This is a genomic window from Micromonospora sp. WMMA1996 (genome assembly GCF_002573675.1).
In the GTDB taxonomy this organism is placed as follows: domain Bacteria; phylum Actinomycetota; class Actinomycetes; order Mycobacteriales; family Micromonosporaceae; genus Micromonospora; species Micromonospora sediminicola.
Genome location: NZ_PDHU01000001.1, coordinates 3,897,982 through 4,012,560, shown reverse-complemented (window position 1 = coordinate 4,012,560; position 114,579 = coordinate 3,897,982). Strand labels below are relative to the sequence as shown.

Here is a 114,579-nt window from a genome sequence, read left to right as displayed (position 1 = left end):
ACCGCGGCGAACCTCTACATCCTCGGTACGGGCGGGGGGTTGATCTGGGTCGGGCTGAACAACCGGGTGCCGAGGCGTCCGGCCCCACGTCGGTTGCCGTCCGGCGCGCTGTGGTGGCTGCTGCCGGTCACCGTCTTCGGGGTCTTCGAGGGGGCGACGTTCGTGCTGTCCGTGGGCGACGACTTCCCGACGTTCTCCCGCCTGGCCGATCCGCTGCTGGAGGATCACCTGGCCCGCTCGGCCGCCTGGTTCGCCTGGCTGGCCGCGTTCTGGGGACTGGTCCGCCGATGATGCGCGCTCTGGCGATCGGCGGGTTCCTGGCCGCGCTGCTGCTGTTCGCGGCCGTCGAGTGGGCGGCCCGTCGGGAGGGTTCCCGGATCCCGTCGCTGGCCGACGTGTGCGCCTTCGTCATGCGGTACGAGGTGGGCCCGGTCCCGGTCGGCCGGATCGGCCTGTTCGGCTTCTGGTGGTGGCTCGGCTGGCACTTCCTGGCCCGCTGACGGGTGTCCGCATTGCGGGAACAGTGGGCAACATCTGGAAAGTGAACGTTAATTTGGGTGAGGGCCGGCGCTTCGCGGCGCTGGTCACGGGCGGTGGTGCCACACCCGGCATCGCCTCCCTCCAGGGTCAGACCGACCCGGGCTCACGCTGCCAGGCGAGCCGCTCCGGTGATCCCGGACCGCTGCCGGCGCTCAGCAGGCCGACGACTCCCGGTCGCGGCGCGACGGTCGTCGCGTCCGGTCGGAGCGCCGGACGCCCGTAGGGCCGCCGCGCCTCGGTGGTCCGCACCCTGGAAGGACTCGATTCCATGCCGAGCAAGCGCAAGCCGCAGACCGAGACCACCACCGACGAGGCGCGCGAGCAGATGCGCCGCGCGCTGCAGACCTCGATGGACACCCGTCAGTGACGCAGGTCGTCCGGCGGTGACGTCGGCCGGGCCGGGCACCCGCACCGTTCGCCCGGGCCGAGGCCGACGTCACCGCCGTACGCGACCGGAGGCCGCGGGCCGCGACGACGCCGCACCGGTCACCGAATGCCGCACGGCGGCGCTACCGTCTCCCGGTGCGCCGCATCCTCGTCGTCGGCAGTTCCGGCGCCGGCAAGAGCACGCTCGCCGGTGAGTTGGCCCGGCGTCTCGACCTGCCCCTGATCCACCTCGACCGGCACTACTGGCGGCCCGGCTGGACCGCGCCGGCAGCGGCCGACTTCCGTGCCGAGGTGGCGTCGCTGGCCGCCTGCCCCGCCTGGGTGATGGACGGCAACTACGCGGGCACCCTCGACCTCCGGCTGCCCCGCGCCGACGCCCTGGTGCTCTGCGACCCCTCCCGCATCCTCTGCCTGACCCGGGTGCTGCGCCGCCGCTGGACCGGCCGCGCGGTCTCCGACCCCCGCGCCGACCTTCCCGACGGCTGCCCGGAGCGGATCGACCTCGACCTCCTGCGCCACGTCTGGCGCTTTCCCCGCCGCTCCCGTCCCCGCCTGCTGGCGGCCGTCGCCGCGTACGCGCCCGCGATCCCGGTGCACCGGCTGCGCGGGCCGCGCGACGTCGCGCGCTTCCTGGACCGCCTCGCGTAAGTGATCGCCTGCCTTGCACACCTTACCGAAGGCGTGCCAGGATCGGCGGCGATGAGCACCACCGCCGCCCTCGCCACCGCCGCCTCGCCCCGGCGGATCGCCGCCCTCGCGCTGCCCGCCCTGGTGGTGCTGGCCGCCGAGCCGCTCTACGTCCTGGTCGACACCGCCGTGGTGGGTCACCTGGGCCGGGTGCCGCTCGCCGCGCTCGCCGTGGGCGGCACCGTGATGACCCTGACCGCCTGGATCGGCACGGTCGTCGCGTACGGCACCACGGGTCGCTCGGCCCGCCGCTTCGGGGCGGGGGACCGGGCCGCCGCGGTGGCCGAGGGGGTCCAGGCGTCCTGGCTCGCGCTCGCCACCGGAGTGCTGGTGGCGGTCGCCATCGGCGTCGGCGGCGGCGCGCTGGCGCGTACCCTCGTCGGCGGCCCCGGCGAGGTGGCCGACGCCGCCGCCGGATGGCTGCGGATCGCGGCGCTCGGCGCGCCCGGCCTGCTGCTCGCCGCCGCCGGCAACGGCTGGCTGCGCGGCATCCAGGACACCCGCCGTCCGCTGCTGTTCGTGCTCGGCCCGAACCTGCTCTCCGCGCTGCTCTGCCCGCTGCTCGTCTATCCGGCCGGGCTCGGCCTGGTCGGCTCGGCGGTGGCGAACGCGATCGCGCAGACGCTCTCCGGGGTGCTGTTCGCGGCGGCGCTGGTGCGGGAGCGGGTCTCGCTGCGCCCCCGGCCCCGGGTGATCGGGCAGCAGCTCGTGCTCAGCCGGGACCTGCTGGTGCGGGGCGTCGCGTTCCAGGCCAGCTTCCTGTCCGCGACCGCGGTCGCGGCCCGCTTCGGCGCCGCCGCGGTCGGCGCGCACCAGATCGCCGTACAACTCTGGTTCTTCACCGCGCTGGTGCTGGACGCGCTGGCGATCGCCGCGCAGGCGCTGGTCGGCGCCGCGCTCGGCGCCGGCGACGCGGCCGGCGCCCGCTTCCTCGCCCGCCGCGTCGCCCTGCTCGGCGGGCTGTGCGGCGTGGCCTTCGCGGTCCTGATCGCCGCCGGCGCCGGCCTGGTGCCGTCGTGGTTCAGCTCCGATCCCCAGGTACGCGAGCAGGCCATGGTGGCCTGGCCCTGGTTCGTCGCGCTCCAGCCCATCGGCGGCGTGGTGTTCGCCCTCGACGGGGTGTTGATCGGCGCCGGCGACGTGCGCTACCTGCGCAACCTCACCATCGTGGCCGCGCTGGGCGGGTTCCTGCCGGCGATCTGGCTCGCCTACGGTCTCGACCTGGGGCTGGGCGGGATCTGGGCCGGGCTGACGCTGTTCGTGGTGCTGCGGCTGGTCGCGCTGCTGCTGCGGATGCGCTCGGGCGCCTGGGCGGTGGTCGGCGCGGTCCGCTGACCGCTGGTCAGCAGGAGACCGGCAGCTCGATCGGGTGCTCCGGGTCGTAGAGCGTGTCCGGGTCCCCGGGGAACGGGGTGCCGTCCATGTCCGCGCTACCGGGGCGGATCAACCCGAGCTTGACGGCGTCGCAGTCCACGCCCCACCCGTAGCTCGACATCCGGTGCAGCCAGAGCCCCCGGTCGGCCCGCACCACGTCGCCGTCGCGTGGCAGCCGCCAGACGATCTCGTCGTGCAGCAGGACCACCGAGTGGCCGGACCGGGAGGCGGGGTCACGGAACCCGTAGACCCAGACGACGTTGCTGGTCACCTCCAGCATCCGTACCCCGTCCGCCTGGCGGACCACCCGGTAGGTGAGCCGGCCGCTGGTCCGCGGCTGGTCCGGGGTGAGCCGGGCGTCCGGGGCCAGCCGGGTCGCGTACGTGCCGATCGTCTCGGTCGACCAGTCCTTGCGCACCGACTCGCGGGCGGCCGGGGCGAAGTGGCGCAGCAGCGGGGTCGGGTTGTCGCCGGTCATGAACGCGCGGTCCAGGCGGGCGGTCAGCATCGCGGCGCGGACCCGGTCGAGCCCGGCGGCCACCTCGGCGGCGGTGAGGCCGCCGGTCGGGCGGGCCGGGGGCAGCACGATCCCCGCCGCCCCCGCCGGCCAGTGCGCCGCCGGGGTGTCGGCGAAGACGTCCGGTGGCGTCGTCGGTCCCGCCGTGGCCGCAGCCCCGGTGGCCGCAGGCGGCGGCGTGGACGCCGGACGTCGGAGCTGTCGGTAGCCGTAACCGGCGGCGCCGGCGGTCGCGGCGAGCAGCAGCACCACGCCGAGCGCCGCCGCGAGCCGGCGGGCGCGCCGCCGGCACCAGATCCGCAGGCGTACGAGGAGACTCGGCCGGATCTCCCGCTCCAACCGGTCCAGCCAGTCGGGGTGGCCGTCGCGCTCGGAGCCCGGTCGGCTCAGCACTGTTCCGCGACCTTGAGCGAGCGGTCCAGGTCGTACGCGGCGTCCGGGTGCTCCCCGTCGCCGGAGCCGCCGTAGCTCGGCGTGATCTCCAGCTCGAGCAGGCCCTTGTTCAGGCTGGCGCACTCCACGTTCGTCGCGTAGGACTCCGCGTCCTGCATCCACAGGCCACGGGAGGCGGCGATGACGTCGCCCGGGTGAGGCACCTGCCAGACCACGGTGTCGTGCACCAGGATGACCTCGGGGTCCGCCAGGGTGCGCACGCTCTGGACGGCGTAGACCCAGACGAAGTTGGTGGTGACCTCCAGCACCCGGATGCCGTCGGAGTCCCGCGTGGCGCGGTACGAGATCCGCCCCCGCACCCGGGGTTGGTCGGCCGTCAACCGGGTGCTCGGCCCGAACCGGGTGGCGTAGTTGGCGGCGCCGCCGCTGGCGAAGTCCGCCCGCACGGTGGCGCGGTCGTCCGGGGCGAACTGTCGCACCAGCCGCTCCGGATCCTTCGCGGTGAGGAACGCGCGGTCCAGCCGGCCGGTGACCAGCGCCTTGCGGACCTTGGCCAGCGCGTCGGTCACCTGCTTCTCGGTGAACGCGCCGGTTCGTCGGGCGCGGGGCAGGGCGATGCCGGCCGCGCCCTCGGCGAAGTCGACGGCGGGGGTGCCGTCGAACGGCCCGGCGGCCGGCGGGGGCGACGCCGAGCTGACCGCCTGCTCGCCGCTCGGCGGGCTGACCGTGGGGTACGCCACCGGGACCTCGCGCCAACGCTGGAGTCCCTGGTAGCCGGCCGCCGCGACCGAGCCCGCGCAGACCAGCAGGAGCAGCGCGGCCGCGCCGCCGAGCAGCTTCGCGGAGTGCCGGCTCAGGCCGATCCGCCACCGGTCGGCCCGGCCCGGCCCAACCCCCGGGGTGGGTTGGCGCAGCCAGTCGGGAACCGGCCCCAGGGCCTCGTGGGAAGGGTGGGGGTCGGGTGCGGAACGGGGATCGGTCATCGGGCTTCCCGGGCAGGCGCGGCGGACGGCGGCTGATCTTGACACCCCCGGTGACCCGGGCGGTATCCCCCGCGGGGCCGATCACCGCCGTCTGGCAGGCTTGGCGGTCGTGAGCGCAGACGGTCTGATCGTGGTCGACAAGCCCGGCGGCATGACGTCGCACGACGTGGTGGCCCGCGTGCGGCGACTGGCCCGCACCCGCCGGGTGGGCCACGGCGGCACCCTGGACCCGATGGCCACCGGCGTGCTGGTGATCGGGGTGGGCCGGGCGACCCGGCTGCTGACCTACGTGATCGGCGCCGGCAAGAGCTACACCGCGACGATCCGGCTGGGGCAGTCCACGGTCACCGACGACGCCGAGGGCGAGGTGGTCGCGAGCACCCCGGCCGGCGCGGTCACCGACGAGGCGGTACGCGCCGCGCTGGCCGTGCTCACCGGCGAGATCGACCAGGTGCCCAGCGCGGTCAGCGCCATCAAGATCGACGGACGGCGGGCGTACAAGCGGGTCCGCGACGGGGAGACCGTCGAGCTGCCCGCCCGCCGGGTGACCGTCTCCCGGCTGGATGTGTGGGCGATCCGCCGGGACACCCCGGACGTGGTCGACGTGGACGTCGACGTCACCTGCTCGTCCGGGACGTACATCCGGGCCCTGGCCCGCGACGCGGGCGTGGCGCTCGGGGTCGGCGGGCACCTCACCGCGCTGCGCCGCACCTCGGTCGGCGCGTTCACGCTGGCCGAGGCGGCCACGCTCGACCAGTTGGAGGAGCGCGCCCCGGAGGTGGTGAACCTGTCGCTGGACGCGGCGGCCGACCGCTACTTCCCGCGCCGGGACGCCACCGCCGAGGAGGCCCGGGTGCTCTCCCACGGCGGGCCGCTGGCCCCGGTGGGGATCGCCGGGCCGTACGCGGTCTTCGGCCCGGCCGGCGGGCTGATCGCTATCGTCAGCGAGCGGGACGGACGGGCCCGCGCGGAGATCGTGCTGGCCCCGGCCTGACGGCGCGCGGGCGGACAGGGGAGGAGCGGCATGCAGCGGTGGCGGGGGTACGAGGCGGCGCCCGGCGGCTGGGGGCGCTCGGTGGTGACCATCGGCGTCTTCGACGGCGTGCACAAGGGGCACCAGGCCACCATCGGTCATGCCGTGGCGCGCGCCCGTGAACTGGGCGTCAAGTCGGTGGTGGTGACGTTCGACCCGCACCCGGCCGAGGTGGTCCGCTCCGGCTCGCACCCGGCGGTGCTCACCGAGCCGGCCCGCAAGGCGGAGCTGATCGAGGCGCTCGGCGCCGACGTGCTCTGCGTGGTGCCGTTCACCCCGGAGTTCTCCCGGCTGCCGGCCGAGGCGTTCGTGCACGACATCCTGGTCGAGCACCTGCACGCCGCGCTGGTGGTGGTCGGCGACAACTTCCGGTTCGGGCACCGGGCGGCCGGCGACGTGGCCCTGCTGGAGCGGTTGGGCCGCACCTTCGGCTTCGCCGTGGAGGGGGCGCCGCTGGTCGCCGAGGCGGGCACGGTCTTCTCCTCCACGTACATCCGGTCCTGCGTCGACGCGGGCGACGTGCGCGCGGCGGCGGCGGCGCTGGGCCGTCCGCACCGGGTCGAGGGCGTGGTGGTCCGCGGCGACCAGCGCGGGCGTGAGCTGGGTTACCCGACCGCCAACCTGCTGACCCACCGGTACGCGGCGGTGCCCGCCGACGGGGTGTACGCGGCCCGGCTGGTGCGCCGCGGCGGCGACCCGCTCGCGGCGGCGGTCTCGATCGGCACGAACCCGACGTTCTCCGGGCGGGAGCGTCGGGTCGAGGCGTACGCGCTGGACTTCAGCGGCGACCTGTACGGCGAGCGGCTGGCGCTGGACTTCGTGGCCCACCTGCGCGAGCAACGGACGTACGACGCGATCGAGCCGTTGGTCGCCCAGATCTCCGAGGACGTGGAGCGGACCCGCCGGGCGGTGTCCTGACCCGCTCGGCGGACCTTGACCGGCCGGTCCGGGTCGGGGCTGGTAAGGTGGGGAAGACGTCGGCTGACCGACGGGGGCCTCGCGTGCCTGCACGACGCCGCGGGTGCGAGGAACCGGGCCGTCGCACCGGTCACCACGACCGCTCCGACGGACCTCATCGAACGACCCACGAAACAGGGAGAACATGGCGCTCGACCAGGAAGCCAAGGCCAAGATCCGCCAGGAGTACGCGACCGCCGAGGGCGACACCGGTTCGCCGGAGGTGCAGGTCGCGGTCCTGACCAAGCGGATCGCGGAGCTGACCGAGCACCTGAAGGTGCACAAGCACGACCACCACAGCCGCCGCGGGCTGCTGCTGCTGGTCGGCCGGCGCCGTCGGCTGCTCAACTACGTCCAGAAGAAGGACATCAACCGCTACCGGTCGCTCATCGAGCGGCTCGGCCTGCGCCGATGACGTGACGGGGGAGTGGCCGCTCGGCCGCTCCCCCGTTCCCGTACCACCAGAAGAAACCGGCCGCGCGACGACCCGAGAGGGAGCCGGTCAGCACCGGTCTCCGGTAGTGGCCCCCGGGAGCCCCGGCACCAAGCCGGCCCACCCGGGCGCTTCGATCGAAGACCGGCCGCCTGAGCAGTTCCCGTGTCGTCGGCCGACGACGCGAAGGAGCACCACAGCACATGACCGAGACCAACCTCGGCACCGAATCCCGCACCGCCGTGATCGACAACGGGTCCTTCGGCACCCGTGAGATCACCTTCTCCACCGGCCGGCTGGCCCGGCAGGCCGCCGGCTCCGTCGTCGCCCAGCTCGGCGAGACGGTCGTCCTCTCCGCCACCACGGCGGGCAAGCAGCCGCGTGAGTCGTTCGACTTCTTCCCGCTGACCGTCGACGTCGAGGAGCGGATGTACGCCGCGGGCCGGATCCCCGGCTCGTTCTTCCGCCGTGAGGGTCGGCCCAGCGAGGACGCGATCCTCACCTGCCGCCTGATCGACCGGCCGCTGCGCCCCTCGTTCGTCAAGGGCCTGCGCAACGAGGTCCAGGTCGTCGAGACCGTGCTCGCGCTCGACCCGCAGCACCCGTACGACGTGGTGGCCATCAACGCCGCCTCCATGTCGACCAAGCTCTCCGGCCTGCCGTTCTCCGGCCCGATCGGCGCGACCCGGGTCGCGCACGTCGAGGGCCAGTGGGTCGCCTTCCCGACCCTGGAGGAGCTGGAGCGCGCCACCTTCGACATGGTCGTCGCCGGTCGCACCCTGCCCGACGGCGAGGTCGCGATCATGATGGTCGAGGCCGAGGCCACCCCGCACGCGGTGACCCTGATCTCGGGCGGCGCCACCGCGCCGACCGAGGAGATCGTGGCCAGTGGCCTGGAGGCCGCCAAGCCGGCCATCCGCGAGCTGTGCCGCGCGCAGAGCGAGCTGGCCGAGGTGGCCGCCAAGCCGGTCAGCGAGTTCCCGGTGTTCCTGGACTACCAGGACGACGTGTACGACGCGGTGGCCGACGTGGCCCGCGCCGACGTCACCGAGGCCCTGAAGATCGCCGGCAAGGCCGACCGCGAGGAGGCCCTGGACCGGATCAAGGCCAAGGTCGCCGAGGAGCTGGGCGGTCGGTTCGAGGGCCGCGAGAAGGAGCTGTCCGCCGCGTTCCGCTCGCTGACCAAGTCCGAGGTCCGCAACCGGGTGCTGCGTGAGCAGGTCCGCATCGACGGCCGCGGCCCGCGCGACATCCGCCCGCTGACCGCCGAGGTCGGCGTGCTGCCGCGGGTGCACGGCTCGGCGCTGTTCGAGCGCGGCGAGACCCAGATCCTGGGTGTCACCACGCTGAACATGCTGCGCATGGAGCAGATGGTGGACACGCTGTCCCCCGAGAACCGCAAGCGCTACATGCACAACTACAACTTCCCGCCCTACTCGACCGGTGAGACCGGCCGGGTGGGCTCGCCGAAGCGCCGCGAGATCGGCCACGGCGCGCTGGCCGAGCGGGCGCTGATCCCGGTGCTGCCGTCGCGCGAGGAGTTCCCGTACGCCATCCGGCAGGTCTCCGAGGCGCTCGGCTCCAACGGCTCCACCTCGATGGGTTCGGTCTGCGCCTCGACGCTGGGCCTGCTCTCGGCCGGTGTGCCGCTGAAGGCGCCGGTCGCCGGCATCGCCATGGGCCTCATCTCCGACGAGGTCGACGGCAAGACCCAGTACGTGACGCTGACCGACATCCTCGGCGCCGAGGACGCGTTCGGTGACATGGACTTCAAGGTCGCCGGCACGCGTGACTTCGTCACCGCGCTGCAGCTCGACACCAAGCTCGACGGCATCCCGTCGGACGTGCTGGCCGCCGCGCTCCAGCAGGCGCACGAGGCCCGGCAGACCATCCTCGACGTGATGCAGCGGGCCATCGAGGCCCCGGCCGAGATGTCGGACTACGCGCCGCGCGTCACCACCGTCAAGATCCCGGTCGACAAGATCGGCATGGTGATCGGCCCGAAGGGCCAGACCATCAACGCGATCCAGGACGAGACCGGCGCCGAGATCTCCATCGAGGACGACGGCACGATCTACGTCGGCGCGACCAACGGCCCGTCGGCCCAGGCCGCGGTGGACCGGATCAACGGCATCGCCAACCCGACCCTGCCGAAGGTGGGGGAGCGGTTCCTCGGCACCGTGGTGAAGACGGCCGCGTTCGGCGCCTTCATCTCGCTCCTGCCGGGCCGCGACGGCCTGCTGCACATCTCCAAGGTGGGCGACGGCAAGCGGGTCGAGAAGGTCGAGGACTTCCTCAACGTCGGCGACAAGGTCGAGGTCGAGATCGCCGACATCGACGCGCGCGGCAAGATCTACCTGGACAAGATCCGTCCGGAGGGCGCCGAGGCGCCGGCCGCCGGTGAGGCCGCCGGTGGCGAGCGTCCGGCCGGCCGGGACCGTGGCGGCGACCGCGGCCCGCGTGACCGGGGCGACCGCGGCGGCGAGCGCGGCGGTGACCGGGGCGGCGAGCGTCGCTCCGAGGGTGGCGAGGGCGGCGACCGTCCGCGTCGCCGGACCCGGCACAGCTGATCGACCGACCGGCCCGGGCGACGTGCGTCGCCCGGGCCGGCCCACGGCTCCAGGTCGCGCACGCGGGCTGGAGCCGTCGTTCGTTCCCCACCCCTCGTGGTACGGAGAGCAGGTTCCCGTGAGTTCGTCTTCCCCCGCGCCGGGACGGGCGGTCACCCGCACCCTCAGCGACGACCCACTCGGCGGCACCGTCCGGCGTACCGTGCTGCCCAGCGGGCTGCGCGTGCTCACCGAGGCGATCCCGGCGATGCGCAGCGTCTCGTTCGGCATCTGGGTGGCGGTCGGCTCACGGGACGAGACCGGCCCGCAGGCCGGCGCCGCGCACTTCCTGGAGCACCTGCTCTTCAAGGGCACCCGCAAGCGCACCGCGCTGGAGATCTCGTCCGAGATCGAGGCGGTGGGCGGCGAGACCAACGCCTTCACCACGAAGGAATACACCTGCTACTACGCCCGCGTGCTGGACGAGGACCTGCCGCTGGCCATCGACGTGATGTGCGACGCGGTGGCCGACTCGGTGCTGGCCGAGCCGGACGTGGAGACCGAACGCGGGGTCATCCTCGAAGAGATCGCCATGCACGACGACGAGCCCGGCGACGAGGTGCACGACCTGTTCGCCCGCGCGATCTACGGCGATCACCCGCTCGGCCGGCTCATCTCCGGCACCGAGGAGACGGTCACCCCGATGACCCGCCGGCAGATCCAGGGCTTCTACCGCAAGCGGTACGTCCCGCCGCAGATCGTGATCGCCGCCGCCGGGAACCTCGACCACGCCGCCGTGGTCAAGCTGGTCCGGCAGGCGCTGCGCGACACGCCGCTGGACACCGACCCGGCCGCGCCGGCGACGCACCGGTCGACCTCCCCGGCGGTACGCACGAAGCCGGCCACCACGCTCGTCGAGCCGAAGGAGACCGAGCAGGCCCACGTCATCCTGGGCTGCCCCGCCATCGACCGCACCGACGACCGGCGGTTCGCGCTCGGCGTGCTCAACAACGTGCTCGGCGGCGGCATGTCCAGCCGGCTGTTCCAGGAGATCCGGGAGCAGCGCGGCCTCGCGTACTCGGTCTACTCCTACGCCAGCCAGTACGCCGACAGCGGCGTCTTCGCCGTCTACGCCGGCTGCGCGCCCGGCAAGGTGGACGAGGTGCTCGACCTGACCCGGGCCGAGCTGGCCCGGGTGGCCGCCGAGGGCATCACCGAGGCGGAACTGGCCCGGGGCAAGGGGATGAGCAAGGGCTCGTTCGTGCTCGGGCTGGAGGACACCGGCTCCCGGATGAGCCGGCTGGCCAAGGGCGAGCTGCTCTACGGCAACCTGATGCCGGTGGACGAACTGCTGGCCCGGGTGGACGCGGTCAGCCTGGCCGACGTGAACGAGCTCGCCGCCGAGCTGCTCGCCCGGCCGATGTCGCTGGCCGTGGTCGGCCCGTTCGACGAGGGCGCCTTCACGCGCTGACCGGCGTCCCGCTGGTCGGTCCGCGGCGTGGGCGGCGTCCCGATTGGGATAGGTTGTGCCCCGTGACTGACGTGCGGGAGAAGGGCCCGGCCGAGGCGGCCCGGGTCGGCGTGCTGGGTGCCCGGGGCCGGATGGGCATGGAGGTCTGCAAGGCGGTCGACTCCGCCCCCGACCTGGACCTGGTCGCGGCCGTCGACCAGGGTGACGACCTGATCGCGGTCGCGGACGCCGGGGCCGGGGTGGTCGTCGACTTCACCACCCCCGACGCGGTCATGGACAACCTGCGCTTCTGCGTCGAGCGCGGCATCCACGCCGTGGTCGGCACCACCGGCTTCACCGAGCAGCGCCTGGCGCAGGTGCGCGACTGGCTCGCCGACCGGCCCGGGGTGGGCGTGGTGATCGCCCCGAACTTCGGCATCGGCGCGGTCCTGATGATGCAGTTCGCGGCGCGCGCCGCCCGGCACTTCGAGTCGGTCGAGATCGTCGAGCAGCACCACCCGCGCAAGCTGGACGCGCCCAGCGGCACCGCCACCCACACCGCCCGGCTGATCGCGGCGGCCCGCGCCGAGGCCGGCCTCGGCCCGGCCCCGGACGCCACCCGCGACGAGGTGGCCGGGGCCCGCGGCGCCGACATCGACGGGGTACGCGTCCACGCGGTCCGCGCCACCGGCCTGGTCGCCCACCAGGAGGTGCTGTTCGGCACCACCGGGGAGACGCTGACCATCCGGCACGACTCGTACGACCGGGCCTCGTTCATGCCCGGCGTGCTGCTGGCCGTACGCGAGGTGGTCCGCCGGCCGGGCCTCACCGTCGGCCTGGACGCCCTGCTGGACTGAGCGCGCGCCGCGCCGGCGTCGGCCGCCGGCCCGCGGGTGCGCAACGGCGATCAAGCGGTGCCGCGCGCGGCGGGTGCAGGCTGAGCGCATGAACCGGAACGACGGACTCACCGGCCTCCTGGACGTCCTCCAGGCCGCGCTCGACGATCCGGCGGCGAGCCCGGGCGGCCTGGCCGCTCGGGCCCACCTGTCCCGGTTCCACTTCGACCGGCTGGTCGCCGCGGCCACCGGGGAACCGCCGGGCGCGCTGCGCCGCCGGCTGCTCCTGGAACGCGCGGCGCACCGACTCACCACCAGCGGCCGGACCGTCCTCGACATCGCCGTCGAGGCCGGGTACGGCTCGCACGAGGCGTTCACCCGCGCCTTCCAGCGGTCGTACGGCCTCGCCCCGACCGCCGTCCGGCGGCGCCCGCCGCTGACCTTCCGCGAGCTGGAGCTGCCCTGCCCCAGCGGCGTCCACTTCCAACCGCCCGGCGGCCTGCGGCTGCCGGCGGCACGTCAGGAGACCCCGATGAACGTTCTCCAACACCTGGTCGACCACCACGTCGAGACACTCGGCGCCATCATCGACCGCGCCGGCCGCCTGGACGACCGGGTGCTCGACCGCCCCGTCACCGTGTCCGTGGAGACCATCGACGAGCAGCCGACGCTCCGCTCGCTGATCAACGCGATGGTCACCCAGGAGGAGCACTGGCTCTCGGCGCTGCGCGGCGGCGAGTGGCCCGACGAGAGCGACACGTCGGTGAGCGGCCTGGCCGCCCGGCACGCGGTCGCCGGGCGGGACTGGCGGGACTTCGTTGCCCGGACACTGGCCGCCGGCACCCTGGCGGACACCTTCGTCGACACCACCTGCACGCCCCCGACCACCCACACGCTGGGCGGCACCATCGGCCACGTGATCACCTTCGCCGCGGTACGCCGCACCCTGGCCATCGGCGCCCTGCACAGCGCCGGCGTCACCGAACTCGGCGCCGGCGACCCGCGACCGTACCTCGACCGCGCCGCACTCGCCCCGACCGACTGACCGTCCCGACCCGGGGCCGGTGGGTCGACCGCCGCCGGTCCCCCGGCATGCCGGTCGGGGCGCGATATCGGCGAAACCGATGGCCGGCGGGTGGGACCGACCCTAGGCTGACCGCCATGATCGACTCTGGAGAGCACGACCGGCTCGGCCGCCGGGTGAGCCTGCGACCGGTGGACGACGACAACTGGCGGGCGGTGGCGGACGTGGCGCCCCGTGACGACCAGCGCGCCTTCGTCGCGGCGTTGGCCGCCCGCTACCTGCTGCTCACCATGCACTCGGACGTGTGGAACTCGCTCGCCGTGTGTGCCGACGACGTCGTGGTGGGACACGTCATGTGGGGCGTGGACGACGACGGCTCGCGGTGGATCGGCGGCATGGTGATCGACGCCGCCGAGCAGGGCCGGGGGCTGGGCCGCGCCACGGTGCGGACGCTCACGGCCTGGTTGGCCGAGGCCGGCCAGCCGATCCGCCTCAGCTACCACCCGGACAACGCCCCGGCCGCCGCCCTCTACACCTCCCTGGGCTTCCACCCCACCGGCGACATGGAGGACGACGAACTGGTAGCCGAACTCCCCACCCCCTGACCTCCCCGAACCCACCCCACCCCACACCGCCCGTCGCCCTCCCACCGGTGATCAAGGAGTTCACGTCAGAACCCGCCACGCCGCCCGACGCAAACCCCTTGATCGCCGCCCCTCCCTGCCGGGCGGCCGGTCGATCATGAAGTTGGCGGCGGTGGGGGAGATCGAAACTGCCGCCAACTTCATGATCAACGAGGTGGGGCGGGGCCCGGTGTGGCGAGGCTGCTGGGGGATCAGGGGCGGGGGAGGGGGGTTTCGGCGGGGGACCGGGGGGTGGGGATGTGCAGGGTGGCGGGGAGGTCGGTCAGGGTGGGGTGGCCGGTGTGGTCGACCGAGACCGTGACCGGGGAGCCGGCGATCCGCAGGCCGGCCGCGCTCAGCGCGCCCAGCTCGGGCCCGGCCAACGGGCGCAGGTCGACGCGGCCGTTCGGCACGTCCGGGTAGACGCCCAGGCCGGCTTGGAGCAGCAGCACGGCCGCCGCCGCCGACCAGGCCTGCGGACGGCAGGCCGCCGGGTACGGCACGGGCCGACCGAGGGCCGACCGGTCGTCCCCGCCGTACAGCTCGGGGAGGCGGTAGTCGAACGCCTCGGCGGCGGCGAGCAGACCGTCGGCGAGCCGCAGCGCGGCCGCGCGGTGCCCGGCGCGGGCCAGCCCGGCGAGCACGATCGCGGTGTCGTGGGCCCAGATCGACCCGCAGTGGTAGGACAGCGGGCTGAACCCGGCGTCGTCGGTGGACATGGTGCGCAGGCCGAAGCCGCCGGCCAGCGCCTCGGTGGAGAGCAGCGCCGCGACCTGCGTCGACTCGGCGTCCGACAGCAGGCCGGTGCCGAGCAGGTGCCCGATGTTGCTGGTCAGTGAGTCCACCGGGCGCTTGTCCCGGTCCAGCGCCAGCGCCGGCTGCGGACCGTGGCGACCGTCCACCCAGAACGCGGCGCGGAACCGCTCGGCGAGCCGGTCGGCGTAGGCGCGCCAGCGGTCCGCGCCCGGGCGGCCGAACGCGTCCAGCAGGTCGGCGCCGTTGGTCGCGGCCTGGTGCGCGTACCCCTGCACCTCGGCCAGCACGATCGGCGGCGCGGCGAGTCGGGCGTCCCGGAAGCGCACCGCGTCGCCGGAGTCCTTCCAGCCCTGGTTGGCCAGGCCGTGGCCGGTGGTGTCGATGTACTCGACGAAGCCGTCGCCGTCGGCGTCTGCGTGTTCGTCGAGCCAGCGCAGCGCCGCCTCCAGATGCGGCAGCAGCGGCTCGACCTGGTCGGCGGGCAGGCCCCAGCGCCAGGCGTCGTGCAGCAGCCCGACCCAGAGCATGGTCGCGTCGACGGTGCCGTAGTAGGCGGGCGGCAGCCGCATCCCGTTGTCGAAGGACAGCTCGTGGCGGCGTAGCTCGTGCAGGATCTTGCCGGGCTGCTCGCCGGTGGCCGGGTCGACCCGGGTGCCCTGCCGTCGGGCCAGCACCCGCAGCGTGCCGGCGGCCAGGTCGGTGCCGAGCGGCAGCATCATCCGGGCGGCCCAGAGGCTGTCCCGGCCGAACAGGGTGAGGAACCAGGGCACGCCGGCGCCGAGGAAGACGTCCTCCGGGTGTGCCGGCTCGGCCAGCCGCAGCCCGCGCAGGTCGGCCAGGGACCGGTCGAGCAGCCGCAGCAGGCGGCGGTCGTCGGCGTCGACCCGTGGCTCGGCCCAGCTCGCGGCGGCCGGCGCGGCGCTCACCACGGCCCGTGGGTCGGCGACGTCGAGCCGCCAGCGCAGCGTGACCGAGGCGCCCGGGTCGACGGTGACCGGCCAGCTCAGGCGCGGCGCGACGGCGTGTTCGCCGGCGGCGTCCACGGTGGCGTCCGCGCCGGTCACGGTCACGGTGAGGCCGTCAGCGGCCCACTGCACCCGGCCCGGCTCCCCGGCCTTGGCCTCCAGCGGCTGGCCGGCGTGGCCGGCCTTGACCTGCTCGACCGGGGCGAGGTCGCAGGCCAGGTCGACGGTGACCGTGGTGCGCACCGGCTCGGCGGCGGTGGACGTCACGACGATCTCCTCGGTCAGCCCGCGCGCGCCGGCCTGCCGGATGCGGTCGACACGGACGGTGGGGTCGGGGGTGGGGTCGCCGAGCCAGCGGGCCAGGCCGACGAAGCGGGCGCCGTGCGGGCCGACCGCGCCGCCGCCGATCGACTCCGGCTCGCGGTCGTCGAGGCGCAGCTCGGCGCGGGAGAGCACCCGGGCGTCGGCGTGGAAGACGCCCTGGACGCCGTGCGGCCGGAGCTGACCGGCCGCGTCGCCGAGCGCGCTCGTGGGGGCGTGCACCACGCCGACCAGGTCGTGCAGCAGCGGTTGGAGGTGGCGTTCGGTCACGAGGGGACTCCTGGTGCTGATCGGTGGCGACGGACGTCTTGACAGATGACCGCGGCCGGTGCAAAGTGCGAAACATTCCAGAAACTTTGAACGTTCTAATCCTGCCCCATCGGGATTGGATCGTTCAAGGCGGCGAGAGGGATTTCGTGGGAGAAAAGGTAACCATCGCGACGGTGGCCCGGCACGCCCAGGTCAGCCGGCAGACCGTCTCCAACGTGCTCAACGCGCCGCACATCGTCCGCGAGGACACCCGGCAGCGGGTACGGGAGGCGATCACGGCGCTCGGCTACCGGGCCAACCAGGCCGCCCGGCAGATGCGGACCGGCCGGTCCCGGCTCATCGCCGTCCGCATCGAACCCACCCGGGACGGCATCAACGGCTCGGTGCTCGACCGCTTCCTGCACGGCCTCACCGAGACCGCCGACGCCGGCGGCTACCGGGTCCTGCTCTACACCGCCCGCGACGACGACCAGGAGATCGCCACCTACGACGCCCTGCTCGGCGCGTACGACCTGGACGCGTTCGTGCTCACCGGCACCAAGCACGGTGACCCGCGCACCGCGTGGCTGGCCGAGCGCGAGGTGCCGTTCGTGACCTTCGGCCGGCCCTGGGACGCACCGGACGCCCACCCCTGGGTCGACGTGGACGGCGCCGCCGGCACCGCCCAGGCCACCCGGCACCTGCTCACCGCCGGTCACCGCCGGATCGCCTTCCTCGGCTGGCCCGCCGGCTCCGGCGTCGGCGACGACCGGCGCGCCGGCTGGCGTACCACGATGGCGGAGGTCGGCCTGGACGGCGCCGCGGCGGACCGCGCCACCGAGGACGGCATCGCCGAGGGGGCGCGCGAGTTGCGCGCGTTGCTCGCCCTCGACGCGCCGCCGACCGCCGTGGTCTGCGCCAGCGACTCGCTGGCGCTCGGCGCGTGGCAGGCCGCGCGCGAGACGGCGACCGACGTCGCCGTCGTCGGCTTCGACGACACCCCGGTGGCCGCCGCGGTCGGGCTGAGCAGCGTCAGCCAACCGCTCGGTGAGGCCGCCGCCCGCTGCGTCGAGCTGCTCACCGGGCTGCTCGACGGGCAGCAGCGCGACCCCCAGCTGCTGCTGAGTCCCTCGCTGGTGCTGCGGCACTCGGCGTGATCCCATCCCCCACCAGGAGAATCAGATGACACCTCGCACGATCACCCGGGCCGCGTTGGCGGGCGTCGCCGCCGTCGCGCTGCTCGGCTCCGCCGCCTGCGGCAGCGGCTTCGACGACTCGGCCGGCGACACCAAGCAGTCCAGCGGCCCGGCCAGCCTGCAGATCCTGATCGGCTCCTCCGGCGACGCCGAGACCAAGGCCGTGCAGGAGGCCGCCGCGAAGTGGGCCGGCTCCTCCGGCAACACCGCCACCGTCACCCCGGCCCAGGACCTCACCCAGCAGCTCGGCCAGGCGCTGGCCGGCGGCACCCCGCCGGACGTCTTCTACGTCGACGCGGCCCGGTTCGCGGACTTCGCCAGCGTCGGGGCGCTGGAGCCGTACGGCGACAAGGTGAGCAACACCGGTGACTTCTACGAGAGCCTGCGCACCGCGTTCACCTACGACGGCAAGCTCTACTGCGCGCCCAAGGACTTCTCCACCCTGGCGCTCCAGATCAACACCGACCTGTGGACCAAGGCCGGCCTGACCGACGCGGACGTGCCGACCACCTGGGACCAGCTCACCGCCGTCAGCCAGAAGATCAAGGCGAAGGGCCAGGTGGCGCTCGCGCTCGGCGACACCCGGGACCGCATCGGCGCGTTCCTGGTGCAGAACGGCGGCTGGCTGATGAGCGCCGACGGCAAGCAGCCGACCGCCGACACCCCGGAGAACCTCCAGGCCCTCCAGTACGTCAAGTCGCTGCTCACCAACGGCTACGCGAAGTTCCCCAAGCAGCTCGACTCCGGCTGGTCCGGTGAGGCGTTCGGCAAGGGCAAGGCCGTGATGACCATCGAGGGCAACTGGATCAAGGGCGCCCTGCAGAACGACTTCCCGAAGGTGAAGTACAAGGTCGTCCCGCTGCCGGCCGGTCCCAAGGGCCAGGGGACGCTCTCCTTCACCCAGTGCTGGGGCATCGCCGCCAAGTCCAAGTACAAGGAGCAGGCGATCAAGTTCGTCGAGGCGATGACCGCCGGCGAGCAGCAGATGGCGTTCGCCAAGGCGTTCGGCGTGATGCCGTCCCGCCAGTCCGTCAGCGGCCAGTACACCAGCGCCTTCCCGGCCGACAAGCCGTTCATCGACGGCGCCGCGTACGCCCAGGGTCCGGTGAACGCGCCGAAGATGGACAGCGTGCTGCGTGACCTGGAGGCCGGCCTCCAGGGCCTGGCCACCGGCGACCCGAAGACCATCCTGGCCAACTTCGACAAGAACGCCAAGGCGGCGCTCGGCGGCTGAGGTGTAAGGAGGGGCCCCTTGTTAACAGACGGGTGTTAAGAGGGGGCCCTTCCTTTCACCTCCCCCGGGAAGGGAGAGGGAGTGGCAACGGACACGCTCGCCGCGCCGGGCACCGCCTCGGCCGGCCCGCCGCGCCGCCGCCGCGGCGGTATCCGCGGCAACGAGAACCTCGCCGGCTGGCTCTTCGTCGCGCCGGTGATCGTGATCCTCGGGCTCTTCCTGCTGCTGCCGATCCTGATGGCGCTCTGGGTGAGCCTCACCGACTGGAACGGCCAGGGCAGCCCGTTCACCGGCGACGTGCCGTTCGTCGGCGGCGACAACTACTCGCGGCTGTTCACCGAGGACGGACTCGCCCGCCGCGACTTCATGACCGCCATCCGCAACAACATCTACTACGTCGGGATCGTCGTGCCGGTGCAGACCGTGCTCGCCCTCGGTCTCGCCCTGGTGGTGAACAACCGGCTGCTCAAGGGGAAGGGCTTCTTCCGCAGCGCCTTCTACTTCCCGTCGGTCACCAGCTCGGTGGCGATCAGCGTGGTGTTCCTCTTCCTGTTCGCCAACTCCGGCGCGGTCAACCGGCTGCTCGGCCTGCTCGGTCTCGACGGCCCCGAGTGGTTCGCCGACGGTCGGGGCGTGCTGCACCTGCTGTTCGGCGCGTTCGGGATGAACGAGCCGCCGGCCGCGCTCACCTCCGGCGGCCCGCTCGGGCTGACCTGGTGGGACTGGCTCTCCGGGCCGAGCGTCGCCATGACGTCGATCATCTGCCTGGTCATCTGGACCACCTCGGGCACGTTCATGCTGATGTACCTGGCCGCCCTGCAGAACGTGCCGGTGGCGCTGGACGAGGCCAGCACGCTCGACGGCGCCAGCCGCTGGCAGCGCTTCCGCTACGTCACCCTGCCGCTGATCAAGCCCACCACGTTCCTCGTGGTCACCCTGGGACTGATCGGCTCCTGGCAGGTCTTCGACCAGGTGTACGTGATGAGCCAGGGCGACCCGGCCAAGACCACGCTCACCCCGGCGTACCTGTCGTACCGGACCGCGTTCCGGGACTTCGACTACGGCTCCGGCGCGGCCATCTCGTTCGTGCTGTTCCTGATCATCATCCTGCTCACCCTGTTCCAGCGCCGGCTGATGGCCGACCGGGACGGTCCCCGGCGCGGCCGGTGGTGGCGTCGACGCGTACCGGAGGGGTCCTGACATGGCCGTGCTGACCGACCGGCCGGCGCCCGTCGCCCGCCGCGGCGACCGCGGGACGCGCGCCCGGGTCAACCGCGTCCTCGGGTACGCGGTCCTGATCTTCTTCGGGCTGGTCTTCCTCTACCCGTTCGTGATCCAGCTCGGCAACTCGCTCAAGACCGAGCCGGACGCGGCGGCCAACCCGCTGTCGCCGTTCCCCGACCCGCTCACGCTGGCCGGCTTCGAGCGGATCTTCTCCGGCACCAACTTCCCGCTCTGGCTCGGCAACTCGCTGCTGGTCACCGTGCTGGTCACGCTCGGCCGGGTGTTCTTCGACTCGCTCGCCGGCTACGCGCTGGCCCGGCTGCGGTTCCGGGGCCGGGCCGGGCTGTTCGCCGCCGTCATCGCGGTGATGGCGGTGCCGGGCGTGGTGCTGCTGATCCCGAAGTTCCTGGTGCTCAAGCAGATCGGCCTCTACGACAGTTACGCCGGCCTGATCGTGCCGCTGCTCGCCGACGCGGCGGGCGTGTTCATCATGAAGCAGTTCTTCGAGTCGATCCCGGTCAGCGTCGAGGAGGCGGCCCGGATCGACGGCGCCGGGGTCTTCCGCACGTTCTGGTCGGTGGTGCTGCCGATGGCCCGGCCGGCGCTGATCACGCTGACCATCCTGTCGTTCCAGGGATCCTGGAACGAGTTCCCGCACAGCCTCGTCTCGGTCCAGGACCCGGATCTGTTCACGCTGCCGCGCGGACTGGCCGACCTGGTCAGCGGCTCGCTCGGCAAGGGCACCCAGTATCCGCTGAAGCTCGGCGCGGCGCTGCTGGCCACCATCCCGGTGGCGGTGCTCTTCGTCATCTTCCAGCGCTACTTCGTGCGCGGCGCCAACGAGGGCGCGGACAAGGGCTGATCCGCGCTGGCGGTCCCGCCCCGTGCCGGGACCGCCAGCGCGCCGGCTCAGCTCTCCTCGATGACCGACATGACGTTGCCGGCGGGATCGGTGAACCAGGCGATGGTTGGCCCGTTGCCGCGCATGATCCCCTTGTCGTCCTGCGGCATGCCGTCGTACCGCTCCAGCCGTACGCCGCGCGCGACCAACCCGTCGACCGCCCGGTCGACGTCCGGGACGGGGAAGTTGAGCACGGTGTAGCTCGCCGGGCGGTGGTCGGGCTTCGGGTAGACGAGCACCGGCCGGTCGCCGGCCAGATGCAGCGTCAGGATCCCGCCCATGTCGTCGTCCCGGGAGACCCGCAGCCCCAGCACGTCGGCGTAGAAGCGCTGCGCCCGGTCCGGGTCGTCCACCGAGAACCCGCTGAACGCCTTCGTGTCGCCGAACATGATCCGCTCCTCACTCTGGCCTGTGTCGTGCCTACCAGGGTCGGACCGGTGCCGGGGCGGAAACTCATCGGTCGGCGGGAGACCCCTCCGGGTCCGTCGCCGCCTCGTCGGGAACGGCCACGTGCAGCCGGAGCTGGGGAACCAGCATGTCGTCCACGTCCAGCGCCCGGGTCGCGCCGTCCGGCTCCCAGCCGGTCGAGCCGAGGAACGCCCGGGTCGCCGCGTCGGCGTCGAACGCCCAGGCCACCGCCCGGGTGAAGCGGTCGGTACGCCAGTGCTCGACGGCGGCGGCGAGCAGCCGGCTGCCGTGCCCCCGCCGGCCCCATCGGGGCTCGACCAGCAGGTCGGTCACCGCCACCACGCCCGAGGCGAGGGCGTCGGCCGGCTCGCCCGGGGCGAGCGCCTCGGCGTCGGCCGGACCGGAGGCGGCGAACCCCACCAGATAGGATTGCGCGGCCTGTTCGACGGCGACCAGCACCCGGTGCGCGCCCGAGGGCGGCTCCTGCACCGCCGCGCTCCACCGCCGGGCCAGGTAGGCCTCGTCCAGGTTGTCGAGCACGTGCCGGGGCAGGATCCGGCGGTACGCGACCCGCCAGGTCGCGAGCTGGATGCGTGCGATCTCGGCGACGTCCTCGGGACGCGCGGGGCGGACGTAGCCTGCAGCCATGGCACGTGAGCCTACGCAGGGCGAGGAGGGTGACGGTGGCGCAGGGTGCCGGGCGGACGATCGCGCAGGTCGCCGCCGTGGCGGCGCTCGCCGCGGCGGTCACCGTGTTCCTCTCCGTGGCGGCGGTGCGGCACGGCTTCTTCGACCTCAACGTCTACTACGGGGCGTTGACCTTCTGGGTGCACGACGGCGGGGAGATCTACGACTTCCTCAAGGCCGGCACCCAGTACGGCTTCACCTACCCGCCGTTCGCCGCGCTGGTCATGCTGCCCATGGCGTACCTGCCGTGGAACGCCGCGATCGTGGTGAGCGTGACCGCGACGGTGCTGGTCAGCGCCGTGGTCATCTGGTGGCTGCTGGACCCGGTGGCCCGCCGGTCCGGCTGGACCCGCTGGTTCACCCTCGCGGTGGCGCTCTGCCTGGCCGCCGCGTACGAGCCGATGCGCGAGACGGTCAACTTCGGCCAGGTCAACATGCTGCTGCTCTTCCTGGTGGCGGTGGACCTGCTGTGGCTGTTGCCGGCGCGCAACCGCTGGGCCGGCGTGGGCATCGGACTGGCCACCGCGATCAAGCTGACGCCGGGCATCTTCATCGTCTACCTGCTGGTCACCGGCCGCTGGCGGGCCGCCGCGACCGCGGTGGGCACCGCCGCCGTGGCCACGCTGGTGGCCGCCGGTCTGTTCCCGGACGCCTCCCGGGAGTTCTGGACCGAGGCGCTGTGGAACACCGACCGGGTCGGTGAGCTGGCCTTCGTCTCCAACCAGTCGCTGCGTGGGGTGGTCGCCCGGCTGGACCCGCAGCACCCGAGCACGATCGCCTGGCTGCTGCTCGTACTCGTGACGCTGGTGATCTGGGGTTGGCGGTGCCGGCGGGCGGTGGCCGCCGGCGACGAGGCCACCGGCCTGGCCCTGACCGGCGCGGTGATGTGCCTGGTCAGCCCGGTGACCTGGGTGCACCACCTGGTCTGGCTGCTGCCGGGGCTGATCCTGCTGGTCGACAACGGCATGGCCGCGCGCGGCCGACGCCGCCGTCTGCTGCTGGCCGCCGCCCTGGTCGGCTACGCGCTGCTGTGCAGCCGGATCGTCTGGTCCTGGGAGAAGGACTTCACCGGGGTGGACGGCTTCCTGGGCAGCAACACGTACGTCTGGATCAGCCTGGCGCTGCTGCTCGGCCTGCCGATCCGGCGTTGGGCGACGCCGGTGCGTTCCGACGGGCCGGCGGGGTCAGTCGTCGAGCCGGGCGGTGTAGCGCAGCTCGCGGAGCAGGACCGGGGTGCGTCCGCCGGCCAGCGGCACCGGATAGGCGGACTCCTCGCCGTCCGGTGAGTGCCCGGCCCGCTCGTAGAAGCGGCGGGCCCGCGCGTTGTCGGCGAGCACCCAGAGCCGGTAGCCGGTCCAGCCCCGCTCGGCCAGGCCGGCGCGTGCCGCGGTGAGCAGCGTCCGACCGACGCCCGAACCCCAGTACGCCGGCTCCAGGTAGATCGCCAGCAGCTCGCCGTGCGCCGGGTCCAGGTCGCCGCGGTCCTGGTTGTTCCGGTACGGCCCGAACGTGGTGAACCCGGCGACCAGGCCGTCGTCCTCGGCGACCAGCGTGGTGAACGGGTGGTCCGGGTCGGCGGTGCCGAGGTCGCGACGCCGCTGCGCCCAGGCGCGCGGGTTGAGTCGGTTCAGCACCTCGTCGGGCATGATCCCGGCGTAGCCGGCCTGCCAGCCGTGGATGTGCACCCGGGCGATCGCCTCGGCGTCGTCCGGCTCCTCCCGGCGAATGGTGAGCACCTGTCCGTTCTATGCCCCGACGGGCGAACAGTCCAGCCGCCGCTCCCGGGTGATGTCGGAGGGCTGGATTAGGGTCGCCCACGATGGCCGTACCGGAATCGCTCTCCCTCGCCCAGGCCCGGCGGATCGCCCTGGCCGCCCAGGGCTTCGCCGACCCGGCGCCCGCCGGCGTGCCCACCCGACGACACCTGCGCCGGGTGCTCGACCGGGTCGGGTTGATCCAGATGGACTCGGTCAACGTGCTGCAACGCGCGCACTACCTGCCGCTCTACAGTCGCCTCGGCCCCTACCCGACCGCCCTGCTCGACACCGCGGCCTACCGCCGTCCGCGGGAGCTGTTCGAATACTGGGCGCACGAGGCGTCGCTGGTCCCGGTGCGGCTGCACCCGGCGCTGCGCTGGCGGATGGCCAAGGCGCGCGACGAGGCCTGGGGCGGCATGCGCCGGATCGCCGAGGAGCAGCCCGAGCTGGTGGCATGGGTGCGCGACGAGGTGGCCGCCCGAGGGCCGCTCACCGCCGCCGAGATCGAGCACGACGCGCCGCGTGAGACCGGCAACTGGGGCTGGAACTGGTCCGCCGTGAAACGGGCGTTGGAGTTTCTCTTCTGGGCCGGCGAGGTCACCGCGGCCGACCGCACCAACTCCTTCGCCCGCCGCTACGACCTGCCCGAGCGGGTGTTGCCGGCCGCCGTGCTGGACGCGCCCACCCCCGCCGACGCCGACGCGCACCGCACCCTGGTGTCGATCGCGGCCCGGTCGCTCGGCGTCGCCGCCGAGCCGGAGCTGCGCGACTACTTCCGGCTGCCGGTCGCCGGCGCCCGGCGCGCGGTCGCCGAGCTGGTCGAGGCGGGCGAGCTGACCCCGGTCACGGTCCAGGGCTGGCGGCAGCCGGCCTACCTGCACGCCGACGCCCGGCTGCCCCGCTGGGTGCGGGGCAACACGCTGGTCAGCCCGTTCGACCCGCTGGTCTGGGAGCGGGGCCGCACCGAGCGGCTGTTCGGCTTCACCTACCGGATCGAGATCTACGTGCCGGCGCCGCAGCGGGTCCACGGCTACTACGTGCTGCCGTTCCGCCAGGGTGAGCGCTTCACCGCACGGGTCGACCTCAAGGCCGACCGGAAGGCCGGCGCGCTGCTGGTGCCGGCCGCCTGGGTGGAGCCGGGCGCCGACCCGGGGGAGACGGCGGTGGCGCTCGCCGCCGAGCTCTACCGGCTCGCCGGCTGGCTCGGCCTGGACGCGGTCGCCCCGCCGGCCGCCGGTGACCTGGCCGCGCCGCTGGCCGCCGCGTTGGTGGGCGTGGCGGGTGTACGGTGAGCGCGTGACGAGCGTTGACCGGCCTGCCACCGTGACCGACCCGCACCCGGAGACGCACCCGCACCACCCCTATCCGCCGGTCGAGCCCGACCGGTTCACCCGGATGGTGCTGCGCCTGCACGCCCGCGCCCCGCGCTGGGCGGTGCCGCTGGCGGCGCTGGGCTGCGTCGGCCTCGGCATGGCATACGCGCTGATCAGTGACCCGACCCAGAGCGACCCGGACGCCCGGCCGACCTGCCTGCTCAAGCTCACCACCGGGCTGGACTGCCCGGGGTGCGGCGGCACCCGCGCCCTCTGGTACGTGCTGCACGGCGACCTGCCGGCCGCCGCCCGGCACCACTTCCTCTTCGTCTTCGCGCTGCCGTTCCTGGCCTGGCTCTTCGCCGCCTGGGCCGGCAACCGGGCGTTCGGGTGGCGGCTGCCCGAGCCGCGCTTCAGCCCCAAGGTGATCGGTGGTTTCCTGGCCGCCTGGGCGGTCTTCTCGGTGGTCCGCAACCTGCCGTGGGCGCCGTTCCCCTCGCTCTACGTCTGACGGGCTCGCCCGCGCGGCCGGCTCGCGCGGTGCCGCCGAGCCACCTGGGCCGCCGGGCGCGCACCCGGGGCGACGGCGGTGGCTGGGTTGGCGACGGCGGTGGCTGGGGTGACGGCGGTGCCGGGGTGACGGCGGTGCTGTGGGCGACGGCGGTGCTGTGGGGGACGGCGGTGCTGGGATGACAGCGATGCTGGCTCCGGAGTGCCTTTCGAGCTGAGTCGTTGGTGATATCGCCGATGCCGATGCCGATGCCGATGCCGATGCCGATGCCGATGCCGATGCCGCGCCGGGAGGAGCAACGTTGCAACGGGCCGTGCCTAACTTGCGCCGGACCCGTGCCGACGTTGCGCCGGGCCCTACGTGCGCCGGGCCGTGCCGACGTCGCGCGTCGCGATGCCGATGTCGGGGTCGGCCATTCCCGAGGTCGCGCTCGGCGGTGCCGATGTCGTGGTCGGCCGTTCGTCCGTCGTGCTCCGCCGTACCGACGTCGGTGCTGTCGTCCGGTGCCCGACCTTCCGGAGGGAGCGGCGCCGGGCCCGGCGGAGCGGTGGAGACAACGGTCCGGACAGGCCGCCGCCGCGTAACGGGGGCGGGCCGGCGATATCACCGACGACTCAGCTCGAAAGGCACTCTGCCGAGGAGTCCGGCCCGGGCGGGACGCCGGGGCGAGAGCTTGGACACGCGTGGGCGGAGTGCCTCCTGGTCGACCGCGTGGCCGATTTCCCCCGCCGGGCCGGGGGCAACTACAGTCCTCGGCATGCCGGAGATGGTGCAGCCCCAGGTCAAGCTGATCGCGTGGACCCAGTTCCAGGCGCCGGACGACGTGCCGTGGTCGACCGACGCCGACGGCGGTCAGGCCCTCGCCGAGTTCGCCGGCCGGGCCTGCTACCAGAGCTGGAAGAAGCCAAACCCGGCGACCGCGACGAACGCCGGCTACCTGGCACACATCCTGGACGTCGGCCACCTGAGCGTGCTGGAGCACGGCTCGGTGAGCTTCTACTTCAGCGGCGTCTCCCGCTCGTTCACCCACGAGCTGATCCGGCACCGGCACTTCTCCTACTCGCAGCTCTCCCAGCGCTACGTCCCCGAGCGGGACGCGGCGATGGTCGAGCCGGCGGTGATCGCCGACGACCCCGAGCTGCACAAGAAGTTCGTCGAGGCGTCCGAGGCGGCGGTGCGGGCGTACACCGAGTTGCTGGAGGGGCTGGAGGCCCGCTTCACCGACGAGCCCAACCCGACGCTGCGCCGTAAGCAGGCCCGCCAGGCGGCCCGGGCCGTGCTGCCGAACGCGACCGAGACCCGGATCGTGGTGACCGGCAACTACCGGGCCTGGCGGCACTTCGTCAAGATGCGCGCCACCGAGCACGCCGACGTGGAGATCCGCGAGCTGGCGGTCGAGTGCCTGCGGCAGCTCCAGGGCGTCGCGCCGAACGTCTTCGCCGACTTCGTGATCTCCACGCTGCCGGACGGCACCGAGGTGGCGGCGTCGCCGCACGCCGAGTGACTCGTCGCCCTTCGCCGCCGGGCCACCGGTGGTCGTCCGCTAGGTTGTGAACATGACGCACGACCACCCTGCCGCCCCGGAGCGGGGCCCGTCGCGCCCGTTCGGGCGAGTGATCACGGCCATGGTGACCCCGTTCACCCCGGACGGGGCGCTCGACCTCGACGGCGCCGCCCGGCTGGCCCGCTATCTCGTCGACGAGCAGGGCAACGACGCGCTGGTGCTCAACGGCACCACGGGCGAGTCCCCGACCACGACCGACGCGGAGAAGGAGACGCTGATCCGCGCGGTCGTCGAGGCGGTCGGTGACCGGGCCCGCATCGTCGCCGGGGTGGGCACCAACGACACCCGGCACACCGTCGAGCTGGCCGCGCAGGCCGAGAAGGCCGGCGCGCACGGTCTGCTCGTGGTCACGCCCTACTACAACAAGCCGCCGCAGGCCGGGCTGCTGCGCCACTTCACCACCGTCGCGGACGCCACCGGGCTCCCGGTCATGCTCTACGACATCCCGCACCGCTCCGGTGTCGCGATCGCCACCGACACGCTGGTGAAGCTGTCCGAACACGGCCGGATCGTGGCGGTCAAGGACGCCAAGGGCGACCTCACCGCCACCTCCTGGGTGCTGGCCCGCAGCGACCTCGCGTTCTACAGCGGCGAGGACGCGCTCACCCTGCCGATGCTGTCGATCGGCGCGGTCGGCGTGGTCGGCACCTCCACCCACTTCACCGGGGTGGGGACGAAGCAGATGATCGAGGCGTTCGAGGCCGGCGACACGGCCGGGGCGCTCGCCCTGCACCGGCGGCTCCTGCCGCTCTACACCGGCATCTTCCGCACCCAGGGCACCATCCTGGTCAAGGCCGGACTGGCGACCCAGGGTCTGCCGTCCGGCCCGGTACGACCGCCGCTGGTCGAGGCCACCGGCGACGAACTGGCCCAGCTGCGCGCCGACTGCGCCGCGGCGGGCCTGCCCCTGCCCGAATGATTCAACGACACGACGGACGCCGCGCGACGGCGTCGCAGAATGAGGTGACGCGTGACCGAGGCGCACATCGAGGGTGAGCTGCCCCCGCCGCTGCCGGAGGGCGGCCTGCGGATCATCCCGCTCGGCGGACTCGGCGCCATCGGCCGGAACATGACCGTCTTCGAGTACGACGGCAAGCTGCTCATCGTCGACTGCGGGGTGCTCTTCCCCGACGTCGAGCAGCCCGGCGTGGACCTGATCCTGCCCGACTTCGGGCCGATCCTGGACCGGCTGGCCGACGTGCAGGCGATCGTGCTCACGCACGGCCACGAGGACCACATCGGCGCGGTGCCGTACCTGCTCGCCCACAAGCCGGACATCCCGCTGGTGGGTTCCCAGTTCACCCTCGCGCTGGTCGAGGCGAAGCTGGCCGAGCGGCGGATCCAGCCGTACACGCTGACCGTGCGGGAGGGCGGCCGGGAACGGCTGGGCCCGTTCGAGTGCGAGTTCTTCGCGGTGAACCACTCGATCCCGGACGCGCTGGCGGTGGCCATCCGCACCCCGGCCGGCCTGGTGCTGCACACCGGCGACTTCAAGATGGACCAGCTCCCGCTGGACGGGCGGATCACCGACCTGGCCGGTTTCGCCCGGCTCGGCGCCGAGGGCGTCGACCTGCTGCTCTCCGACTCGACGAACGCGGAGATCCCGGGGTTCGTCACGCCGGAGCGGGAGATCGGGCCGGTGCTCGACTCGATCTTCGCGAAGGCCAAGGGGCGGATCATCGTCGCCTCGTTCGCCTCGCACGTGCACCGGGTGCAGCAGGTCTTCGACTCGGCCATCGAGCACGGCCGCAAGGTCGCGTTGATCGGCCGGTCCATGGTCCGCAACATGGGCATCGCCCGCGACCTGGGCCTGCTCAACATCCCGCCCGGCCTGGTGGTCGGCATCGAGGAGGCCACCAACCTGCCGCCCGAGCAGATCGTGCTCATGTCCACCGGCTCGCAGGGCGAGCCGATGAGCGCGCTGGGCCGGATGGCCAGCGGCGACCACCGGCACATCACCATCGCGCCCGGCGACACCGTGGTGCTGGCCTCGTCGCTGGTGCCGGGCAACGAGACCTCGGTCTACCGGGTGATCAACCGGCTGGCCCGGGCCGGCGCCGTGGTGGTGCACAAGGACGTGGCCAAGGTGCACGTCTCCGGCCACGCCCCGGCGGGCGAGCTGCTCTACCTGCTCAACGTCGTCCGCCCGAGCAACCTGATGCCGGTGCACGGCGAGTGGCGGCACCTGCGCGCGCACGCCCGGCTCGGCATCGAGTCCGGCGTCGCGCCGGACCGGGTCGTGCTCTGCGAGGACGGCGACGTGGTCGACCTGGTCGAGGGTCGGGCCAGCCTGGTCGGGCGGGTGAAGAGCCGCTACGTCTACGTCGACGGCCTCGCCGTGGGCGACGTCAGCGAGTCGCTGCTGACCGAGCGGCGGATCCTCGGCGACGGCGGCTTCATCGCCACCACCGTGGTGGTCGACTCGGTCACCGGCAAGGTGGTCGCCGGGCCGACCGTCTCGGCGAAGGGCTTCTCCGAGGACCCGGCCGCGTTCAACCCGGTGATCCCGCTGGTCACCGAGGCGCTGAACCGGGCCGCCGCGGACGGCATCACCGACCCGCACCAGCTCCAGCAGATCGTCCGCCGCACGGTGGGCCGTTGGGTCAACGACGCGTACCGGCGCCGCCCGATGATCGTCCCGACCGTCGTCGAGGTCTGACCGACCGCGCCCGAGCGCCGGCCCACCGTCCGCGGTGGGCCGGCGTCGTCGCTTTCCGGGTACGCCCCGACACGCTGCGTCGAAACCGCTTGCCCCTGCTCAACCGATCGGCGTCCGTCTCCGTACTCCCGGTCGGCCGGCGTGCCCCTGCGCCGGTCGGGAGGAGCGTGGCGGATGGACCGCAGACGGATGACAGCCATCGGCGTACTGGTGGCGGCGGCCGGGTTGACGGCGGCGGTGACCCTGCCGTCGTTCGCCGGCGAGGGACCCCGGAGGGCCGCCCCGGCCGCCGACGGCGTGGCCCCGGAGGTCCTGGACGCGCTGGGCCGCGACCTCTCGCTCACCCGCGACCAGGCGGTACGCCGGCTGCGCACCGAACGCTGGGCGGCCGGCACGGTCACCCGGCTGCGCACCGAACTCGGCGCCGACTACGGCGGCAGCTGGCTCAGCGCCGACGGCGCCACGCTCACCGTGGCGGTGGCCGACCCGGCCGCCGAGGCCCGGGTGACGGCGGCCGGCGCGGTGCCGAAGCGGGTCGCGCGTGGCGTCGCCGAGCTGGACGCGGTGAAGACCCGCCTCGACGCGGCCGGCGCGGACGCCGGCCCGGACATCGCCGGCTGGTACGTCGACGTGGCCAGCAACTCCGTCGTGGTGGTCGCCCGACCGGGCGCGGAGGCGGCCGGCCGCCGGCTCGCCGCCGCCGGCGGGGCGGACGGCGGCACGGTCCGGGTGCGGACCGCCGACGAGGCCCCCCGGCCGTTGTTCGACGTGCGGGGCGGCGACGCGTTCTTCATCAACAACGCCGGCCGCTGCTCGGTCGGGTTCTCGGTGGTCGGCGGTTTCGTCACCGCCGGGCACTGCGGCCGGCCGGGGGACCGCACCACCGGGTCGAACCGGGTCGCCCAGGGCACGTTCGCGGCGTCCTCGTTCCCGGGTGACGACTGGGCGGTGGTCGAGGTCAACGGCGACTGGACGCCGCAGGGCGTGGTGAACGACTTCAACGGCGGCACGGTGGCGGTGAACGGCTCCACCGAGGCCCCGGTCGGCGCCTCGATCTGCCGGTCCGGCTCCACCACCGGCACCCGCTGCGGTGTGGTCCAGGCCAAGAACGCCACGGTCAACTACCCGGAGGGGACGGTCACCGGGCTGACCCGGACGAACGTCTGCGCCGAACCGGGCGACTCCGGGGGCGCGTGGCTCTCCGGAGACCAGGCGCAGGGCGTCACCTCCGGGGGGTCCGGCGACTGCACCCGGGGCGGGGTCACGTTCTTCCAGCCGGTCAACGAGATCCTCCAGCGCAACAACCTGACCCTGGTCACCACCGGCGGCCAGCAGGCGCCCGCCGAGCCGCCGGCCGGTGGCGGGCAGACCGCGCCGCCGGTGAGCACGCCGCCCGCGCCGCCGGCCGCCGACACCGAGTGCACCGGCCAGGTGAGCCGGACCGGCCGGATCACCGCCGGGCGCGCCCAGGTGCAGCCGGACGGCCGCTTCTTCCGGGTGGCCGGTGGCGCGCAGGAGGCCTGCGTCGCCGCGCCGGACGGCGCCCGGGTGGTGTTGGAGCTGCAACGCTTCACCGGCGGCGCGTTCCGCACCGTGGCCCGCGCGGACGGCGCGGACGGGATCGCCCGGCTGACCGCCGACACCCCGGCCGGCGCCTACCGCTACCGGGTCGTCGGGTTGTCCGGCTCCGGCACGTACACCCTGGCGTTCTCCGCCCGCTGACGCCGCCGTCGGCCCCGGGACCGCGACCCCCGACCACCACCGCCCGGTGGTCGGGGGTCGCGCCGCGTCAGGGGCGCAACGCGGCGACCGCGTCGGCGTACGCGGCGCCGGTGCGGATCGTGGCGGCCACCAGCACGGCGAGCTGGGCCGGGGCCACGCCGCAGGACAGGTCGGTGGAGACGCCGGCGGCCAGCACCAGCGTCCCGTCGCCGGGCTCGTGCACATAGGCGGCGGGCAGCAGCCGGTCGTGGTTCCAGGCGTTGCAGAACGCGTACGCCTCGGCCCGACGGTCGGCCGGCAGCCGGCGGGCCGCCACCACCCGGGCGTGCAGCACGTCGCCGAGCCGGCGGAACTGGATCGTCGCCTCACCCCAGCGTCCGGCCAGGGCGCCGTCCGGTTCCACCGTGTACGGCTCGCCCCGCGCGTCGAGCGCGCCGGTCAGCAGCGCCGCGTCCAGCGGGGCCGGCTCCTCGGGCCCGGGCGGCCCCGGCTCGGCCGGGTCGGTCTCCGGGTCCTCGTCGAACTCGCTCTCGGCGGGCAGCGGCACCGGCGCGGCGAGCGGCCGCTCGGCCAGCCAGGAGGCGATCCGGCCGGACTGGTGCCCGGTGCCGTTGCGGGCGTCGAAGCTGCCGGCCAACGCGGTGGCCAACGCCTGGAGTTGCCCGCCCAACGTCGCCACGTCCACCTCGGCGGCCGGTCGGGAACCGTGCCCGGGGCGGTGGATCCGCCGCCCGCCGAGGCCGGCCTCGGCGGCCAGCCCGCAGAGCAACGCGCCGGCCGCCGCGAACTCCATCGCGGACAGGTCGTCCGCGGGCCGGTCCAGCCGGGGCAGCTGCTCGGCCAGCACCTCCAGTCCACGGTGCAGGTGCCCGCCGAGCGCGCAGAACCGCAGGTGCGTGGCGAGCAGCGGGAACGCGGCCCGCTCCCGGCGGTGCCGACGGTAGGCGCGCACGTGCGCCCGGCCCGCCCGCACCTGCGCGCCGGTACGCAGCCACGGCAACAGGCCCGCGACGAGACCCCGTTCGGGCTGGTCGGTGCAGTCCGGCGCGAAGGCCGGACCCAGCGCCGCGAGAGCCGCGTCCGGCTCGCCCCAACCGGCCAGCAGCTCGGCCCGCCGGGCCGGGGCGCAGCCGGGGCAGCCAGCCACCGGGTCCGCGCCGTCACCGGCCGACCAGCGTGCGTAGGCGCGTCGGGCGGCCGGCTCGTCGCCGAGGTGGTCGGCGAGCCGGCAGCGCAGCTCGGCGACCGCCTCCGCGTCCTCACCCACCTCGGCGGCGAGCGTGTCCAGCAGGGACCGGGCCTGGTCCAGGCCGACCCGGGGGGTGCCGAAGAGCGCCTCCACCGCCTGCCGCTGGTGCCGGCGCAACCGGGTCGCCTCGTCCGGGCGGGCGTCGAGCAGCCCGGGGTGCCGGGCCAGCGTGGCCCGCATGCGGCGCACCGGCTCCACCGTCCGCCACCGCTCGCCCAGGTGCAGGTACGCCTCGACCAGCGCGAACCGGGCCGACAGGGCGGTACGCGGGTCGCCGGTGGCGTCGGCCCGGGCGGCGATCCGCTCCAGCTCGGCGCAGCGTTCCGCACCGTCGGGCCGGTCCCGGGCGTCGGCGAGCGCGGCGGCCAGCCCCCGGTCGCGGGCGGTCGTCACCGGACCGACCCGCCGGGCAGCGCGGCGACCGCGTCGGCGAGCTGGCAGCCGGTGGTGACGCCGCACTCGACGAGCCGGTCGAGCTGGTGCGGGGTGACCCCGCGTTCCAGGTCGGTGGTGACCTCGCCGCAGACCTGGGCCGACCCGTCGTCGGCGACGTGCACGTACGCCTTCGGCCACAGCCGGTCGTGGTTCCAGGTGTTGCAGAACGCGTGCAGGTCGGGCACCCGCTCGATGCCGAACCGGTACGCGGCCACGGTGCGGACCTGGAGCAGCTCACCGGCCCCGCCCCGGCGGTGGAACCAGATCAGGGCCCGCTCCCAGCGACCGGCCAGCGCGCCGTCGGGCTCCTCGGCCACCGCGTACCCCCGGTGGGTCAGCACGGCGGCGATCAGTTCGCCGGTCAACGGCCGCAACGCCTGCGGGTGTCCGGCCAGGGGACCGTCCGGACCGTCCTCGATCTCCGGCGACGCCATCGGGCATCCCTTCTGAGGCGAATAACACAAACGACGGTCCGATCCGTGCTGCGACGCGCGGACACGACCCGGAAAAGCGGCGTTCCGCCGGGTACCGCCGTTACCGTGACTCTATGGCGGGCCGTACCTCTCAGGCGAGCCGGCGGCGCGGCGCGTCGCCGCGCGGCACCACGAACAACCGTGCGCGCCAACCGGCGAAGAAGACGGCGCGCAAGCCCGTGCGCCGGCGCCCGGCGTCCGGGCCGAGCCCGGCCGCGTTCGTCGGCCGCGCCGTCAACGCGATGTGGATGGGGCTGGCGCACACGGTCGGCTGGGGCTTCCGGGCGGCCGGCCGGCAGGCCGCGTCCACCCGGGACCTGGACCCGGAGCACCGCCGCGACGGCGGCGGCCTGCTCCTGTTCGGCCTGGCCATCCTCAGCGCGGTGGGGATCTGGGGCGGTGGCGCCGGGCCGGTCGGCCGGCACCTGGCCGACACCGTGCGTCTCTTCGTCGGGGCCATCTCCATCGTGCTGCCGGTGCTGTTCATGGTCGGCGCGTGGCGGCTGATGCGCACGCCCGCCGACCCGGAGCACCGCGGCCGTGGCCTGGTCGGCTGGGGTTCGATGCTGCTGGCCACCGCCGCGATGCTGCACATCGGCCAGAACCCGGTGGACGAGGTGCAGCGCGACTTCGCCGGCGGCCTGCTCGGCGCCGGCGTGGGCGACCTGCTGAAGTCGGCGGTGACCGCCTGGGTGGCCATGCCGCTGCTGCTCCTGCTGCTGGTGTTCGGCCTGCTGGTGGTCACCGCGACCCCGATCAACAAGATCCCGGAGCGGCTGGGGCTGCGCGCCGACCCGGACGCGCCCGTCGTCGAGGAGGAGGCCGAGGTCGAGGCGCCGGCGAAGCCGGCCCGCAGGCGGCCGGCGAAGCGGCTCCCGCCGCCGACGGACCCGCTGGACCCGGACGACGAGCTGGCCGGCGTGGACCTCCAGGACACCATCGTGCTGCCGCGCAAGATGAAGGTGCCGGCGAACCGCAAGCCGGTGGAGCCGCCGGAGCACTCCCCGCTGCCGACCCGCGCCGAGCAGCTCGCGCTCACCGGGCTGGCCGGCGACTACACGCTGCCGCCGGCCAACATGCTCGGCAGCGGCGCCGCGCCGAAGACCCGGAGCAAGGCCAACGACGAGGTGATCGCCGCGTTGACCGGCGTCTTCGAGCAGTTCGACGTGGACGCCGCGGTCACCGGCTTCACCCGCGGCCCGACCGTCACGCGCTACGAGGTGGAGCTGGGCCCGGGCGTCAAGGTCGAGCGGATCACCCAGCTGTCCCGCAACATCGCGTACGCGGTGAAGTCGCCGGACGTGCGGATCCTCAGCCCGATCCCGGGCAAGAGCGCGGTCGGCGTGGAGATCCCGAACACCGACCCGGAGAACGTGTCGCTCGGCGACGTGCTGCGCTCGCGGGCCGCGACCAGCGACCACCACCCGATGGTGGTGGCGCTCGGCAAGGACATCGAGGGCGGCTACGTGGTGGCCAACCTGGCGAAGATGCCGCACATCCTGATCGCGGGCGCCACCGGCGCCGGGAAGTCGAGCTGCCTGAACAGTCTGCTTGTGTCCATCTTGACCAGAGCCACGCCCGACGAGGTGCGGCTGCTGCTGATCGACCCGAAGCGGGTCGAGATGACCGGCTACGAGGGCATCCCGCACCTGGTCACGCCGATCGTGACCAACCCGAAGAAGGCGGCCGACTCGCTGGAGTGGGTCGTGCGTGAGATGGACATGCGCTACGACGACCTCGCCGCCAACGGGGTCCGGCACATCGACGACTTCAACCGCAAGGTGCGCAACGGCGAGATCAAGGCGCCGCCGGGCAGCGAGCGGGAGATGCGGCCGTACCCGTACCTGCTGGTCATCGTGGACGAGTTGGCCGACCTGATGATGGTCGCGCCCCGCGACGTGGAGGATTCGGTCGTCCGGATCACCCAGCTGGCCCGGGCCGCCGGCATCCACCTGGTGCTGGCCACCCAGCGGCCCTCGGTGGACGTGGTCACCGGTCTGATCAAGGCGAACGTGCCGTCCCGGCTCGCGTTCGCCACGTCCTCGCTGGCCGACTCCCGGGTCATCCTCGACCAGCCGGGCGCGGAGAAGCTGCTCGGCCGGGGTGACGGCCTGTTCCTGCCGATGGGCGCGTCGAAGCCGGTGCGGATCCAGGGCGCCTGGGTGACCGAGCGCGAGATCGCCGACGTGGTCAAGTTCTGCAAGGACCAGCGGGAGCCGGAGTTCCGCCCGGACGTGCTGGCCCCGGCGCAGGACAGCAAGAAGAAGATCGACGAGGACATCGGCGACGACCTCGACCTGCTGGTGCAGGCGGTCGAGCTGGTGGTCACCTCGCAGTTCGGCTCGACCTCGATGCTCCAGCGCAAGCTGCGGGTCGGCTTCGCCAAGGCGGGCCGGCTGATGGACCTCATGGAGACCCGGGGCGTGGTCGGCCCGTCCGAGGGCTCCAAGGCCCGCGACGTGCTGGTCAAACCGGACGAGTTGGAGGAGGTCCTGGTCGGCCTGCGCGGCGGCGAGGAGTAGACGGGTCCACGACGAGGGCCCGCCGGATCACCGGCGGGCCCTCGTGGTGCTGACGGACGTGCTCAGGCGTTCAGGATGGCGGCGGCGAGGATGAAGCCGAGGACGGCGCCGGCGACGCTCGCCGCGGCGGCGTACCAGCCCAGCGGCTTGTCGCCGAGCACCGCGCCGACGATGCCGAGGATCAGACCGACCAGGCCGAGGAACGGCACGAAGATCGCGATGGCCGCGAAGACGAACGCGATGATGGTGCAGATCCGGGCGGCGTTGCTGCGCGGGCGGGCGGTGGCGTGGATGTCGGCCATGGTGTCCTCCGTGGGTGATCTCTGCCGGTGAGCTGGGGATCACCTACCCCGCCGCCACCGCCGTCCAAACCGGATCACCCATCGATCAGTGGAAGAGCTTCAGTCCGACCACGCCGGCCACCACGAGCAGCAGGCAGGCGATCCGGGGCAGGTTGGCCGGCTCGCCGAGCGCGAACATGCCGACGAGCGCGGTGCCCACCGCGCCGATGCCGACCCACACCGCGTAGCCGGTGCCGACCGGGATGTCGCGCAGCGCGTACGCCAGGCCGGCCATGCTGCCGACCAGCGTGACGGCGAAGACGGCGGAGGGGAGCGGGCGGGTGAAGCCGGCGCTGCGGTCCAGCGCGATCGCCCACGCGGTCTCCAGCAGTCCGGAGAGCACCAACACGATCCAGGCCATGACGATTCACCTCTGACGGGCGGGCCCGGCGCGGTCGGCCGGGCGGCGGTCGGTTCACGCGGGGCGTCTTGGCCTGACCGGGTACGCCCACCACTCGTCCGGGACGGCCCACGGGCCGTCGTGGCCGACGCTAGCACCGCCCGGGGCGAACCGGAGGCGGGGTGAGAAAGCCCACCATCGCTGGAGTTCACGCGAACTTCAGGTTGCAGGATGGCTGCCATGACCGTGCTCTTCTCCGACGAGGACGTCGCGGCGGCCGTGGACGCCCCGCTCACCGTGGCCGCCATGCGCGACGCGCTGCTGGCCGCGTACGCCGGGCGGCTGATCGCCCCGCCCCGGGCGTCCGCGCCGCTGGGCGGGGGCCGGATGGTGCTCACCGCCGGCCACCTCACCGGCGAGTGGTACGGCTTCCGCTCCTACGACACGTTCGGGCACCCGGAGAGCGGGCAGCTCGTCGTGCTGCACGACGCCACCACCGGCGCGGTGCGCGCCATCGCCGTCGGCGAGGAGCTGGGCTCCCGGCGTACCGGAGGGTTGGGCGGCGTGGCCGTGGACGCGCTGGCCCGCGCGGACGCCGCCACGCTCGGCGTGGTGGGTTCCGGCCGCCAGGCGTGGACCCAGGTGTGGGCCGCCGCGGCGGTCCGGCCACTGCGCGAGGTGACCGTGCACAGCCGCTCGGCCGCCCGGCGGGAGGCGTTCGCCGCCCGGGTCCGGGCCGAGCTGGGCGTGCCGGCCCGGGCTGTCGGCTCGGCCGCCGCCGCGGTGCGTGACCGGGATCTCGTGGTGCTCGCCACCACCAGCACCACCCCAGTGCTGGCCGCCGCCGACCTGGCCCCGGGCACGCACGTCAACACCGTCGGCTTCAAGCAGGTCGACCGGCACGAGTTCGGCCCGGACCTGCTCGACGCCGCCGACCTGCTGGTCACCGACTCGCCCGGGCAGGCCGCCGCGTACGCGCCGCCGATGCTCGCCGCGGTCGAGCCGTACGCCGGCCGGCTGCGCGACCTGGGCGCGGTGCTGGCCGGCGCGGTCCCCGGCCGGACCGGCGCGGACCAGATCTCGGTGTTCTGCTCCACCGGCCTGGCCGGCACCGAGGTGTTCCTGCTGGACCGCCTGGCCCGGGTGGCCGTCCCGACCCGTTGACCGCCCGGGCGGGTGGCGTGGCGGTCCGGAACCGGCCCGGTACCCTCGGATGGTGTCTGCCACCTCCTCCTCCCCGCAATCCGACGGGCGCCGGGTCGCCCTGCTGACCCTGGGCTGCGCCCGCAACGAGGTCGACTCGGAGGAGTTGGCCGCCCGGCTGCACGCCGACGGGTGGCAGGTGACCACCGACGGCGAGGGCGCCGACGTGGTGGTGGTGAACACCTGCGGCTTCGTGGAGAAGGCCAAGCAGGACTCGATCCAGACGCTGCTGGCCGCCGCCGACACCGGCGCCAAGGTGGTCGCCGCCGGCTGCATGGCCGAGCGCTACGGCCGTGAGCTTGCCGACAGCCTGCCCGAGGCGCAGGCGGTGCTGAGCTTCGACGACTACCCGGACATCGCCGCCCGGCTCGACGCGGTGGTGGCCGGGCAGGCGATCGACGCGCACACCCCGCGCGACCGGCGCGAGCTGCTCCCGCTCACCCCGGTCAAGCGCCGCGAGGCGGCGGTGTCGCTGCCCGGGCACGGCACCCCGACCCGGGTCGCCCCGGAGACCGACGCGCACACCCCGGCGCACCTGCGCCAGGTGCTGCGGCACCGGCTCGACACCGGCCCGGTGGCCTCGCTGAAGCTGGCCAGCGGCTGCGACCGTCGGTGCGCGTTCTGTGCCATCCCGGCGTTCCGTGGGGCGTTCGTCTCGCGTACCCCCGACGAGCTGCTCGCCGAGGCCGAGTGGCTGGCCAAGACCGGCGTCCGCGAGCTGGTGCTGGTGAGCGAGAACTCGACCTCCTACGGCAAGGACCTGGGCGACCCGCGCGCGCTGGAGAAGCTGCTGCCGCAGCTCGCCGTGATCGACGGGATCGTCCGGGTGCGGGCCAGCTACCTCCAGCCCGCCGAGACCCGGCCCGGGCTGGTCGAGGTGATCGCCACCACGCCCGGCGTGGCCGCCTACTTCGACCTGTCGTTCCAGCACTCCAGCGAGCCGGTGCTGCGCCGGATGCGCCGGTTCGGCTCCACCGACCGGTTCCTGGAGCTGCTGGCGTCGGCGCGCGCGCTGGCCCCGGCGGCGGGCGCGCGGAGCAACTTCATCGTCGGCTTCCCCGGCGAGACGAAGCAGGACGTGGCCGAGCTGGTCCGGTTCCTGACCGAGGCCCGGCTGGACGCGATCGGCATGTTCGACTACAGCGACGAGGACGGCACCGAGGCCGCTGGCCTGCCCGGCAAGGTCTCCGCGGCCACGGTCAAGCGGCGGTACGACCGGCTCAGCGCGCTCGCCGACGAGCTGTGCTCGCAGCGGGCCGAGGAGCGGCTCGGCTCGACGGTGGAGGTGCTGGTGGACTCGGTCGCCGACGGCGTGGTGGAGGGACGGGCCGCGCACCAGGCGCCCGAGGTCGACGGCTCGACCACCCTGGTCGCGCCGGACGCCGCCGGGGTCGACCTGACCGCGCTGCGCCCGGGCGACCTGGTCCGGGCCACGGTGACCGCGACCGAGGGCGTCGACCTCGTCGCCGTGCCGGATGAGATGATCTCGGCGGCGCCCGGCGCGGCACGGTGACGGCGGGCCCGGACGGAGCGGGGAAGCCACGGGGGGCGGTGCCGGACATGACCGGGGCGGAGTCGACGGTGGCGGCACCCGTACCGCTGCTCAACGCGGCGAACCTGCTGACCGGCGCGCGGCTGGTGCTGGTGCCGGTCTTCGCGGCCACCGTGGTGGCGTCCGGGATGACCCACGCCGGCTGGCGGACGGTGGCCTGTCTGATCTTCGTGGTGGCCTCCGCGACCGACCTGGTCGACGGGTGGATCGCCCGCCGGTTCCAGCTGGTCACCTCGCTGGGCAAGGTCGCCGACCCGATCGCCGACAAGGCGCTCACCGGCGCCGCGCTGGTGCTGCTCTCCTGGTACGACCGGCTGCCCTGGTGGGTGACGGTGGTGATCCTGGCCCGGGAGCTGGGCATCACCGCGCTGCGCTTCTGGGTGATCCGGCACGGGGTGATCGCGGCCAGCCGGGGCGGGAAGATCAAGACGGCGCTGCAGATCCTCGCGATCACCTGGTACCTCTGGCCGATGCCGGACGCGCTGGCCCCGGTCGGCCCGTGGATCATGGGTGCCGCCGTCGTCGTCACCGTGGTCACCGGGTTCGACTACATCGCCCAGGCGTTGCGGCTGCGGCGTCCCACCCGTTGATCCGGACGGCCGACGAGTAAGCCGGCGCCGGGCGGGAAGAAGGGGCGGTCATGGACACCGACGCGAGACACCAGCGACCCGCCGGCAGCCCGGCGGCCGCCGTCGTGCACCGCCTGCACGAGTGCGGCGAGACGCTGGCCACCGTCGAGTCGCTGACCGGCGGCCTGCTCGCCGCCGCGATCGTGGAGATCGCCGGCGTCAGTTCGATCTACCGGGGCGGTCTGGTGGTCTACGCCACCGAGCTCAAGGCGACGCTGGCCGGCGTACCCGAGGATCTGCTGGCCGCGCGCGGGCCGGTCGACCCGGACGTGGCCGCCGCCCTCGCCGAGGGCGGGCGGCGGCGCTGCGGCGCGGTCTGGGGGCTGGCCACCACCGGCGTCGCCGGGCCGGAACCCCAGGACGGCAAGCCGGTCGGGCTGGTCTACGTGGCGGTCGCCGGCCCCGCCGGCACCGAGGTCCGCCGGCTCGACCTCGACGGTGGCCGCGACCACATCCGCTCGGCCGCGGTGATCGAGGCGCTGCGCCTGCTCGCCGAGCGGATCCAGGTCGCCACCGACGTCGACCCGGCCGGCGCCGGCCGGCGATGACCGCCCCGCCCGGATGCGCCGGCCCGTCGCCGGACGGGATTGGACAGGCGGGGTGGGATGTCGTCGTGGCGGTCAACGGGTACGGTTGCGGGAAGGCTCCGGCGGACGACGTCGGCGCCCCGGGTGGTCCGCCGCCCCGGGCGCGGCAGGGTCGGTCGGGGAAGGTGGTTCCCGTTCAGGGGGAGGTGCGATGGTCCTGCTACGCCGGGTGATCGGTGACGCGCTGCGGGCACGCCGGCAGGGGCAGCACCGCACCCTCCGCGAGGTGTCGTCCGCCGCCAACGTCAGCCTCGGTTACCTCTCCGAGATCGAGCGCGGCCAGAAGGAGCCCTCCAGCGAGCTGCTGGCCGCCATCTGCGACGCGCTCGGCGCCCGCCTGTCGGAGCTGCTGCGCGAGGTCAGCGACACGGTCGCACTGGCCGAGCAGATGCCCGGCGTGCTGGTGCCGGTGGTCGACGAGCCGGTCGAGCCGACGCCGGTGGCCGCGGCCGCGGTGCGCAAGGCGACCAACCGGGGGGTCCGTCAGGTCACCTCCGACGGCTCGGTGGCCGTCCAGGTCCGCCAGGACTCGCCGCTCAAGGCGACGCTGCGCAGCACCCGGGTCCGCCCCGCCGAGCGGGACGTGGTCTGCGCCGCCTGACCCCGCCGTCGCGCCGTGGGCACCGGTGGCGCCCGCGTCGTAATGTTGATCAGGAGCGTACGGGTGCCGGAGTGGCGTCCGGCTGGGACGATGTAGGCGCGACGCTACTGAGGGGACGAGGCGGAGATGGCTAACCCGTTCGTCAAGGGTTGGAAATACCTGATGGCGCTCTTCGGCGCGAAGATCGACGAGCACGCCGATCCGAAGGTGCAGATCCAGCAGGCCGTCGAGGAGGCCCAGCGGCAGCACCAGGCGCTGGTCCAGCAGGCGGCGGCGGTGATCGGCAACCAGCGCCAGCTGGAGATGAAGCTGTCCCGGCAGATGACCGAGGTGGAACAGCTCCAGGGCAACGCCCGGCAGGCGCTCGCGCTGGCCGACCAGGCCCGGGGCCGGGGCGACGAGACCGAGGCCGGGCGCTACGAACAGTCCGCCCAGCTGCTCGCCACCCAGCTCGTCTCCGGCGAGCAGGCGCTGGAGGACCTCAAGACGCTGCACGACCAGGCGCTCGGCGCGGCCGCGCAGGCACGCAAGGCGGTCGAGAACAACTCGATGATCCTCCAGCAGAAGCTGGCCGAGCGCACCAAGCTGCTCAGCCAGCTGGAGCAGGCGAAGATGCAGGAGAGCGTCGCCAAGTCGCTGGAGTCGATGTCGTCGCTCACCGCGCCCGCCAGCACCCCGTCGCTGGACGAGGTGCGCGATCGGATCGAGCGCCGCTACGCCACCGCCATGGGCCGGGCCGAGCTGGCCGGCAACTCGGTCGAGGGCCGGATGCTGGAGATCCAGAAGGCGACGCTCGACTCGGCCGGATCGGCGAGACTGGAGCAGATCCGGTCGGGCATGGCCGGTGAGCAGCTCGGCGGTCGGCAGGAGCGCCCCGCCGTGGGGCAGCCGACCGACCCGGCGGCCGCCGCCCGGCTGGACGAGATCCGGGCCAGCATGAGCCGCGAGCGGAGCACCGGGGAGAGCACCACCGGCTGACGGACGGAGAGGGACCGATGGTGGACGAGCGGGCGCGACACTTCCGCCGACTGCGCAAACTGCGAGGCTCGGCGCGCCGGTGGAGCGTCCTGGCCGGAGGGCTCGGCGGTGCCGCCGCGGTGCTCACCCCGTACGCCGGGCTGGGTCTGCCGGACGCGGCCTGGGCCGGCGCCGCCGGCAGCGCGATCGCGGTGGCCGCCTGGCGCTGGATCGACCACCGGGCCCTCGCCGCCGTGCCGCCACCACCCGCCCTCGACCCGGCCGAGGCCGCCGCCCGCTCCCGCGCCCGGCTGGTCGCCGCCGTGGAGCGGCTGCCCGTCGGGCCGGGCGTCCTGGCCGAGGTACGCCGCGTCCGCTCCCGCCTCGCGCTGCGCGGCACCGCCGCGGCCGAGCCGTGGGCCCGCCTCGATCGGGCCGCGCTCACCCTGGCCGGGCTGACCGGCCGGATGACCGGGCTGGCCGAGCCGGCGGTCCGGGAGGCGGCCGAGGCCGACCGGTCCCTGCGGGAGCTGGCGACCCGGGTGGCCGGGGTGGAACGCGCGCTGAACATGGCTCCGCGCGGCCCGCTCGCCGAGGTGCACGCCACGCTGGTCACCCAGTTGACGGACGGGGTGGCCGCCTACGAGCGGCTGGTGGTGGCCGCCGCCGGTTACGTGGCCGAGGACGCCCGACCGAACACCGAGCACCCGGCCGCCGCCCGCCTCACCGAGGCCACCGACCTCCTGCACGGCGTGGCCTCCGCCCTCGCCGAACTCCGCACCCCCCTGCGCACCCCCTGACGGGCCCGCCCCGGGCCGACCATTCCTCGTTGACCATGAAGTTGGCGGCGGTGTTGATCTCGGATTCCGCCGCTGACCTCATGATCGACCGATGCTGACTTCATCAGCGGGGGGGTCAGGTGGGGGTGGTGATCTGGATCGGGGGGGTCCAGGGGGAGGTGCCGACGACGTTCGTCGCGCGTACCCGGTAGTGGTAGGTGACGCCTCGGGCCAGGCCGGTGTTGGTGAAGCCGCGACCGGTCACGCTGAACGTGGCCGGCTCCCGGGTGAAGGCGGGGTCGGTCGCGCGCTGCACCACGAACCCGGCCCCCGGTCCGGCCATGCTCTCCGCCGACCAGGTCAGGGTGACCGTGGCGGTGTCCGGGGCGGGCGCGCCGGCGGTGGCGGACACCGTGGTGGGCGTGGCGGGCCGGGGCGGCGTGGCCACCGCCGCCACCGTGGACCAGGGTGACGCCGCGCCCAGGTAGGTGGTGCGGACCCGGTAGTAGTACGTGGTGTCCGGCGCGACCGCCGGGTCCAGGTGGGCCTCGCCGACGGCGATGGCGGTGGTGCCCGGCCCGCTGGTGAACGTCGGGTTGGTGGCCCGCTGCACGTCCACCCCGGTGGCGAACGAGCGGTTCGTCCAGCGCAGCGACACCCGCAGCGGCGCGGCCGGCGGCACCACCGCGGCCAGCCGCTCCGGGGCGGCCAGCCGGACCGTGGCCGGCACGCTGTTCGACCAGGCCGAGCAGCTCACCGCGTTCTCGGCGCGGATGCGGTAGTGGTAGGAGACGCCGGGGGTGACGGTGGCGTCGGTGTAGCGGGTCGCGGTGGCGGCCACGGTGATCTCGGTCAGCCCGGCCGTGAAGGCGCTGTCGGTGGCGCGTTGCAACCGGTGTCTGGTGGCCGGCGGGCGACTGCCGTTGCCGGTCCAGGCCAGCGCGATGGCGGGCAGCGCGGTGGCCGAGCCGGGCGCCGGGGTCGCGGTCAGCCCGGTCGGTGCCGTCGGCGCCACGCGCAGCACCAGGGGACGGCTCATGCCCTGGTCGCGCAGCCCCGCCGAGCGGGTCTGCCAGCGATACTCCCAACCCAGGTTGACCAGCTGGTTGACCACCACCGCGGGTCGGCCGTCGACCGGGCTGACCGGGCTGGCGTCGAGCCGCGCGCCGGCCGGCCGGGTCGGGTCGAGCAGCCGTACGCTGTCGCCGATCGTGAACGGCAGGGCGGGCACGACGGGGCGCAGCGCCACCACCACGTCCTCGTGCGGGTCGACCCGGACGGTGTCCTTCCAGCCCAGCTCTCCCGGGTCCGGTGGGCGGACGGTGCCGTCCCAGCCGACCCGGTTGACCAGCTGCATGTCGCAGCCCTCGACGTGCACCGGGTGGGTGCGCTCGGCGTCGCCGACGATCCGCCACAGCTGGGTGCCGTCGGCCGCCGCGCCGATCGGCACGGCCGGGTCGGTCACGTGCAGCACCTCGGTGGCCGGGTCGACCGGGCCGAGCGGCAGTGTGGCCGGGGTGAGCGGCCCGGCGACCGGGTGGCCGACCCCGAGCCGCCCGACCGCCCGACCGTGCCGGGGCTCGAACACCTGCCCCACCGACTTGACCGCCAGCGGCAGCGTGACCGGCGCGGACGCGCCGGTCGGGGTGAACGTGACCGTGTCGGCCCGCGCCGGGACCAGCGTCGGCCGGGCGGTCCGGGTGCCCGTCGCCGCGTCGTACGCCGGTTGCGGCACGATCGGCGGCGGCTGGCTCTGCGCGTACGCGCCGGGCAGCCGCGCGGCGAGTCGGCGCACGTCGTACCGCTCGGCCGGGTCGCCGGTCACCCGGATCTGGAGCAGGGTACGGGTGTTCGGGCCGTAGCCGGGGCGGGCCGGGGGCAGGCCGCCGGCGGCGGCGTGGTCCGGCGCGCCGGTGTGGTGGTCGTAGCGGGGGTCGAACCGGGGCAGCGGCGCCGGGCAGTCGTTGTAGAGGATCAGCGTGCTGCCCGGTGGCACGGTGGAGAAGTCGACCACCACGTCGGCGCGCTCCCCGGGGGCGAGCAGGAGCGTGTGCCCGTCCACGTTGAGCACGGTGGGGTCCTGCCGGTCGTAGCGGTAGCCGACCGGGCGGTTGGGCCGCACCACGGGGGCCGGGAGCAGGCCGCCCTCGTTGCCGATCTGGATCATCTCCGGCCCGGCCGCCGCCGGGTCGGGCACGCCGCCGTCGCGTCCGTCCACCGGCCAGTACGCGGGGCGGCCGGGCGCCCGGACCGCCTCGACCATCGGCACCTCCCCGGACCGGGGGTCGGCCGGCGTGCCGTCGTCGGTCCACATCGGCCCGTCCGAGGCGGCCCGGTAGAGCTGGAGGTTGAGCGCCCGGTCCGCGCAGGCGTTGAGGATCCGGAACCGGTAGGCCCGCGGGGCCACCTCCAGGTACGGGTAGGCCACGCCGTTGACCAGCGGGGTGTCCCCGTACGCCTCCGGCACGGCCGACGGGTGCGGCACGCCCGGGACCAGCGGCGGCTCGTCCGGGTCGGTGACCGGGTCGTGGTGCGGGTTCGGCACCGGGGCGACCCACGGGCTGGCCCCGCCGTCCGGGTCGTGGGTCCACGGTCCGTAGTCCCAGCGGCCGGTGGGGTTGCCGCCGCCGAGCCGGTACGGGTTCTGTCGTGGTTGGTAGACGTGCGGGTGCCAGAGGCTGCCCTTGGCGCCCCAGCGCTCCCGGTCCCAGGTCGGGTCCTGGGCGGCGAGCTGGGCGTCGTCGGGCACGAACGTCTTGTCCTCGATCACCAGCGGGAGCTGGTCGGCGGGGAGCACGCCGTCGTCGACGAGCCGTTCCTCGGCCGGGTCGGTGAGCAGGTAGAGCGCGAGCTGCCCGGAGTAGACGGTGAGCCGGGACAGGCCGAGCGTGTTGTCATGCAGCCACATCAGCCGGCCGCTCTGCTCGTTCGGGAAGTAGAGCGTGGTGGCGCCGGCGCCCGGGGGTGGCATGTCCGGCACCGGGACGACGCCCACCCCGACCGGGTACGGGGTGATCTCGCCGGCCGGGGTGACCCACTGCCACGGGTTGCCGGCGCTGATCCAGGCGGTCTGCGCGCCGGCCAGGTGCGGCACCGCCCGGTTCTGCGGGTAGGGCGCGGGACCGTCCAGCGGGCCGGGGCCGGCCCCGTCGACGGTCTCGTCGACCGGCAGGAACAGTTCGCCGGCCCGCCCGGTGGGGAGCTGGTTGATGAACTTGATCCGTACCGGCCGGCCCCGTCGGGCCACGATCATCGGGCCGAGGTGCCACGGCCGGTCCGGCGGGCTCACCGTGTTGTGGCCGGTGGAGTCGGTGCCGAGGTTGAGCTGGCGGTAGCCGCGTAGCCGGGTGGCGGGCAGGTCCCGGTGCAGGCGTTGCGCGTACTCCTGGAGGCCGATCTCGTAGTAGTCGCAGCCCGGCCAGGTGATGGTGTCGGGCACCGCGACCGGCAGCCGGGCGCCGAGCCCGGCGGTGGCCGGCCGGCCGGGGACCGGCAGCGGGTCGACGAACTTGCGGATGCCGGTGCCGGGCACCGGTCGGCCGTCGGCGTCGAGCGTGGGCAGCGGGCTGCCGGCGGTGTTCGGCACCGGGCCGAACAGGCGCGGCACGGCGGCCGGGTCCAGGCTGGCCGGCGCCGGTCCGGCCGGTTCCGGCTCGGCGCCGCGGGCGGTCGGGACGGTGGGCGCGGTCTCCTCGGCTACCGTGGCGGCCCGGTCCGGCCGGCCGGGCCGGAGTCTGCGGAACAGCACCATGGCTCTCCCCGGGATCGGGGCGCGCCGGCCGTCACCCCGGCGTGGCGGGCGTACGCGCTGCTGACGATCGGTGAGCGGTCCACCGCAGCATGCGATGCCGAAGGTGCGGGAGGGAAGTACCCAATCGTCCGTATCTCGGGGGATCTTCGACGGTTCGTGGAAGTTCCACGTCACTCGCGTTCGGGTTGGCAGGCCGGACACCAGTAGGTGACCCGGTCGCCCAGCTCCTCCTTGCGGATCGCGGTCCCGCAGCGCCGGCACGGCTGGGCCCGCCGGCCGTAGACGTAACTGGTCCCGCCCCGGCGCAGCACGCCGGTGGTGCTCTGCGTCCAGCGCCCCCGGTTGGCGGCCAGCAACCGCTGGGCCAGCGTGACCGCGCCGGCCAGGTCCGGCACCGCGCGCACCGGCGTCCACGGGGACACGCCGCGCAGGAACAGCACCTCGCACTTGTAGAGGTTGCCCACCCCGGCCAGGTTGCGCTGGTCGAGCAGCGCCTCGCCGATGCTGAGGTCCGGGTGCGCGGACAGCCGGCGGACCGCCTCGTCCGGGTCCCAGTCCGCCCCGAGCAGGTCCGGCCCGAGGTGACCGACCAGCGACTCCTCCTCGCCGGTCGGCACGAGCGCCAGCTCGTGCAGGTGGTAGCCGACCGCCACCGCGCCGGGGGAGCGGAGCACCACCCGGATCAGGTGGGCCGGCCGGGCCGCCCAGCGTTCGCCCGGCGCGTACGCCCGCCACGCGCCGTCCATCCGCAGGTGCGAGTGCAGCGTCCAGGGCGTGGCGTCGGTGTCGTCGAGACGCAGCAGCAGGTGCTTGCCGCGGCTCGCCGACTCGCGCACGGTCCAGCCGGTCAGGTCGGTGGCGGCCAGCTGCGGCACGCGGAAGTCGGACCCGGTGAGCCGGGCCCCGGCCAGCGCGCGTTGCAGGACGCGCGCGGTGTTCCAGACGGTGTCGCCTTCGGGCACCCGCCCATTGTCCCCCGGCCGAGTGGAATTCGCATGTGTCGCTATTTGTACTGAGGTTCCACTTGATCTGCGGAAACGCAACGATCAGGAGGTTCTGAGGAGAATGACATGGCCTGTGCCCGACGACGTACCCTCGTCGCCCTGACCACCCTGCTCGCCGTCGCCGCCGGACTGCCCGGCGCCCCCGCGACGGCCGCGCCGCCACCCGCCGCCGCTCCGGACCCCGCCGCCGCCGAGCGCTGGACCGTCGACCTCGCCGTGCGCGGGGGCGACGACGTCAACGTCGCCTGGCGGTCCGGCCGCCTGCGGCTGGCCGACCCCCGGCCCGGCGCCCGCACCCGACCCGCCGCGGCGGGCGGCCCGGTCGCCGAGGGCATCCTGCTCGTCGCGCCGCGCGCGCTGGACCGGCCCGCCACCCGGGTCCGCGCCCGGCTCGCCGCCCGGACCGCCGACGGCGGCGGCGTGACGGCCCAGGTACGCGGCTGGCGCGCCCGGGGCTGGACCGAGTGGCGCGACGCCACCGAGGCGGTCTTCGACCAGCCGGTCACCCGGGTGCAGGCACGGGTGGTGCTGACCACCCGCGACGCCGCCTCCGAGGCCGCGGTGACCGGCCTGACCCTCACCGCCGACCAGGTCGCGGCCACCGCGGCCCAGCCGGCCGCCGCGCGCACCTACCGGGTGTACGCGACCCGGATCGGTCTCGTCGGCGGCGTCACCGCCAACGGGCACACCGTCGCCACCCGGGACCACTTCGCGGCGCTGCCCACCCGGCGGGGTCTCTCCCCCCGGGACACCGGCGACTACACGGTCAAGGTCTGCACCACCAGCGGCAGCCGCTGCGAGTACGCCCCGGTCTGGGACGTCGGCCCGTGGAACACCCGGGACGACTGGTGGAACCCGGCGGCGGTCCGGGAGAACTGGAAGGACCTGCCGCAGGGGCTGCCCGAGGCGCAGGCCGCCTACCAGGACGGCTACAACGGCGGACGCGACCAGTTCGGGCGGACCGTGCGCAACCCCGCCGGGCTGGACCTGGCCGACGGCACGTTCTGGGACGGGCTGCGGCTGCGCGACAACGCGTGGGTGGACGTGACGCTGCTGTGGACCGGCGGCGGCGCGCGGGCGGTGGTCGGCTCCGGGCCGCTGAACCTGCGCACCGGCGCGAGCACCGCGTACGCGAGCCGGGGCCTGGCCGCCACCCACGCCCACGTGCCGGTCCAGTGCTACGTGACCGGCCAGCGGATCGCCGGCACCTACCGCACCACGACCAGGTGGTACCGCCTGGTCGGCGGCACCTACGTCAGCCACGCGTACCTGTCCTCGGTCTACGGCGGCACCGTCCCCCGCTGCTGACCCTCCGACCCCCCGTCGATCTTGCAGTTAGGGCCCTCTCTCCGGGGCTTTCGTCCGTTGTGTCGGGGCGTCAACTGCAAGATCGCCGGGGCGGGGGGTGGTGATGGTGAGCACGTCGCCCGGGGTGGCGCGGAGGGTGTCGGCGGCTCGGGCGGTGTTCACCGCGACGGCCACGTGACCGGCCGAGTCGACGTGGACCACCAGGGCGCCGGGCGGGGCGTCGCCGAACGTGCGGCCGTGCACGGCCTCGTGCCCGTTCACCAGCACCCGGGACGGCAGGCCGTCGAGCAGCGCGCCGGGCGCGGCGAGCTGCACGTTGCCGAAGTGGTCGACGGTCAGCACCTCGGCGCTGAGGCCGCCGGGCTCGGCGCGGACCACCGGTTCCGGCAGCCGGACCAGCGTGCCCGGATCCACGGCCGGCCCGGCCTCGGCGAGCGGCGCGCCGAGCGCCAGCCGGGCGGCCACCGGCGCGAACACGTCCCGCCCGTGGAACGTGCGGAAGACGACCGGGCCCAACCAGTCGGGGTTGGTCAGCTCCACCGCGTCGGTCACCCCGCCGAGCGCCTCCGCCGCCGGAACCAGCAGCCCGTTGTCCGGCCCGACCAGCAACCCGCCGGGCGTGGCGAGCGCGATCCCACGCCGCTCGGTGCCGACCCCCGGGTCGACCACCGCGACGTGCACCCCCCACGGCAGGTACGGCACGGTCTGCGCGAGCACCGCCGCGCCCCGGCGTACGTCGGCCGGCGGCACCAGGTGCGTCACGTCGATCACCCGGGCGGTGGGCGCGAGCCGGGCCAGCACGCCGTGGCAGGCCGCCACGAACCCGTCGGCGAGCCCGTAGTCGGTGGTCAGCGAGACGCAGGGCAGGGTGCCGACGCCGTCCGCGTCAGGGCCACCCGGTGTGGTGGGCCGGATCATCGCCGGCCCGCCGGTGCGGGGCACCGGGAGCGGTGTCGTCGGGTGTACGACGTGATGTCGTCGGGTTGGGCGGGAGTCGCCATCTGCCCTCCTCGTGATCTCCGAACGGGTCTCGACGGGTTCCACCTTTAGCACGGGGGCGGACAGGGCAGGTCAGCCGCGCAGGCGCAGGCCGCGGGGGGTGGCCCGGAAACCGGCGGCGGTGAGCGCGTCGCGCAGCGGGGAGGTGTGCACCGCCTCGCCGTCCGCGCGCTCCACCGAGATCGCGCCGAGCGCGCCGGAGTGCACCGCGTCGGCGAGTGCCTTGCCCGCCGCGCCGAGCGTGTCGGTGTCGTCGGTGAACGACAGGATCGTGCGCCCGCCCCGCTCGACGTAGAGCACCAGGTCGCCGCCGACCAGCACGACCAGCGCACCCGCCTTGCGGCCGGCCCGGTGGCCGGTGGCCGGGGCCGTCCCGTCGCCGGAGTCGACCACGCGTTCCGGCCAGGGCAGCGCCGCGCCGTACGGGTTCGCCGGGTCGGTGGCGGCCAGCACCACGGCCGGGCCGCCCCGGTCCCGGGTGTCGTCGGTCAGCGCGCGGATGCGGTCGACCGCGCCGGGGACCGCGAACTGGGCCGCGCCCAGGCCCTCGACGAAGTAGCCGCGCCGGGCGGCCCCGCGCTCCTCCAGCGCGGACAGCACCGGGTAGACCGCGGCGAAACCGCCGGTCACCTGCTCCGCCACGACCGCGCCCCGGGTCACCACGCCGTGCCGTTCGAGCAGCAGGTCGGCCAGGGCGGCGGCCCGCCGGGTCGGGTCGAGGTCGCGTTCGGGCAGTCGGGACCAGCGGCCGGCCATGGTGGGCGGGCCGCCGCGGCTGGGCAGCGCGACCCGGCCGGGGCGGCGGTAGCGGGTGCGCGGCGCCGACGGCCGGGACCGGTGCGCCCCGCCGGCGCCCAGGGCGGCCCGCAGCGGGGCGAGCGTGTCGTTGGTGAGGTGACCGGCCCAGACCAGGTCCCACACCGCGCCCGACAGCGCGGCGTCGTCGGTGGAGCCGACCCGGTCGGCGAGCGAGCGGAAGAAGAGCGCCTGCCCGTCGCCGAGCGCGTCCAGCACGGACTCGTGCAGCGGGGTGAGCGTCAGCGCCTCGTCCGGCGGCGGCAGCAGCAGCGGCGCGACGTCGGCGTACGCGAGCGCCACCCACCCGTCGCCGCCGGAGATGGCACCCGCGCCGGCCCACACCACCTCGCCGCTCGCGCACAGCTCGTCGAGCTGGGCGGGGGAGTAGTCGGCCACCCGGGCGGGCAGCACCAGACGCTCCAGCGCGGACGCCGGCACCGTCGCGCCCTGCAACTGCTCGACGGTCGCGGCGAGCGCCTCGACCCCTCGGGCCGACGAGCCGACCTGCTGCCAGCGGGGCAGGAACGCGGCCAGTGCCCGGGGCGGCACCGGCTCGATCTCCCGCCGCAGCGCCGCGAGGGAGCGGCGGCGCAGCAGCCGCAGCACCTCGGCGTCGCACCACTGCGTGCCGACGCTGTCCGGCGCGAACTCGCCGGAGACCACCCGGCCGTTGCCGGCGAGCCGGCGCAGCGCCTGCTCGACCACGAACACGCCGAGGCCGAACCGGGCCGCGCAGGTGGCCGCCGCGAACGGGCCGTGGGTGCGGGCGTACCGGGCGACCAGGTCGCCGAGCGGGTCGGCCACCGGGGTCAGGTAGGCCTCGGCCACGCCGACGGGCAGCGCCACACCCAACGCGTCGCGAAGCCGGGCCGCGTCCTCGACGACCACCCAGCGGTCCTCGCCGGCGATCCGGACGCGCAGCACGCGGCGGGCCGCGGCCAGCTCCTCGGGCCAGGCGTCCGGCACCCCCCGCTCGGCCAGCTCGGCGGTGCTCAGGTCACCGACCACGCGGAGCAGTTCGACCACGTCCTCGGCGTCGCGGGGCCGGCGCTGCTCGGTGCGCCACCGCAGCTGGCGTTCGGTCTCGGCGAGCACCGCCGGGTCGAGCAGCTCCCGCAGGTCGACGCGGCCGAGCAGCTCCCCGAGCAGCCCGGAGTCGAGGGCCAGCGCGGCGGCACGCCGCTCGGCCAGGGGCGCGTCGCCCTCGTAGAGGAACGCCCCGACGTAGCCGAAGAGCAGCGACCGCGCGAAGGGGGACGGGCGCTCGGACTCCACCTCGACCAGGCGCACCTTGCGGGCGGCCAGGTCACGCATCAGCTCGGCCAGCGCCGGCTGGTCGAAGACGTCCTGGAGGCACTCCCGGGCCGCCTCCAGGGTGACCGGGAAGTCGGCGTACTCGCGGGCCACGTCGAGCAGTTGCGCGGCGCGCTGACGCTGCTGCCAGAGCGGCTGACGGCGACGCGGGTCGCGGCGGGGCAGCAGCAGCGACCGGGCCGCGCACTCGCGGAACCGGGAGGCGAACAGCGCCGACGTGCCGACGGACTCCTCGACCAGCTGGGCGATCTCGTCCGGCTCGAAGACCACCACGTCGGCGCCGGGCGGCTCGTCGGCGGTGTCCGGCAGCCGGACCACGATGCCGTCGTCGGAGGGCATGACCTGGGCGTCCACGCCGTAGCGCTCGGCCAGGCGGCGGCCGATGGCCAGCGCCCACGGGCCGTTGACCCGGGCGCCGAGCACCGAGTGCACGGCGAACCGCCAGTCGCCCAGCTCGTCGCGGAAGCGCTCGACCACCACCGTCCGGTCGTCGGGCAGCGAGCGGGTGGCCGCCTTCTGCTCGCGCAGGTAGGTCATCAGGTTGCCGGCGGCCCAGTCGTCCAGCCCGCCGGCGCGCAGCGCCGCCACCGCGTCGGTGTCGGACTGCCGCAGCAGCGCGCGGACCCGGGCGCCGATCGCCCGCCCCAGCTCCACCGGGCGGCCGAGCTGGTCGCCCTTCCAGAACGGCATCCGGGCGGCCTGGCCGGGCGCGGGGGAGACCAGCACCCGGTCGGGGGTGATCTCCTCGATCCGCCAGGACGACGAGCCGAGCAGGAACACATCGCCGACCCGGGACTCGTAGACCATCTCCTCGTCCAGCTCGCCCACCCGGGCCGCCCGTTCGGCGCCGGCCAGGAAGACGCCGAACAGACCCCGGTCGGGGATGGTGCCGCCGCTGGTCACGGCGAGCCGCTGGGCGCCGGGCCGGCCGGTCAGCACGTCGGTGGCCCGGTCCCAGACCAGGCGGGGTCGCAGCTCGGCGAACGCGGTCGACGGGTAGCGCCCGGAGAGCATGTCGAGCACCGCGTGCAGCGCCGAGTCGGGCAGCTCGGCGAAGGGCGCCGCGCGGCGCACCAGCACGGCCAGGTCACCGAGCTGCCACGGCTCCAGCGCCACCATGGCGACGATCTGCTGGGCCAGCACGTCGAGCGGGTTGCGCGGGTAGTGCAACTCCTCGATCGCGCCCTCGCCCATCCGCTCGGCCACGACGGTGCAGGAGAGCAGGTCGCCGCGGTGCTTGGGGAAGACCACGCCGCGCGACACCGCGCCGACCTGGTGCCCGGCCCGGCCCACCCGTTGCAGGCCGGCGGCGACGCTCGGCGGCGCCTCGATCTGCACCACCAGGTCGACCGCGCCCATGTCGATGCCCAGCTCCAGGCTGGAGGTGGCGACCACGGCGGGGAGCTGGCCGGACTTGAGCGCCTCCTCGATGTGTTTGCGCTCCTCCCGGGAGACGCTGCCGTGGTGCGCCCGAGCGATCACCGGGGGCGCGCCGGCCGCCGCGCCGGACTGCGCCATCACCTCCGCCGGCTGCCGCGGCGCGCGCACCGGCCCGACCGGCCCGCCGAACGCCTCGGCCCCGCTCCGGCCGCCGGCCCTGTCGGCCGCGTCCCGGCCACCGGCCGCGGCGGCCCCGTCCCGGCCGCCTGCCGCGTCCGCCGGACCGTCGCCGTCCGCCGGCCCGCCGGCACCGGCCGGCGGGCCGTCGCCGGTCGGCAACAGATCGGATACGCGCACCGGCTCACCGCCCCGGGCCACGCGGCTGCCCCCGGGCGGGGTCGACGCCTCCAACTCCTCGGCGGCCAGCTCGTTGAGGCGGGCGCAGAGCCGCTCGGCGCTGCGCCGGGAGTTGGTGAAGACGATGGTGGACCGGTGCGCCCGGATCAGCCCGAGCACGCGCTCCTCCACGGCCGGCCAGATCGAGGGCCGGCGCGGGCCGAGGCCGCCGAGCTCGTCCTCCGGCGGCTCCTGCTCGTCGAGGCGGGTCATGTCCTCCACCGGAACCTGGACACTGACCTCGATCGTCTTGTCGGCCGGCGGCTGCACCACGTCGACCGGGCGGGCGCCGCCGAGGAACCGGGCGCACACGTCGATCGGGCGGACCGTGGCCGACAACCCGATCCGCTGGGCCGGGCGTTCCAGCAGCGCGTCGAGGCGCTCCAGGGAGAGCGCCAGGTGCGCGCCGCGCTTGGTGCCGGCCACCGCGTGCACCTCGTCGACGATCACCGTGTCCACCCCGCGCAGCGAGTCGCGGGCGGCGGAGGTGAGCAGCAGGAACAGTGACTCAGGGGTGGTGATGAGGATGTCCGGCGGGGTGCGGGCGAAGGCCCGCCGCTCGTCGGCCGGGGTGTCGCCGGTGCGCATGCCGACGGTGATGTCGGGCGGGACGAGGTCGAGCCGGGTGGCGGCCTGGCGGATGCCGGTGAGCGGGGCGCGCAGGTTGCGCTCCACGTCGACGGCGAGCGCCTTGAGCGGGCTGACGTAGAGCACCCGGCAGCGCCGCCTCGGGTCGGCGGGTGGTGGTTCCTTGGCCAGCCGGTCGAGCGACCAGAGGAACGCCGCCAGGGTCTTGCCGGAACCGGTGGGCGCGACGACCAGGGCGTTGCGCCCGGCGGCCACCGAGTGCCAGGCGCCCCGCTGGGCGGGCGTGGGCGCGGCGAAGGCCGCGGCGAACCACTCCCGCGTCGCCGCGCCGAATTCCGCCAGCACCCCGTCGGCCGGGGCCACGTCGTCCGCCACGCCCACCATCCTGCCGCGCCGGTGTGACATCCGGCCGGACGTGGGACCGGTTCTGTCCCGGGCACACATTCCACGCGAGTAATGGGCGGTTAATCCGTTAAGTCTTACTTAACTGCTTGCTTGCAGGGTGCAACATAAAGTAACTTCACTCGCAACGCGGCGTGGCTGGAGGCGTGGATGACCGTCGAGGAACGAGGCTCCAGGCCCGGCACCGACGTGCTCATCCGCAAGGTCGACAGCCGGCTCGCCGCGCTCCGCGCCAACCTGCGCGGCTCCGACCTGGAGCTGGCCGAGGAACTGGCCCGGCGCCTGCGCGAGCTGGTCGTCGCCACCGCCTTCTCCAGCGCAGCCGACCGGGCCCTGGTCCGGGCCGCGGTGCACTACTTCGTCCTGCGTCGGGAGACCCGCGACGCCCGGCTGCCGGTCCGCTCCCTCGCGGCCGCGCAACGCGTCGTCGACAAGGCGGCCCGCCAGCTCGGCCACCCGGCTGCCTCGGCGGACCTCCGCCCCACCCCCACCCCGGCCCCCCTCCCCTGAACCCGGTTCCACAGCACCCCTCGGGGGTGGGTGGGTTTTCGGAAAACGGCGCGGGTGGGTGCGGAAGTGGCGTCTGATCGGTCGTACCCGCAGCGTGCCCCCGCGCGCTGTCGCCTCGACCGGGAGTGCGTGTGCTCGTCCTGCTGATCCTGCACCTGGTGGCGGCGCTGCTCGCCCCGCTGCTGGTTCGCACCTGGGGGCCGCGCGCCTGCCTGCTGCTCGCGCTCGCCCCGGCCGCCACGGCCGGCTGGGCGGTGGCCCACACCGGGGCGGTACGCGACGGCGGCGCGGTGGTCGAGACCTACCCCTGGATCGCGCAACTCAACCTCGACCTGGCGCTGCGGGTGACCACGCTGTCCTGGGTGATGCTGCTGCTGGTCGGCGGCGTCGGCGCGCTGGTGCTGGTCTACTCCGCCCGCTACTTCGAGGCCGGCTCCGTCGGGCTGGCCCGGTTCGCCGCCGTCATGGTCGCCTTCGCCGGGGCGATGGTCGGTCTGGTCGTCTCCGACGACCTGCTGCTGCTCTACGTGTTCTGGGAGCTGACCACGGTCTTCTCCTACCTGCTGATCGGGCACAGCACCGAGCGCCGGTCCAGCCGGTGGGCCGCCGCCCAGGCGCTCACCGTCACCACGCTCGGCGGGCTGGCCATGCTGGTCGGGTTCCTGCTGCTCGGCCACCACGCCGGGGGCTACCGCTGGTCGGTGGTGGCCGCCGCGCCGCTGCCCGGCGGCGGCTACCTGGTCACGGCGGTGCTGCTCGTCCTCGCCGGCGCGCTGGCCAAGTCCGCGATCTTCCCGTTCAACGCCTGGCTGCCGGTGGCGATGGCCGCGCCCACGCCGGTGAGCGCGTACCTGCACGCCGCCGCGATGGTGAAGGCCGGCGTCTTCCTCCTGGGGCTGCTCGGCCCGGCGCTCGCGCCGGCCGGGCCGTGGCGGCCGGTCACCGTGGTCGCCGGGCTGGTCACGCTGGCGATCGGCGGGTGGGCGGCGTTGCGGCAGACCGACCTCAAGCTGCTGCTGGCGTACGGGACGGTCAGCCAGCTCGGCCTGCTCGCGGTGATGTTCGGGGCGGGTACCCCGAAGGCGGCGCTGGCCGGCGTGGCGATGCTGGCGGCGCACGCGTTGTTCAAGGCTGCGCTCTTCCTCGTCGTGGGCATCCTCGACCACGAGGCCGGCACCCGGGACCTGCGGGACCTGTCCGGGGTGGGCCGGGCCGCCCCGGTGCTGGCCACGGTCGCCGGGCTGGCCGCCGCCTCGATGGCCGGGCTGCCGCCGCTGCTCGGGTTCGTGGGCAAGGAGGCGGTGCTCGCCGCGTTCACCGGAGACCCGCTGGTGCTGGCCGTGCTGGTGGCCGGCAGCGCGCTGACCGTCGCCTACAGCATCCGCTTCCTGTGGGGCGCGTTCGGCACCCGGCCGGGCGTGCCGGACACCGAGATGGCGCGGCCCCCGGCCGCGATGCTCGTGCCGCCCGCGGTGCTCGCCGTGGCCGGGTTCGTCGCCGGCCCGGCCGCCGGCTGGTTGAGCGACCTGTTCGAGCCGTACGCGGAGCTGTTCGGCCCGGTCGAGGAGCACCTGGCGCTGTGGCACGGGCCCACTGCGGCGCTCGGCCTCTCCGCCCTGGTGCTGGCCGGCGGCGTGGTGCTGCACCTGGTCCGCGGCCCGCTCACCCCGGTGCTGGCCCGGCTGCGGTCGCCGGTCGGCGGCAACCAGGGGTACGAGTGGGTGACGCACCGGTTCGACCTGCTCGCCATCGAGGTCACCGGCGCCACCCAGCGCGGCTCGCTGCCGCAGTACCTCGGCACCGTGCTGGTCGCCCTGGTGCTCGTGCCGGGCACGGCGATGCTGGCCACCGCGCCCTGGCGGGTCCACCTGGCGCCCTGGGACAACCCCGCCCAGTTGGTGGTCTGCGTGGTGATCGCGGTCGCCGCGGTGCTCGCGGTGGGCGCGCGTCGCCGGCTCACCGCGATGCTGCTGGTCGGCGTGACCGGCTACGGCACCGCGATGATGTTCGTCCTCTACGGCGCGCCGGACCTGGCCCTCACCCAGTTCCTGGTGGAGACCGCCACCATCGCCGTGTTCGTGCTGGTGCTGCGCCGGCTGCCGGAACGCTTCTCGGCCCGGCCGCTGCGCCGCAGCCGCTGGGTACGCCGGTGCGTCGGGCTCGCCGCCGGCCTGGTGATGGCCGGCCTGGCGCTGGCCGCGTCCGGCGCGCGGCGGGCGCCGTCTATCTCCGCGGCGTTCCCGGACCTCAGCGTCGCCGAGGGGTACGGCCGCAACGTGGTCAACGTGACCCTGGTCGACATCCGGGCCTGGGACACGATGGGGGAGCTGGCGGTGCTCGTGGTGACCGCGACCGGGGTGGCCAGCCTGATCTTCGAGCGCTCCCGCACCGGGCCCCGGCCACGCCGGCCCCAGCCGGCCGGGCTGCGCCCCGGTGACCGGCGCACGGTCTGGTTGCGCGGCGGGCAGACGCTGCGCGAGCGGCGGCGCTCGATCGTGTTCGAGGTGGTCACCCGGCTGATCTTCCACACCATGCTGCTCTTCTCGCTGTTCCTGCTCTTCTCCGGGCACAACGCGCCGGGCGGCGGGTTCTCCGGCGGGCTCGTCGCCGGCCTCGCGCTGGCCCTGCGTTACCTGGCCGGCGGGCGGTACGAGCTGGCCGAGGCCGCGCCGGTCGGCGCCGGGATGGTGCTCGGCGCCGGGCTGGCCGTCTCGGTCGGCAGCGGGGTGGTCGGCCTGGCGCTGACCGGCGACGTGCTGCAGAGCGTGAAGGTGGACCTGTGGCTGCCCCTGGTCGGCCACTTCTACCTGGTCACGTCGCTCTTCTTCGACATCGGCGTCTACCTGGTGGTGGTGGGGCTGGTACTGGACATCCTGCGCAGCCTGGGCGCCGAGGTGGACCGGCACGTGGAGGCCGCCGGCGAACCGGGTCGCGGCCTGACCGTCCAGCGCGAGGGCGGGACCCCGTGAGCGCGAGGAGTGAGCCGGGGTTGCGAGCCCCGCAGTCGCGATCAAGGGGGGTTCCGTGACGCGGGGGGCGGCCGGGCCGACGTTGGTGCTGGTGCTGGCGGTCGGGGTGCTCGTGGCCACCGGCGTCACGCTGCTGCTGGAGCGCAGCCTGACCCGGATCCTGCTCGGCGTGATCCTGCTCGGCAACGGGGTGAACCTGCTCATCCTGCTGGGCGGGCGGTCCGGCGAGGCGCCGCTGGTCGGCAGCGCGCCGGCCGGTGCGATGAGCGACGCGCTGCCGCAGGCGATGGTGCTGACCGCCGTGGTGATCACGTTCGGGTTGACCGCGTTCCTGCTCGCGGTCGCGTACCGCAGCTGGTACACCAGCGGCGACGACGAGGTGCAGGACGACCTGGAGGACCGGCAGATCGTCCGGCTCGCCGAGCGCAACGAGGTGTCCACCGCCGACCTGGGGGGCGAGGGCCCGGACGACGACCCGGAGCAGGTCGATCCGGAGCCCGCCCGCCGCCGACTGCGCCGGGACGGCACATGAGCGCGCTGGTGCCGCTGCCGGTGGTGGTGCCGCTGCTCGGCGCCGCGCTCACCCTGATCCTGGCCGGACGGCCCCGGTTGCAGCGGTCGATCAGCGTGCTGTGCCTGAGCAGCGTGCTGGTGGTCGCGGCGGTGCTGCTCGTGCAGGCGTACCGGCAGGGGCCGGTGGTGGTGCGGGTGGGCGGCTGGCCGCCGCCGGTCGGCATCGTGCTGGTGGCCGACCAGTTGGCGGCGCTGATGCTGGTGGTCTCCTCGGCGGTCACGCTCTGCGTGCTGCTCTACTCGATCGGCCAGGGGCGGGGGGAGACCAGCGAGACGGCGCCGGTGAGCATCTTCCACCCCACCTATCTGGTGCTCACCGCGGGCGTGACGAACGCCTTCCTGGCCGGCGACCTGTTCAACCTGTTCGTCGGCTTCGAGATCCTGCTCGCCGCGAGCTTCGTGCTGATCACGCTCGGCGGCACCGAGGCGCGGCTGCGCACCGGCTCCACGTACGTGGTGGTCAGCATCCTGTCGTCGATGCTGTTCCTGTCCGCCGTGGGGCTGGTCTACGCGGCCACCGGCACCCTGAACATGGCGCAGCTCGCCGGCCGGTTGGACGCGCTGCCCTCCGGCGTACGCCTGACCCTGCAGCTCATGCTGCTGCTCGCGTTCGGCATCAAGGCGGCGGTCTTCCCGGTCTCCGCCTGGCTGCCGGACAGCTACCCGACCGCGCCCGCGCCGGTCACCGCCGTCTTCGCCGGCCTGCTCACCAAGGTCGGCGTGTACGCGATCATCCGCACCGAGACGCTGCTGTTCCCGGGCGGCCAGGTGGACGGCCTGCTGATGGTGGTGGCCGGCCTGACCATGGTGGTCGGCATCCTCGGCGCGGTCGCCCAGTCGGACATGAAGCGGCTCTTCTCCTTCACCCTGGTCAGCCACATCGGCTACATGATCTTCGGGGTGGCGCTGAGCAGCGTCGCCGGCCTGTCCGGGGCGATCTTCTACGTGGTGCACCACATCACCATCCAGACCACGCTCTTCCTGGTCGCCGGTCTGGTCGAGGAGCGGGCCGGCAGCACCGACCTGCGCCGCCTGGGCGGGCTGGCGCGGATCACCCCGCTGCTCGCCGTGCTCTTCTTCGTGCCGGCGATGAACCTCGCCGGCATCCCGCCGTTCTCCGGCTTCCTGGGCAAGCTGGGCCTGCTCCAGGCCGGCGTGTCGGCCGGCGGTCCGCTGCCCTTCGTGCTGGTCGCGGCCGGGACGATGACCAGCCTGCTCACCCTCTACGCCGCGTCCCGGGTGTGGAACATCGCGTTCTGGCGGGCGCCCCGGCTGGCCACCGACACGCCGATCGTGCGGCTGCCCGGCCTGATGGTCGGGGCCACCACCGCGCTGGTCGCGATCGGCGTGCTGCTCACCCTGGCGGCCGGGCCGCTGTTCCAGGTCACCGCCGACGCCGCCACCGACCTGCGCCAGCGCACCCCGTACGTGCGGGCCGTGCTGCCCCGGGACGTGCCGTGACCGACGACCTGCCCCCGGGTCGGGGCCCCGTGGGGGAGCCGACCGGCGACGTACCCCAGGCCACGCCGCGGCCGGACCCGCCCGCGCCGGCGGTGGGCCGGGGCGGGCGGCGGCGCGACCAGGCGCTGGCGCTCGGCTGGCTGGTCGTCGCCTGGCTGCTGCTCTGGGGCGACGTGTCCTGGGGCAACCTGCTCGCCGGCCTGGTGCTCGGCACGGCCGTGCTGGTCTTCTTCCCGCTGCCGCCGGTCACGTTCGGCGGCCGGCTGCGCCCGGGCGCGCTGCTGGTGCTGGCCGGCACGTTCGTGGCGGAGCTGGTCAGCGCCAGCCTGCACGTCGCCGCCGTCGCGGTACGCCCCGGCTACCGCCCGCGCGGCGGGATCATCGCGGTGCCGCTGCGGGTCCGCACCGACCTCAACCTGGCGCTCACCGCCGAGGTGATCTCGCTGGTGCCGGGCACCCTGATCCTCGACATCGACCGCGCGCGGGGCGTGCTCTACGTGCACGTGCTCGACGTCCGCGGCCCCGAGGACCTGGCCGGCAGCCGCGAGCGCGTGCTCTCCGTCGAACGGCGCATCGTCCGCGCCGTCGGCTCTCCCACCGAGGTACGGCAGCTCGACCTCGAACCCGTCGAACGGAGGAACCACCCGTGACCGTCCTGCTCGCCGTCGCGCTGACCGTGCTGCTCTCGGCCACCGCGCTGCTCGCCCTGGCCCGGATCTACCGCGGCCCGTCCCTGCTCGACCGGGTCGTCGGGGCCGACCTGCTGCTGGCGGCCATGCTCGGCGCGGTGGGGGCGGAGGCGGCGGTCAACCGGCACGCCAGCACGCTGCCGATCCTGGTGGTGCTCTCCCTGCTCGGGTTCGTCGGGTCGGTGTCGCTGGTCCGCTTCGCCGTCCGGGCCGAATCGTGAGCGCGAGGAGTGAGCCGGGCCTGCGAGCCCCGCAGTCGCGAACAGACGGGGGGTCAGCGTGAGCGTGAGCGGGGTCGCGGACTGGGCCGGGGGGATCCTGCTGCTGGCCGGGGCGCTGCTCAGCCTGGTCGCCGGGATCGGGCTGGTGCGCTTCCCGGACACGCTGGACCGGATGCACGCGGCCACCAAGCCGCAGGTGCTCGGCGTGCTGCTGCTCCTGGCCGGCCTGGCGCTGCGCCTGCGTACGCCGTCGGACCTGGGCATGCTGGTGCTGGTGGCGATCTTCCAGCTCTCCACCGCGCCGGTCGCCGCGCAGATGATCGGCCGGGCCGCCTACCGGTCCGGGCGGGTCGACCGGACGCTGCTGGACGTCGACGAGCTGGCCGAACGATGAGGAACCGGACGTGGCGGAGGCTTTTCGGCACCTTCAGCGGGCGTCCAGCGAGCACCGATAAAATGGCGACATGATCGACTCTCCTGCCCCGGAGGGCAGCAGTAGCCGGCCGGGTCGTACCCGGCATCTTCCCGACCCGACGACCCCGGGAGCCCTGAACCTCCCGTGCTGATCCTCGTCGGCCTTCTTCTCATCATCGTGCTCACCGCCGCCACCGGTTACTTCGTGGCCCAGGAGTTCGGTTACGTCGCCGTGGACCGGGGCAAGCTCAAGCAGCTCGCCGACGGTGGCGACCGTGCCGCGGCCCGGGCCCTGGAGGTCACCGGGCGGCTCTCCTTCATGCTCTCCGGCGCCCAGCTCGGCATCACCGTGACCGCCCTGCTGGTCGGTTACGTCGCCGAGCCGTTCCTGGGCGCCGGGCTGGCCGAGCTGCTCGGCCTCACCGGCGTGTCCAGCGCCGTGGCGCTGCCGCTGTCGGTGGTGCTCGCCCTGGTCATCGCCACCGTGGTGCAGATGGTCCTGGGCGAGCTGGCCCCGAAGAACCTGGCCATCGCCCGGGCCGAGCCGCTGGCCCGGGCGCTGTCCCGCTCCACCCTGATGTACCTGCGGATCGCCGGGCCGCTGATCACGCTCTTCGACCGGGCCGCCGTACGGCTGCTCCGGCGGGTCGGCATCGAGCCGATCGAGGAGCTGCCCAGCGGCGCGACCCCGGAGGACCTGGAACAGATCATCGCCGAGTCCCGGGAGGAGGGGCACCTCGACGCGACCATGTCCGACCTGCTCGACCGGGGCCTCGACTTCCGGGAGCTGACCGCGGGTGAGGCCATGGTGCCCCGGGTGGACGTGCACACCGTCCGCGCCGACGAGCCGGTCAGCCGGATCGTGGAGATGCTCGACACCGGCCACTCCCGGTTCCCGGTGCGCGGCGCCGAGGGCGTCGACGACCTGGTCGGCATCGTCGGCATCGCCGACGTGCTGGGGGTGCCCCCGGCCGAGCGCGCGACCACCCGGGTCGACGCGGTGGCCGTACCCCCGTTGCTGGTGCCCGAGACGCTGCCCCTGCCGACGGTGCTGGACCGGCTCCGGTCCGGGCACCGGCAGCTCGCCTGCGTGGTCGACGAGTACGGCGGCTTCGCCGGCGTGATCACGCTGGAGGACCTGGCGGAGGAGCTGGTCGGGCCGATCCGGGACGAGGACGACCCGCCGGAGCGCGCTCCGGCGCGGCAGGAGGACGGCTCGTGGGTGGTGCCGGCGCGCTGGCGGATCGACGAGGTCGCCGACAGCACCGGCATCGAACTGCCTGAGGCGCCGGAGTACGACACGCTCTCCGGGCTGGTCATGCGGGAGCTGGGCCGGGTGCCCGAGGTCGGTGACCGGTTGGAGATCGCGCAGGTGGTCGACGGCGACGAGTCGGCGTCCGGGCCCCGGGTGCTGGTCGAGGTGCTGGCCGTGGACCGGCACGTGGCCGACTCGGTGCGGCTGCGCCCGACCGCCGACGTGCCCGGGGAGGGAGCGGCATGACCCCCGGTTTCGCGCTCATCTTCTCCGGAGTGCTGCTGGCGCTCAACGGGTTCTTCGTGGCGGCCGAGTTCGCGCTGGTCGCCTCCAAGCGGTACCGGCTGGAACAGTCGGCGGCCGGTGGTGGCCGGGCGGCCCGCGCGGCGCTGGACGGCGTCCGCGAGCTGAGCCTGATGCTGGCCGGCGCCCAGCTCGGCATCACGCTGTGCACGCTGGGCCTCGGTGCGCTGGCCGAGCCGGCCATCGAGCACCTGCTCAGTCCGCTGCTGCACGCGGTCGGCCTGCCGGACGCGGCCAGCCACGTGGTGGCCCTGGTGTTCGCGCTGGGGCTCGTCACGTTCCTGCACCTGGTGGTCGGCGAGATGGCCCCGAAGTCCTGGGCGATCACCGACGCGGAGCGCTCGGCGATGCTGCTGGCGCTGCCGTTCCGGGCCTTCGCCCGGATCGCCCGCCCGGTCCTCTCCCTGCTCAACGGGCTGGCCAACGCGATGCTGCGACTGGTCGGCGTGCAGCAGCAGGACCAGCTCGCCCAGGTGCACGGCCCGGACGAGCTGCGCATCCTGCTGGAGCAGTCCCGGGAGCACGGCCTGCTCGGCGCCGAGCAGCACCAGCTGCTGACCAGCATGCTGGAGTTGCAGGGCACCACCGTGGCCCAGGTGATGGAACCGTTCGACCGGATCGTCACGGTCCGCCGGGACGACACCGCCGAGCGGATCGAGCACGTCTCCCGGGACAGCGGCCGGTCCCGCCTGGCCGTGGTCGACGCCGGTGGCGAGGTGTGCGGCCTGGTCCACGTGCGGGAGGCGGTGCGCGCGGTCACCACCGGGCGCCCGGCGACCGCCGAGGAGCTGATGACGAACGCGTTCACGCTGCCCGCCGAGGCGTCGGTGACCGAGGCGGTGGCCGCGATGCGCGGCCGGCAGGCCCAGCTCGCGCTGGTGCGCAACGGCGGCGGGCCGACCCGGCCGATCGGCTTCGTCGCGCTGGAGGACCTGCTGGAGGAGGTCATCGGCGAGTTCGACGACGAGACCGACCCGGTGCCGCGGGGCCGACGGATGCGCTGATCCCCACCCTCGTGTCGAGGTGGCGGTGTCCGGGTCGCCCGGATGCCGCCACCTCGCCGATCCGGCCCCGGCGGAGGGCGCATGCGGGGGCGGGCAGCGGGAATGCCACCGCATGCGGCTGACCGGGGTGTCGCGGGGGTCGGCCTGGACCGGGCTCTCGGTGAGCACCACGCTGCCGAACCCGAGCACCCGGCCGGGACTGCGCCTGCCGGGGCGGGTGATCCTGCGCGCCGACGGCGAGGACGTCCCGGTCCGGCACATCCGGCTGGGGCTGGTCACATCCGTCGAACCGGAGGACCCGGGGTCGCCGCGCCGGCTCGTGCAGTACCACCGGTGGCCGATCGCCGGGCGGTTCGTGGTGCCGGCCGGCAGACGGCGGGCGGTCGACTTCGCGGTGCCGCTGCCGTGGGAGACGCCGGTCACCATGTTCGGCGGGGTGCCGCTGCTGAGTCTGCGTACCGGGCTGCGCACCGAGGTGTCCGTCGACCCGGACCTGGACCAGGGCGAGATGGTGCCGGTGCTGATCCATCCGCTGCCCACCCAGCAGCACCTGCTCGCCGCGCTGGACACGCTCGGCTTCGTGATGCGCCAGGCCGGGTTCCAGCAGGGCCGGCTGCCCGGGGTGGAGCAGACGTTGCCGTTCCAGCAGCGGCTGGGCTTCTGGGCCGCTCCGCTCTACGCCGGCCCGATGACCGAACTCGAAGTGATCATGGTGACGACCTCGGTCGGCATGGAGGTGCTGTTCTGGCTGGACCGGCGGCTCTCCCTGGCCGGCGTGACCCACCAGAGCATCAGCCGGTTCCGGGTCTGGCACGCCGGCGCCGACCAGCGGGACTGGGTGGCGACCGTGGACGGCTGGCTGCGGCACGCCATCGACCGGCACGCGGCGGCCGCCTCGCACGCGGACTGGTCGGCCACGATCCGCGAGTCGGCGCACGTCAGCCGCCACCCCGACCAGCCCGTCGCCCCCGGCTACGGCCTGGGCGGCACCGCCGGCGGCGCCGGCGTCGGTGGCGGCGGGAGCGGCGGCGACGGCACCTGAGCGCCGTCCCGGCCCCGAGCGCGGGTGTTAAGAAGGGGCCCTTCCTCTACCGATCGCGTTAAGAGGGGGCCCTTCCTTTCAACCCGCCGCGAGCTTGAGGCTGAACCCGAGGAACAGCATCGCCACGGCGGTGGTGCCGGTCGCGGCGAGTCGCCGACGCCGCTGGAACTGGGCGGCCAGGAACGTGCCGGTGAAGATCAACGCGGTCAGGTAGAGCACGCTGGTCACCTGCGCGATCAACCCGAGCAGCAGGAACGACAGCGCCGGCCACGCGTAGCCGGGGTCGACGAACTGGATGAAGAACGACACGAAGAAGAGGATCGCCTTCGGGTTGAGCAGGCTGATCGTCAGTGCCCGCCGGAACGGGTCGCGCTGCGCCGCCGGCTCGACCTCGTCGATCAGGCGCGGCGTGGCCGGGTCGTTGCGGTCGCGCCAGCGCCGCCACGCGCCGCGCAGCATGGCCAGCCCCAACCACCCGAGGTACGCCGCGCCGGCGTACTTGATCACGAGGAACAGCGGCGGGTACGCCCGGAGCAGCGAGGCCACCCCGGCGGCGGAGAGGACCATCAGCGCGGCGTCGCCGACGAGGACCCCGGCCGCGGCCCGGTAGCCGGTGGCCACGCCGCGGCGGGCGGCGGTGGCGAGCACGAAGAGCGAGTTCGGGCCGGGCAGCAGCACGATCGCCACCGTGCCCAGCACGTACGTCCCGATGTCGGTGATCCCCAGCACGCCGGACATCATGACCCGGCCGGCACCGCCGGGCGAAGCCGTTCCCGCAGCCTGAGCTGTGCGTTCGGCCACTCCTGCGCGAGCATCGAGTACTGCACGGTGTCCCGCCAGGAGCCGTCGGGCCGCTGCTTGTGCTGCCGCAGCACGCCCTCGCGCGCAGCGCCGAGCCGTTCGATCGCGCGCTGCGAGCGCTCGTTGCGGATGTCGGTGTGCCAGACCACGCGGACCGCGTCCAGCTCCTCGAACGCCCGGGTGAGCAGCAGCAGCTTCGCCTCGGTGTTGACGCCGGTCCGCCACCAGGGCCGGCCCAGCCAGGTGTAGCCGATCGCCAGCGACCGGCGGGCCGGGTCGATCTCGTACCAGGAGGTGGTGCCGACCACGGCGCCCGTCGGGGCGCACCGCTGCACCCAGCACACCTGCTCGCCGCGCTGCTGCGCGTCCAGGTAGGCGGCGAGCACCCGACGCATCTCGGCGACGTCGGCCGGCTGCGGACCGCCGAGGTGCCGCCACACCTCGGGATCCTCGGTGGCGGCGTGCAGCTCCTCGGCGTGGGAGAGGTCCAGCGGCTCCAGCACCACGTGCTCGCCGCGCAGCACCACCGGGTCCCGCCACGGCGACCCCGCCGGTCGCAGGTAGGCCGGAACCGGCGCGGTGACGCCCGGGGCCGGCTCGGGCCGCCCGGGCGTGAGGCGCAGCGGCAGCACGCCGGCCCAGTACGGCAGGCTCTCGTCCGCCGGCTCGTCGTTGACCCCACCGGTGCGGGTGCGCACCGACACCTCGCGCAGCGGCAGCGCGAGCACCGCCGTCTCGGCCAGCTCGCGCCGGTTCGGCGGCCGGCTCTCGGCGGACCGGCCGGTCGCCACCTTCTCCACCAGCGCGGTCAGCACGGCGGCCTTCTCGGCGGCGTCGTCGACCAGCCGGGCGGTGCCGTGCACGACCACCGACCGGTAGTTGGCGCTGTGGTGGAACTGGGAGCGGGCGTAGACCAGCCCGTCGAGGTGGGTGACCGCGACGCAGACCGGCAGCCCGGCGTCGCCCCGGGCGGCCAACAGCGGGCGGCTGCCGGTGGAGCCGTGCAGGTAGAGGGTGTCGTCGACGCGGACGTGCAGGGTCGGCAGGACCCGCGGCTCACCGTCCACGGTGAACGCCAGCGCGCAGTGGTACGCCTCGTCCAGCAGCGCGTGGGCGGTGTCCCGGTCGTAGCGCATCCGGTCCCGCGTGCGGGTGGCGGTGGTGCGTGCGGTCGGGGGGTACATGCGGCATCCCACCTTTTGTTATAGTACAATTCTCGAACTGTGGCAGCACGTTATCAGATCAGCGGTTCCACGTCGGCGGCCATTTCGGCGAGCGTGGAATCCGGCATCCGCGCCGGCGCGCTCGCCCCGGGCGACGCCCTGCCGGCGGTCCGCACGCTCGCCGGCGAGCTGGGCGTCAGCCCGGCCACGGTCGCGAAGGCCTACCAGGACCTGCGGCAGCGCGGCCTGGTCGCCACCGCAGGCCGGCACGGCACGACGGTCCGGCCCCGCCCGCCGGTGGCCACCCGCCGGGCCGCGCTGGCACCGCCTCCGCGACCCGGCACCCGGAACCTCTCCGCCGGGCACCCCGACCCCCGGCTGCTGCCCCCGCTCGGGCCGCACCTGGCCGCGCTCGCCGCCGAGGCCGGGACCCCGACCGGGTACGCGGACGCCGCCGTCCTGCCCGAACTGGCCGCCGTCGCCCGGGACCGGTTCGCGGCCGACGGGGTGCCGGCCGCCGACCTGACCGTCACCGGGGGCGCGCTGGACGGCATCGAACGGCTGCTCGCCGCGCACCTGCGCCCCGGCGACGCGGTGGCGGTGGAGGACCCGGGCTGGGCCAACCTGCTCGACCTGGTCGCCGCGCTCGGGCTGCGCACCGTCGGGGTGCCGGTGGACGACGAGGGCCCGACCGAGCCCGGGGTGCGGGCCGCGCTGGCCGCCGGGGTGCGCGCGCTGGTCGTCACCAGCCGGGCCCAGAACCCGACCGGTGCGGCCGTCTCCGCCGACCGGGCGGCGGCCCTGCGGACGCTGCTCGCCGGCCGGGCCGACCTGCTGCTGATCGAGGACGACCACGCCGCCGAGCTGGCCCGCGTACCCCTGCACCCGCTCGCCGGGGCGACAGCGACGTGGGCCTTCGTCCGGTCGGTGAGCAAGCCCTACGGACCCGACCTGCGGCTCGCCGTGCTGGCCGGGGACGAGGCCACCGTCGCCCGGGTGGCCGGCCGGGCGCGGGTCGGCGCCGGCTGGGTCTCCACCGTGCTGCAACGCCTGGTCCTGTCGCTCTGGCGCGACCCGGCCACCGCCGACCTGGTGCGACGCGCGGCGGACAGCTACGACCGCCGGCGCGACGGGCTGGTGACCGCGCTCGCCGCGCGTGGGGTGGCCGCGCACGGACGCACCGGGATCAACGTCTGGGTGCCGGTGCCCGACGAGACGGTCGCGGTCACCGCCCTGCGCGACGCCGGCTGGTCGGTCGCCCCCGGCAGCCCCTACCGGATCGCCGCCGCCCCCGCCGTCCGCGTCACCGTCAGCTCCCTCGACCAGGGTGAGCTCTCCGCGCTGGCCGACGCGCTCGTCGGCGCGTTGCGTCCCGGCCCCACCTTCACCACCTGACCGGCGGGGGCCCCGCTCGGCGACCTCGCGGCAGGGCGGTCGCGTGGGGCGCGGCGGACGGGGTAGAACGGTCGGCATGGCCGAGACCGACAGCGCGCCCGGAGCGCAGGAGTTCATCCCGCCACGGGCGGACACCATCGACGAGCTGCGCGCCGCGGCGGCCGGCTGCCGGGGCTGCGAGCTGTACCGGGACGCGTCGCAGACCGTCTTCGGGCGCGGTGACGAGCACGCCCGGGTGGTCTTCGTCGGCGAGCAGCCCGGCGACGTCGAGGACCAGAAGGGACTGCCGTTCGTCGGCCCCGCCGGCCGCCTGCTGCGCCGGGCCGTCGACGACGCCGGCCTCGACCCCGGCCAGATCTACCTGACCAACGCGGTGAAGCACTTCCGCTTCGAGTGGCGCGGCACGCGACGCATCCACCAGACGCCGGACCGGGTGCACATCACCGCCTGCCGGCCCTGGCTGGTCGCCGAGTTCGCCCGGCTGCACCCGGACGTCGTGGTGGTGCTCGGCGCCACCGCCGCCAAGGCGCTGCTCGGCCCTACGTTCCGGGTGACCCGGCAACGCGGCGAGCTGCTGCCGTGGCCGGCGGCCGCGCAGCACCCGGAGGACTTCGCCCGGGTGCCGGTGGACCGGACCGGAGCGGTCGCCGACGCGCCGGCGACCCGGCTGCTGGCGACCATCCACCCCTCCGCCGTGCTGCGCGCCGACAACCAGGACGTCGCGTACGAGGGGCTGGTCGCCGACCTGAGGGTGGCCGCCGGGGCGCTCAAGAAGTGATCTTGCCGAACACGTCCTTGGCGACGATCCGCCCGTCGCGGACGCGGTAGACGTCCAGCCCACGCAGCACCGTGCCGTCCTCGGCCGGAGGCCACGCCCACTCGCAGACCGCACGGTCGTCGGTGGCCCAGACCGCGCCGAGCGCCGGACCCTCGCCCGAACCCGACTGCCCGGCGAGGACGGCGACGACGGCGGCACGCCCGCGTACCGTGCCGGCCGGCCCGTCCCAGGCGTTCGGGCAGTAGCTCACGTCCTCGGCCAGGCAGCCGGACATCGCCGCCAGGTCACCCCGCGACCAGGCGGCGTTGAACTCCTCGATCAGCGCGCGTGCGTCCACACCGGCACGCTAGCGTCGCCTCGCCCGGCCGTCGCCCCGGTTTCTCAGTCGCGTCCCTGCCAGGTGCAGAGACAGACCCGGTTGCCGTCCGGGTCCGCCAGCACCCAGAAGTGCGGGGCCTCCGCGTCGCTGACCAGCGTGCCGCCCGCCGCCAGCGCGGCCTCCATCCGCGGCCGGACCTCGGCCGGGTCGACCCAGACGTCCGGGTGCCAGCGCTGCCGGGGCTCGTCGCGCCCGGAGGACTGGAACCAGACGGTGGGCAGCGCGCCGGCCGGGTCGCGCACCTCGTCGTCGGCAGGACCGCTTGGGCGCTCCCCGGCCAGAACCGCCTGCCAGAACGGCAGCACGGCCGCGTACTCCGGGCTGTCCAGCGCGAGTTCCAGCCGGGACAGCCCGGCGTACGACACCGACAGGCCGGCGTCCGCGGCGAGCGCCGAGATCGTCCGGGCCAGCCGCAGGTCACGGCCTGTCACCCCGCCCGCGTCGTGCGACCACAGCCGCACGTCGACGTGGGTGTAGCGCAGGTCCAGGTCGGGATGGTGGTCGACCCGCTCGGCCTCCGCGCCGACGGCGGCCACCAGCGCCAGGCCGGCGGCGAAGTCCGGGGTACGGATGCGGGTGTGCAGCGCGCCCAGCAGGAAGGTCCACCCGTCCAGCCCCGCGTCGGCGACCTGCTTCCCGGTCAGTGTGCTCATCCGGGCATCCTAGGCACGTCGGGCCCGCCGCCGGATGTCCACAAGGGATTGCCGGATGCCGCGCGCGGGTAGGGCCCCGTCATGTCCGTCACCCCCCGCCGTGGGTCACCGGTCCGGCTCGGCCCGCCCGGCTCGTACGTGATGTTCATGCTGATCGCCGGGCTGTGCTGGCTGCCGCTGCGACTCTGGGACGAGCGTGACGGCTCCGCGCTGGTCGCCGTGGTCCGAGCCGGCCTGGGCGGGGTGATCTGGGGTTTCCTGTTCCTCTTCATCCTCGGTCGCTGGGGGGAGCCGCGCACCCCCGCCGAGGCGGAGCGGAACGCCGGCTGGCGGCTGACCATGGCCGCGCTGCGCCGGGGCGAGCCGCCGACCGACGAGGCGGATCTCGCGGCGGTCACCGACAACCTGCCCGCCGTGCGCCGGGGCGTGCTGCTCGGCGCCGTCGGGGGCACCGTGCTGCTCGGCGTGCTGATCGTGATCGCGCTGCACGTGGGGTGGACGGGCAGCGCGATCGGGTTCGGGGTGGTGCTGGTCGCGGTCCTGGCCCAGGCCGCCCGGACCAGGCACCGGGAACGCCGGCTGCGAGCGCGGCTCGCCTCTGTCCAGGGCGGGTGAGCGGTGCCAGACTGGCCGCCATGGAGCAGCATCTCTACGAGCCCGTCCACGAGGAGTTCCGGGACCTGTGCCGCCGGTTCCTGACCCGGGAGGCGGTGCCGCACCACGAGCGCTGGGAGGCCGACGGGATCGTCGACCGGGAGGTGTGGCGGGCCGCCGGCGCGGCCGGGCTGCTCGGCCCCGACGTCGACCCCGAGTACGGCGGCGGCGGGCAGCGCGACTTCCGGTTCAACGCGGTGCTGGACGAGGAGATCGTCGCGTCCGGGTGCTCGGGCCTCGGGTTCGGGTTGCACAACGACGTGGTCGCGCCGTACCTGACCGAGCTGACCACCGACGACCAGCGCAAGCGCTGGCTGCCCGGCTTCTGCTCCGGCGACCTGGTCACCGCGATCGCGATGAGCGAGCCGGGCGCGGGCAGCGACCTGGCCGGCATCCGCACCAGCGCGGTGCGCGACGGCGACAGCCTGGTCCTCAACGGGCAGAAGACGTTCATCACCAACGGCGAGCTGGCCGACCTGGTGGTCGTGGTGGTCAAGACCGCGCCGGAGCAGGGCGCGCACGGGGTCAGCCTGGTCGTGGTGGAGAGCGGCACGCCGGGCTTCGGTCGGGGCCGGCGGCTGGCCAAGGTCGGCCTGAAGGCCAACGACACCGCCGAGTTGTTCTTCGACGACTGCCGGGTGCCGGCGGAGAACCTGATCGGCACCGAGAACCACGGCTTCTACCACCTGATGGCCAACCTGCCCCGGGAGCGGCTGAGCATCGCCGTCGCCGCGGTGGCCGCCTGCGAGAAGCTGCTCGCGCTCACGCTGGAACACGCCCGGTCCCGGGAGGCGTTCGGTCGCCCGATCGGCCGGTTCCAGCACAACCGGTTCCTCCTGGCCGAGCTGGACACCGAGATCACCATCGCGCGCACCTTCGTGAACCACTGCGTCGCCGAGTTCAACGCGGGCCGGCTCTCGGTGACCGACGCGGCCAAGGCCAAGTGGTGGACCACCGAGCTGCAGACGAAGGTCGCCGACCGGTGCGTGCAGCTGCACGGCGGCTACGGCTTCATGCTGGAGTACCCGGTGGCGAAGGCCTGGCTGGACAGCCGGGTGCAGACGATCTACGGCGGCACCACCGAGATCATGAAGGAGATCATCGGCCGCGGCCTCGGTCTCTAGGGCCGGGCCAAACCGGGTGCCGGTCGGCCGGTCCGGTGCGGGAGGATGGGGGCCCGTCACCTCCAGGAGCGTCCGCCATGGCCACCGACCTGACCGCGCCGGCCCCACCCCGGACCGACGTCGCCGGCATTCAGCGACGTACCCTCCGCCTGCTCTTCCTCACCCAGATCATCGGCGGCACCGGCGTCGCCATCGGCATCTCGGTCGGCGCGCTGCTCGCCGCCCGGGTCGCCGGCACCGCCCTGGCCGGGGTGGCGCAGAGCGCCGGGGTGGTCGGGGCCGCGCTGCTCGCCGTACCGGTCACCCGGCTCATGACCGCCCGTGGACGCCGGCCCGGCCTGGTCGCCGCGTACCTGGTCGGCGCGGTCGGTGGTGTGCTGGTGGTGGTCGCGACCGCGACCCGGGTGGTGCCGTTGCTCTTCGTCGGCATGCTGCTGTTCGGCGGCGGCACGGCGGCCAACCTCCAGGCCCGCTACACGGCGGTCGACCTGGCCGAGCCGCAGCGCCGGGGTCGCCAGCTCTCGCTGATCGTCTGGGCCACCACCATCGGCTCGGTGGCCGCGCCGAACTTCGCCGCGCTCGCCGACGACACCACCCAGGGCTGGGGGCTGCCGACACTGGCCGGCCCGTTCGCCTTCAGCGCCGTCGCGTTCACGCTGGCCGCCGCCGTACTCCTGGTCCTGCTCCGGCCGGACCCGCTGCTCACCGCGCGCCGGCTGGCGGCGCCCGAGGCCGGCGTCGCCCCGCCGGTCGCCCGTCGCGGTGGCATGGTCGCCGCGTGGCGCACGGTACGCCGACGGCCGGCCGCCCGCCTCGGCATCGCCGCGGTCGCGGTGGGGCACCTGGTGATGGTCGCGGTGATGTCGATGACCCCGGTGCACCTCGGTGAGTGGCACTCCGACGCGGACGTGCTGTCGGTGGTCGGCATCGTGCTCAGCCTGCACATCGCCGGGATGTACGCGCTCTCGCCGGTGACGGGCTGGCTCACCGACCGGCTGGGTCGGCGGCCGGTGATCCTCGGCGGGGTCGCGCTGCTGCTGGCGGCGTGCGCGGTCGCCGGCACCGCCGGGCACCACACGCCGCCGCTCGCGGTGGGGCTGGCGCTGCTCGGGCTGGGCTGGTCGGGCACCATGGTGGCGGGCTCGACGCTGCTGTCGGAGTCGGTGCCGACCGCCGACCGGCCCGGTGTGCAGGGTCTGTCCGACCTGCTCATGGGGCTGGCCGGGGCGGGCGCGGCGGCGGTCAGCGGGTTCGTCATGCAGGCGGTGGGGTACCCGACGCTCACCGTGCTGGCAGCCATCGCGGTGGTGCCGCTGGCGGCGCTGGCGCTGCGGGGCGCCGGCGGGGACGACACACTCGACGAGGGGGACTGAACAGGTGCGGCTGACCGACTTCTGGACGCGGCTGGAGGAGGCGTTCGGGCCGGGTTACGCGGCCAGCATCGCCAGCGACCAGGTGCTGTCCCAGCTCGGCGGACGGACCGTCGAGCAGGCCCTCGCCGCCGGTGAGGAAACGCACGTGGTGTGGCGCGCCGTGGTGGCCGCCTATCCCGACCGGGTGCCCGCGCGACTACGCTGAGCAGCCTTTTCGTCGGTTCCGCGTGTCGCTTGCCCAGTCGTACACCTGTTCGGCTATTGTCCACAGCGGGGCGCTCGTCCACAGCTCACGGCCCGTCGGCTGGTTTTCTGTCGGACCCAGCGCCTAGCGTGTCCCGCGTGACGCGAAGCTCAGGAAAGACGCCGGCGAAGGCAGGGGTGGCAACCATGGCAGCAGGGCCTGACCGGGAGAAGGCGCTCGACCTTGCTCTCGCTCAGATCGACAAGCAGTTCGGCAAGGGTTCGGTGATGCGGCTGGGGGAGCGGCCCGTCGTGCAGACGGCCGTCATCCCGACCGGCTCCATCGCGCTCGACGTGGCGCTCGGCGTGGGCGGTCTGCCCCGCGGCCGGGTCGTCGAGATCTACGGTCCGGAGTCCAGCGGTAAGACCACGGTCGCGCTGCACGCGGTGGCCAACGCCCAGCGGGCCGGCGGCATCGCCGCGTTCATCGACGCCGAGCACGCGCTCGACCCGGAGTACGCACGCGCCCTCGGCGTCGACACCGACGCCCTGCTGGTCTCCCAGCCGGACACCGGCGAGCAGGCGCTGGAGATCGCCGACATGCTGGTCCGCTCCGGCGCGATCGACATCATCGTGATCGACTCGGTCGCCGCCCTGGTGCCGCGCGCCGAGATCGAGGGCGAGATGGGCGACAGCCACGTCGGCCTCCAGGCCCGGCTGATGAGCCAGGCGCTGCGGAAGATCACCGGTGTGCTCAACAACACCGGCACCACCGCGATCTTCATCAACCAGCTCCGCGAGAAGATCGGCGTGATGTTCGGCAGCCCGGAGACCACCACCGGTGGTCGGGCGCTGAAGTTCTACGCCTCGGTCCGGCTCGACGTGCGCCGCATCGAGAGCCTCAAGGACGGCACCGACGTGGTCGGCAACCGCACCCGCGTCAAGGTCGTGAAGAACAAGGTCGCGGCGCCGTTCAAGCAGGCCGAGTTCGACATCATGTACGGCAAGGGCATCTCCCGCGAGGGCTCGCTGATCGACGTCGGCGTGGAGCAGGCGATCATCCGCAAGTCCGGCGCCTGGTACACCTACGACGGTGACCAGCTGGGCCAAGGCAAGGAGAAGGCTCGCGAGTTCCTCCGCGAGAACCCGGACGTGGCGGCCGAGATCGAGAAGAAGATCCTGGAGAAGCTCGGCGTCGGCACCGGTGGTGCGGGCGACGCCGCCGGCGGCCCGGAGCTGCCGCCGGTCGACTTCTGATCCGCTGACCCGTGGCAGGACGACGCGCCCGCACGGGGCGGGGCTGGGATGCCAGCCCACCCCGTGCGGGTGACGACACCGGCACGCCCCGGCCGCGCCGTGGGCGCCGTGGTCGCACGGCGGAGCCCGAATCCGGGGAGGCTCCGGCTCCGCCGCGCGACGAGGCGGAGCTGGCCCGCGAGATCTGCCTGCGGCAGCTCGCGGTGCGGCCCCGCACCCGGGCCGAGCTGGCCGGCGCGCTGGCCCGCAAGGGCATCTCCGAGGAGACCGCCGAGCAGGTGCTCGACCGCTACGACGAGGTCGGCATCGTGGACGACGCCGCCTTCGCCCGGGCCTGGGTGAGCAGTCGGCACGCCGGGCGGGGGCTGGCCCGCCGGGCGCTCGCCAACGAGCTGCGGCAGCGAGGCGTCGACGGCGAGGTGGCCGGCGAGGCGCTCGACGGGATCGACGAGGAGACCGAGGCGGACACCGCCCGTGCCCTCGTCGATCGGAAGCTGCGCACCGCCCGGGGCGAGCCCGACGCGGTGTTCCGGCGCCTGGTCGGGATGCTGGCCCGCAAGGGTTACCCGGCGGGGGTGGCGATCCGGGCGGTGAAGGACGCGCTCGCCGCGCAGAGCGCCGAGGCGGCCGAGTTCGCCGAGCACATCGACGCCGACGCGCTGGCCGACGCCGAGAACGACCTCGACACCCGCCGGCCCGACTGAGGGCACTGCGGCCCTCGGGGGAAGGGAGCGTGCGCCGTGCTGAAGGCGTGTCTGAACGGCGGACGGCGGCGGGACGAGCACCCGGCGGTGCCGCTCACCCCCACCGAGCTGGCGGACGACGCCGTCCGCTGCGCGAGCGCGGGGGTGGCGGCGGTGCACATCCATCCTCGGGACGACGCCGGTGCCGAGTCGCTCGATCTGGCCGTGATCGGCGCGGCGGTCAGCGCCGTCCGGGCGGCCCGGCCCGGCCTGCCGGTCGGGGTGAGCACCGGCGCGTGGATCGTTCCCGACCCGGTGGAACGGGTGGCCGCCGTCCGGGCCTGGACGGTTCTGCCCGACTTCGCCTCGGTCAACGCCCACGAGCCCGGCGCGGCGGAGGTCGCGGCGGCCCTGCACGAGCGCGGCGTGATGGTCGAGGCCGGGATCTGGACGCAGGAGGCGGTCGACGCCTGGCGCCGCTGGCCGACGCCGACCGGGCGGATCCTGGTCGAGTGCATGGCCGAACGGGTGGACAGGGCACTCGCCGACGCGGCCGCGATCCTCACCGCCCTGCCCGGCGAGGGTCCGCCGGTGCTGCTGCACGGCGAGGGCCCGGCGACCTGGCCGGTGTTCGGCGAGGCCGTGCGCCGGGGTCTGCACACCCGGATCGGCCTGGAGGACACGCTCCTGCTGCCCGACGGCAGCCCCGCCCCGGACAACGCGGCCCTGGTCGCCACCGCCCGGTCGCTCACCCGCTGACCTCTGCGCTACCCCCGACCCTTCCCGGCCCGCTCCCTCCCGCCGGGCCGGCTCGCCCCGTCCCCTCCCGTCCCGGGCCGGAACCTGTCGTTTCTGATCAAGGAGTTGGCGTCGCCGGGGCAGACACCAACTCCTTGGTCACCGAAGTGGAGCGTGGGCTCGGGAGGCGGTCTGCCGGATGCGGGTTGAGCAGGACGGGAAGGTCACGGTGAGATGACGGGGGGCGGGTTTTGTCCGCGCGTGTCCGGCATCTGATCGACGCCGCGTGACCGGGCAACTTCTCTCCGTCCGGGTGGTTTGATCATGACTTCTTGACCGGAGGGCACCTCGCGACCTAGCCTCGCCATACAGGCTCACTTTGCCCGACCAGCGCAGGCTAAGCGCACAACATAGATCGCGTAACAGAACAGCATCACTTTGGCCAGCTTCACCGGCCCCTTGACGGCCGCTCCGGACCCGGTCCGGAGCGTCCGACAACTGCAACCGGCCGCCGGCGGTTCCCGTGAGGGGCACCGCCGACGGAAAGCTACCCACAGCCAGCCGCTCCGGTCGGGCGTCCAGAGCCGCAGGTGCGTGCCCCTTCGCGCGCGTCCTGCGGCGCCGACGTTCAGGGGAGGCGGCCATGGCGGGGCGGCACAGGTTCACCGGCGGTCTGCCACACGGTCCCGGCCGTTCCTCGCCGGGCGACCGCGCACGACAGGCTGGTGAGCCACCCCAGGCCGGTGAGCCACCCCAGGCCGGTGAGCCACCCCAGGCCGGTGAGCCACGACGCGCCGGTGAACCACGGCCTGTGGGCGAGGCGCGGCGGGTCGGCGGCGGCGCGACGTACCGGTGCGGAGCGACGGCATGAGCGCCTTCGACGTCGTCCTGCTCGTGGTGGTCCTGCTGCTCGTCGTGGTGGTGGTCGGCGCCGTGCTGTTCGGCGTGCGTACGCTCCAGCGGCTCAGCCTGGCCCCGGCGCCGGAGGACCCGGCGTTCATCGCGGAGAAGGACCGGCAGGAGCAGTCCCTGGCGGCGTTGCGCAGCGCGGCCGACGAGGCGAACAGCACCATCGACGTGGCGAAGTCCGCCGCCGCGGCGGCGCGTACCGAGGCGGCGGCGGCGAACGCCGAGGCGAAGGCGGCGCGGGCCGAGGCGCGGCGGGTGCTCGACGACGCCCGGGCCGAGGCCGACACCGTGCTGGAGCGGGCCCACAAGCAGGCCGAGGCGGACGCCGAGCAGTTGCGCGCCACGGCGCGGCGCAGCGGCGAGCGCGAGGTGGCGGTGCTCGCCGCCACCACCCGGGAGCAGGCGGCCGAGGTCGAGCGGCGGGCCGCCCGGATGGACGAGCGGGAGCGGCTGCACACCGAGGAGGTGGAGCGGCTGGCCGAGCGGGAGCGGCAGCTCACCGCGGCCACCGCGGCGCTCGCCGCCCGGGAGGCGGCGCTGGCGGAGCGCGAGCGGGCGCTGACCGAGGTGGAGGAGCAGCGTCGCCGCGAGCTGGAGCGGGTGGCCGGGCTGACCGCGGAGTCGGCCCGCGCCGAGCTGGTCGAGTCGATCGAGGGGCAGGCGAAGCGGGAGGCGGCGCTGCTGGTCCGGGAGATCGAGTCGGACGCCCGGGGCACCGCCGAGCAGCGCGCGCGGCACATCGTCGTGGACGCCATCCAGCGGGTCGCCAGCGAGCAGACCGCGGAGAGCGTGGTCAGTGTCCTGCACCTGCCCGGCGACGAGATGAAGGGGCGCATCATCGGCCGGGAGGGGCGCAACATCCGGGCCTTCGAGTCGGTCACCGGCGTCAACCTGATCATCGACGACACGCCCGAGGCGGTGCTGCTCTCCTGCTTCGACCCGGTCCGTCGGGAGGTCGGCCGGCTCACCCTGGAGAAGCTGGTGCTGGACGGGCGCATCCACCCGCACCGGATCGAGGAGGTCTACGACCTGGCCCGGCAGGAGGTGGAGGAGCTGTGCCACCGGGCCGCCGAGGACGCGCTGGTCGAGGTCGGGATCACCGAGATCCACCCGGAGCTGGTCACGCTGCTGGGCCGGTTGCGCTACCGGACCTCGTACGGGCAGAACGTGCTCAAGCACCTGGTCGAGACCGCGCACATCGCCGGCATCATGGCCGCCGAGCTGCGGCTGGACGTCCCGACGATCAAGCGCTGCGCGTTCCTGCACGACATCGGCAAGGCGCTCACCCACGAGGTGGAGGGCAGCCACGCCATCATCGGCGCGGACCTGGCCCGCAAGTACGGCGAGACCGAGGACGTGGTGCACGCCATCGAGGCGCACCACAACGAGGTGCCGCCGCAGACCATCGAGGCGGTCCTCACCCAGGCCTCCGACGCCTGCTCGGGCGGGCGGCCCGGGGCGCGGCGGGAGAGCCTGGAGGCGTACGTCAAGCGGCTGGAGCGGATCGAGGAGATCGCGGCCGGCAAGCTCGGCGTGGAGAAGGTCTTCGCCATGCAGGCGGGCCGGGAGATCCGGGTGATGGTCAAGCCGGACGACGTGGACGACATCGGCGCGGCGGTGCTGGCCCGGGACGTGGCCAAGCAGATCGAGGAGGAGCTGACCTACCCGGGTCAGATCCGGGTGACGGTGGTGCGCGAGTCCCGGGTCACCGAGATCGCCCGCTGAGCGGCAGGGCAACGGAGAGCGGGCGGGTGGGGGAGCCCCCCACCCGCCCGCTTCGGGTCCGCCGGTCTCAGACCAGCTGGGTGGCGCCGGTGCCGCCGTCGGTCTGCGTCGACGGGAGCGGCTTGGCCGCGCTGCGCGGCAGCCGGGTCAGCCGCTTCTGCAGCCACCAGGCCAGGACCGACAGCAGGCCGCAGATGCTGATGTAGATGGCCGCGACGATCAGGTACGTCGGGACGTACGGCAGGCCGAACGCCAGCCGGCCGCCGATCTGCTTGCCCGCGAAGAGCAGCTCCGGGTACGTGATGATGAAGCCGAGCGCGGTGTCCTTGAGCAGCACGACGAGCTGGCTCACGATCGCCGGCAGCATCGCGCGGAACGCCTGTGGCAGCAGGATCAGCCGCAGCACCTGGTTCTTGCGCAGGCCCACCGCGTACGCGCCCTCGGTCTGCCCGTACGGCACGGCGTTGATGCCGGCGCGGAAGATCTCCGCGAGCACCGAGCCGTTGTAGAGCGTCAGGCCGATGACCAGCGCCCAGAACTTGTCGATCGGCCAGCCGTACTGCAACGGCACGTAGTAGCCGAAGAAGATCAGGATCAGCAGCGGGATGGCCCGGAACAGCTCCACCACGAAGGTGGCCGGCGCCCGGAACGCCCACTTGTCACTGAGCCGGGCGCTGGCGAAGAACGCACCGAACAGCAGTGCCAGCACGGTGGCGACGGCGGCCGCTTTCAGCGTGGCCAACAGGCCGTTGAGCAGTTCCCGCTGCACCGCGGCGTACTGGAACTGCTCCCACCTGCGGGCCTCGAACTGGCCGGTCTGGTCGAACTTGTAGATCACGAACGCGATCAGGGCGAGGATCGCGGCGATCGAGACGACGCCGAGGATCCGGTTGCGCAGCCGGGCCTTCGGGCCGGGAAGGTCGTAGAGGACGCTGCTGCTGCTCATCGGGCCACCGCCCACTTACGCTCGAGGAACCGCTGTAGCACCACCAGCGGGATGATCAGGATGAGGAAGCCGATCACGATCCAGGTGAGCACGGCGAACTGCGGCTCACCCCGTTCGGCCATGTACGCCGGGATGGCGCCGGCCTCCAGCACGGAGAAACCGGCGGCGATCGTGGTGTTCTTCAGCATGGCGATGAGCACGCTCATCAGCGGCGGGACCATGGCCCGCAGCGCCTGCGGCAGCACGATCAGCGTGAGCACCTGCCCGAACGTCATGCCCAGCGCCCGGGCGGCCTCGGCCTGGCCGGTCGCGACCGTGTTGACGCCGGAGCGGACCACCTCGCAGATGAACGCCGAGGTGTAGGCGATCAGCGCGATGCAGGCGCTCGGGAAGTAGTCGATGTTGACGTCCAGCTTCGGCACCGCGAAGACGAGGAACGCGAACACCAGCGTCAGCGGGGTGTTGCGGATCAGGTTGACGTAGGTGGCGCCGAAGGCCCGCAGGGCGGGGACCGGCGACACCCGCATCGCGCCGAGCAGCGTGCCGAGGACGAGGCTGCCGACGGCGGCGATCAGGAACAGCTCGACGGTGGTGAGGAACCCGTCGCGGAACAGGCTCGCGTTGTCCGTGAGGACGCGGAAGAACTCGCCCATGCCTCGCTCTCAGACTGTCAGACGGGGCCGGGCGGGGAGGAGGACCTCCCCGCCCGGCGCGACGTCGGGTGGCGGACCGTCAGTACCGCTCGAGCTGCGGCGGGGTGGCCGGCGAGCCGGACTTGCCCAGCGTGCCGTCGTAGATCTTCTTCCAGGTGCCGTCGGTGAACGCCGCCTCGATCTGGTCGTTCACGTAGTCGCGCATCGCCTTGTCGTCCTTGGGCAGGCCGATGCCGTACTTCTCGGTGCTGAACGGCTGGCCGACGACCTTGAGCTCGTCCGGGTTCTGCGCGGCGTAGCCCTTGAGGATGGCGTCGTCGGTGGTGACCGCGTCGACCTTCTTGTCGAGCAGCTGGGAGACGCACTCGGAGTAGGTCTTGAACTCGACGATGTTCTCCGGCTCGGTCATGCCCTCGTCCCGGACCTTCTGGATCGGGGTGGAGCCGGTGGCCGAGCAGACCTTCTTGCCCTTGAGCGCGTCCTTGCCGGTGATCGACGAGTCGTCCTTGCGGACCAGCAGGTCCTGGCCGGCGACGAAGTACGGGCCGGCGAAGGAGACGTCGTTCTTGCGCTTGTCGGTGATCGAGTAGGTGCCGACGTAGTAGTCGATCTCGCCACCCTTGATCGCGGTCTCCCGGTTGGCGGAGGCGATCTCCTTGTACTCGATCTTCGCCGGGTCGACGCCGAGCGTGCTGGCGACGTACTGGGCGATCTCGATGTCGAAGCCGCAGCGCTTGCCCTGGGCGTCCTTGTAGCCGAGGTTCGGCTGGTCGAACTTGACGCCGACGACGACCTTGCCGGCCGTCTTGATCTTCTCGAAGGCCGGGCTGCCGGCGACGTTGGCGTCCGTCTTGGGGGTGAAGGTGGCGCCCGAGGTGGTGCAGTTGTCGGACTGCGCACCGCCGCTGGCGTTGCCGCCGCCGCTCGGGGTGGGGTTCCCCTCCTTGCCGCAGGCGGCCGCGGACAGGGCGAGCGAGGCCATCATGGCCACCGCCGCCACGCGCTTGTAACGCATACTCATCTCCTTCTTCGACGGAGCCGCCCGGGGACGACTCCACTACGGACGCTCAGTGCGTGAGGATCTTGGAGAGGAAGTCCTTGGCCCGCTCGCTGCGCGGGTTCGCGAAGAACTCGGCCGGCGGGGCGTCCTCGACCAGCTTGCCGTCGGCCATGAAGATGACCCGGTTCGCCGCGTGCCGGGCGAAGCCCATCTCGTGGGTGACCACGACCATGGTCATGCCGTCGCGGGCCAACGACGTCATCACGTCGAGCACCTCGCCGACCATCTCCGGGTCCAGCGCGCTGGTCGGCTCGTCGAAGAGCATCGCCTTGGGCTGCATGGCCAGCGCGCGGGCGATGGCCGCCCGCTGCTGCTGGCCGCCGGAGAGCTGGGCCGGGTACTTGTCCGCCTGGTTGGCGATGCCGACGCGGTCGAGCAGGGCCAGGCCGCGCTCGCGGGCGGCGGCCGGCTTCTCCTTGCGCACCTTGACCGGCCCGAGCGTGACGTTCTCCAGGATGGTCTTGTGCGCGAAGAGGTTGAACGACTGGAACACCATGCCGACCTCACTGCGCAGCTTGGCGAGGGGCTTGCCCTCGGCCGGCAGCGGCTGCCCGTCGAACGTGATGGTGCCCTCGTTGATCGGCTCCAGCCGGTTGATGGCGCGGCACAGCGTCGACTTGCCGGAGCCGGACGGGCCGATCACGACGACCACCTCGCCCCGGCCGACGGAGAGGGACACGTCGTCGAGCACGTGCAGCGGCCCGAACCACTTGTTGACCCCGTCGAGCACGATCAGCGGGTCGCCCGTCGTCACGTCGTCCACCGTCCCTGTCGTCCGTGCCGGAACGGGGGGTCGGTCGACCCCCCGGTTGGGCAACTGTAGGCGGCCTGATGTGGCAGAACGCAACCCAGATGGTCACGGAGCGGTAACACCGGTCACCGGCGTGCCGGCGCGTCCGAATTCCGTCACCGACCGGTGCGTCCGAGTGGCGGCGGTGCCGTGTCGCGGAGATCATGAGGCGATGACCGATGCGATCCGGCTGACCGACTACGCCCGCGGCGGCGGCTGCGCCTGCAAGATCCCGCCGGGGGAGCTGGAGGCGATGGTCGCCGGGCTCGGCGCCACCGGCGGCTCGACCGACCTGCTGGTCGGCCTGGAGAACGGCGACGACGCCGCGGTGGTCCGGCTGGACGAGCGGACCGGCCTGGTCAGCACCGCCGACTTCTTCACCCCGGTGGTCGACGACGCGTACGACTGGGGGCGGATCGCCGCGGCCAACGCGCTCTCCGACGTGTACGCGATGGGCGGCACCCCTCTGGTCGCGCTCAACCTGCTCTGCTGGCCGCGTGGCGTGCTCCCGCCGGAGCTGGCGCGCGAGGTGCTGCGTGGCGGCCTGGACGTGGCCCGGGAGGCGAACTGCCACCTGGCCGGCGGGCACAGCGTGGACGACGACGGCCCGAAGTACGGCCTTGCGGTCACCGGCGTGGTCCGGCCGGAGGAGCTGATCACGCTGGACGCGGGCCGGGCCGGGCTGCCGCTGTCGTTGACCAAGCCGCTCGGCGTCGGCGTGCTCAACACCCGGCACAAGCAGACCGGCGAACGGTTCGCCGAGGCGGTGGCGTCGATGGCCCGGCTGAACCGGGACGCGGCCCGGGCGGCGGTGGACGCCGGCATCCGCTGCGGCACCGACGTGACCGGCTTCGGCCTGCTCGGGCACGCCTCGAAGCTGGCCCGCGCCAGTCGGCTCACGGTGGCGATCGACACGGCGGCCGTGCCGTACCTTCCGGGCGCGCGGGAGGCGCTGCGGGACGGTTACGTCAGCGGCGGCACCCGGCGCAACCTGGACTGGGTCACCCCGTGGACCGATTTCGGCGCCGCCGGCGAGTCCGAGCGGCTGCTGCTGGCCGACGCGCAGACCTCCGGCGGCCTGCTGGTCGCGGGGGAGGTGCCGGGCGGCACGGTGATCGGCGAGCTGCTGCCGGCCTCGGACCACCTGATCCGGCTCCGCTGAGCGTCGCCGCCTCGGCGCGGCAGGACGCGAATGCGGCACGATACCCGATAAACTGTCATCTTCCCGCTACTCAGGGCAACGTCGCCCGGGGAAATTTTGCCCGGAATGGTCACAGACCGGTAACTTGCCCCCGGCTGAGGTCAAATGCACCCCACCATCGATACAGAGGCCCGATCCGGAGGCCGGTGGAACGAGCGCAGCGAGGAGGCGGCATGACCGAGCTGTGGAACTGGAGAATCAACGGCGGTACGCCGGTGGAGGTCTACCCGGCGTTGGCCGAGGCACTCGGCCGGGTGGTGATGCCCCTGGCCGTCGCCGACCCGGTCCGGCTCCCCGCGTACGCGGTGGTCTGCGACGTGTGGGAGGCGCCCGGGGTGTACGGCACCGTGGTCGACTGTTACGGCGTGCCCGAGCGCCTGCCCGAGCTGCCCGCCCTCGCGGCGCTGGCCCGGGTGCTGGGCCGCAACTGCCTGATGCGCGACGACACGCTCGACGCCGGCCGGCACCTGCTCGTCGCCCCGGACGGCACGATCCGCCCGGTGCACTTCGACGTGGCCGACACCGACGACGGGGAGGTGCTCAGCCACCACCGGCTCTGCACGGTCGCCGACGCGCGCTGCCGGGGCTGGTCGCAGTGCCACCGCTCCCGCTGGGCCCCCGACTCGATCGCCCCGGCGCTCGCCGCCGCCTGAACCCGGCCGCTCGCCGCCGCCTGAACCCGGCCGCTCGCCGCCGCGTGAACCGGCGGCGAGCGACACCCCCATCCGGGCTCAGCCCCGGGCCGCCGGCTGCTGGCCGCGGACCACGAGCTGGTCGAGCAGGGTGGCGGTCGCGGCGGCCACGGCGTCCACCGCGGCGTCGAACGCGGCCGCGTTGTGGGCCGCCGGGGTGCGGAAACCGGAGATCTTCCGGACGTACTGCAACGCGGCCGCCCGCACGTCCTCCTCGGTCACCACCGGGACGTACGGCTCACGCAGGGTCTTGATGCTCCGGCACACGGCTCCTCCTCGTTCGATCCGACCAGCTCCACCCGGATAGTCTGTCCGGGTCATGACTACCGCAGCCGCGGGCAGCCCGCGCACCTACCAGGTGCGCACGTACGGCTGCCAGATGAACGTGCACGACTCCGAGCGCATCTCCGGCCTCCTCGAGGATGCCGGCTACGTGCGTGCCGCCGAGGCCGACGAGCAGCCCGACGTGGTGGTGTTCAACACCTGCGCGGTCCGGGAGAACGCCGACAACCGGCTCTACGGCAACCTGGGTCATCTGCGCCCCGTGAAGGCGAAGCACCCCGGGATGCAGATCGCCGTCGGCGGCTGCCTGGCCCAGAAGGACCGCGGCGAGATCGTCCGCAGGGCGCCCTGGGTGGACGTGGTCTTCGGCACGCACAACATCGGCTCGCTGCCGGTGCTGCTGGACCGGGCCCGGCACAACACCACCGCCGAGGTGGAGATCCTGGAGTCGCTGGAGGTCTTCCCCTCCACGCTGCCGACCCGGCGCGAGTCGACGTACGCCGGGTGGGTCTCCATCTCCGTCGGCTGCAACAACACCTGCACGTTCTGCATCGTGCCCTCCCTGCGCGGCAAGGAGAAGGACCGCCGCCCCGGCGACGTGCTCTCCGAGGTGCGCGCGCTGGTCGACGAGGGCGTGCTGGAGGTGACCCTGCTCGGGCAGAACGTCAACTCCTACGGCGTCGAGTTCGGCGACCGGTACGCCTTCGGCAAGCTGCTGCGCGCCTGCGGCGACATCGACGGGCTGGAGCGGGTCCGGTTCACCAGCCCGCACCCGAAGGACTTCACCGACGACGTGATCGCCGCGATGGCCGAGACGCCGAACGTCTGCCACTCGCTGCACATGCCGTTGCAGTCCGGCTCCGACGACGTGCTGCGGGCCATGCGCCGCTCGTACCGGTCGGAGCGCTACCTGGGGATCATCGAGAAGGTCCGGGCGGCGATGCCGGACGCGGCGATCACCACCGACATCATCGTCGGCTTCCCCGGCGAGACCGAGGCCGACTTCGCGCGCACACTCGACGTGGTCCGCGAGGCGCGGTTCTCCTCGGCGTTCACGTTCCAGTACTCCAAGCGCCCCGGCACCCCGGCCGCGACCATGGACGACCAACTGCCCAAGCAGGTCGTGCAGGAGCGGTACGAGCGGTTGATCGCCTGCGTCGAGGAGATCACCTGGGCGGAGAACAGGAAGCTGGTCGGGGAGACCGTCGAGGTGCTGGTCGCCGTCGGCGAGGGGCGCAAGGACGAGCGCACCGGCCGGATGTCCGGCCGGGCCCGCGACGGCCGGCTGGTGCACTTCGCCACCGGTGAGCTGGCCGGGCAGATCCGCCCCGGCGACATCGTGCACACCACCCTCACGTACGCGGCCCCGCACCACCTCAACGCCGACGGGGCGCCGCTGGCGCACCGGCGTACCCGGGCCGGCGACGCGGCCGAGGCGGGACGTGCCCCGCGTACGCCGGGGGTGCTGCTCGGGCTGCCGACGATCGGCGCGCCGGCCGCGGCGCCCGCCCCCACCGGCGGCTGCGCCGCAACCTGACCCCGCCTGTGTAAGGGAAGGGCCCCCTATTAACACTTGGTGTTAAGAGGGGGCCCTTCCTCTACCTGAGGCGTTAAGAAGGGGCCCTTCCTTACACCCTCAGCAGGCGGTGCCGTTGAGCTTCACGGTGGCGGGGGTGGCGGCGGTGCCGTTGGCGGTGAAGCCGACGGTCACCGAGGCCCCCGGCGCCAGCGACGACGCCCACGCGGGCGCGGCGGCCGTGACCGTGGTGCCGGACTGCGTGACGGTCGCGTTCCAGCCGCTGGCGAGAGTCACCCCGGACGGCCAGGTCCAGGTGGCCGACCACGGGTTCACCGCGGCGGTGCCGGTGTTCTTCACGGTCAGCTCGCCCTGGAAGCCGCCCGCCCAGGCGTTGACCTGCTTGTAGCTGGCCGTGCAGCCACCGCTGGGCGCCGGCGTGGTCGGCGTCGGGGTGGGCGTGCCGGTGGGCGTCGGCGTGGGGGAGCCGGTGCCGGTCGGCGTCGGGGTCGGGTTGCCGCCCCCACCGGTCGGTGGGATCAGGTAGGGCTGGAGGATGTCCTGCTTCGGCTGGTTGATGGTGGTCCAGTCGTCGTTGGCGATGCCGCCGGTGTCACCCGAGTTCGGGTTCCACGACCAGTACGTGAACGACATGCCGTTCACGCCGGTGCCGGTGTAGGCCATCAGGTTCTGCAGCCAGATCTTGTCCTTGGGGTCCTGGAGCGTGGTGCCGAACTCGCCCATCATGATCGGCGCGATGTTCTGCTTGTAGAGGTAGCCCCAGTACTTGTCCCAGATGGCCGGCATGTTCGCCGGGTAGGTCGGGTCGTCGAACCAGGCCTGGCGGTAGACCGAGGTGGCGTACTCGTGCGGCGAGTAGACCAGCCGGTTAGCCACGTTCAGCCGCACCGGGAACTGCCCGGCCTTGGACAGGTTGCCGCCCCACCAGCCGCAGTCCTCGTCGTTGCTGGGGTCGTTGTCCCAGACGTTCGACAGGCCGCCGCTGGGGCAGCTCACCCCCTCCACGAAGATCAGCCAGTTCGGCTGCACCCCGAGGATCGCGTTGCCGGCCCGCTCGGCGGCGAGCCGCCAGTCCCGGGCGGTGTCGCCGCAGCCCCAGCAGGCGCCGGTGGCGGCCGGGTTGGTCCCCTCGGCGTGCGGCTCGTTGTGCAGGTCCGCGCCGATCACCGTGGGGTTGTTCGCGTACCGCTGGGCCAGCGTCTTCCAGTCGTTGATCCAGGTCGCCTCGGAGACCGTCGAGGTGTACCAGAGCGGCGACTGCCCGGCCGAGGTCGGCCGGTGCCGGTCCAGGATGACCCGCATCCCCTTGCTGCCCGCGTAGTCGATGACCTTGTCCAGGATCTGCAACGGGGAGAGCCCGACCAGGTCCGGGTTGACGAAGTCGTTGATCCCGGTCGCCGTCGCACCGGGCTTGAGCGCGTCGTTCGAGTACGGGATGCGCAGCGTGTTGTAGCCCAGCCGGGCCATGGTGTCGAGCTGGGACCGCCACGGGTTGCTCGACCACAGGCCGTGGAAGGTCTTGTTGTCGGTCTCCATGCCGAACCAGTTGATACCGGTCAGCCGGACGGTCGTACCCGTACTGTCGACGATCTTGTTGCCGCTGGTGTGCAGGTAACCGGTGCCGGTGCCACCGGCCGCCGCGGCGGCCGGGGTGGTGGCGACGGCGGCGGCGACGAGAACGCCGGCCGCGGCGGTGGCGAGCGCCGTCAGGGCGCCGCCGAGGGCGGTGCGTCGGTGCATGGAAGCTCCACTTCGGATGCCCGCGCCGCGCAGGCGCCGCGGGCGGCAGGACCAGGAGGCACGTCCCGCTCGTCATCGAGTACGCGCGCAGCGCGCGCCGGGCCGTGTCGTGTGGACGGCCACCCGCGAGATGTCACACCGGCGATCGTCGACGGCGAGATCAGCCGTCGGTGCCCTCGTGCCGGTGCCTGAACCTGGCTCCGCCGCTCATTCTGATCAGCCCGCCTCGATGCGTCAACCCGGCCCGGACGCAGGTGAGCCCCCGGCCGACCCGGCCGGGGGCTCACCTGATGTGTCTGTCCGCCGGCCTGCCGGGCCGGGTGCTTGCGTCAGCCGGCCTGCTCGGCCAGCTGGAGGAACTGCCGCTTCGAGGCGAGCGCCTGCTCGGCCTCCTTGACCCGGCGGGCGTCGCCGGCGGCCTGGGCCCGGGCCAGCCGGTCCTCGGCCTCGGCGACCTGCGCGCGCATCTGGGCGAGCAGCGGGTTGTCCTCCTTGGAGGTACGCCGCCACGCCGAGTCCATGACCTCGCGGACCTTGTCGTCCACCGCCCGCAGCCGGCGCTCCAGCCCGGCGGCGGCCTCGCGGGGCACCCGGCCGGCCTCGTGCCACTGCGCCTGGATCTCCCGCAGCTTCGCCTGGGCGCCCTTCGGGTCACCGTCGACGTCGAGCGCCTCGGCCTCGGCCAGCAGCGCCTGCTTGCGCTCCAGGTTGGCGCGCTGCTCGTTGTCCCGCGCGGAGAAGACCTCGCTGCGCCGGGTGAAGAACTCGTCCTGCGCGGCCCGGAACCGCTCCCAGAGCTTCTGCTCGGCCTCCTTGGCGGCGCGCGGCGCGGCCTTCCACTGGGCCATCAGGTCCTTGAGCTGGCCGGCGGTGGCGCCCCAGTCGGTCGACTCCTTGAGCTTCTCGGCCTCGGCGACCAGCTCCTCCTTGACCGTCTGCGCCTGCTTGCGCTGCTGGTCGAGGGAGGCGAAGTGGGCGCCCCGGCGGCGGGTGAAGCCGTCCCGCGCCGCGGCGAACCGCTTCCACAGCTCACCGTCGGCCTTCTTGTCGACGCCGCGGATGGTCTTCCACTCGTCGAGGATCTCCTTGAGCCGGTCGCCGGCGGTCTTCCAGCCGGTCGACTCGGCGGCCAGCTTCTCGGCCTCCTCGACCAGGGCGGTCTTGCGCGCCAGGGCCTCGCCCCGGGCCGCCTCGCGAGCGGCCTTGGCCTCGCCGGCCTTCTCCTCGGCGACCGCGGCCAGCTTGTCCAGGCGGGCGGCCAGGGCGTCGATGTCCCCGACCACGTGCGCCTCGGCCAGCGACCCACGGATCCGCCGGATCGTGGTCAGCGAGTGGCCGGCGTCCGCCGCGCCCGAGTTGAGCCGGGCCTCGGTCAGGTCCACCTCGGTCACCAGGTCGGCGAAGCGGCGGGCGAAGTGGGCGAGCCCTTCCTCCGGGGCTCCCGCCTGCCAGGATCCGACCACCCGCTCGCCCTCGGCGGTCTTGACGTAGACGGTGCCGTCCTCGTCCACCCGTCCGAAGGCAGTCCAGTCGCTCATGTGCCCATCCTCGTTCTCCCGGCGTCGAGGGACCGGCCCCCGGTCGCCGCCACGGCGCAGCAAACTTTCTCCCGGCATTGTCACAGGTCCGCCCCCGTCCGTGTCGAGCGCCTGTCGTCGACCGTGACCATACGGTGTCGTACGCCCTCGATGACCGGATCGGCGCGGGGACGCACCGGGGGATCCCGATAGGTTTGGGGGCGTGCCCCTGGTCGCCGCCGCCGTCTGCCCCCACCCGCCGCTGATCGTGCCCGAGCTGGCCGGCGCCGCCGCGCCCGAGCTGGACGACCTGCGCGCCGCCGCCGACGCCGCGGTCGCCCGGCTGCTCGCCTCTGGAGCGCGCACCGTCGTGGTGGTCGGTGGTGGGAACCGGACCGCCGAGCTGTCCTACCCGTATCGCGGGAGCTTCGCGCCCTGGGGAGCGCCGTTGGAGGTGCGACTGGGACGGCACCCCGACGGGATCGTCGGCACCGACGGACTGCCGCTGAGCCTCCTCGTCGGTGCCTGGCTGCTGAACCGGGTGCGGCCGCAGGCCCCGACGACCTGGCGGATGATCTCCGTGTCGGCCGACGAGCCGGTCGAGCGGTGCGCCGCCGGTGGCGGCCGGCTGGGTTCCCGGGCGCAGCCGTGGGCGCTGCTGGCGATGGGGGACGGGTCGGCGTGCCACGGCGTCGGGGCGCCCGGCTACGACGACCCGCGCGCCGAGGCGTACGACGAGGGGGTCGCCTCGGCCCTGGCCTGCGCGGACGCCGACGCCCTGCTCGGCCTGGACCCGGGGCTGTCGGCGGAGCTGAGGGTCGCGGGGCGGGCGCCGTGGCAGGTGCTGGCCGGTGCGGCCCGGGCGGCGGGCGGCGACTGGCGCGGCGAGGTCAGCTACCAGGAGGCCCCGTACGGCGTTGCCTACTTCGTGGCGAACTGGGAGCGGTCATGACCGTGGTGGCGGTGGTGGGGCCGACCGCGGCCGGCAAGTCGGCGTTGAGCATCGCGTTGGCGCACACGCTGGGCGGCGAGGTGGTCAACGCCGACTCGATGCAGCTCTACCGGGGGATGGACGTCGGCACCGCCAAGCTGACCCCGGCCGAGCGGGAGGGCGTGCCGCACCACCTGCTCGACATCTGGCCGGTGACCGAGCCGGCCAGCGTCGCGGAATACCAGAAGCTGGCCCGCGCGGCGGTCGACGACATCCTGGCCCGGGGGCGGGTGCCGCTGCTGGTGGGCGGCTCCGGGCTCTACGTGCGGGCGGTGCTGGAGCAGTTCGAGTTCCCCGGCACCGATCCGGCGCTGCGGGAACGGCTGGAGGCCGAGTTGGCCGAGGTCGGGCCGGCCCCGCTGCACGCCCGGCTGGCCGAGGCCGACCCGCAGGCCGCGGCCGGCATCCTGCCCACCAACGGCCGGCGGATCGTCCGGGCGCTGGAGGTGGTCGAGCTGACCGGCGCGCCGTTCACCGCGTCGCTGCCGGCGCCCACGCCCTACTACCCGTCGGTGCAGCTCGGGGTGGACCTGGACACCGCGCTCCTGGACGAGCGGATCGCGCTGCGGGTGGACCGGATGTGGGCCGACGGCCTGGTCGACGAGGTGCGCACGCTCGTCGACGCGGGGCTGCCCGGGGGGCGTACGGCCAGTCGGGCGCTCGGCTACCAGCAGGTGCTGCGCTTCCTGGCCGGCGAGCTGACCGAGACGCAGGCGTACGAGGACACGATCCGGGCGACCCGCCGCTTCGTCCGCCGGCAACGTTCGTGGTTCCGGCGCGACCCGCGCGTCCACTGGCTGGACTCGGCCTCGCCCACGTTTCTCGACACTGCCCTTCGGGTGGTCGCCGAGCATCGGCGATGATGGGACCGTGGAGTTCACCAAGGGCCACGGCACCGGCAACGACTTCGTCATCCTGCCCGACCCGGACGGCGCGCTCGACCTGACACCCGGTCTGGTCGCCGCGCTCTGCGACCGGCGGCGCGGGCTCGGCGGCGACGGCGTGCTGCGCGTGGTACGCGCTGCCAAGCACCCGGAGGGTGTCGCGCTGGCCGGCGAGGCCGAGTGGTTCATGGACTACTGGAACTCCGACGGCTCGTTCGCCGAGATGTGCGGCAACGGCGCCCGGGTGTTCGTGCGCTATCTGCTGGAGCGGTCGCTTGCCGTCGCCCCGTCGGGCGGGACGCTGCCGATCGCGACCCGCGCCGGTCTGGTGCGGGCCCGGGCCGAGGGCGCCGACGTGGCGGTCGAGATGCGCCGCCCCCGGCTGTACGACACCGCCACCGCCACCCTCGGCGGGTTGACCCTGCCCGGCGCGGCAGTGGACGTCGGCAACCCGCACCTGGTGTGCGCGCTGCCCGCCGCGCTGGACCTCACCGGCCTCGACCTGACCCGCGCGCCCGAGGTCGACGCCGCGGTCTTCCCGTCCGGGGTGAACGTCGAGTTCACCACGCCCGGTGAGCCGGTCGACGGCGCCGACGGGCACGTGCTGATGCGGGTCTACGAGCGGGGTTCGGCCGAGACGCTCTCCTGCGGCACCGGCGCCTGCGCGGTGGCGGCGGTGGCGCTGCGGGACGGCGACCGGGAGACCGGCACGGTGGCGGTGGACGTGCCGGGTGGCCGGCTCACCGTCACGGTCACCGCCGACTCGTGCTGGCTGGCCGGCCCAGCCGTCCTGGTCGCCGCCGGCACGCTGGCCCCCGCAGCCCTGCTTCCCTGAGCGTCGACGCCCCGCTTCCCCGGACGCCCGCCGCCCTGCTTGCCGGCTCGGGGCTCGCCGGGCTCGCGGCGCGGGCTCGGGGCTTGCCTGGCTCGAGGCTCGCCGGGCCCGCGGCTTGCCTGGCCGTGGCGCTCCTGGACTCACCTTCCGGGCCTCGGGGAGCTGCCACCTTTCCTACCTGCCCCTCGGCCCGGCACGGCTCGTCCCGGGCGTCGCCGCTTCGGGCGCGGTGGTGACGTCGTGTAACGGCCGGCGGGGGAGGGATGACTGAGAAGCGATATACCGCCTGGTCATATTCATGACTCAGCGGTATATCGCTCCTCGGTCTTCACCTCTCTCGACCGCGACACGCCGGGTGGGGTGCGCCGGGCGAGGGCGAGGGCGAGGTGCGGGCCGACCCGCCGGGCAGGGGCAGGGTGCGGCCGACACGCCGGGTGGGGTGCGCCGGGCGGGGGCGGGGTGCGGACCGACCCGCCGGGCGGGGGCGGGGTGCGGCCGACACGCCCGGGCGGGGAGGGCGGAGCGGGTGCGGCGGGGGGCGGGGGCGACTCCGTCAGGGGGTGGCGCTGGCGTTGGCGGCGATCTCGGGGAGGTCGGCCGGACCGGGGTCGGCCGCCGGCGGCGGCGTCACGGCCGGGTTCTGCGCGGCGGCGCGTACCGCTGCGGCCACGGCCGGGGCGACCCGCGAGTCGAAGACGCTGGGCACGATCACGGTGGGGTTGATCTTGTCCTCGCCGACCACGTCGGCGATGGCCCGGGCGGCCGCGATCGCCATCTCCTCGGTGAACTCCTCGGCGTGCGCGTCGAGCATGCCGCGGAACACGCCGGGGAAGGCGAGCACGTTGTTGATCTGGTTCGGCTGGTCGGAGCGGCCGGTGGCGACCACGGCGGCGTGCTTGCGCGCCTCCCGCGGGTCGACCTCCGGGTCCGGGTTGGCCAGCGCGAACACGATCGCGTCCTTCGCCATCGCGGCGACGTCGTCGCCGGTGAGCAGGTTCGGCGCGCTCACCCCGATGAAGACGTCCGCGCCGCGCACCGCCCCGGCCAGGTCGCCGGAGTAGTTCTCCTTGTTGGTGTTCTCGGCCAGCCACTGCCAGGCCGGGTTGAGGTCGGGCAGCCCGCGGTGCAGGGCGCCCTGCCGGTCGTACGCGATGATGTCGCCCACGCCCTGGCGCAGCAGCAGCTTCATGATCGCGGTGCCGGCCGCGCCGGCGCCGGAGACCACGACCCGCACGTCCGCGAGCTGCTTGCCCACGACGCGCAGCGCGTTGGTGAGCGCGGCCAGCACGCAGATCGCGGTGCCGTGCTGGTCGTCGTGGAAGACCGGGATGTCCAGGGCCTCGCGCAGCCGGGCCTCGATCTCGAAGCAGCGCGGCGCGGCGATGTCCTCCAGGTTGATCCCGCCGTACGCCGGCGCGATGGCCTTGACGATGGCCACGATCTCGTCGGTGTCCTGGGTGTCCAGCACCACCGGCCAGGCGTCCACCCCGCCGAAGCGCTTGAACAGCGCGGCCTTGCCCTCCATCACCGGCAGCGAGGCGGCCGGGCCGAGGTTGCCCAGGCCGAGCACCGCGGAGCCGTCGCTGACCACGGCGACCGTGTTGCGCTTGATGGTGAGCCGGCGGGCGTCGGCCGGGTTCTCCGCGATCGCCATGCAGACCCGGGCCACCCCCGGGGTGTACGCGCGGGACAGCTCGTCCCGGGTGCGCAGCGCGACCTTCGGGGTGACCTCGATCTTGCCGCCGAGGTGCAGCAGGAACGTGCGGTCGGAGACCTTGCGCACGTCCACCCCGTCGAGCGCGGTGAGCGCGTCGACGACCTGGTCGGCGTGGCCGGCGTCGGCGGTGTCGCAGGTGAGGTCGACGATCACGTTGGTCGGGTCGGAGTCGACCACGTCCAGCGCGGTGACGATGGCGCCGGCCTCGCCCGCCGCGGTGGTCAGGCGGCCGATGGAGGAGGCGTCGGCGGGCACCGCGATCCGGATGGTGATGGAGAATCCCGCACTCGGCAGTCGGGTGATGGCCACGAGAAAACACTCCTCCGTCGACGCTGAGCGGCTCGACTGGCATTTCTACCCGCCCGGCCAGGTCGGCCGGCATCCGGCCCCGCTACCGGTGGGTAGCGCCACGGGCATAACACGGGTGCGTCCCGCGTTGTCACATGTCAGGATTGCTGTCACGCGCCGAAAATTCTCGGCGATGCACATAACGGACAGGAGACGCAGTTTGCGCGAGCAGCAGGAGACCTTCCACCCCTACGAGGACGACGCGCTCGACGCCACCACCGGCGAGTACGAGCTGTCGGAGCGGCAGGCGCTGCGGCGGGTCCCCGGCCTCTCCACCGAGCTGACCGACATCACCGAGGTCGAATACCGCCAGCTGCGGCTGGAGCGGGTCGTCCTGGTGGGGGTCTGGACCGAGGGCACCCAGTCCGACGCCGACAACAGCCTCACCGAGCTGGCGGCGCTGGCCGAGACGGCCGGCTCGCAGGTGCTCGAGGGGCTGATCCAGCGCCGCAACCGACCCGACCCGGCGACCTACATCGGTCGGGGCAAGGTCGACGACCTGGGCGCGGTGGTGCTCGCCACCGGCGCCGACACGGTCATCTGCGACGGTGAGCTGTCCCCGTCGCAGCTTCGTAACCTCGAGCAGCGCACCAAGGTCAAGGTGGTCGACCGCACCGCCCTGATCCTCGACATCTTCGCCCAGCACGCCAAGAGCAAGGAGGGCAAGGCGCAGGTCGAGCTGGCCCAGCTCGAATACCTGCTGCCGCGCCTGCGTGGTTGGGGTGAGACGCTCTCCCGGCAGACCGGTGGTAGCGGTCGCGGCGGCGGCGCCGGCGGCGGCGTGGGCCTGCGTGGTCCCGGTGAGACCAAGCTGGAGACCGACCGGCGTCGGATCCGGCACCGCATCGCGCGGCTGCGCCGCGAGATCAAGAGCATGACCACCGTACGCCAGACCAAGCGCGCCCGGCGGTCCCGTAACGCGGTGCCGGCGGTGGCCATCGCCGGCTACACCAACGCCGGCAAGTCCAGCCTGCTCAACCGCCTCACCGGGGCGGGCGTGCTGGTGGAGAACGCGCTGTTCGCCACGCTGGACCCGACCACCCGCCGGGCGACCACCTCCGACGGGCGGCTCTACACGCTCTCCGACACGGTCGGGTTCGTCCGGCACCTGCCGCACCAGATCGTCGAGGCGTTCCGCTCGACGCTGGAGGAGGTCGGCGACGCCGACCTGGTGGTGCACGTGGTCGACGGCACCCACCCGGATCCGGAGGAGCAGGTCCGGGCGGTCCGCGAGGTGCTCGCCGAGGTGGGCGCCGACCGGCTGCCGGAACTGCTGGCGGTCAACAAGACCGACGCCACCGACGAGGAGACGATGCTGCGGCTCAAGCGGCTCTGGCCGGAGGCGGTGTTCGTCTCGGCGCACACCGGGCGCGGGGTCGACGAGCTGCGCGAGGCGATCGAGCGCCGCCTGCCCCGGCCGGCCGTCGAGGTCCGGGCGGTGCTCCCGTACGACCGGGGTGACCTGGTTGCCCGGGTGCACCGGCAGGGTGAGGTGCTGAGCACCGCGCACCTGCCCGAGGGCACGCTGCTGCACGTGCGGGTGGGGCAGGCGCTCGCCGCCGAGCTGGCCCCGTACCGCGCGGGGGACCGGCTCACCAGCGAGGAGCGGGTGGGCGCCGGGCGGTGAGCCGTCCGGCGTCACCCGCCCGAAACCCGGGTCGTGCGACACTGAGCGCCATGCGGCACGTTGTCTCCTCGGTCACGCTCGCGCTCGGCCTGGTCGGCGCGGTAGTGGCGCCGGCCGGGCCGGCCCCGGCGGCCCCCGCCGCGGCCCCGGTGCTGGCCGCGGCTCCCAAGAAGAAGTGCACGGTCACCGACGAGCGTCTGCGCGAGCTGTCCGGCCTGGTCGCCACCGCCAACGGCTACGTCGTCGTCAACGACGGCACCGAGGACGACAGTCGCAAGCGGGTCTTCTACCTCGACGCCAAGTGCAAGATCGACAAGGATCCGGTCCGCTACTCCGGCGACGGCCCCTTCGACACCGAGGACCTGGCCCTCGGGCCGGACCGCAAGACGCTCTGGATCGCCGACACCGGCGACAACGTCGAGAAGAAGACCCGGCGGGAGCGCGTCGCGGTCTGGACGATGCCGATCAGCGGCGCCAAGCAGCCGGTGCTGCACCGACTCAGCTACCCGGGCAAGGAGCCGCACGACGCCGAGGCGCTGCTCATCGGCGACGACAACCTGCCGCTGGTGATCACGAAGGAACTCTCCGGCAAGTCGGAGATCTTCACGCCGACGGTGAAACTGAAGGCGGGCCCCGACACCGAACCGATCCCGATGAAGAAGGTCGGCGAGGTCACGCTCCCCCGGACGAACACCGAGAACAAGCTCGGTTCGCCGGGGCGCGCGCTGGTCACCGGCGCGGCCCGGTCGCCGGACGGCGCCCGGGTGGTGCTGCGCACGTACGCCGACGCGTTCGAGTTCGACGTGACCGGCGGTGACATCGTCAAGGCGCTCACCTCCGGCAAGCCCCGGGTCACCCCGCTCGCCGACCCGTTCGGCGAGGCCATCTCCTACACCCCCGACGGGAAGTCGTTCGTCACCGTCTCCGACGGCGGGTCGCTGGACCCGTCCGACCCGATCGACATCCTCGGCTACACGCCGGCCACCACCGGCGTGGAGGCGCTGCCCAACGGCGGCAAGGTCGAGACCAAGGCGGCCGCCCAGAAGTCCTGGCTCGAAGGGCTCTCGCTCGACGAGATCACGTACCTGATCGCCGCGGTCGGGGTGCTCGGCGCGCTGCTGGTCGGCGCGGGTGTCTTCGGCATCCTGCGGGCGCGGCGCAAGCCGGCGCCCGCCGAGGCGGCCGACGAGCCCGAGCGCAGCGGCGAGTTCCCGGTGAACAACGGCTTCCCGTCCGGCAGCCGGCCCGACGCGCCGCCGCGCGGCGGCGTCTACGGCGGTGGCCAGGGCGGTGGCGTCTACGGCGGCGCCGCGAACGGCGAACGCCCACCGGCCGGCGGGGTCTACGGCGGTGGCCGGCCCCCGGGCGGCGGCGTCTACGGCGGGCAGCAGGGTGGCCGTCCGCAGGGCGGCGGGGTCTACGGCGGTGGCGGCCGGCCGGCCGGCGGCGCCAACGGGGCCCGGCCCGGCCCCGGCGGTGGGGTCTACGGCGGTGGCGGGCCCGGCGGCCCAGGTCAGGGCGGCGGCCGGGGCGGCTACGGCCCCGGGCCGGACAGCGCGGGGCGCCGCGGGCAGCCGCCGGGCGGTGGGGCTCGGCCGGGTGGCCGGGCCGAGCCGCCGCGTCGTGAGCCGGACCCGCGGGATCCGCGCGGCGGCCGTCGCGACGACCGGGGCGGCCAGTACGGGCCCGTCTCGGGCAGCCGGGACTACCGGGGCGACCGCTACTGAGACGACGGACGTGAGAGGAGGGGGTGACCGGTGACGGTCGCCCCCTCCTCTCGTCGGCGCGTCAGATCCGGCGCAGCACCGCGACCACGCGGCCCATGATGGTGGCGTCGTCTCCGGGGATCGGGTCGAACGCGGGGTTCTGCGGCATCAGCCAGACGTGGCCGTCCCGTCGCCGGTAGGTCTTCACCGTCGCCTCGCCGTCGAGCATGGCCGCCACGATGTCACCCACCTCGGCGTTGGGCTGCTGGCGGACGACCACCCAGTCGCCGTCGCAGATCGCCGCGTCGAGCATCGAGTCGCCCTTGACCTGGAGCATGAAGACCTCGCCCTCACCGACCAGCTCGCGGGGGAGGGGGAAGATGTCCTCCACCGCCTGCTCGGCGAGGATCGGCCCACCGGCGGCGATCCGGCCCAGCATCGGCACGTACGCCGGGGCGGGGCGCTGGGCGCGGGCGGCCTCGTCGTCGGCGTCGCTCGGCGCGCGGACGTCGACGGCGCGCGGCCGGTTCGGGTCGCGGCGCAGGAAGCCCTTCTTCTCCAGCTCCTTGAGCTGGTAGGCGACGCTGGACGGGGAGACCAGGCCGACCGCCTCGCCGATCTCACGCACGCTCGGCGGGTAGCCGTGGCGCTCCACCCAGGTGCGGATGAACTCCAGGATCCGGCGCTGCCGGGCGGTCAGGTCGACCGTCGCCGGGTCGGGGAAGCTGCTGACCACCGGCGTCACCGGTCGCACCGCCGGCTGGGCGGCGCGGCTGCGAGCGGTGCGGGGGCGACGGGTCGCCGGCGGCCCCGCCCCGTCGATCGGCTGCGGGTTCTTCTGCCGGCTGGCCCGGTCCTCGGTCACGTCCGTCCTCCCTGGTCGGCGCTGGGTGCCTCGTCGGCTCGTGGTGCGTGTGGATCTGACCGTATAGGTGAGATCGGCCATTTTCAAACATCTGTACGACGTGGTGTCGGCGTGTCGCGTCGAAATCCTGGATTTCCGAACGGCTGTTCTGATAAATGGTACGTCGCACTCGAACGGATGTTCTATCCCGGCGGCCCGTGACCGGGGGCGGGTGCCCGCCGTTGGGCTCCTCGGCGAGGTCGCGGCGGACGTGATCCTGATGACGCGCCGAACACGCCGGCCAACTTGACCTCGCTAGTGGGACGACATACGGTCAACCCCTAGATGTAGTAGTCACATGGGCGTAAGTTGCCTACAGGTTGGGTTCAACTACCGAACGCACTCCCGCATCGCGCACCCGGCGACGGTCATCGACCGATGGCTCCGCCGTGTCGACGCGTGCCCGGGGGTCGGTGGGTGCGCCCGTGGTCGATGGAGGAGGTCGGGCGATGCGGTGTCCGTACTGCCGGCACGCCGACTCCCGGGTGGTCGACTCGCGGGAGGCCGACGACGGCCAGCTCATCCGGCGGCGGCGGTCCTGCCCGGAGTGCGGCAAGCGGTTCACCACCGTCGAGGAGGCGGTGCTCGCGGTGGTCAAGCGCAGCGGGGTGACCGAGCCGTTCAGCCGCACGAAGATCATCGGCGGGGTGCGCAAGGCGTGCCAGGGGCGGCCGGTCGACGACGACTCGATCGCGCTGCTGGCACAGAAGGTCGAGGAGACCGTCCGCGCCAGGGGGGCCGCCGAGATCCCCAGCCACGACGTGGGCCTTGCCATCCTCGGCCCGTTGCGTGACCTGGACGAGGTGGCCTACCTGCGGTTCGCCAGCGTCTACCGGTCCTTCGACTCGCTCGCCGACTTCGAGCGGGAGATCGAGACGCTGCGGTCCGCCGCGCGCGCCCGGGAGGGCGCCGGTGCCGGAGCGGCCGAGGCCGCCGGCGCGATCAGCTGACATTTTCGAGTTTCTGACAGGTTGTAGACGAGGCGCGGTGGGTGACCGTGCCGACGAGGGGGGCGAGGGCGTGACGACCAGCAAGTCACGGAACAAGGCCGGGGCGGGGCTGAAGATCGAGCGCGTCTGGACGACCGAGGGGGTGCATCCCTACGACGAGGTCGCCTGGGAGCGCCGCGACGTCGTGATGACGAACTGGCGGGACGGCTCGATCAACTTCGAGCAGCGTGGGGTGGAGTTCCCCGAGTCCTGGTCGGTCAACGCGGCCAACATCGTGACCACCAAGTACTTCCGGGGCGCGGTGGGGACTCCGGAGCGCGAGTGGTCGCTGCGGCAGCTCATCGACCGGGTGGTCGACACCTACCGCACCGCCGGCGAGGAGTACGGCTACTTCGCCGGCCCGGCCGACGCCGAGGTGTTCGCACACGAGCTGACCTGGATGCTGCTGCACCAGGTGTTCAGCTTCAACTCGCCGGTCTGGTTCAACGTCGGCACGCCGTCGCCGCAGCAGGTCAGCGCCTGCTTCATCCTGGCCGTCGACGACTCGATGGACTCCATCCTCGACTGGTACAAGGAGGAGGGGCGGATCTTCCAGGGCGGCTCGGGCGCCGGGGTCAACCTCTCCCGGATCCGGTCCTCGAAGGAGCTGCTCTCCTCCGGCGGCACCGCCTCCGGCCCGGTCAGCTTCATGCGCGGCGCGGACGCCTCCGCCGGCACCATCAAGTCCGGTGGCGCCACCCGGCGCGCGGCCAAGATGGTCATCCTCGACGTCGACCACCCGGACATCGAGGAGTTCGTGGCGACCAAGGCGCGCGAGGAGGACAAGATCCGCGCGCTGCGCGACGCCGGGTTCGACATGGACCTGGGCGGCGCGGACATCGTCAGCGTGCAGTACCAGAACGCCAACAACTCGGTCCGGGTCTCCGACGAGTTCATGACCGCGGTGGAGAACGGCGGCGGCTTCGACCTGCGCGGCCGGCTCGACGGGCAGACCATCGAGACGATCGACGCGAAGAAGCTGTTCCACACCATCTCCCAGGCCGCCTGGGAGTGCGCCGACCCGGGTCTGCAGTACGACGACACGATCAACGACTGGCACACCTGCCCGGAGACCGGGCGGATCACCGCGTCGAACCCGTGCTCGGAATACCTGCACCTGGACAACTCCTCGTGCAACCTGGCCTCGCTGAACCTGATGAAGTTCCTCCGCGCCGACGGCGGCTTCGAGGTGGAGAAGTTCGTCAAGTCGGTCGAGTTCGTCATCACCGCGATGGACATCTCGATCTGCTTCGCCGACTTCCCGACCGAGAAGATCGGTGAGACCACCCGCGCCTACCGGCAGCTCGGCATCGGGTACGCCAACCTGGGCGCCCTGCTGATGGCCTCCGGCCTGCCCTACGACTCGGAGCAGGGGCGGGAGGTGTCCGCGGCGATCACCTCGCTGATGACCGGCACCGCCTACCGCCGTTCCGCCGAGCTGGCCGGCATCGTCGGCGCGTACGACGGCTACGCCCGCAACGCCGAGCCGCACAAGCGGGTCATGCGCAAGCACGCCGCCGCCAACGACGCGATCAAGCCGACCGGCACCGTGGCCACCGCCCTGCAGCGCGAGGCGACCAAGCAGTGGACGCTGGGCAACAAGCTCGGTGACAAGTTCGGTTGGCGCAACTCGCAGGCCAGCGTGCTCGCCCCGACCGGCACCATCGGCCTGATGATGGACTGCGACACCACCGGCGTCGAGCCGGACCTGGCGCTGGTGAAGTTCAAGAAGCTGGTCGGCGGCGGCTCGATGCAGATCGTCAACCAGACCGTCCCGCGCGCCCTGCGCAGCCTCGGCTACCCCGAGGAGCAGGTCGAGGCGATCGTCGAGCACATCGCCGACCACGGGCACGTGGTGGACGCCCCCGGTCTGAAGCCGGAGCACTACCCGGTCTTCGACTGCGCCATGGGCGAGCGTTCGATCGCGCCGATGGGCCACGTGCGGATGATGGCGGCGGTCCAGCCGTTCATCTCCGGCGCCATCTCCAAGACGGTCAACATGCCGGAGCAGGCGACCGTCGAGGACGTCGAGAAGATCTACTTCGAGGGCTGGAAGCTCGGCCTGAAGGCGCTGGCGATCTACCGGGACAACTGCAAGGTGGGACAGCCGCTGTCGGTCGCCAAGCCGAACAAGGCCACCGCCGACACGCAGGCCCCGGCCGCCGAGGTCGAGAAGGTCGTGGAGAAGGTCGTCGAGTACCGCCCGGTGCGCAAGCGGCTGCCGAAGAAGCGCCCGTCGCAGACGGTCTCCTTCTCGGTCGGCGGCGCGGAGGGCTACCTCACCGCCTCCTCCTACCCGGACGACGGCCTCGGCGAGGTCTTCCTCAAGATGTCGAAGCAGGGCTCGACCCTGGCCGGTGTGATGGACGCCTTCTCGGTGGCCATCTCCATCGGTCTCCAGTACGGCGTTCCGCTGGAGACGTACGTCAGCAAGTTCACCAACATGCGCTTCGAGCCGGCCGGCATGACCGACGACCCGGACGTGCGGATGGCCGCCTCGGTGATGGACTACATCTTCCGTCGCCTGGCGCTGGACTTCCTGCCGTACGACCGCCGTGCGGAGCTGGGCATCTTCACCGCCAAGGAGCGGGCCGCCCAGCTCCGGGCCGAGGCGGAGGCGGAGGCGAGCGGTGCGGACCTCACCGCGATGGCCGCCTCCGCCCCGGTCGAGGCGCCCGAGCCGAAGACCGGCCCGGTCGCCCAGCCGGCGCAGGAGTTGGCCGACGCCGCGGCCGTCAAGCCCGCCCCGGCGGTGGGTTCCAGCACCGAGCTGCTGGAGGCCGTGATCGGCAAGGCCGCCGACGCGCCGCTCTGCTTCACCTGCGGCACGAAGATGCGGCCGGCCGGTAGCTGCTACGTCTGCGAGGGCTGCGGCTCCACCAGCGGTTGCAGCTGACGCTCCACCGTGGCGCGAGCGCGGCAGGGATCTCCCTGCCGCGCTCGCGGCGTCTCACGGTCCGCCCCATCGTCCGCCAGGTCCCCGAGCCGGCACGGTGGCCCGGGGCTCGTCCGGCCGAGGCGGATGGTGACCCGTGGTCGCCTTTCGAGCTGATATCAGGAACGACTCAGGCGCCCGGACACCCACGAACCGGCCCGGTCGTTCGGCACCGACGGACGTGCTGCCACCGACGAACGTGGTGCCACCGGCGGACGTGCTGCCACCGACGGACGTGATGACGCGGACGGGTCGCGGGCCGGAGCCGATCGTGCGTGGGCGACCCGGGACGTGGCGTGAGCGGACGGGTCGCGGTCCGGCGCCGATCCTGCGCGTGGCCGACCCGGGACGGGGGCGCACCGCGCGGAGGGGTTCCTGCCGCGGCTGCCGGTCGACGCGGAGAACCGCGCCGACGCGTCCCGGCCGTCGTGCCGGAGGGTTTCGGCCCCACGGCCGGAGCGGCGACAGGTGTGGACGGTCACAGACCACGACGCCCGGGAACTGGAATGCTCGCGGGATGACCACGGCCGACATCTATCTGGCATTCGCCGACCGCGAGGCGCGCGGCGTGTCCCCGGCGTACGAACGCCTGTCCCGTGCGGTGGCCCGCGACGCGGAGCTGCTCGCCCTGCTCGACACGCTGCCGCCGGCCAAGCGCCAGCCGAATCTGCTGTTTGGCGTGGTGCGGCTGGGCGGCGGGCCGGTGGACGACCCGGCGGCGTTCCGGGCGTACGTGTCGGCGCGCTGGCCGGAGATCGCGGCGCAGATGCGGGTCCGGGCGACGCAGACGAACGAGGCCGGCCGGTGCGCCGCGCTGCTACCGGTGCTCGCCGCGCTGCCGCAGCCGTTGGCGCTGCTGGAGGTGGGCGCCTCCGCCGGCCTGTGCCTCTACCCCGACCGGTACGCCTACCGCTACGGCGACCGGCTGGTCGGCGACGGGGAGCCGGTGCTCGACTGCGTGCTCACCGGCGTCGCCCCGCCCGCGCGACGACCGGAGGTGGTGTGGCGGGCCGGGCTGGACGTGAACCCGCTCGACGTCACCGACCCGGCGGACCTGGCCTGGCTGGACGCGTTGATCTGGCCGGAGCACCGGCACCGCCGGGAGCGGCTGCGCGCCGCGGCGGCGGTCGCCGGGTCCGATCCGCCGCTGCTGCTCCGGGGCGACCTGGTCGACGACCTGCCGGCGCTGGCGGCGCGCGCCCCGGCGGACGCGACGCTCGTCGTCTTCCACAGCTCGGTGCTCTACCAGGTGCCGCCGGCGCGCCGGGCGGCCTTCACCGCGCTGGTCGGGACGCTGCCCGGGCACTGGGTCGCCAACGAGGACCCGGCCGTGCTGCCGCACACCACGCTGCCCGAGCCGCCGGCCGGCGGGTTCCACAACGTCCTCGCCCTGGACGGCCGCCCGCTCGCCTGGACCCGCGGCCACGGCCAGGCAGCCACCTGGTTCGCCTGACCCACCACCCCGTCGATCACGAAGGTGGCGGCACGACACGCGGACGGATCGGCCGGCCAACTTCATGATCGACGGGGGTGGCGGGGTCAGTCGGGGAGGGACCGGATCGCCTGGTCGAGCACCTCGCGCAGGTCCGCCTCGGCGTCGGGGGGCAGCGTCTGGGGCTGCACCACCTGGTAGGCGACCCGCACCTGGTAGCGGTCGCCGCGCCAGGCCCAGGCGTCGAACCGGGTCTCGCCGCCGTCCCAGGGGCGCACCGCCGCGCACGACCTGTCGCCGGGGCCCGCCGTGGTCTCCTCGGCGGCGATCCGCGCGCACCGGTCCTGCCGCCACGCGTCGTCGTACATGCCCTCGGCGTCGACGGACACGGTGACCACCAGATCACCCCGCATCGAGGTGCCGCTGGTCAGGTCGACCGCGCACTCCCGGGAGCCGCTGCGGTCGCCGAGGTTCGCCGACGCGCTGGGCCGGGCGCCGGGCGCGAGCCGGCCCAGCAGGTCGGCGGGGAGCAGCGCGCACGGATCGCGGAGCTGGTCCGGCAGGGCGGTCTCGTCGGCGGAACAGCCGCTCGTGGCCATCACGAGCGCACCGGCGCACAGGATCATCGCGGTCGATCTCACCATGGGTCCTCTCTGGACGGTCGCGGGAGACCGTAGCAACGACGGTCAATATCAACTCCGGGTGGTCGGGGGCCTACCGAAAGGCGGGAACTAGGGTTGACCGTCGTGACCGAACCGCACTGGCTGACCGAGACCCGGGCCGCCTACGACACCGTCGCCGAGGACTACGCGCGGCTGCTGCCCGACGTGGTCGAGCCGCCGCTGGACCGGGCCGTGCTGGCCGCGTTCGCCGAGACGGTCGGGCCGGATCGGCCGGTGCTGGAGGTCGGCTGCGGCACCGGCCGGGTCACCGCCCACCTGCGTCGCCTCGGGGTCGACGTGAGCGGCGTCGACCTCTCGCCCGGCATGGTGGCGGTGGCCCGCCGGGCGTACCCGGAGCTGCGCTTCGCGGTCGGCTCGATGACCGAACCGATCGCCGCGGACGGGTCGCTGGCCGGGCTGGTCGCCTGGTACTCGGTGATCCACCTGCCGCCGGAGCTGCTGCCCGAGGTGTTCGCCGGCTTCCACCGGGCGCTCGCGCCCGGCGGGCACCTGCTGCTCGCCGTCAAGGCCGGCGACCGGCTCGACCGGCGGGAGCGGGCGTACGGCCACCGGGTCAGCTACGACGTGCACTGGCTGCCGCCGCAGCGGTTGTCCGCGCAGCTCGCCGCCGCCGGGTTCGTCGTCACGGCCACGGTCCTGCGTGAGCCGGTCGACGGCGAGCGGCAGCCCCAGGCGTTCCTGCTCGCGCGGCGGGGCGTCCGGTGACCGTCGCGCTGTTCACCCTCGGCGGGACCATCGCGATGGCCGGCGCCGGCGCCGGTGGAGTGGTCGCCCGGCTCACCGGCGCCGACCTCACCGCCGCCGTACCCGGGCTCGCCGACATCCCGCTCGACGTGCGCGACGTCGAGGCGGTGCCCAGCGCCGCGCTCGCGTACCGACAGATCCTCGACCTGGTGGACGCGGCGGCCGGGGCGGTCGCCGGCGGGGCGACCGGCGTGGTGGTCACCCAGGGCACCGACACGCTGGAGGAGACCGCGTGGCTGGCCGATCTGGTCTGGCCGCACGCCGCGCCGCTGGTGTTCACCGGCGCCATGCGCAACCCCACGCTGGCCGGCCCGGACGGGCCGGCGAACCTGCTCGCGGCCGTCCGGGTGGCGGCCGCACCGGCCGCGCGGGACCTCGGCGTCCTGGTCGCGTTCGCCGACGAGATCCACGCCGCGCGGTTCGTCCGCAAGACCCACAGCACGAGTACGGGCACCTTCGTCTCGCCCAACGCCGGGCCGCTCGGGCACGTGGTCGAGGGGCGGGTACGGGTGCTGACCCGGCCGCCCCGCCACGCGCCCCTGCCCGCGGTGGACCGCGAGCGGCTGGCCGCCACCCGGGTCGCGCTGCACACCGTGACGCTCGACGACGACGTGGCGGTGCTCGACGCCGTGGCCGCCGGCCGGGACGGGCTGGTGGTGGCCGGCTTCGGGGTGGGACACGTGCCGCCCGCGTTCGCCCCGGCGCTGGGCGCGCTCGCCGGGCGGATGCCGGTGGTGCTGACCTCGCGCACCGGCGCCGGGTCGGTGCTGCGGGACACCTACGGCGCGGTCGGCTCGGAACGGGACCTGCGGCGGCGCGGGCTGGTCGACGGCGGGCTGCTCGACCCGTACAAGGCGAAGGTGCTGCTGCGGCTGCTGCTCGCCACCGACGTCGACCCCACCGCCATCACGGAGGCGTTCGCGCGCCACGGGTGAGCGTGTTAAAAGGGGGCCCCGCCTATGCGCGAGACGTTAAGAAGGGGCCCTTCCTTACACTCCAGCGGTGAGTGACGAGCTGGCGGACCGCCCGCTGACCGAGCCGCACCCGTCGCGCCTGTCGCCGACGCACCCCGACCGGCAGCGGATCCTGGCCGCGCACGCCGCCGCGCTGGCCGCCGGGGAGGCCGGCTACCTGGACCCGGAGACGGGGCTGTTCGTGCTCAGCGCCGGCTTCCTGGCCCGGCGCGGCACGTGCTGCGGGCGAGGGTGCCGGCACTGTCCGTACGTGGCCGATTAGGGGGCTTCCGTCCCCGCCGGGCGGCCCGTACGGTGTCCGACGGAACTCCGGCGGGTCCGACCCGCCGCCGACCGCGGAGGTCTCCCGTGCGCGCCCGTACCTGGCTGGCCGCCTCGGCCGTCCTGCTCGCCACCGGCTGCGCCGACGAGGCCCCGGAGGTCGCCGTGCCGGCGGACCGGCCCCCGGTGGCGGTCGCCGCGGCGTCCTCCGGCGGGGCGTGCCGGCTGCTCGACTTCGCGGTGATCGCCGAGCACACCGGCGCCACCTTCGACGTGGCCGCCGCCACCGAGCGGGGGGACACCCACACCTGCGTGCTCCGCGCCCAGGCGGCCGTGCTGCCGGAACTGACGCTCTCGGTGACCGACACGTCGATCGACACGTCGACGTTCACGCTGGACGTGCAGCCGCGCGGGGCGGCCAAGGTCACCAAGCTCGGGAAGATCGCCTACCGGCGGACGCTGCCGAAGAGCGCGAAGGCCGGACCGGTCGCCGAGGTGGGCTGGCTGGCCGACGAGGGCCGGCTGGCCAGCCTGCGCTGGGCGACGCCGAAGGGCACCGCCACGGCCGAGGTCGAGAAGACCACCGGCAAGCTGGTCGCGCTGGCGAAGGTCCTCGACACCCGGAAGCTCTGAGCGCCGGGCGTCAGCGGGCCGCCACGAACACCCGGGAGGCCACCTCGCGGGGCAGCCGCACCCGGTCGCCGGAACGGTCGATGGAGACGCCGTCGCGTTCCTGCGCCACCGTCACGGTCGCACCCGGGTCGACACCCGCGGCGTGCAGCTGCCGCAGCACGTCGGCGTCGGTCTGCACGCTCTCGCAGATCCGCCGCACCACGACCGGGCCGGACAGGCCCGGGAACGCCAGGTTCCGCTCGCCCTCGACCGTCTCGACCGCCGGCTGGCCCGGGTCGCCCAGCTCCTCCAGGCCCGGGATCGGGTTGCCGTAGGGCGAGCGGGTCGGCCGGTTGAGCAGGTCGTAGACCCGCTTCTCCACCGCGTCGCTCATCACGTGCTCCCACCGGCAGGCCTCCTCGTGGGCCTCCTCGTAGGGCATCCCGATCACGTTGACCAGCAGCAGCTCGGCCAGCCGGTGCTTGCGCATCACGGACACGGCGGTGTTGCGGCCCAGCGGGGTGAGGGCCAGGTGCCGGTCGCCCTCGACGGTGAGCAGACCGTCGCGCTCCATCCGGGCGACGGTCTGGCTGACGGTCGGTCCGCTCTGCCTCAACCGCTCGGCGATGCGGGCACGCAGCGGCGGCACACCCTCCTCCTCCAGTTCGAGGATGGTGCGCAGGTACATCTCGGTCGTGTCAACCAGGTCGTGCTTCACGTCAGCGGCCTCCCGGCGTCCGATGCTACCCGTAACCACCGACCGTCGACCGCAGGCGAACCCGGAGGTCGCGGCCCGGATGGTGTTGACTGGACCGCATGTCCGGAACCGCAGAGCTTTTGGTCGAGCCGGACCGGCTCGCCGCCGAGATCGACCGCGCCGACCCACCCACCGTGCTCGACGTCCGCTGGCGGCTGGCCGGCCCGCCCGGTCGCGACGACTACGCCCTCGGCCACCTCCCCGGCGCCGTCTTCGTCGACCTGGACACCGAGCTGTGCGGGCGGCCCGGGGCCGCGGGCCGGCACCCGCTGCCCGACCCGGCCGCGTTGCAGGCGGCGCTGCGGGCCGCCGGCGTCCGCGCCGGTCACCCCGTGGTGGTGTACGACGGCGGCGACGGGATGTCCGCCGCGCGGGCCTGGTGGACGCTGCGCTGGGCGGGTCACCGGGAGGTGCGGGTGCTGCACGGCGGCTGGCCGGCCTGGACCGCCGCCGGCCTGCCGGTGGACACCGGGACGCCGGAGCCGACGCCCGGCGACGTGACGGTCGCCCCGGGCGGGCTGCCGGTGCTCGACGCCGCGGGGGCCGCCCGGCTCGCCGCCGCCGACTCCGGCGTGCTGCTCGACGTGCGGGCCGCGCCGCGTTACCTCGGCGAGCACGAGCCGGTCGACCCGGTCGCCGGGCACGTGCCCGGCGCGGTCAACCTGCCCGCCCCGGACTACGTCACGCGGGGCAGGTTCCCCGCCGCCGAGGCGCTGCGCGAGCGCTTCGCGGCCGCCGGGGTCGGCGGGGACGCGCCGGTCGGGGCCTACTGCGGCTCGGGGGTGACCGCCGCGCAGGCGGTGCTGGCGCTGCACCTGGCCGGTCGTCCGGACGCCGCCCTCTACGTCGGCTCGTGGAGCGAGTGGGTGGCCGACCCGGACCGTCCGGTGGCGACGGGCGGCACGTCCGGTCGGTGAACGGGCGGCTGGTGGGCGCGCCCGGGCCCGCGTGCGACGATGGCCGCATGGCCGACGACACGGTGGTGGTGTGGGACGAGGCCCTCCTCGCCTACGACATGGGCGACCATCCGCTCGACCCGGTCCGGGTCGAGCTGACCATGGCGCTCGCCCGGGAGCTGGGCGTGCTGGACCGGCCCGGGGTGCGGCTGGTCAAGCCCGAGCCGGCCGACGACGCGCTGCTGACCCGGGTGCACGAGCCGGCCTATCTGGACGCGGTCCGCGCCGCGCCGCGCGACCCGCTCTTCGCCGGCTTCGGCCTGGGCACCTCGGACAATCCGGTCTTCGACGGGATGCACGAGTCGAGTGCGCTGATCGCGGGCGCGACGGTGGCCGCGGCCGAGGCGGTGTGGCGTGGCGACGCCCGGCGCGCGGTCAACGTGGCCGGTGGGCTGCACCACGCCATGCCGGCGCGGGCTGCCGGGTTCTGCGTCTACAACGACCCGGCGGTGGCCATCGCCCGTCTGCTCGACCTCGGCGCGGAGCGGATCGCGTACGTGGACGTGGACGTGCACCACGGCGACGGGGTGCAGGAGATCTTCTACCACGACCCGCGGGTGCTCACGGTCAGCCTGCACGAGACGCCGCTGGCGTTGTTCCCCGGCACCGGGTTCCCGGACGAGACCGGCGGGCCGGGCGCGGAGGGCACCGCGGTCAACGTGCCGCTGCCGCCCGGGGTCGGTGACGCCGGCTGGCAGCGGGCGTTCCACGCGGTGGTGCCGTCGGTGCTGCGGGCGTACCGGCCCCAGCTGCTGGTCACCCAGTGCGGCGCGGACGGGCACCGCAGCGATCCGCTGGCCGACCTGCACCTGTCCGTGGACGGGCAGCGGGCCACCTACCGGGCGTTGCGGTCGCTCGCCGACGAGCTGTGCGACGGCCGCTGGGTGGCCACCGGCGGCGGCGGGTACGCGCTGGTCGAGGTGGTGCCCCGGGCCTGGACGCACCTGCTCGCGATCGCCACCGGCGAGCCGATCGACCCGGCCACGCTCACCCCGCCCGGCTGGCGGGAGCTGGCCGCGCGCCGGCGGCCCGGCCACGACGTCCCGCTGCGGATGACCGACGACGTGGATCCGGACTATCAGCCGTGGCAGCCGAGCGGCGAGCCGAACGCGGTGGACCGGGCGGTCGCGGCCACCCGCAAGGCGGTCTTCCCGCTGCTCGGGCTCGACCCGCACGATCCGCGCGACTGATCCGGTGACCACCGTCGAGCAACCGGTGGACGTGCTGCTCAGCGACGGCACGACCGTCCAGCTGCGACAGATCCGTCCGGACGACGCGCCGGAGATCGTGGCGATGCACGCGCGCTTCTCCGAGCGCACCCGCTACCTGCGCTACTTCTCGCCGTACCCGCGCATCCCGGAGCGGGACCTGAAGCGCTTCGTCACCGTCGACCACCGCGACCGGGAGGCGTTCGTGGTGCTGGCCGGCGAACGGATCGTCGCGGTCGGCCGGTACGAGCGGCTCGGTCCCGCCTCGCCGGAGGCCGAGGTGGCGTTCGTGGTGGAGGACGCCTACCAGGGTCGGGGCATCGGCTCCGTGCTGTTGGAGCACCTGGCCGACGCGGCCGGTCGGCACGGCATCGTGCACTTCGTCGCCGAGGTGCTCCCGGCGAACGGGACCATGCTGCGGGTCTTCGCCGACTTCGGCTACCAGGTGCAGCGCCAGTACGCCGACGGCGTGGTGCACCTGACCTTCCCGATCGCGGCGACCGAGGCGACGCTCGCGGTGCAGCGTGGCCGGGAGCACCGCACCGAGGCGCGTTCGATCGCCCGGTTGCTCGCCCCGCGCGGCATCGCCGTCTACGGCGCCAGCGCCACCGGCCAGGGTGTCGGCGCGGCGCTGCTCGGTCATCTGCGCGACGGCGGGTTCGCCGGCGCGATCGTGCCGGTGCACCCGAGCGCGGCGACGGTGGCCGGGTTGCCCGCGTACCCGTCGGCCGCCGACGCCGGCCTGGACGTCGACCTGGCCGTGGTGGCGGTGGCGCCGGAGGCGGTGACGGAGGTGGTCCAGGACGCGGCCCGGGCCGGCGCGCACGGGCTGGTGGTGGTCTCGGCCGGGTTCGCCGAGTCCGGTCCGGCCGGGGCGGCGGCGCAGCGGGCCCTGGTCCGCGCCGCGCACCTGGCCGGCATGCGGGTGGTCGGCCCGAACTGCCTCGGCGTCGCCAACACCGACCCGGCGGTACGCCTCAACGCCACGCTCGCCCCGGTGCTGCCGGCGCCCGGGCGGGTGGGCGTGTTCAGCCAGTCCGGCGCGTTCGGGGTGGCCCTGCTGGCCGAGGCGTCGCGGCGCGGGCTGGGGCTGTCCAGTTTCGTGTCGGCCGGCAACCGGGCCGACGTCTCCGGCAACGACCTGTTGCAGTACTGGCAGGACGATCCGGCCACCGACGTCATCACGCTCTATCTGGAGACGTTCGGCAACCCGCGCAAGTTCGCCCGGTTGGCCCGGCGCATCGGCCGGAGCAAGCCGGTGGTGGCGCTGGCGTCCCTGGCCCGGCCGCCGGGGGTGGGCGAGGCGCCCGCGCTGGACACCGCCGCGGTCAGCGCGCTCTTCGCCCAGTCCGGCGTGATCCGGGTGGACACCGTCGCCGAGCTGCTCGACGTGGGTGTGCTCCTGGCCCACCAGCCGCTGCCGGCCGGTCGGCGGGTGGCCGTGGTGGGTAACTCCTCGGCGCTGACCGGGCTGGCGGCGACCGCGTGCGCCGCGCAGGGGCTGGTCGTGGCGGACGGGTACCCGGAGGACGTCGGGCCGACCGGCGGCGCCGCCGCGTACGCCGCCGCGCTCGCCGCCGCCGTGGCCGACGAGCGGGTGGACGCCGTGGTGGCGGTCTTCGCCCCGCCGCTGCCCGGTCAGCTCACCGATCCGGAGGCCGACTTCGCCGCGGCGCTGCCCGACGCGCGGGCCACCGGCAAGCCGGTGGTGGCGACGTTCCTGGCCGGGCGGGTGCCGGCCGGGGTGCCGGCGTATCCGAGCGTGGAGGAGGCGGTGCGGGCGTTGGCCCGGGTCACCACGTACGCGGACTGGCTGCGCCGGCCGCCCGGCGTGCTGCCCGAGCTGCCCCGGGTCGACCGGGTGGCGGGGCAGGCCGCGATGCGGCCCGACGGGGCGGATCCGGCGGCGCTGCTGGGCGCGTACGGGATCGACGTGGTGCGGTCCGTGCCGGCCGGTTCGGCCGACGAGGTGGTGGCGGCGGGGGAGCGGCTCGGCTGGCCGGTGGCGTTGAAGGCGGCCGCGCCGGGGCTGCGGCACCGGCTCGACCTGGGCGCGGTCCGGCTCGACCTGGCCGACGCCGGCGCGTTGCGCCGCGCGTACGCCGAGATGGCCCCGGTGTTCGGTCCGGAGGTGCTGGTGCAGCCGATGGTCGCGCCGGGGGTGGCGTGCGTGGTGGAGCTGGTGGAGGATCCGGCGTTCGGGCCGGTGGTCGGGTTCGGCCTGGGTGGCGTGGCGACCGAGCTGCTCGGCGACCGGGCCTGGCGGGCGGTGCCGTTGACCGACCGGGACGCCGCCGAGCTGGTGGACGAGCCGCGGGCCGCGCCGCTGCTGCGGGGGCACCGGGGTGCCGCGCCGGTGGACCGGGCGGCCCTGGTGGACCTGCTGCTGCGGGTGGGCCGGCTCGCGGACGAGCAGCCCCGGGTGCGGTCGCTCACGCTCAACCCGGTGCTGGCCCGCCCGGACGGCATCTCGGTGTTGCACGCCACGGTGCGTACCGGCGCCGAGGCGGCGCGCCCCGACACCGGCCCGCGCCGGTTGTAAGGAAGGGCCCCTTCTTAACGCCTCCGGTAGAGAAAGGGCCCCTTCTTAACACCGTCAGCCGCGGGAGGAGATCTGCTGCACCGACCACTCGTTGCCGTCGGGGTCGCGGAAGAAGACGAAGCCGACGTTGTCCAGCGGGTGCGGCACCGGTCGGGGGTTCCGGCCGACGACCTGGATGTCGCCGACCTCCACACCCCGCTCGACCAGCTCCGCCCGGGCCTTCTCCAGGTCGGACACGACCAGTTGCAGCCCCTTGAGCGAGCCGGGCGGCATCTCCGGCACGACGCCACGGCCGAGGACGATCGAGCATCCGGAGCCCGGGGGCGTGAGTTGCACGATGCGTCCGACCCCGCCCAGGTCGGTGTCGTGGTCGACGGCGAAGCCGACCCGCTCGGCGTAGAACTCCTTGGCCCGGTCGATGTCGGAGACCGGCACGATGACCACTTCCAGGGTCCAGTTCACGGGGTCACTCCCTCTGTCGTCGGGTGCAGCAGGTCCGTGAGCCGGTCGAACGCCTCGGCCAGGCCACGGGTCATGGGATAGCGCAGCACGGTGTCGCGGCCCCGCCGGGTGGCGAACCGCAGGGTGGTGACGACCGTGGTCCGTCCCGCCGACTCGGTGAAGTCGTGGCGGACCAGCGTCTCGCCCGGGTAGGACTGGTCGTCGAAGAGTTCGGTGCACACCAGCCGGGCCGGCGGGTCGATCTCCCGGTAGGTGCCGCCCTGACCCATCAGCGTGCCGTCGGGGCCCCGGGAGACGAAGCGCCAGCGCCCGTCCACCCGCAGGTCCACCTCGCACTCGACCAGGTGCCAGCCCCGCGCGCCCCACCAGCGGACCAGCAGGTCGGGGCGGGTGAAGGCGGCGAACACCAGGTGTCGGGGGGCGGCGAAGTCGCGACTCAGCCGGATCTCCCGGTCACCGTGGAGGGTCACGGTCAGGTCCGGCGGAGCGGCGCTCACCGCTGGTCCCCGACGGTCAGTTCGGCGAGCACCTCGTCGAGGCGCGCGTAGCTCTCGGCCCAGTAGTCCCGGTAGTCGGCCAGCCACGCGACGGCCGCCCGCAGCGGCCGTGCGTCCAGCCGGCAGGGGCGTCGCTGGGCGTCGCGGCCCCGGGTGACCAGGCCGGCGCGTTCGAGCACCCGGAGGTGCTTGGAGACGGCCGGTTGGCTCATCGCGAACGGCGCGGCCAGCTCGGTGACGGTCGCCTCGCCGGCGGCCAGCCGGGTGAGGATGGCCCGTCGGGTGGGGTCGGCCAGTGCGGCGAAGGTCGCGTCGAGCAGGTCGGCGGTCACGTTCATAACCTCCTGGTTTGATAACCAGTTGGTTTTATCCGCTGCGAGCGGCCGCGTCAAGCACCGGACACGCGACAGGCCCCGGCGAACCGCCGGGGCCTGTCGGTGGGGCGTCGGGTCAGCAGGCGTACGCCTCCAGCCGGTTCGCCCGCTCCGGGTCACGCAGCTTGAGCAGCGTCACCTTCTCGATCTGCCGGATCCGCTCCCGGGACAGCCCGAACTCGCGGCCCACCTCGTCCAGCGTGCGCTGGCGGCCGTCGTCCAGGCCGAAGCGCAGCCGGATCACCGCCTGCTCCCGCTGGGACAGCGTGGCCAGCACGATCCGCACCTCGTTGCGCAGCTCGCCGTTGGTGGCGGCGTCGCCCGGCTCCGCGCGCGGGTCCACCGCGGCGACGAAGTCGCCGAGGGCGCTCTCCCCGTCCTCGCCGACCGCCTGGTCCAGGCTCACCGGCTCCCGGTCGTACGAGATCAGCTCGATCACCTGGAACTCGGGGATCTCCAGCGCGGTGGCCACCTCGGCCACGGTGGGCTCGCGACCCAGCGCCACGGACAGCTCGCGGCGCACCCGGACCATCCGGTTGACCTGCTCGACCATGTGCACCGGGATGCGGATGGTGCGGGCCTGGTCGGCCATGGCGCGGGTGATGG

At 74.1% G+C, this 114,579-nt stretch carries 103 protein-coding genes, 1 pseudogene and 1 riboswitch (2 of these 105 cut by a window edge); of the genes and pseudogenes, 71 read left to right on the top strand and 33 right to left on the bottom strand.

The genetic code is table 11. From position 1 onward, the window contains the following. The 4 genes from COO58_RS18460 to COO58_RS18445 form a co-directional block, all read left to right on the top strand. On the top strand, positions 1–291 hold the 3' portion of the coding sequence (locus tag COO58_RS18460; protein WP_091579953.1) for a hypothetical protein. 117 nt of this gene lie to the left of the window's left edge; only the last 291 of its 408 coding nucleotides appear in the window; its start codon lies off the left edge, out of view; it ends in the stop codon at positions 289–291. After that, complete coding sequence (locus COO58_RS18455) at positions 291–500, top strand: DUF6186 family protein (RefSeq protein WP_172968016.1); 210 nt, start codon at positions 291–293, stop codon at positions 498–500. Before COO58_RS18460 ends, COO58_RS18455 begins: the two co-directional genes overlap by 1 nt. A gap of 562 nt (positions 501–1,062) precedes the next feature. Beyond that, positions 1,063–1,575, top strand: a complete 513-nt coding sequence (locus COO58_RS18450) for an adenylate kinase (protein ID WP_098745913.1) — start codon at positions 1,063–1,065, stop codon at positions 1,573–1,575. Between the two features lie 51 nt (positions 1,576–1,626). Continuing rightward, positions 1,627–2,949, top strand: a complete 1,323-nt coding sequence (locus COO58_RS18445) for an MATE family efflux transporter (RefSeq protein ID WP_098745911.1) — start codon at positions 1,627–1,629, stop codon at positions 2,947–2,949. Positions 2,950–2,956: 7 nt separating this feature from the next. On the opposite strand, the gene COO58_RS18440 is transcribed toward COO58_RS18445, so the two are convergent. Both COO58_RS18440 and COO58_RS18435 read right to left on the bottom strand, forming a co-directional pair. Next, complete coding sequence (locus COO58_RS18440; RefSeq protein ID WP_098745910.1) at positions 2,957–3,898, bottom strand: hypothetical protein; 942 nt, start codon at positions 3,896–3,898, stop codon at positions 2,957–2,959. Then, on the bottom strand, positions 3,892–4,881 hold the full coding sequence (locus COO58_RS18435; RefSeq protein WP_098745908.1) for a hypothetical protein: 990 nt from the start codon (positions 4,879–4,881) through the stop codon (positions 3,892–3,894). Before COO58_RS18435 ends, COO58_RS18440 begins: the two co-directional genes overlap by 7 nt. A gap of 109 nt (positions 4,882–4,990) precedes the next feature. Between COO58_RS18435 and truB the strand changes: the two genes are divergently transcribed. The 8 genes from truB to COO58_RS18395 all read left to right on the top strand — a co-directional run bounded on the left by truB (position 4,991) and on the right by COO58_RS18395 (position 13,768). Then, on the top strand, positions 4,991–5,875 hold the full coding sequence (truB, locus tag COO58_RS18430; RefSeq protein ID WP_098745906.1) for a tRNA pseudouridine(55) synthase TruB: 885 nt from the start codon (positions 4,991–4,993) through the stop codon (positions 5,873–5,875). 30 nt (positions 5,876–5,905) lie between these two features. Continuing rightward, positions 5,906–6,832: a bifunctional riboflavin kinase/FAD synthetase gene (locus tag COO58_RS18425; RefSeq protein WP_098745905.1), complete on the top strand. Its 927-nt coding sequence runs from the start codon at positions 5,906–5,908 to the stop codon at positions 6,830–6,832. A gap of 184 nt (positions 6,833–7,016) precedes the next feature. After that, the gene (gene rpsO, locus COO58_RS18420) at positions 7,017–7,286 is read left to right on the top strand and encodes a 30S ribosomal protein S15 (RefSeq protein ID WP_013284678.1); all 270 of its coding nucleotides are present in this window, start codon (positions 7,017–7,019) and stop codon (positions 7,284–7,286) included. A 221-nt stretch (positions 7,287–7,507) separates the two neighbouring features. Then, complete coding sequence (locus tag COO58_RS18415; protein WP_091579925.1) at positions 7,508–9,874, top strand: polyribonucleotide nucleotidyltransferase; 2,367 nt, start codon at positions 7,508–7,510, stop codon at positions 9,872–9,874. A gap of 118 nt (positions 9,875–9,992) precedes the next feature. Then, entirely contained in the window at positions 9,993–11,324 is a 1,332-nt protein-coding gene (locus COO58_RS18410) for a pitrilysin family protein (RefSeq protein WP_091583997.1), read from the top strand. 62 nt (positions 11,325–11,386) lie between these two features. Then, positions 11,387–12,160, top strand: a complete 774-nt coding sequence (gene dapB / locus COO58_RS18405; protein WP_091579922.1) for a 4-hydroxy-tetrahydrodipicolinate reductase — start codon at positions 11,387–11,389, stop codon at positions 12,158–12,160. Positions 12,161–12,248: 88 nt separating this feature from the next. Beyond that, complete coding sequence (locus tag COO58_RS18400) at positions 12,249–13,184, top strand: helix-turn-helix domain-containing protein (RefSeq protein WP_098745903.1); 936 nt, start codon at positions 12,249–12,251, stop codon at positions 13,182–13,184. Between the two features lie 116 nt (positions 13,185–13,300). Then, the gene (locus COO58_RS18395; RefSeq protein ID WP_091579915.1) at positions 13,301–13,768 is read left to right on the top strand and encodes a GNAT family N-acetyltransferase; all 468 of its coding nucleotides are present in this window, start codon (positions 13,301–13,303) and stop codon (positions 13,766–13,768) included. 230 nt (positions 13,769–13,998) lie between these two features. Here COO58_RS18395 and COO58_RS18390 read toward each other — a convergent pair whose 3' ends face one another. Then, a complete protein-coding gene (locus tag COO58_RS18390) occupies positions 13,999–16,098 on the bottom strand; it encodes a glycogen debranching N-terminal domain-containing protein (RefSeq protein ID WP_098745901.1) in 2,100 nt (699 codons plus the stop codon). Between the two features lie 146 nt (positions 16,099–16,244). On the opposite strand from COO58_RS18390, the gene COO58_RS18385 reads away from it, so the two are divergent. The 4 genes from COO58_RS18385 to COO58_RS18370 all read left to right on the top strand — a co-directional run bounded on the left by COO58_RS18385 (position 16,245) and on the right by COO58_RS18370 (position 20,593). Then, positions 16,245–17,234 carry a LacI family DNA-binding transcriptional regulator gene (locus COO58_RS18385; protein ID WP_091579907.1) on the top strand — a complete coding sequence of 330 codons (990 nt, stop codon included), beginning with the start codon at positions 16,245–16,247 and terminating at the stop codon, positions 17,232–17,234. A gap of 25 nt (positions 17,235–17,259) precedes the next feature. After that, a complete protein-coding gene (locus COO58_RS18380) occupies positions 17,260–18,507 on the top strand; it encodes an extracellular solute-binding protein (protein WP_091579903.1) in 1,248 nt (415 codons plus the stop codon). Between the two features lie 81 nt (positions 18,508–18,588). Continuing rightward, positions 18,589–19,707, top strand: a complete 1,119-nt coding sequence (locus COO58_RS18375; protein WP_091579899.1) for a carbohydrate ABC transporter permease — start codon at positions 18,589–18,591, stop codon at positions 19,705–19,707. A gap of 1 nt (position 19,708) precedes the next feature. Then, complete coding sequence (locus COO58_RS18370; RefSeq protein WP_091579895.1) at positions 19,709–20,593, top strand: carbohydrate ABC transporter permease; 885 nt, start codon at positions 19,709–19,711, stop codon at positions 20,591–20,593. Positions 20,594–20,640: 47 nt separating this feature from the next. Here COO58_RS18370 and COO58_RS18365 read toward each other — a convergent pair whose 3' ends face one another. After that, positions 20,641–21,021: a VOC family protein gene (locus COO58_RS18365; protein ID WP_091579890.1), complete on the bottom strand. Its 381-nt coding sequence runs from the start codon at positions 21,019–21,021 to the stop codon at positions 20,641–20,643. 64 nt (positions 21,022–21,085) lie between these two features. Next, a complete protein-coding gene (locus tag COO58_RS18360) occupies positions 21,086–21,688 on the bottom strand; it encodes a GNAT family N-acetyltransferase (RefSeq protein WP_091579886.1) in 603 nt (200 codons plus the stop codon). Between the two features lie 35 nt (positions 21,689–21,723). Here COO58_RS18360 and COO58_RS18355 point away from each other — a divergent pair, with 35 nt between their 5' ends. After that, positions 21,724–23,013, top strand: coding sequence for a glycosyltransferase family 87 protein (locus COO58_RS18355; protein ID WP_091583993.1), 1,290 nt, complete (start codon positions 21,724–21,726; stop codon positions 23,011–23,013). Here COO58_RS18355 and COO58_RS18350 read toward each other — a convergent pair. Then, positions 22,912–23,463, bottom strand: coding sequence for a GNAT family N-acetyltransferase (locus COO58_RS18350; protein WP_091579882.1), 552 nt, complete (start codon positions 23,461–23,463; stop codon positions 22,912–22,914). The two genes, COO58_RS18355 and COO58_RS18350, sit on opposite strands and share 102 nt — an antisense overlap. An 83-nt stretch (positions 23,464–23,546) precedes the next feature. On the opposite strand from COO58_RS18350, the gene COO58_RS18345 reads away from it, so the two are divergent. The 7 genes from COO58_RS18345 to COO58_RS18320 all read left to right on the top strand — a co-directional run bounded on the left by COO58_RS18345 (position 23,547) and on the right by COO58_RS18320 (position 31,253). Then, positions 23,547–24,776: a winged helix-turn-helix domain-containing protein gene (locus tag COO58_RS18345; RefSeq protein WP_091579878.1), complete on the top strand. Its 1,230-nt coding sequence runs from the start codon at positions 23,547–23,549 to the stop codon at positions 24,774–24,776. Beyond that, positions 24,766–25,308, top strand: coding sequence for a DUF2752 domain-containing protein (locus tag COO58_RS18340; protein ID WP_091583990.1), 543 nt, complete (start codon positions 24,766–24,768; stop codon positions 25,306–25,308). Before COO58_RS18345 ends, COO58_RS18340 begins: the two co-directional genes overlap by 11 nt. A 29-nt stretch (positions 25,309–25,337) precedes the next feature. After that, positions 25,338–25,490 carry a hypothetical protein gene (locus COO58_RS30270; protein WP_176558837.1) on the top strand — a complete coding sequence of 51 codons (153 nt, stop codon included), beginning with the start codon at positions 25,338–25,340 and terminating at the stop codon, positions 25,488–25,490. 584 nt (positions 25,491–26,074) lie between these two features. Continuing rightward, positions 26,075–26,812 carry an FAD-dependent thymidylate synthase gene (gene thyX / locus COO58_RS18335; RefSeq protein ID WP_091579874.1) on the top strand — a complete coding sequence of 246 codons (738 nt, stop codon included), beginning with the start codon at positions 26,075–26,077 and terminating at the stop codon, positions 26,810–26,812. Between the two features lie 52 nt (positions 26,813–26,864). Continuing rightward, positions 26,865–27,791, top strand: coding sequence for a 4-hydroxy-tetrahydrodipicolinate synthase (gene dapA, locus COO58_RS18330; RefSeq protein ID WP_098745900.1), 927 nt, complete (start codon positions 26,865–26,867; stop codon positions 27,789–27,791). A 51-nt stretch (positions 27,792–27,842) separates the two neighbouring features. Next, positions 27,843–29,531: a ribonuclease J gene (locus COO58_RS18325; protein WP_091579866.1), complete on the top strand. Its 1,689-nt coding sequence runs from the start codon at positions 27,843–27,845 to the stop codon at positions 29,529–29,531. 174 nt (positions 29,532–29,705) lie between these two features. Further along, positions 29,706–31,253 carry a S1 family peptidase gene (locus COO58_RS18320; protein ID WP_098745898.1) on the top strand — a complete coding sequence of 516 codons (1,548 nt, stop codon included), beginning with the start codon at positions 29,706–29,708 and terminating at the stop codon, positions 31,251–31,253. A 67-nt stretch (positions 31,254–31,320) separates the two neighbouring features. Here COO58_RS18320 and COO58_RS18315 read toward each other — a convergent pair whose 3' ends face one another. Together COO58_RS18315 and COO58_RS18310 are read right to left on the bottom strand one after the other, a co-directional pair. Beyond that, the gene (locus tag COO58_RS18315) at positions 31,321–32,895 is read right to left on the bottom strand and encodes a YbjN domain-containing protein (RefSeq protein WP_098745896.1); all 1,575 of its coding nucleotides are present in this window, start codon (positions 32,893–32,895) and stop codon (positions 31,321–31,323) included. After that, entirely contained in the window at positions 32,892–33,371 is a 480-nt protein-coding gene (locus COO58_RS18310; RefSeq protein WP_091579857.1) for a YbjN domain-containing protein, read from the bottom strand. Before COO58_RS18310 ends, COO58_RS18315 begins: the two co-directional genes overlap by 4 nt. 113 nt (positions 33,372–33,484) lie before the next feature. Here COO58_RS18310 and COO58_RS18305 point away from each other — a divergent pair, with 113 nt between their 5' ends. After that, positions 33,485–35,932, top strand: coding sequence for a DNA translocase FtsK (locus COO58_RS18305; RefSeq protein ID WP_091579853.1), 2,448 nt, complete (start codon positions 33,485–33,487; stop codon positions 35,930–35,932). 62 nt (positions 35,933–35,994) lie between these two features. Here the strand turns inward: COO58_RS18305 and COO58_RS18300 are convergent, their stop codons facing one another. Both COO58_RS18300 and COO58_RS18295 read right to left on the bottom strand, forming a co-directional pair. Beyond that, complete coding sequence (locus tag COO58_RS18300; RefSeq protein ID WP_091579848.1) at positions 35,995–36,234, bottom strand: hypothetical protein; 240 nt, start codon at positions 36,232–36,234, stop codon at positions 35,995–35,997. An 85-nt stretch (positions 36,235–36,319) separates the two neighbouring features. Continuing rightward, positions 36,320–36,634, bottom strand: a complete 315-nt coding sequence (locus COO58_RS18295) for a multidrug efflux SMR transporter (protein WP_091579845.1) — start codon at positions 36,632–36,634, stop codon at positions 36,320–36,322. A gap of 57 nt (positions 36,635–36,691) precedes the next feature. Continuing rightward, positions 36,692–36,757, bottom strand: a riboswitch (guanidine-III (ykkC-III) riboswitch). Positions 36,758–36,853: 96 nt separating this feature from the next. Between COO58_RS18295 and COO58_RS18290 the strand changes: the two genes are divergently transcribed. The 7 genes from COO58_RS18290 (at position 36,854) to COO58_RS18260 (ending at position 42,942) form a co-directional block, all read left to right on the top strand. Then, positions 36,854–37,777: an ornithine cyclodeaminase family protein gene (locus COO58_RS18290; protein ID WP_176558894.1), complete on the top strand. Its 924-nt coding sequence runs from the start codon at positions 36,854–36,856 to the stop codon at positions 37,775–37,777. A 49-nt stretch (positions 37,778–37,826) separates the two neighbouring features. Next, a complete protein-coding gene (rimO, locus tag COO58_RS18285) occupies positions 37,827–39,329 on the top strand; it encodes a 30S ribosomal protein S12 methylthiotransferase RimO (protein ID WP_098745895.1) in 1,503 nt (500 codons plus the stop codon). 47 nt (positions 39,330–39,376) lie between these two features. Next, positions 39,377–39,958: a CDP-diacylglycerol--glycerol-3-phosphate 3-phosphatidyltransferase gene (pgsA, locus tag COO58_RS18280; RefSeq protein ID WP_172967830.1), complete on the top strand. Its 582-nt coding sequence runs from the start codon at positions 39,377–39,379 to the stop codon at positions 39,956–39,958. A gap of 50 nt (positions 39,959–40,008) precedes the next feature. Continuing rightward, positions 40,009–40,545, top strand: coding sequence for a CinA family protein (locus COO58_RS18275; protein WP_091579831.1), 537 nt, complete (start codon positions 40,009–40,011; stop codon positions 40,543–40,545). A 190-nt stretch (positions 40,546–40,735) separates the two neighbouring features. Continuing rightward, positions 40,736–41,185, top strand: coding sequence for a helix-turn-helix domain-containing protein (locus COO58_RS18270; protein WP_091579827.1), 450 nt, complete (start codon positions 40,736–40,738; stop codon positions 41,183–41,185). Positions 41,186–41,311: 126 nt separating this feature from the next. Beyond that, positions 41,312–42,163, top strand: a complete 852-nt coding sequence (locus COO58_RS18265; protein ID WP_098745893.1) for a PspA/IM30 family protein — start codon at positions 41,312–41,314, stop codon at positions 42,161–42,163. Between the two features lie 17 nt (positions 42,164–42,180). Then, positions 42,181–42,942 (top strand): hypothetical protein, encoded by a 762-nt coding sequence (locus COO58_RS18260; RefSeq protein WP_098745892.1) that lies wholly within the window; start codon positions 42,181–42,183, stop codon positions 42,940–42,942. Between the two features lie 115 nt (positions 42,943–43,057). On the opposite strand, the gene COO58_RS18255 is transcribed toward COO58_RS18260, so the two are convergent. Continuing rightward, complete coding sequence (locus tag COO58_RS18255; RefSeq protein WP_098745890.1) at positions 43,058–46,672, bottom strand: multicopper oxidase domain-containing protein; 3,615 nt, start codon at positions 46,670–46,672, stop codon at positions 43,058–43,060. Positions 46,673–46,842: 170 nt separating this feature from the next. Continuing rightward, positions 46,843–47,634: a DNA-formamidopyrimidine glycosylase family protein gene (locus COO58_RS18250; RefSeq protein ID WP_091579808.1), complete on the bottom strand. Its 792-nt coding sequence runs from the start codon at positions 47,632–47,634 to the stop codon at positions 46,843–46,845. Between the two features lie 108 nt (positions 47,635–47,742). Between COO58_RS18250 and COO58_RS18245 the strand changes: the two genes are divergently transcribed. After that, positions 47,743–48,984: a hypothetical protein gene (locus COO58_RS18245; protein ID WP_098745888.1), complete on the top strand. Its 1,242-nt coding sequence runs from the start codon at positions 47,743–47,745 to the stop codon at positions 48,982–48,984. Positions 48,985–49,011: 27 nt separating this feature from the next. On the opposite strand, the gene COO58_RS18240 is transcribed toward COO58_RS18245, so the two are convergent. Both COO58_RS18240 and COO58_RS18235 read right to left on the bottom strand, forming a co-directional pair. Then, positions 49,012–49,902: an S-adenosyl-l-methionine hydroxide adenosyltransferase family protein gene (locus COO58_RS18240; RefSeq protein ID WP_098746440.1), complete on the bottom strand. Its 891-nt coding sequence runs from the start codon at positions 49,900–49,902 to the stop codon at positions 49,012–49,014. A 153-nt stretch (positions 49,903–50,055) separates the two neighbouring features. Further along, positions 50,056–54,843 carry a DEAD/DEAH box helicase gene (locus tag COO58_RS18235; protein WP_098745886.1) on the bottom strand — a complete coding sequence of 1,596 codons (4,788 nt, stop codon included), beginning with the start codon at positions 54,841–54,843 and terminating at the stop codon, positions 50,056–50,058. A gap of 168 nt (positions 54,844–55,011) precedes the next feature. On the opposite strand from COO58_RS18235, the gene COO58_RS18230 reads away from it, so the two are divergent. The 10 genes from COO58_RS18230 (at position 55,012) to COO58_RS18185 (ending at position 65,302) form a co-directional block, all read left to right on the top strand. Further along, entirely contained in the window at positions 55,012–55,371 is a 360-nt protein-coding gene (locus COO58_RS18230; protein ID WP_091579801.1) for a hypothetical protein, read from the top strand. A 131-nt stretch (positions 55,372–55,502) separates the two neighbouring features. Continuing rightward, positions 55,503–58,340, top strand: coding sequence for a Na+/H+ antiporter subunit A (locus COO58_RS18225; RefSeq protein ID WP_098745884.1), 2,838 nt, complete (start codon positions 55,503–55,505; stop codon positions 58,338–58,340). A gap of 55 nt (positions 58,341–58,395) precedes the next feature. Continuing rightward, positions 58,396–58,872, top strand: coding sequence for a Na(+)/H(+) antiporter subunit C (locus tag COO58_RS18220; protein WP_091579797.1), 477 nt, complete (start codon positions 58,396–58,398; stop codon positions 58,870–58,872). Beyond that, a complete protein-coding gene (locus COO58_RS18215) occupies positions 58,869–60,374 on the top strand; it encodes a Na+/H+ antiporter subunit D (protein ID WP_098745881.1) in 1,506 nt (501 codons plus the stop codon). The genes COO58_RS18220 and COO58_RS18215 overlap by 4 nt, the downstream gene beginning before the upstream one ends. Next, on the top strand, positions 60,371–61,024 hold the full coding sequence (locus COO58_RS18210) for a Na+/H+ antiporter subunit E (protein WP_091579789.1): 654 nt from the start codon (positions 60,371–60,373) through the stop codon (positions 61,022–61,024). The genes COO58_RS18215 and COO58_RS18210 overlap by 4 nt, the downstream gene beginning before the upstream one ends. Further along, on the top strand, positions 61,021–61,284 hold the full coding sequence (locus COO58_RS18205) for a monovalent cation/H+ antiporter complex subunit F (RefSeq protein WP_091579786.1): 264 nt from the start codon (positions 61,021–61,023) through the stop codon (positions 61,282–61,284). The genes COO58_RS18210 and COO58_RS18205 overlap by 4 nt, the downstream gene beginning before the upstream one ends. Before the next feature lie 64 nt (positions 61,285–61,348). Further along, positions 61,349–61,678, top strand: coding sequence for a monovalent cation/H(+) antiporter subunit G (gene mnhG / locus COO58_RS18200; protein WP_098746438.1), 330 nt, complete (start codon positions 61,349–61,351; stop codon positions 61,676–61,678). A gap of 165 nt (positions 61,679–61,843) precedes the next feature. Beyond that, the gene (locus COO58_RS18195) at positions 61,844–63,199 is read left to right on the top strand and encodes a hemolysin family protein (protein WP_091579778.1); all 1,356 of its coding nucleotides are present in this window, start codon (positions 61,844–61,846) and stop codon (positions 63,197–63,199) included. Then, positions 63,196–64,260 carry a hemolysin family protein gene (locus tag COO58_RS18190; protein WP_091579773.1) on the top strand — a complete coding sequence of 355 codons (1,065 nt, stop codon included), beginning with the start codon at positions 63,196–63,198 and terminating at the stop codon, positions 64,258–64,260. The genes COO58_RS18195 and COO58_RS18190 overlap by 4 nt, the downstream gene beginning before the upstream one ends. Before the next feature lie 112 nt (positions 64,261–64,372). Next, entirely contained in the window at positions 64,373–65,302 is a 930-nt protein-coding gene (locus tag COO58_RS18185; RefSeq protein WP_098745880.1) for a sporulation protein, read from the top strand. A 78-nt stretch (positions 65,303–65,380) separates the two neighbouring features. Here the strand turns inward: COO58_RS18185 and leuE are convergent, their stop codons facing one another. Together leuE and COO58_RS18175 are read right to left on the bottom strand one after the other, a co-directional pair. Beyond that, positions 65,381–66,043: a leucine efflux protein LeuE gene (gene leuE / locus COO58_RS18180; RefSeq protein ID WP_098745878.1), complete on the bottom strand. Its 663-nt coding sequence runs from the start codon at positions 66,041–66,043 to the stop codon at positions 65,381–65,383. Further along, positions 66,040–67,287 carry a bifunctional pyridoxamine 5'-phosphate oxidase family protein/GNAT family N-acetyltransferase gene (locus COO58_RS18175; protein WP_098745876.1) on the bottom strand — a complete coding sequence of 416 codons (1,248 nt, stop codon included), beginning with the start codon at positions 67,285–67,287 and terminating at the stop codon, positions 66,040–66,042. The genes leuE and COO58_RS18175 overlap by 4 nt, the downstream gene beginning before the upstream one ends. A gap of 39 nt (positions 67,288–67,326) precedes the next feature. Between COO58_RS18175 and COO58_RS18170 the strand changes: the two genes are divergently transcribed. Together COO58_RS18170 and COO58_RS18165 are read left to right on the top strand one after the other, a co-directional pair. After that, the gene (locus COO58_RS18170) at positions 67,327–68,661 is read left to right on the top strand and encodes an aminotransferase class I/II-fold pyridoxal phosphate-dependent enzyme (RefSeq protein WP_098745875.1); all 1,335 of its coding nucleotides are present in this window, start codon (positions 67,327–67,329) and stop codon (positions 68,659–68,661) included. A 76-nt stretch (positions 68,662–68,737) separates the two neighbouring features. Beyond that, positions 68,738–69,439, top strand: coding sequence for a UdgX family uracil-DNA binding protein (locus COO58_RS18165; RefSeq protein ID WP_098745873.1), 702 nt, complete (start codon positions 68,738–68,740; stop codon positions 69,437–69,439). On the opposite strand, the gene COO58_RS18160 is transcribed toward COO58_RS18165, so the two are convergent. Both COO58_RS18160 and COO58_RS18155 read right to left on the bottom strand, forming a co-directional pair. Next, complete coding sequence (locus tag COO58_RS18160) at positions 69,429–69,776, bottom strand: nuclear transport factor 2 family protein (RefSeq protein ID WP_091579749.1); 348 nt, start codon at positions 69,774–69,776, stop codon at positions 69,429–69,431. The two genes, COO58_RS18165 and COO58_RS18160, sit on opposite strands and share 11 nt — an antisense overlap. 44 nt (positions 69,777–69,820) lie before the next feature. Then, the gene (locus COO58_RS18155; RefSeq protein ID WP_098745872.1) at positions 69,821–70,471 is read right to left on the bottom strand and encodes a 4a-hydroxytetrahydrobiopterin dehydratase; all 651 of its coding nucleotides are present in this window, start codon (positions 70,469–70,471) and stop codon (positions 69,821–69,823) included. Positions 70,472–70,552: 81 nt separating this feature from the next. On the opposite strand from COO58_RS18155, the gene COO58_RS18150 reads away from it, so the two are divergent. From COO58_RS18150 to rny, 8 genes are all read left to right on the top strand, one after another. After that, positions 70,553–71,086 (top strand): hypothetical protein, encoded by a 534-nt coding sequence (locus COO58_RS18150; protein WP_098745870.1) that lies wholly within the window; start codon positions 70,553–70,555, stop codon positions 71,084–71,086. Positions 71,087–71,106: 20 nt separating this feature from the next. Further along, positions 71,107–72,249 carry an acyl-CoA dehydrogenase family protein gene (locus COO58_RS18145; protein WP_091579735.1) on the top strand — a complete coding sequence of 381 codons (1,143 nt, stop codon included), beginning with the start codon at positions 71,107–71,109 and terminating at the stop codon, positions 72,247–72,249. A gap of 77 nt (positions 72,250–72,326) precedes the next feature. Next, complete coding sequence (locus tag COO58_RS18140) at positions 72,327–73,622, top strand: MFS transporter (protein WP_098745869.1); 1,296 nt, start codon at positions 72,327–72,329, stop codon at positions 73,620–73,622. Between the two features lie 4 nt (positions 73,623–73,626). Further along, on the top strand, positions 73,627–73,827 hold the full coding sequence (locus tag COO58_RS18135; protein WP_018785963.1) for a DUF3046 domain-containing protein: 201 nt from the start codon (positions 73,627–73,629) through the stop codon (positions 73,825–73,827). Between the two features lie 185 nt (positions 73,828–74,012). Further along, the gene (gene recA / locus COO58_RS18130; RefSeq protein ID WP_013284729.1) at positions 74,013–75,062 is read left to right on the top strand and encodes a recombinase RecA; all 1,050 of its coding nucleotides are present in this window, start codon (positions 74,013–74,015) and stop codon (positions 75,060–75,062) included. A gap of 11 nt (positions 75,063–75,073) precedes the next feature. Next, positions 75,074–75,766, top strand: a complete 693-nt coding sequence (locus tag COO58_RS18125; protein ID WP_091579723.1) for a regulatory protein RecX — start codon at positions 75,074–75,076, stop codon at positions 75,764–75,766. Between the two features lie 36 nt (positions 75,767–75,802). Beyond that, a complete protein-coding gene (locus COO58_RS18120; RefSeq protein WP_098745867.1) occupies positions 75,803–76,504 on the top strand; it encodes a 3-keto-5-aminohexanoate cleavage protein in 702 nt (233 codons plus the stop codon). A gap of 846 nt (positions 76,505–77,350) precedes the next feature. Then, positions 77,351–79,117, top strand: coding sequence for a ribonuclease Y (gene rny, locus COO58_RS18115; protein ID WP_091583983.1), 1,767 nt, complete (start codon positions 77,351–77,353; stop codon positions 79,115–79,117). Positions 79,118–79,184: 67 nt separating this feature from the next. Here rny and COO58_RS18110 read toward each other — a convergent pair whose 3' ends face one another. The 4 genes from COO58_RS18110 to COO58_RS18095 form a co-directional block, all read right to left on the bottom strand. Then, on the bottom strand, positions 79,185–80,063 hold the full coding sequence (locus tag COO58_RS18110; protein WP_091583979.1) for an amino acid ABC transporter permease: 879 nt from the start codon (positions 80,061–80,063) through the stop codon (positions 79,185–79,187). Beyond that, positions 80,060–80,716: an amino acid ABC transporter permease gene (locus COO58_RS18105; RefSeq protein ID WP_091579716.1), complete on the bottom strand. Its 657-nt coding sequence runs from the start codon at positions 80,714–80,716 to the stop codon at positions 80,060–80,062. Before COO58_RS18105 ends, COO58_RS18110 begins: the two co-directional genes overlap by 4 nt. 79 nt (positions 80,717–80,795) lie before the next feature. After that, entirely contained in the window at positions 80,796–81,731 is a 936-nt protein-coding gene (locus COO58_RS18100) for a glutamate ABC transporter substrate-binding protein (RefSeq protein WP_098745866.1), read from the bottom strand. Between the two features lie 52 nt (positions 81,732–81,783). After that, positions 81,784–82,539 (bottom strand): amino acid ABC transporter ATP-binding protein, encoded by a 756-nt coding sequence (locus COO58_RS18095; RefSeq protein ID WP_091579707.1) that lies wholly within the window; start codon positions 82,537–82,539, stop codon positions 81,784–81,786. A gap of 199 nt (positions 82,540–82,738) precedes the next feature. Between COO58_RS18095 and selD the strand changes: the two genes are divergently transcribed. Together selD and COO58_RS18085 are read left to right on the top strand one after the other, a co-directional pair. After that, positions 82,739–83,728: a selenide, water dikinase SelD gene (gene selD / locus COO58_RS18090; protein WP_098745864.1), complete on the top strand. Its 990-nt coding sequence runs from the start codon at positions 82,739–82,741 to the stop codon at positions 83,726–83,728. Between the two features lie 212 nt (positions 83,729–83,940). Further along, positions 83,941–84,420, top strand: coding sequence for a hypothetical protein (locus tag COO58_RS18085; RefSeq protein WP_098745863.1), 480 nt, complete (start codon positions 83,941–83,943; stop codon positions 84,418–84,420). Positions 84,421–84,498: 78 nt separating this feature from the next. On the opposite strand, the gene COO58_RS18080 is transcribed toward COO58_RS18085, so the two are convergent. Continuing rightward, positions 84,499–84,726: a DUF2277 family protein gene (locus COO58_RS18080; RefSeq protein WP_091579696.1), complete on the bottom strand. Its 228-nt coding sequence runs from the start codon at positions 84,724–84,726 to the stop codon at positions 84,499–84,501. Positions 84,727–84,778: 52 nt separating this feature from the next. On the opposite strand from COO58_RS18080, the gene miaB reads away from it, so the two are divergent. Continuing rightward, positions 84,779–86,278 (top strand): tRNA (N6-isopentenyl adenosine(37)-C2)-methylthiotransferase MiaB, encoded by a 1,500-nt coding sequence (gene miaB / locus COO58_RS18075; RefSeq protein ID WP_098745862.1) that lies wholly within the window; start codon positions 84,779–84,781, stop codon positions 86,276–86,278. Between the two features lie 99 nt (positions 86,279–86,377). Here miaB and COO58_RS18070 read toward each other — a convergent pair whose 3' ends face one another. Both COO58_RS18070 and COO58_RS18065 read right to left on the bottom strand, forming a co-directional pair. Beyond that, the gene (locus COO58_RS18070; RefSeq protein ID WP_091579689.1) at positions 86,378–88,018 is read right to left on the bottom strand and encodes a cellulase family glycosylhydrolase; all 1,641 of its coding nucleotides are present in this window, start codon (positions 88,016–88,018) and stop codon (positions 86,378–86,380) included. A gap of 329 nt (positions 88,019–88,347) precedes the next feature. Beyond that, a complete protein-coding gene (locus tag COO58_RS18065; protein ID WP_091579685.1) occupies positions 88,348–89,556 on the bottom strand; it encodes a DUF349 domain-containing protein in 1,209 nt (402 codons plus the stop codon). A 202-nt stretch (positions 89,557–89,758) separates the two neighbouring features. Here COO58_RS18065 and COO58_RS18060 point away from each other — a divergent pair, with 202 nt between their 5' ends. From COO58_RS18060 to dapF, 3 genes are read left to right on the top strand one after another with little or no spacing between them, the layout of a single operon-like run. After that, the gene (locus COO58_RS18060) at positions 89,759–90,487 is read left to right on the top strand and encodes a hypothetical protein (RefSeq protein WP_091579682.1); all 729 of its coding nucleotides are present in this window, start codon (positions 89,759–89,761) and stop codon (positions 90,485–90,487) included. Then, positions 90,484–91,389, top strand: a complete 906-nt coding sequence (gene miaA / locus COO58_RS18055) for a tRNA (adenosine(37)-N6)-dimethylallyltransferase MiaA (RefSeq protein ID WP_098745860.1) — start codon at positions 90,484–90,486, stop codon at positions 91,387–91,389. Before COO58_RS18060 ends, miaA begins: the two co-directional genes overlap by 4 nt. A 7-nt stretch (positions 91,390–91,396) precedes the next feature. Then, positions 91,397–92,245, top strand: a complete 849-nt coding sequence (gene dapF / locus COO58_RS18050; protein WP_098745859.1) for a diaminopimelate epimerase — start codon at positions 91,397–91,399, stop codon at positions 92,243–92,245. 553 nt (positions 92,246–92,798) lie between these two features. Here dapF and COO58_RS18045 read toward each other — a convergent pair. Next, positions 92,799–94,271, bottom strand: coding sequence for an NAD-dependent malic enzyme (locus COO58_RS18045; RefSeq protein WP_091579670.1), 1,473 nt, complete (start codon positions 94,269–94,271; stop codon positions 92,799–92,801). Positions 94,272–94,443: 172 nt separating this feature from the next. Between COO58_RS18045 and hflX the strand changes: the two genes are divergently transcribed. After that, complete coding sequence (gene hflX / locus COO58_RS18040; protein WP_091579667.1) at positions 94,444–95,937, top strand: GTPase HflX; 1,494 nt, start codon at positions 94,444–94,446, stop codon at positions 95,935–95,937. 50 nt (positions 95,938–95,987) lie between these two features. After that, positions 95,988–97,664, top strand: coding sequence for a hypothetical protein (locus tag COO58_RS30265; RefSeq protein WP_098745857.1), 1,677 nt, complete (start codon positions 95,988–95,990; stop codon positions 97,662–97,664). Between the two features lie 61 nt (positions 97,665–97,725). Here the strand turns inward: COO58_RS30265 and lexA are convergent, their stop codons facing one another. Then, a complete protein-coding gene (gene lexA, locus COO58_RS18030; RefSeq protein WP_091579660.1) occupies positions 97,726–98,508 on the bottom strand; it encodes a transcriptional repressor LexA in 783 nt (260 codons plus the stop codon). Positions 98,509–98,996: 488 nt separating this feature from the next. On the opposite strand from lexA, the gene nrdR reads away from it, so the two are divergent. The 3 genes from nrdR (at position 98,997) to COO58_RS18015 (ending at position 103,924) form a co-directional block, all read left to right on the top strand. Beyond that, positions 98,997–99,497, top strand: a complete 501-nt coding sequence (nrdR, locus tag COO58_RS18025) for a transcriptional regulator NrdR (protein ID WP_091579656.1) — start codon at positions 98,997–98,999, stop codon at positions 99,495–99,497. A 37-nt stretch (positions 99,498–99,534) separates the two neighbouring features. Further along, a complete protein-coding gene (locus COO58_RS18020) occupies positions 99,535–102,432 on the top strand; it encodes a vitamin B12-dependent ribonucleotide reductase (RefSeq protein WP_091579652.1) in 2,898 nt (965 codons plus the stop codon). Positions 102,433–102,988: 556 nt separating this feature from the next. After that, positions 102,989–103,924 carry a DUF2332 domain-containing protein gene (locus COO58_RS18015; protein WP_098745856.1) on the top strand — a complete coding sequence of 312 codons (936 nt, stop codon included), beginning with the start codon at positions 102,989–102,991 and terminating at the stop codon, positions 103,922–103,924. An 86-nt stretch (positions 103,925–104,010) separates the two neighbouring features. Here the strand turns inward: COO58_RS18015 and COO58_RS18010 are convergent, their stop codons facing one another. After that, on the bottom strand, positions 104,011–104,547 hold the full coding sequence (locus tag COO58_RS18010; RefSeq protein ID WP_141561921.1) for a hypothetical protein: 537 nt from the start codon (positions 104,545–104,547) through the stop codon (positions 104,011–104,013). 102 nt (positions 104,548–104,649) lie between these two features. Here COO58_RS18010 and COO58_RS18005 point away from each other — a divergent pair, with 102 nt between their 5' ends. From COO58_RS18005 to COO58_RS17990, 4 genes are all read left to right on the top strand, one after another. Continuing rightward, positions 104,650–105,291 (top strand): class I SAM-dependent methyltransferase, encoded by a 642-nt coding sequence (locus COO58_RS18005; protein WP_091579642.1) that lies wholly within the window; start codon positions 104,650–104,652, stop codon positions 105,289–105,291. Next, positions 105,288–106,265, top strand: a complete 978-nt coding sequence (locus COO58_RS18000) for an asparaginase (protein WP_098745854.1) — start codon at positions 105,288–105,290, stop codon at positions 106,263–106,265. Before COO58_RS18005 ends, COO58_RS18000 begins: the two co-directional genes overlap by 4 nt. A gap of 67 nt (positions 106,266–106,332) precedes the next feature. Next, entirely contained in the window at positions 106,333–106,566 is a 234-nt protein-coding gene (locus COO58_RS17995) for a DUF5522 domain-containing protein (RefSeq protein ID WP_091579633.1), read from the top strand. 86 nt (positions 106,567–106,652) lie between these two features. After that, positions 106,653–107,198: a hypothetical protein gene (locus tag COO58_RS17990; protein WP_091579628.1), complete on the top strand. Its 546-nt coding sequence runs from the start codon at positions 106,653–106,655 to the stop codon at positions 107,196–107,198. A gap of 10 nt (positions 107,199–107,208) precedes the next feature. On the opposite strand, the gene COO58_RS17985 is transcribed toward COO58_RS17990, so the two are convergent. Next, positions 107,209–107,895, bottom strand: coding sequence for a metal-dependent transcriptional regulator (locus COO58_RS17985; RefSeq protein WP_091579623.1), 687 nt, complete (start codon positions 107,893–107,895; stop codon positions 107,209–107,211). Positions 107,896–107,993: 98 nt separating this feature from the next. Between COO58_RS17985 and COO58_RS17980 the strand changes: the two genes are divergently transcribed. Genes COO58_RS17980 through COO58_RS17970 form a run of 3 tightly spaced genes read left to right on the top strand, consistent with a single transcriptional unit; the run spans position 107,994 to position 112,640 of the window. Beyond that, on the top strand, positions 107,994–108,851 hold the full coding sequence (locus tag COO58_RS17980) for a sulfurtransferase (protein ID WP_091579618.1): 858 nt from the start codon (positions 107,994–107,996) through the stop codon (positions 108,849–108,851). 47 nt (positions 108,852–108,898) lie between these two features. After that, positions 108,899–110,080, top strand: a complete 1,182-nt coding sequence (locus COO58_RS17975; RefSeq protein WP_098746436.1) for an acetoin utilization protein AcuC — start codon at positions 108,899–108,901, stop codon at positions 110,078–110,080. 4 nt (positions 110,081–110,084) lie between these two features. Further along, on the top strand, positions 110,085–112,640 hold the full coding sequence (locus tag COO58_RS17970; RefSeq protein WP_098745852.1) for a bifunctional GNAT family N-acetyltransferase/acetate--CoA ligase family protein: 2,556 nt from the start codon (positions 110,085–110,087) through the stop codon (positions 112,638–112,640). A gap of 54 nt (positions 112,641–112,694) precedes the next feature. Here the strand turns inward: COO58_RS17970 and COO58_RS17965 are convergent, their stop codons facing one another. The 4 genes and pseudogenes from COO58_RS17965 to sigB form a co-directional block, all read right to left on the bottom strand. Beyond that, on the bottom strand, positions 112,695–113,102 hold the full coding sequence (locus tag COO58_RS17965; RefSeq protein ID WP_098745850.1) for a VOC family protein: 408 nt from the start codon (positions 113,100–113,102) through the stop codon (positions 112,695–112,697). Next, a complete protein-coding gene (locus tag COO58_RS17960) occupies positions 113,099–113,599 on the bottom strand; it encodes an SRPBCC family protein (RefSeq protein ID WP_255292667.1) in 501 nt (166 codons plus the stop codon). The genes COO58_RS17965 and COO58_RS17960 overlap by 4 nt, the downstream gene beginning before the upstream one ends. Beyond that, a pseudogene (locus COO58_RS17955) lies at positions 113,596–113,953 on the bottom strand (ArsR/SmtB family transcription factor). The gene COO58_RS17960 and the pseudogene COO58_RS17955 overlap by 4 nt, the downstream one beginning before the upstream one ends. 96 nt (positions 113,954–114,049) lie before the next feature. Continuing rightward, on the bottom strand, positions 114,050–114,579 hold the 3' portion of the coding sequence (gene sigB / locus COO58_RS17950) for an RNA polymerase sigma factor SigB (protein WP_091579604.1). 457 nt of this gene lie beyond the right edge of the window; 530 of the gene's 987 nt are visible here — the last part of the coding sequence; the start codon falls outside the window, past its right edge — the gene reads right to left on this strand; its stop codon occupies positions 114,050–114,052.

Excerpts from the sequence above, each read along its gene's own strand:
- selD (WP_098745864.1), top strand. The coding sequence starts at position 82,739 with ATGACCGATGCGATCCGGCTGACCGACTACGCCCGCGGCGGCGGCTGC.
- COO58_RS18230 (WP_091579801.1), top strand. The coding sequence starts at position 55,012 with ATGACCGTCGAGGAACGAGGCTCCAGGCCCGGCACCGACGTGCTCATC.
- thyX (WP_091579874.1), top strand. The coding sequence starts at position 26,075 with ATGGTGCAGCCCCAGGTCAAGCTGATCGCGTGGACCCAGTTCCAGGCG.
- COO58_RS18300 (WP_091579848.1), bottom strand. The coding sequence starts at position 36,234 with ATGGCCGACATCCACGCCACCGCCCGCCCGCGCAGCAACGCCGCCCGG.
- COO58_RS18445 (WP_098745911.1), top strand. The coding sequence starts at position 1,627 with ATGAGCACCACCGCCGCCCTCGCCACCGCCGCCTCGCCCCGGCGGATC.
- COO58_RS18290 (WP_176558894.1), top strand. The coding sequence starts at position 36,854 with ATGACCGTGCTCTTCTCCGACGAGGACGTCGCGGCGGCCGTGGACGCC.
- COO58_RS18415 (WP_091579925.1), top strand. The coding sequence starts at position 7,508 with ATGACCGAGACCAACCTCGGCACCGAATCCCGCACCGCCGTGATCGAC.
- COO58_RS18185 (WP_098745880.1), top strand. The coding sequence starts at position 64,373 with ATGCGGCTGACCGGGGTGTCGCGGGGGTCGGCCTGGACCGGGCTCTCG.
- COO58_RS18190 (WP_091579773.1), top strand. The coding sequence starts at position 63,196 with ATGACCCCCGGTTTCGCGCTCATCTTCTCCGGAGTGCTGCTGGCGCTC.
- COO58_RS18260 (WP_098745892.1), top strand. The coding sequence starts at position 42,181 with ATGGTGGACGAGCGGGCGCGACACTTCCGCCGACTGCGCAAACTGCGA.
- COO58_RS18235 (WP_098745886.1), bottom strand. The coding sequence starts at position 54,843 with ATGGTGGGCGTGGCGGACGACGTGGCCCCGGCCGACGGGGTGCTGGCG.
- COO58_RS18425 (WP_098745905.1), top strand. The coding sequence starts at position 5,906 with ATGCAGCGGTGGCGGGGGTACGAGGCGGCGCCCGGCGGCTGGGGGCGC.
- COO58_RS18295 (WP_091579845.1), bottom strand. The coding sequence starts at position 36,634 with ATGGCCTGGATCGTGTTGGTGCTCTCCGGACTGCTGGAGACCGCGTGG.
- COO58_RS18345 (WP_091579878.1), top strand. The coding sequence starts at position 23,547 with ATGGCCGTACCGGAATCGCTCTCCCTCGCCCAGGCCCGGCGGATCGCC.
- COO58_RS18380 (WP_091579903.1), top strand. The coding sequence starts at position 17,260 with ATGACACCTCGCACGATCACCCGGGCCGCGTTGGCGGGCGTCGCCGCC.
- miaB (WP_098745862.1), top strand. The coding sequence starts at position 84,779 with ATGACTACCGCAGCCGCGGGCAGCCCGCGCACCTACCAGGTGCGCACG.
- COO58_RS18275 (WP_091579831.1), top strand. The coding sequence starts at position 40,009 with ATGGACACCGACGCGAGACACCAGCGACCCGCCGGCAGCCCGGCGGCC.
- COO58_RS18105 (WP_091579716.1), bottom strand. The coding sequence starts at position 80,716 with ATGGGCGAGTTCTTCCGCGTCCTCACGGACAACGCGAGCCTGTTCCGC.
- COO58_RS18360 (WP_091579886.1), bottom strand. The coding sequence starts at position 21,688 with ATGGCTGCAGGCTACGTCCGCCCCGCGCGTCCCGAGGACGTCGCCGAG.
- miaA (WP_098745860.1), top strand. The coding sequence starts at position 90,484 with ATGACCGTGGTGGCGGTGGTGGGGCCGACCGCGGCCGGCAAGTCGGCG.
- leuE (WP_098745878.1), bottom strand. The coding sequence starts at position 66,043 with ATGATGTCCGGCGTGCTGGGGATCACCGACATCGGGACGTACGTGCTG.
- COO58_RS18370 (WP_091579895.1), top strand. The coding sequence starts at position 19,709 with ATGGCCGTGCTGACCGACCGGCCGGCGCCCGTCGCCCGCCGCGGCGAC.
- COO58_RS18015 (WP_098745856.1), top strand. The coding sequence starts at position 102,989 with ATGACCACGGCCGACATCTATCTGGCATTCGCCGACCGCGAGGCGCGC.
- COO58_RS30265 (WP_098745857.1), top strand. The coding sequence starts at position 95,988 with ATGCGGCACGTTGTCTCCTCGGTCACGCTCGCGCTCGGCCTGGTCGGC.
- COO58_RS18010 (WP_141561921.1), bottom strand. The coding sequence starts at position 104,547 with ATGGTGAGATCGACCGCGATGATCCTGTGCGCCGGTGCGCTCGTGATG.
- COO58_RS18245 (WP_098745888.1), top strand. The coding sequence starts at position 47,743 with ATGGCCTGTGCCCGACGACGTACCCTCGTCGCCCTGACCACCCTGCTC.
- COO58_RS18215 (WP_098745881.1), top strand. The coding sequence starts at position 58,869 with ATGAGCGCGCTGGTGCCGCTGCCGGTGGTGGTGCCGCTGCTCGGCGCC.
- COO58_RS18150 (WP_098745870.1), top strand. The coding sequence starts at position 70,553 with ATGTCCGTCACCCCCCGCCGTGGGTCACCGGTCCGGCTCGGCCCGCCC.
- hflX (WP_091579667.1), top strand. The coding sequence starts at position 94,444 with ATGCACATAACGGACAGGAGACGCAGTTTGCGCGAGCAGCAGGAGACC.
- pgsA (WP_172967830.1), top strand. The coding sequence starts at position 39,377 with ATGACCGGGGCGGAGTCGACGGTGGCGGCACCCGTACCGCTGCTCAAC.
- COO58_RS18265 (WP_098745893.1), top strand. The coding sequence starts at position 41,312 with ATGGCTAACCCGTTCGTCAAGGGTTGGAAATACCTGATGGCGCTCTTC.
- COO58_RS18140 (WP_098745869.1), top strand. The coding sequence starts at position 72,327 with ATGGCCACCGACCTGACCGCGCCGGCCCCACCCCGGACCGACGTCGCC.
- dapA (WP_098745900.1), top strand. The coding sequence starts at position 26,865 with ATGACGCACGACCACCCTGCCGCCCCGGAGCGGGGCCCGTCGCGCCCG.
- COO58_RS18070 (WP_091579689.1), bottom strand. The coding sequence starts at position 88,018 with ATGCACCGACGCACCGCCCTCGGCGGCGCCCTGACGGCGCTCGCCACC.
- COO58_RS18270 (WP_091579827.1), top strand. The coding sequence starts at position 40,736 with ATGGTCCTGCTACGCCGGGTGATCGGTGACGCGCTGCGGGCACGCCGG.
- COO58_RS18365 (WP_091579890.1), bottom strand. The coding sequence starts at position 21,021 with ATGTTCGGCGACACGAAGGCGTTCAGCGGGTTCTCGGTGGACGACCCG.
- COO58_RS18395 (WP_091579915.1), top strand. The coding sequence starts at position 13,301 with ATGATCGACTCTGGAGAGCACGACCGGCTCGGCCGCCGGGTGAGCCTG.
- COO58_RS18400 (WP_098745903.1), top strand. The coding sequence starts at position 12,249 with ATGAACCGGAACGACGGACTCACCGGCCTCCTGGACGTCCTCCAGGCC.
- COO58_RS18155 (WP_098745872.1), bottom strand. The coding sequence starts at position 70,471 with ATGAGCACACTGACCGGGAAGCAGGTCGCCGACGCGGGGCTGGACGGG.
- COO58_RS18455 (WP_172968016.1), top strand. The coding sequence starts at position 291 with ATGCGCGCTCTGGCGATCGGCGGGTTCCTGGCCGCGCTGCTGCTGTTC.
- COO58_RS18310 (WP_091579857.1), bottom strand. The coding sequence starts at position 33,371 with ATGGCGTCGCCGGAGATCGAGGACGGTCCGGACGGTCCCCTGGCCGGA.
- COO58_RS18320 (WP_098745898.1), top strand. The coding sequence starts at position 29,706 with ATGGACCGCAGACGGATGACAGCCATCGGCGTACTGGTGGCGGCGGCC.
- COO58_RS18240 (WP_098746440.1), bottom strand. The coding sequence starts at position 49,902 with ATGATCCGGCCCACCACACCGGGTGGCCCTGACGCGGACGGCGTCGGC.
- rimO (WP_098745895.1), top strand. The coding sequence starts at position 37,827 with ATGGTGTCTGCCACCTCCTCCTCCCCGCAATCCGACGGGCGCCGGGTC.
- COO58_RS18100 (WP_098745866.1), bottom strand. The coding sequence starts at position 81,731 with ATGCGTTACAAGCGCGTGGCGGCGGTGGCCATGATGGCCTCGCTCGCC.
- COO58_RS18085 (WP_098745863.1), top strand. The coding sequence starts at position 83,941 with ATGACCGAGCTGTGGAACTGGAGAATCAACGGCGGTACGCCGGTGGAG.
- COO58_RS18065 (WP_091579685.1), bottom strand. The coding sequence starts at position 89,556 with ATGAGCGACTGGACTGCCTTCGGACGGGTGGACGAGGACGGCACCGTC.
- nrdR (WP_091579656.1), top strand. The coding sequence starts at position 98,997 with ATGCGGTGTCCGTACTGCCGGCACGCCGACTCCCGGGTGGTCGACTCG.
- COO58_RS18145 (WP_091579735.1), top strand. The coding sequence starts at position 71,107 with ATGGAGCAGCATCTCTACGAGCCCGTCCACGAGGAGTTCCGGGACCTG.
- COO58_RS18255 (WP_098745890.1), bottom strand. The coding sequence starts at position 46,672 with ATGGTGCTGTTCCGCAGACTCCGGCCCGGCCGGCCGGACCGGGCCGCC.
- COO58_RS17980 (WP_091579618.1), top strand. The coding sequence starts at position 107,994 with ATGTCCGGAACCGCAGAGCTTTTGGTCGAGCCGGACCGGCTCGCCGCC.
- COO58_RS18435 (WP_098745908.1), bottom strand. The coding sequence starts at position 4,881 with ATGACCGATCCCCGTTCCGCACCCGACCCCCACCCTTCCCACGAGGCC.
- rpsO (WP_013284678.1), top strand. The coding sequence starts at position 7,017 with ATGGCGCTCGACCAGGAAGCCAAGGCCAAGATCCGCCAGGAGTACGCG.
- COO58_RS18305 (WP_091579853.1), top strand. The coding sequence starts at position 33,485 with ATGGCGGGCCGTACCTCTCAGGCGAGCCGGCGGCGCGGCGCGTCGCCG.
- recA (WP_013284729.1), top strand. The coding sequence starts at position 74,013 with ATGGCAGCAGGGCCTGACCGGGAGAAGGCGCTCGACCTTGCTCTCGCT.
- rny (WP_091583983.1), top strand. The coding sequence starts at position 77,351 with ATGAGCGCCTTCGACGTCGTCCTGCTCGTGGTGGTCCTGCTGCTCGTC.
- COO58_RS18110 (WP_091583979.1), bottom strand. The coding sequence starts at position 80,063 with ATGAGCAGCAGCAGCGTCCTCTACGACCTTCCCGGCCCGAAGGCCCGG.
- COO58_RS18165 (WP_098745873.1), top strand. The coding sequence starts at position 68,738 with ATGGCCGAGACCGACAGCGCGCCCGGAGCGCAGGAGTTCATCCCGCCA.
- COO58_RS17975 (WP_098746436.1), top strand. The coding sequence starts at position 108,899 with ATGGCCGACGACACGGTGGTGGTGTGGGACGAGGCCCTCCTCGCCTAC.
- COO58_RS18175 (WP_098745876.1), bottom strand. The coding sequence starts at position 67,287 with ATGTACCCCCCGACCGCACGCACCACCGCCACCCGCACGCGGGACCGG.